This window comes from Lederbergia citrea, assembly GCF_018343525.1.
Lineage (GTDB): Bacteria > Bacillota > Bacilli > Bacillales > Bacillaceae_C > Lederbergia > Lederbergia citrea.
In genome coordinates this window covers 1486-116828 of the sequence record NZ_JAGYPH010000003.1, presented here as the reverse complement: position 1 = coordinate 116828, position 115343 = coordinate 1486, and the positions used below count along the sequence as shown (strand labels likewise).

Here is a 115343-nt window from a genome sequence, read left to right as displayed (position 1 = left end):
ACATGATTATCCACTATTAAATGGCAGTTTCCGTACAAACGATGGTCAGAAGACACTTATTAGTTTAAGTGAAGCAAAAGAATTTCCTTGGATTCTCGGGTATAGCATTCCCTTGAAAAATTTAACGGAACAAACTGATATTGTAAGGAATGTAACAATAGTAATTTTTATTATCGTAGCTTGTATTGCGACGCTCATTTCAATTTTTTTGGCATGGACAGTGACAAGACCTATTAAACAATTAAGTTATATCATGAAAGATGTAGAGGCTGGGAATTTTAAAGTAGATGTACCTATTTATTCAAGTGATGAAGTAGGCATGCTCGCACATAGTTTTCGTTCGATGCTCTCCAAAATACGAGCATTGATTCAAAAAAATTATCTCATAGAAATTCGTCAAAAAAATGCAGAGTTATACGCGTTGCAATCTCAAATTAATCCTCATTTTATGTACAATACATTAGAAACAATCGGAATGGCGGTCGAAGATGAGGAGCACGAGCAAGCGGTTCATATGATCACACTATTAGGGAGAATGATGAGGTTTTCGATTAGCAATAAAGATAACCTTGTTTCGATTTCTTCTGAGGTTCAGCATATTCGTGATTACTTGAATATTCAAAAGTTTAGGTTTGAGGATCGACTAAGTTTTTATATTCGTGAAGATGTTGATACATTAAAATGTTTTACTCCAAAATTTATTTTGCAGCCTATTATCGAAAATGCAATTAAATATGGTTTAGAAAAAAGAAAAGAAATCAAGATTGAAATAGAAGTTGTAGGTGAGATGACGCCAGAAGGAAAGCAAGCGATCCTTTTTATTATTCGAGATAACGGACCTGGTATAAATGAGGATACGATGACGAGGATAAAAGAATTATTATCATCTGATCCGATGAAAAGTAGAGATTCCGGATTTGGCATTATTAATGTTTTTGCCAGAATTGTGATGATGTTTGGCGATGAATATGGGTTGCAGCTTAAAAGTGAAAAGGAAAAAGGGACTGAAGTCGTTATCCGACTCCCAAAAACGACGGAACTAAAATAAATTGAAAGGGGGAGGTAAACATTGAAGAAAATAAAAACGGTTATTGTAGATGACGAGCCAAGAATTAGAAGAGGTATTGAAAGGTTAGTTCTTTCAAATGGTGAAGATTGGGAAGTTATCGGTGTATTTTCGGACGGACAAGAAGCTTATGATTCGATTGTGAATAAGTTTGAATCGATTGATTTATTAATCACGGATGTTCAAATGCCGGTTATGGATGGTTTAACTTTAATTAAAAAGTTAAACAGGCAATCGAAGGACTTTTTTACGATCATTATTAGCGGATTTGATGAATTCACCTACGTACAAGAAGCAATTCGAGAGGGGGCAATCGATTATATTTTAAAACCGATTGATCGAGAAAATTTTCAGATACAATTAAATGAAGTAAAAAAGAAAATTTATCATAAACAAATAAACGAAAATATGTGGAGGGAGTTCCAGGCAAAGGAACTCCAACTAAATTATGCCAAACAAATACAATTTTTAAGCGAATTGACATGGAACGATGAAACGGATATTTCTTTTATGGAGTGGGCATCACAGTTTCCAATAGGCCGATATAAACTCGTTCATATCGATATTGATCAAGTTTTCACTAAATCAAAACAGGTGTCGTCATCAGAATTGAGGGCTTGGCATTTTGCAGTGGAAAATATTATTAATGAGCTAATGACAGATGAGCTAAGCCAACAAGAAGTTGAATTTTGGCTCTGGAAAAATAGCAATATGAGCTTTTGGCTATTATTATTTGATGCTAAAAAAGAGAGAATAAATTCATCCTTTAACCTATTAATTGAAGAATATTTATTGAAGTTAAAAAAGACGATAAAACAATATATGAAATTTACTATGTCAATTGCATACGGTAATGAATTTGAGGACCTCTCCCTTTTACCAACGATGAGAGATCAATTACTATCATTAATGCAATTTCGAATCATTGAAGGTGGGAATAAAATCTTTCATTTAAGTACACTCAATGATCTTTCAATTAAAAAAACGTCAACCATGCCATCTTCCGTATATAAATATACCGAGCAAATTGTAAATGCGCTGGGAGAGAAAAATGAAGCGGAAGTGAACAATGCTTTGTCTCGTTTTTTTCATGAAATGGAGACATTGCAATCCCCTTTATTCATCCAAGAGTCCATACAATATTTATGTATACGTGTGATTAAACGCTGGATGGAAAACGACGGATTCGGTGAAGATATTAACATGCTTATGGAAGCTCTTCTAATCGCAAAGAAGGCTGCTAATTTAATACAATTAAAGGATGGCATCAAGGACTGGATGATCAGCTTAGTCAAGAAAATGAAAGCAATGGACTCTAGTCATTCCGACCCGATTTATCAAGTAAAGAACTGGGTGGATCAACATTTAAGTGAAAATATAACAATAAAAAAACTGGCGGAGCACGTGTATATAAATCCTACATATCTATGTGAATATTTTAAAGCACAGACAGGCGAAACTGTATTAAATTATGTGACAAAGACAAGACTAAAAAAGGCTAAAGAATTATTAGAAAAGACTGATTTGAAAATTTACGATGTTGCTGCAAGTGTTGGGTACCAGGACACAAAATATTTCGGACGATTATTTAAACAATGGACAAATCAGACACCATCACAATATAGAGAAAAGTATAGTAAACCCTCTATACTGATAGATTAGTATTTTTTATTGAGACCTTCATATACTGGGGGTCTTTTTTGTCGAACTTATCCGAGAAACCTCCCCCTAATCTGAATATTACCTCCTGGTTACAAAGGAGTAATCCCGATATAGTTAAAGTTGTTAACGGTAGTAACAGCATTCAATTATGAAAACGATAACAAATCGGAAGGTCGTGTATGTATGGCATTAATCGGTCCTTCACTCATGTGTGCCGATATGGCAAATCTTCAAGATTCTGTTTTAAGACTTGACCAAGCAGGGGTGGACTTTTTTCATATTGATGTAATGGACGGGAAGTTTGTCCCGAACTTTACATTAGGTCCCGATCTGATTAAGAGAATAAGAGAATTTACTAATAAACCATTTGATGTACACCTCATGGTGGAAAAGCCGGAAGATTACTTAAATCTATTTATTGAGTCCGGTGCAGATATGATATCTGTTCATGCAGAAGCTACGTATCACTTGCAAAGGACTTTACAAACCATCAAAGATCAAGGGCTTAAGGCGGGAGTAGCCATCAATCCAGCAACCCCGATTCATGATATTGAGTATGTGCTTGATGTTGTTGATTATATAACTGTGATGACTGTGAATCCTGGCTTTGCCGGACAGAAATTTGTTCCTCTTATGAACGGAAAACTCAGAGATTTAACTAGTTTAATTAATAAATGCGGATACAAAATTGATATTCAAGTAGATGGAAATATTGGCTACGAAACGATTCCTAATGTATTGAAAAATGGAGCTAATATGCTCGTCTGTGGGACATCCAGTTTGTTCAAACAAAATCTTCCATTAGAGGAGGCAGTAGCCAAGCTTAAAGGGTTTATCCAAGAGCTGGAGACAAATAAAGTTTAATGATACGAGGGTTAAACATGGCGGAAATAACAGTGGTAGGAAGCATTAATATGGATATCGTCGCTCTTACAAATAAATATCCTGAGCATGGAGAAACCCTTTTTGGGGATAGCGTGAAATTATTATGCGGCGGTAAAGGAGCAAACCAAGCAATCACTTGTGCTCGTCTAGGAAAGTCTGTGAATATGGTCGGTTCAATAGGTATGGATACTTATGGAAAAGTAATAGAGAAAAATTTTCAAGAGAATCAAATAGATACAAATTATTTAAAGCGCGTAGAAAATGAATCGACGGGATGCGCCATTATCACCGTAGATGCTGCCGCTGAAAATACAATGCTCGTTGTAAAAGGGGCAAATGATTCGTTAAATGTGCAAGATATACAAGCTGCTTTTTCGCGAATAGAAGAAAGCAAAATTCTCCTTATTCAAATGGAGATTCCGGAAGCTGCAGTACTTAGTGCAATGACTGAGGCTAAAAATAAAGGGATGTTCATCATATTGGATCCAGCTCCTGCGGAAGGTGTAACAAAACAAGCTTTGCGTTATGCAGATTTAATTACACCGAATCTTCAAGAAACAAAACAATTAACGGGTATCGATGTAATTTCAATTGAAACCGCTATCGAAGCAGGCGAATACTTCAATCAACATCTTGGTGTAAAAAACAGTGTGATAAAGATGGCTGAAAAAGGGGCCTTGCTCTACGAAAATGGAAAGTCAACATTTGTTGAAGCAATCCCGGTAAAAGCTGTTGATACGGTTGGGGCCGGAGATTCTTATGCCGGAGCGTTGGCATGTGCGATTGCAGATGGGGAAAATCTTGAATCAGCTGTTAAGTATGCAGCGATTGTGGCAGCTATTAAAGTATCAAATTTAGGTGCGCAAACAGTACCCACAATTGAACAAGTAAATAAGTATTGTGAGGAGAATAATCTTAGCTACTATGGTCTCCAGACAAAACAAATAAGATAAAGCTGCACGGAGATAGAATGGAGGGGGACGTAAATGTCCAATTATTTACTAGAAATGACCCATATTAGTAAAACATTTCCCGGTGTAAAGGCATTGGATGATGTCAATCTTCAAATAAAAAAAGGAGAGGTCCATGCATTAATCGGTGAAAATGGGGCAGGAAAATCAACACTAATTAAAATATTAGCTGGAATATACCAGGCTGATCCGGGAGCGAAATTCCTTTTTGAAGGAAAAAATGCGCAAATTAATAAACCAATCGATGCGACAATAAAGGGAATCTCTATTATTTATCAAGACTTGAGTTTATTTTCTAATTTATCAGTTGCAGAAAATATTTATATCGGTCGGGATAGTGATAAAAAACCATGGAAAAAAATCAATTGGAGAGAAATGGAATCGATTGCGAAAAAAGCACTTCAAGAACTAGATTTTGATATTGATGTACATACTCCGGTTGAAAAACTAAGTATTGCTCAACAACAATTAATTGAAATTGCCCGTGCTTTGGCATTCGACTCTAAATTAATCGTTATGGACGAGCCAACTTCTTCGCTTTCCGCAGGAGAGGTTGAAAAACTATATAAAGTGATTGATAAGTTAAAACAAAGAGGTATTTCTATCATATTCGTCAGCCATAAGCTTAAAGAATTATTTACTGTTTCCGATCGCTTTACAGTCTTGCGAGACGGAAAATATGTAGGTACATATGAGGCGGATGAGCTGGATGAAGATAAATTGATTACTTTAATGGTAGGCAGAAAGGTACTATATGAAAAAAACCTCACAAAAAAAACTGGTGGTCAAACTTTATTAATACTCAACGGGTTATCTAAAGATGGAAACTTCAAAGATATTTCTTTCGAATTAAAAGCAGGAGAGGTATTAGGGATTACTGGATTAGTTGGATCAGGACGTACAGAGCTTGCACAAGCTATTTTTGGAGTAAATAAACCTGATGCTGGAGAAATGAATTTAAACGGCGAGCTTGTTCGGATTAAATCATCAGAGGATGCTGTGAAGAAAGGTATTGCCTATATACCTGAAAGCAGAAAAACGCAAGGCCTCATTTTAAGACAATCAATTATTGATAATATTTCTCTCCCCGTTTTGCAGCAATTGCGTGATCGTTTTGGTCTGATTAAACGTAAAAAGGAAATTGATTTGGCCAATCACTATATAGAAACACTTGATGTTAGACCTGCACTGCCAAAAAGAGCAGCCGGCGACCTTTCCGGTGGAAACCAGCAAAAAGTGGTTATTGGAAAATGGCTTTCAACAAAGCCGCAAATATTGATCATTGATGAGCCGACAAATGGTATTGATATCGGCGCGAAAACAGAAATTCATAAATTGCTCAGACAACTTGCAGCTGATGGAATGGGTATTATCGTTATTTCATCAGAATTACCCGAAGTACTGGCTGTAAGCGATCGCATTTTAGTCATGAGACACGGAAGAATAGCAGGAGAATTGGATATTGAAGAAGCAACACAGGAAAATATTATGAACTACGCATTATTTGGTTCTCATGCTTCTGCCTCAGAAATCGCTGCAAGCAAGGAGGTTACAGTATGAAAGCAATTTTAAAGTCAAAGGAAATGAGTATTGCTGCGATTGTGTTGTTACTCTGCATTACATTAGCGTTTGTCAGCCCAGTTTTTCTTACTGCGGATAACCTTCTGGACGTATTGAAGGCGAACTCTGTAATCGGAATTTTAGCAGTAGGGATGACGTTAATTATTATTACCGGAGGAATTGATGTATCCGTAGCTGCTGTGACAAGTGCCGTCTGTGTCATCATTGGCAAGCTGATGCAGGTCATGCCCGATCATTTTCTCTCGATATTATTGTTATTCCTTATTGCCCCTTTATTGGGAGTATTCCTTGGGGCAATCAATGGATTACTTGTTTCGAAGATTCAGATTCCCGCAATTGTTGTAACACTAGGGATGATGAGTATCATTAATGGATTAGTTCTCTATGTAACGAATGGTGTGTATTTAAATAGCACTAACTTCCCGAAAGTATTTATTAACTTTGCCAATTTTAAACTGTTTGGTTTGCCGATTATTATCCTAATATTTGTAGCTATAGCTCTTGTCACATGGTACATCTTAAAATATACATTAATCGGCCGAGAAGTATTGGCCATTGGTGGAAATAAAGAATCAGCAATACGAGTTGGAATTAATTATGATAAAGTGCAAATTTTCGTCTTTTCATACATGGGACTATTAGCAGGAATTGCTGCAATTGCACAAACTGCTTATACAAAATCGATGGATCCCAATGGAATGCTTGGTCTGGAATTGATGGTGATTGCAGCAGTCGTACTGGGTGGAGCAAATATTATGGGTGGACGTGGAACGATCATGGGAACGATTTTAGGTGTGTTATTGTTAGGGATTGTTCAAAATGGTCTTATCTTAGCTAAAATTGATACGTTTTGGCAAAAAGTTTTCACTGGATTAATTATTCTTTTGGCTGTGTCTTATGATCATATTCAATACAGACGCTCACAAGAAAAACTGGCGAAAATCGAAGTAGAAGCTTAAAAAAAGAGGTGAGGAAATGAAGGCGATCTCATTATCGAAGGAGAGTATTTTGGGATTAATTGCTCTAGGTCTATTTGTTCTAATGAGTCTATTTATCCCTGGTTTTTTTGGACATAATAATTTGAATAATATGATGTTTCAGCTGCCTGAGTTTGGCCTATTGGCCCTTGCTATGATGATCGTTATTGTGACGGGTGGCATCGATTTGTCCATCACGTATATTGCGGCGCTATCGGGCGTAACCATCGCATTAATGCAAACACAGGGCTATCCGATGATTCCAGCTATTATTGTCGGTATTATTGTCGGTCTTATGTGTGGATTACTAAACGGAGTGATTGTTTCAAAGATTGGTGTTTCGCCTATCTTGGTCACTTTAGGAACAATGGTATTGTTTGAAGGAATTATTCTCAGCATTACAAAAGGCAGTTCCATATCAGGTTTTAGTGAATCTTACAGCTTAATAGGAAATGGTTATTATATGGGAGTTGTACCACTCTCTATCATTATATTTATTTTCTTTGCAATCTTAACGGGCGTACTTCTAACGAGAACAAAATGGGGCAGAAGTGTATATATGATCGGCAGTAATCCCGTAGCCTCTCTCTTTTCTGGTGTAAACAATAGTAGGGTTTTGTTGAAAGTTTATTTATTCGCCGCAATGCTTGCAGCTATTGCTTCCATCATTATGACTTCGCGTTATAATTCTGCGAAAGTTGATTTAGGTTCTTCCTATCTATTGCAAAGTGTTTCTGCAGCTGTATTGGGCGGAACAGAGATCCAAGGTGGTTATGGAAAAGTCGTAGGTACAATATATGCGGTAGTTATTTTCCAAATGCTTTCAAGCGGCTTGAATTTAATGGGCGTTCCGCGTTCTATCGTTAACGTGATGATGGGCTTGATTCTTATCTTTGTACTGGTACTAAATTTCGTCAAACATAAAATCGACGAAAAAAGTCAAAAAACAGCAATCGCATAGTTAAACTGGTATATTATCTGATTTCAGATAAATATAAAAAATTAGTGGGGGGAAAATCATGAAGAAAATCTTTGGATATCTTACGTCAGCACTACTTGTAGGAATTTTGTTAGTAGGATGTGTGTCACAGGGAGGTTCTACATCGGGAAGCGGAAAGGAACAACAAAAAAGCAATAATGATAAATTGAAAATTGCGGTTGTTCCAAAATTAATCGGTATTCCCTATTTCAATGCTTCTGAGGAAGGTGTAATGAATGCAGGGAAAGAATTGGATGTAGATGTCATTTATACAGGTCCAACAGAAGCTGACGCAGCACAGCAAGTAAAAGTAATTGAAGATTTAATTAGCCAGAATGTAGATGTAATCGCGGTGGCACCGAATGATGCCGCTTCATTGACGCCAGTGCTTAAGAAAGCAAAGGATCAAGGAATTATCGTAATGGACTGGGATACACCTGCTGATCAATCGCTTGTAGAATTATCTGTTCACCAAATTGATGATGAGGCATATGGTCGCCATATTGCCAAATCACTGATTGAAAACATGGGCACCGAAGAAGGAGAAATCGCGATTGTAACAGGTGGACTCTCTGCTTCAAATTTAAATACTTGGATTGATGCCGCTAAAAAGGAATTGGAAGAAAATTATCCAGGAATCAAATTAGTAACAGATAAAATTGCAACAGATGAGAAGCAACAAGTAGCTTATCAAAAAACGTTGGACTTAGTTAAATCATATCCCAATTTGAAAGGAGTTATGGCTTTTTCAACACCTGCACCTCTTGGAGTGGCTCAAGCAATCCAAGAAAAAGGTTTACAGGATAAAATTGCAGTTGTAGGTACTGCACTGCCAACTGATTCTGCTCCATATTTGGAAGACGGTTCATTAGATGTGGCCATTTTGTGGGAGCCGGATAAATTAGGATATTTGACTGTTGCCCTTGCGAAAAGCTTGGCTGAAGAAAAGAAACCAGAAAATGGACAAAACATTGAAAAAGTGGGAGAAATTGAAGTTTGGGAAGATGGAAAGACTGTTATAATGGGGCCTCCGACTGATTTTACAAAAGAAAATGCTGGAGACTATGATTTTTAAACTATAAATAATGAATCCCTCTTAATTGAATCACACTCAGTCAAGGGGGATTTTGATTTAATACTGCGACAAGAAATAAGAAAGGATGAATGTAATGCAGGAGCAAAATTATAAAATAAAAGATTTTAAAATTAGAGAAGCATTTTATAAATTAAAAAGAGAGCAGCCAGAACGATTCGAAAGAAAATTGAATTTGTCATGGAGTAATTGGGGATTTGGACTTGAGTCATTAGAGACGTCTGTTAAAAGATTAAAAAACAATGGGATAAACTTTATTGAACTTCACGGTAATCATTACGGTGACGACCTTGGGTACCAAGTGAAGGAAACATTGGAAATCCTCAAAAAGTATGAAATGAAAGTATCCGGAGTCTGTGGAATGTTTTCTAAAGAAAATGATCTCTCCAGCAATATCCCAAGTAAAAGACAAGCCGCGATTGACTATATTAAAAGAGAACTAGAGTTTACACATAAGGTTGGCGGGCGTTATTTATTGGTTGTCCCTGGTGCTGTAGGTAGACCAAATGCTTATGATAATACTGAATTTGAGAGAAGTGTGGAAACGCTAAAAATTGTTGCTCATCTGTTTGAGAAATATGATATCTGTGGAGCAATTGAGCCTATACGTGCAGCGGAAACGAGTTTGGTTCATACAATAGATGAAGCAAAAAAGTATATCGAGGCAGTAGACCATTCAGGCATTAACCACATTAATGCTGATGTATATCATATGCAATCAGAGGAATCCCATATAGGTGAAGCCATACTAGAAGCTGGTTATCAACTAGTAAACCTCCATATGGCTGATAGTAATCGCGGGGCATTAGGACAAGGATTTATGGATTTAGATACGATTATCATGGCATTATATTTAATTGGCTTTAATCAGGACGGAAAGTTTGTAACTCCTGAGCCACTTGGTCCTGGTGGAGATCCATATCCGGCAATGAATTCTTTACCTGATACAAAAAAACTAGATGAGCTCGTTTCACAAACAGCTACTTATTTTAAAGAACGCGAAAATCTATTGTTAGAAAGTAATGAGTAGAAAAAAACAATTGATGTTATGAAGGTGATTAAACATGGGAAAATACACAATTGGTGTAGATTATGGAAGTTTGTCCGGCCGCGCCGTGCTTGTAGAGGTTGAATCTGGGAAAGAGCTGGCAACAGCAGTTAAAGAGTATACGCATGGGGTTATGGATGTGTTTTTACCCGATGGTCAAACAAAGCTTGAAAATGACTGGGCGTTGCAGCATCCTAATGATTATTTGGAAGTTTTGCAAATTACGATTCCACAAGTTTTAAAGGAATCAGGTGTGTCGGCAGTTGATGTGATTGGTGTGGCAATCGACTTTACGGCTTGTACTGTGCTTCCAATTAAAGATGATGGTACTCCGCTTTGTATGATGGATCAATTCTCCAATCATCCACATAGCTATGTGAAACTTTGGAAGCACCATGCCGCGCAAGATGAAGCAAATAGATTAAATGAAATCGCTGAGGAACGTGGAGAAGACTTCCTCAAGCGGTACGGAGGAAAAATATCTTCGGAGTGGATGATTCCGAAAGTATGGCAAATTTTGAATGAAGCACCTGAGATTTATGAAGCAGCAGACCAAATTGTAGAGGCAACGGATTGGGTCACTTCACAGCTGACAGGTGAAATTAGAAGAAGCAGTTGTACAGCAGGATATAAAGCAATTTGGCATAAACAAGATGGGTATCCTTCGAAGGAGTTTTTTAAAGCACTTGACCCAAGGCTGGAAAATGTAGTCGAGGAGAAACTGACAAATGAAATTTTTTCAATCGGTTTGAAAGCTGGAGAAATTACAGAAAAGGCTGCTGAATTGACAGGACTAAATCCGGGTACAGCAGTTGGTATTGCTAATGTAGATGCGCATGTATCCGTACCGGCAGTCGGGATTACTGAGCCGGGGAAACTACTCATGATTATGGGAACATCAACATGTCATGTGCTGCTTGGGGAAGAAGAGAAGATTGTACCTGGGATGTGCGGAGTGGTGGAAGATGGGGTCATCCCGGGATATATGGGCTATGAAGCTGGTCAATCATGTGTTGGAGATCATTTCGAGTGGTTTATCGATAACTGTGTTCCTGCAAGTTATTATCAGGAAGCAGAAGAAAGTAATATGAATATTCATGAACTGCTTACGGAGAAAGCAAGCAGGCTCCAGGTGGGCGAGAGCGGCCTTTTGGCACTTGATTGGTGGAATGGAAACAGATCAACGCTTGTCGATGCTGATTTAACAGGTGTATTAATCGGGGCAACTCTATTGACGAAGCCGGAAGAAATTTACCGTGCTCTCATTGAAGCAACTGCATACGGAACCCGGATGATTATCGAGGCTTTCCGGAATAATGGTGTACCTGTCAACGAGTTGTATGCATGCGGTGGCATCGCTGAGAAAAATTCACTCATGATGCAAATTTACTCAGACGTTATAAATATGGAAATTAAGATTTCAGAGTCATCACAAACACCGGCATTAGGTTCAGCGATGTTCGGTGCCGTGGCAGCTGGAAAAGATCGTGGTGGTTATGACAGCATTACTGATGCAGCAAAAGTAATGGGCAGAGTGAAAGACGATACATACATGCCCATCAATGATAATGCAAAGGTGTATGAACAGCTTTATGCAGAGTATGAAAAGCTATACGACTATTTTGGCCGGGGCGAAAATAATGTGATGAAAACATTGAAAAATATTAAAAAGAACATGCTTTTAGTGAATGGGTGGAGGTAAAATGCTTAAATCTTTAAAGCAGAAAGTATTGGAAGCTAACTTGCAGCTGCCAGAGCATGGGTTAGTCACATTTACGTGGGGAAATGTGAGTGGCATCGACCGTGATCTAGGAATCGTAGTTATTAAGCCAAGTGGAGTTGCCTATGATTATTTGAAACTTGAAGACATGGTCGTTGTGGATTTGGAAGGGAATATTGTGGAAGGATCTCTGCGTCCTTCTTCTGATACAGCAACACATCTTGCTCTTTATAAAGCATTCAGTGAGATTGGAGGGGTTGTCCATACGCATTCACCATGGGCAACGAGTTGGGCTCAGGCTCAAAGACCAATTCCAGCTCTTGGGACGACGCATGCAGATTATTATTATGGAGAAATCCCAGTAACACGTCCACTTACAAAGCAAGAAATTCAAGATGCTTATGAACTAGAAACCGGCAATGTCATCATCGAAACTTTTAAAAACCTAGACCTTGATCCAGCTGCAATGCCAGGTGTACTTGTAGCGGGACATGCACCGTTTTGCTGGGGGAAAGATGCGGATGAAGCTGTTCATAATGCAGTTGTGCTTGATGAGGTAGCGAAAATGGCTTTTCATACTGTGCAACTGAATCAACATGTAAGTGCGATGGATCAGTTTCTTTTAGACAAGCACTATTTGCGCAAACATGGGTCGAAAGCGTATTACGGTCAGAGATAAACGGGAAAAGTGAGTTTCATATAAAATGAAAAATAATACCCTATCGCAATAGCAAAATACGTTAGGATACCCATAAAAAAAGCGTGAACCCCATCCATCGGTTCACGCTTCCTAATCATTCCTCCTCAACAGTATTAATTTCCACTGAAATCACCATCATAGTCGTAAAGACAATCATCATGGCAAAAACGGCTAAAAACATATTTATCAACTCCTCCTACCAAGTGATATGCCCCCTAGAACCAGGCGCATTGTGTAGTAAATCGCTTAACGGCAAAGCGTATGCCATCACAATAAGCACGACTGCAACCCCGATCCAAATCCACCAATTCTCCAAAAATTTCGGTGTATGTGATGTATCGCTTTCTGCAATTGGAAATTCCACGAATTCTTCTTTTCGCTTTGCTTTTGGTGCAACAAACATTAAATTTGCGACAATATAGAGTAACAGCATCGCCGATATGAATAAAATGGTTCCCCCGACAGCCATTGTGACGTGGTTTGATAAAATTCCGCTAAACCAATCCAGTATAGATGGATGGCCATTATAGCCAGAATAAGCAGTCCGTCTTGGTGCGCCGAGCAATCCTAAAATATGCTGGGAAGTGGACATAAGCAGCATCCCGATCGTCCATGAAATTACTTGAATGAACGCCAGCTTCTGCAATTGTTTCGTGAACTTTCGGCCTGTCAAATACGGGATAAGCCAGAATGTGATTCCCATGAATGTCATGGCAACCGGAGCCCCGACCGTAATATGGAAATGGCCGACAATCCAAAGAGTATTATGCACAAGCTCATTCATCTGGAAGCTTGCATTAATGATGCCGCCTGCTCCACCAGGGATAAAGAAAGCCATCGCAATGAAAATCGAAGTGAAGCGGACATCTTTCCACGGAAGCTTTGTGAACCAGCCGAATAATCCTGTTCCACCTTTTTTTCTACCAGAAATCTCAAATGTGGCAAACATGGAAAAGGCAGTCATAAGTGACGGGACAATGACCATGAATGTCAGAACTACCTGTAGGAATTTCCAGAAGCTTGAAATCCCAGGCTCTGTTAGCTGGTGGTGAAAGCCGACTGGAATTGAAAATAGAATGAATAGCACAAATGAAAAACGCGCTAATGAATCACTGAACACTTTTGTACCAACTAATTTTGGGATGACTACATACCAGGCAATATAAGCAGGTAATAGCCAGAAATAGACGAGTGGATGGCCGAAATACCAGAACAAAGACCGGCTCAGTTCAACGTTAATCGTATCAACCCACCCGAATGCCCATGGGATATACTGAAAAACAACCGTAGTAACGACTCCAAGACATGCGATGATCCATAAAATAATCGTTGATATCGTCATGAAGGCGAACAGTGGGCTTAATTGTCCTTTATTTCGTTTTTTCCAAGCGATATAATGACCGATAAGTGCAAAGCTGCTGAGCCAAGTTCCGATTACGACTAAGGCAAGTGCTACATAATACCAGCCGCTTGCTTTGAGAGGTGCGTAAAATGTATATAGTACAGAAGCTTTTCCTGAGATGATCATAATTGTTGCAAGGACCGTGCCGATTAATGTGACGATGAACCCAAGCCATGCGAACAGACTTACTTTCGGTCCGAAGTTTCCTAATGTTTTACTCATTCCTGCAATAAAGAAGGCGAAAATGAAAAATGTCGTATAAATAAGGGCAAGCAACACTCCATGTGCAGTTAAAATTTGATAATAATCAAGCCATGCAGGCAAATCTAAGGCATCATTACGGATGAAAACTTGGAGCAATCCACAAAATGTCCCAATTAAAAACGCTATATAAGCAACACCGATATTCCATAATACGAGCTTCCGATCCTGTATACCAATCATGGTTCATACACCTCTATTTCTGTTTGCATAAAGTGGTGTCCCGCTCCGCAATACTCGTTACAAAGAACTAAATACTTCCCGGGTTTCGTAAATGTATAGCTTTTATGTGTAATCCTTCCTGGAACAGCCATCATGTTTACTTTCGTATCATCAATTGTGAAACTGTGGACAACGTCCGTGCTTGTAAGCGTAAAAATAATCTCTTTTCCTACTGGAACCTTAATTTGATTCGGTTTGTATCCGAAAGCCATACTGACAATGACAACTTCATACGTATTATCATCGATTTGTATAACACCTGGATTGTCAAACGGTGCCGTTTCATTCACCTTTTCCGGGTCAATCGTGTCCATTCCGCCCGCTGGGGTATGGCCGTGAGAGAAGGCGGTTACTCCAACGATGCTTAAAAATACGACTAACGATAAAATACCGAAAACCAACCAGATTTTTTCGTACTTATGCCAATGCATATCCTCACCCACTTTTCCTTTTATCTCGCAACATATAGACCGTATACCGCAAACCACATCACAACAATAATGATTCCTACTGCAAACACACTGATCAGCGTACCTTTCAAGTTCGGCTCTGAATCATGGCTTTTTTTGCTCATCATAAGCACCCTCCAACAAGATTGATGATGCTTAAATCGTACTTCCTTCTCTCCATCCGCTCAGTGATAAAAGTCACATCTCCAGCTTTTTTTCATAGTGATTTCGAAATTTAGACATAAAAAAATGATCCGCATGATGCAGATCACTTTTTGGTAGGGAATATTGGATTTTGCTAGCTATTCACGTCCGTATTCGAGCCACTCGTGTTGAGGTTCAAGCCACTCGCGCTGGCATTCGAGCCACTCGTGCTGAAATACGAGCGACTCACGTCCTGATTCGAGCCACTCGTGCAAAATGCAAGCCACTCACGCCCGTATTCGAGCCACTCGCGCTGAAATACGAGCCACTCGTACTGAAATACCCGCGCCATTTCAGTCGATATTGCAAATTTCAATTGGACAATTTTCACAGTGGATTTCTTTCTTTAAAAATTGCAAATCGTGGATTAAAATTTTTCCGTCTGACACCGATATAATTCGGTCTTTTTTCAAAGCACCTAACATCCGGTTCACAACTTCTCGGCTCATGCCACAAAAGTTGGCGAGTTCCTGGTTCGTGAGCGATAGATCGATAAGAATACTATCTTCCTTGTTCACTCCGAAACTATTAGTCATTCGGATTAAAGTAGAATATAGGGCACCTTTTTTTCCATGTAAAAGGAGATCACGGAATTTTGACTGGCTTTTCTGATGATGAATACCCATCCTTTTCATAAATTCAATATTGAGACCTGGATTAAGAAGAAGGTTTTCCTCAAGATCTTCTTTCTTAATTTTTGCACATACACCGTCTTCAAGGACTTTTGCATGAACCGTATATGTCGAAGGCGCACAAAAAAGGGTAATCTCGCCGATGAAATCTTCTTCACTGCAAATCCGGAACGTTAGCTCACGACCATCGGGTGTTAATTTTCCGATACGAACCTTCCCTGAATGGATAAAATAGATATCATCTGCCTTGTCACCTTCTTGAAACAAGTATGTATCTTTTTTCAATTCTATTTCGTTATGAGCAATCGAAAGAAGACCCTTTAAATCGGCGCTATAATCATCTATTTTTTCATTCACGAGAATCCCACCTTTTTTCATATCTCCTTTCCTTTAGAAAGAGAAATTTTCCCTTCTTCATCCACAGAAATCAATCGTCCGTCCAACAATGTGATAGTAAGGGGATGTACCTCGCTCGTCTTTTTCGAAAAATACCATCTTCTCCCCGGCGGAACGAGGACAATATAAGTGTCGCCTTTCCCAAGGAAGTTTAATTCTTCCGGATTAACAGTTGTTCCCCAATGCAATGGAATCCCGATATCTTGCAGTTCATCCCCCACATTCGCAACAAATGGGGTTGTAATGCTGATTTCACTTAAACTGAGGAAAGATGACGCTGTCAAATTTCCGAAAAGGTCGCGCTTTCTGCGGCCAATCAATTCTACGACATTACCTGCAGGATCTTCGAAATACATGGAATCCGCGTCAAAACTTTGGAAATATACTTCATCCACTCCACTCTCACGGTTCAGAGTGAGCCGATCCTGCATCCAATACTTCATCATTGAGAATTGATTGCCCGGAATGTTGATTGCGAAGTGGTAAAAAGCAGGCCATGCCGATTGTTTAAATATGATAAAGGAGTCCCCGATTTTCACAGTAAATTGTTCTTCGCTAGCTTCCGTAATATGAAGCTCCATCACATTTCCATAAAATCGTCGTAACGATTTTAACTGATTCGTATAAAGTAAAACAGATTTAAACATGACATCACCTCAGCGCATGTTAGAGTGGAAAACTTGTATAAGACACTATTCTTAATATTGTTCCTTCTATTATAACACTACAAAGTATTCCTTTTGTTTACGGATATGCCATCCAAAGCAATTTTTTCAACCCGGTACTAACCGTCAGAGTTAAAATTCGACAAAAGTCGGGGAGTGACAGGCACTTTTGGTTCATAATTTTTTGGCAATGTGAATATGTATGATGATAGTGGCGGTTTAAAAAGGGGCGGGGGAAATGACTTATATTGGGAAAAGTGTAATTAGGAAGGAAGCTGCAGATAAAGTAACAGGTGTCGCTAAATATACGAATGACTTTCAAGAAACGGGAACATTACACGCTAAAATGCTCATAAGTCCATTTGCTCATGCGAATATAACGTCCATTGATTTTTCCGAAGCTTGGAAAATTTCCGGTGTGAAGGCGATATTGGGGGATGAACGTTTCCCATTAGTAGGCGAGGTAATAAAAGACAGGTCTCCGATTGCATATAAAAGAGTTAGATACCACGGTGAACCAATTGCAGTAGTTGTTGCAGAAACCCCGTTCATCGCAATCAAGGCGGTAGCTGCAATAAAAGTTTCATATGAACTCCTTCCAGTTGTAAACTCCCCTCGTGAAGCATTTAGTAAAGATTCACCTCTCGTTCATGAACATATTGAAAGCTATGAAAAGATGGATCGAGTATATCCTATACCCAATACAAACGTTGCAAACTTGACGAAAATAAGAAAGGGGAATATAGAAACAGGTTTTACAGAAAGTGATGTGATTGTGGAATCAAATTTATCGTTCAACATTTCAGATCATGCTGCGATGGAAACAAGATGTGCGATAGTGGAAATTCGCCCTGATGGATTTATTTATATTACTACATCCTCTCAGGCACCATTTGCCGTTAAGAAGCTAATGAATTGGTACTTTGGCATTGAACCAGGCAAAGTGATCGTAAAGACTCCATTGGTTGGGGGAGCCTTTGGAGGAAAAGCAGCTGTTCAATTAGAGGTCATTGCATTTTTAGCATCAAAAGCAGTTGGTGGAAAACGGGTAAAACTTTTAAATTCGAGAGAGGAAGATATGATCACATCTCCCGTTCATATCGGTCTGGACGCTAAGCTTAAAATTGGTTCAACAAAAGACGGGATTATTAAGGCGGCTGAACTTCTATATTTATTTGATGGAGGTGCTTACTCGGATAAATCAGTCAATATTAGTCGTGCTGGAGCAGTAGATTGTACAGGCCCTTATCGGATTGAAAATATATGGTGTGACTCATACTGCATGTATACAAATCATTCATATGCAAGTGCTTATAGGGGTTTTAGTCATTCAGAAGTCTTATTTGCCTTTGAGCGAACGATGGACATGCTCGCTGAAAAGTTACAAATGGATCCACTAGAACTTCGTTATAAAAATGCGATTCTTCCAGGGGATACGACACCTACTCAAGTTTTACTCACATCGAGTACAGTTGGGAATTTACCAAAATGTCTTGATAGATTAAAGGATTTAATGAATTGGGAAGAGGGACAAAGAATAGAAATTGCTGACGGGAAGGTAAGGGCAAAGGGTATTAGCTCTATTTGGAAAACGTCAACCTTTGACACAGATGCAACTTCCGGAGTTATTTTAACGTTTAACCCAGATGGAAGCATTAATTTGATGTCAGGAGTCGTTGAAATTGGGACAGGAACAAAAACGGTATTGGGTCAAATCTTGGCAGAACGGATGAAAATGGACATTAACAAAGTCCATGTGAAAATGCTCGTAGATACACAAACAACGCCTGAACATTGGAAAACGGTAGGAAGTCGAGGAACTTTTATGGCGGGAAAAGCAGTGCTGCAGGCAGCCGATGAAGCCATTCGAAAGTTAAAAGACTTAGCTTCATGTTTTTTAAGAATTCCGACTGAGGACTTAGAGGTTGGGCAGGAAAAAGTTTATTCAGTCGACAATCCGAAAATAAACATTGAAATCAAAGACTTAGCTTATGGCTTTAAGTTCCCGAATGGCAATACAATTGGTGGTCAGATCATTGCAAGCGGAAATCATACTTCAACTCGTCTACAATATTTTAATCCGGAAACAGGAGAAGGGAATCCAGGGCCTGAATGGACTGTCGGTGCTCAAGGAATTGAAGTTGAAATCGATACAAGAGATTATACGTATCGAATTACGAAAGCCTTTTCCGTCATTGATATCGGGCGAGTGTTAAATGAAAAAGCCGCAAGGGGTCAAGTAATGGGAGCCATGAGTATGGGAATTGCCTTTGGAGGAAGAGAGACCTTTGTATTTGACAGCTATGGAAGGGTGTTGAATCCTCAGCTCAGAACTTATCGCCCCCTTCGTTATGGAGAGCAGCCTGAGTATATTATCGAGTTTGTTGAAACTCCGCACTTGAGTGCTCCATATGGAGCAAGAGGTGTTGGAGAACATGGATTGATTGGCATGCCTGCAGCTCTAGGAAACTGCTTATCTACCGCATTGGGTGTTCAATTAAATCATCTGCCGCTTATTCCCGAGCTTTTATGGAGGACAAAGGAGGGGGATGTCAGATGAATTTTGAATATTTCAAACCAAAAACAATTCAGGAGGCAGTTAATCTATACTCCTCGCTTTCTATGCAAAATAAAAAGCCGCGATATTTTTCCGGTGGGACAGAAATTATCACTTTAGGCAGATTAAATCTTGTGTACACTGATGCAGTCATAGATATTAAGGAAATCGATGAATGTAAGGCCATTTATTATCATGATGATTATCTCGTCATGGGAGCCGCGGCTTCTTTAACGGAAGTGGAGGAAGTTCGAGAATTTCCTTTGTTAAGTAAAACGGTTCGTGAGATTGCAGATCGGACATCCCGGAATAAGATTACGCTCGGTGGAAATATTTGTGGGCAAATATTTTATCGTGAAGCGATATTGCCTTTGTTAGTTACAGATAGTTTAGTAGGGATTGCAGGTAGGGGCGGGGTTAAGTACCTTCCTATAAATGAAGTATTTAATAAGCAAATTTTGCTCGAAGAGGGAGAGTTTATTTTTCAAATTTTAACAGAAAAAAACTATCTCAATTTACCATTTGTAACAATTAAAAAGAGACAGCAGTGGGAAATTGGATATCCACTCATTACTGTGTCTGGAATTAAAAAAGATCAGGAAATTAGGTTCGCAATCAGCGGACTATGTCCATTTCCTTTTCGATCTGCCGAGATGGAACGGGAAATAAATAATAGGCAATTTTCAGCGGCTGCAAGGGTGAATAATGCCCTGAAATATGTACCTGAACCAATCCTTGATGATGTGGAAGGTTCAAGTGAATATCGCTTATTCGTATTAAAAAATACTTTGCTTGATACGTTAAAAGAACTGGAAGGAGACTGAGATGTCAAACACTTATAATATTGACATGTCACTTTCTATCAATGGTGAAAGTCACAATCTGACTGTTAGAAATGCAGCTACTCTTTTGTCTGTCTTAAGGTCCCGCCTCGGATTAACAGGTTCAAAGCCTGGATGTTTAAATGGCGACTGTGGAGCATGTACGGTGTTAATAGATGGATTACCGATGAAATCTTGTTTAATGCTTGCAGTAGAAGCTGGAGATAAAGAAATCACTACTATTGAAGGGCTAAAAAACACACCCATCCAAAGCGCCTTCATCGAATATTTTGCCTTCCAATGTGGCTATTGCACATCCGGCTTTCTAATGAATTGCCATGCCTTAGTCAATACCCATCCTCAAGCTGACTATGAGATCATAAAAGACTGGCTCCAATCAAACATTTGCAGATGTACCGGATACAAAGAAATCGAAGACGCAGTCAAATCCGTCTTAAACAAGAGTCAATAAAATTCGACAAAATTCGGGTGGTGCCTGTCACCCCCCGAATTTTCTTTATGACATTTGTCACTTCATTTTCGTTACATTTTCTACTGATGTTCTGTTTGATTACATCTTAGAATGAATGTATTGATCAGCGGGGGTGAACGATGGATGGAAGATGTAGTGAAGATTAATCAGTTGACGAAGGTGTTTAATGATAAGAAGGCTGTGGATAATGTTTCTTTTTCAATAAAAAGCGGCGAGGTTGTCGCTATTCTTGGTCCAAACGGGGCAGGAAAGACAACGACGATGTTAATGATGCTTGGGCTTTTGAATCCGACAAACGGTGAAGCGAAGGTGTTTAACGAGGATGCAAAACAAAAAAGTATCCGCGAAAGAATTGGTGTCATGCTGCAAGAAGTCAGCCTAATGGATAGGTTGAAAGTGAAAGAAATCATCGGTTTATTCAGGAGTTATTATCCAAATCCACTTTCAATGGATCAGCTTATTGGGCTGACTGGACTAAGCCAAGAAGATTTAAACAAGCGTACCGAAAAGCTTTCGGGAGGGCAGAAACGCAGGGTTGGGTTTGCTTTGGCATTGGCTGGGAATCCTGATTTACTGTTTTTTGATGAGCCGACTGTAGGAATGGATATTACTGCACGTAAAGTGTTTTGGGAAACAGTAAGAAAACTTGCTAATCAAGGGAAAACCATTATTTTCTCCACTCATTATTTGCAAGAAGCGGATGATATTGCCGACCGGATTATTTTATTTAATAAAGGTTCTGTCGTTGCAGATGGAAAACCAGAAGACATTAAAGGGAAGTTGACTAAACAATCCGTTTCATTTATTGCCCTCCATGATATACCAAGAGAAATGTTTATTCAGCTTTCGCATGTTTCAGATGTATTCAAGAAAGATGGCAGAATCTTCGTTATGACAGATGATACGGACTCTGTCCTTGCTAGACTTTTCGAACTGAAATTGAATGTAAAAGATATTCGCATTGAAAAAGGCAGGCTTGAAGAGGCATTTGAGCAGTTAACTGAAAAGACAAGGGAGGCGATGTAAATGAAAATCATGATGAACCAATGTAGGGCCGAGATTTTACGATTGCTTCGAAATCCCTATTATGTCTTTTGGTCGCTCTTCATGCCAATTTTATTTTATATCATTTTTACAAAAGTCATTAATCTCGATGTCCCTGATAAAAAGCTTTGGGAAGCACACTATTTAATGTCAATGGCTACCTTTAGTGTAATGGGGAGTGCGATTATGACGATGGGAATCCGGATTGTCCAGGAGCGTGCGGAAGGATGGACAACATTTATTAGAGTAACTCCCTTGTCAAGGGCTGTGTATTTCTTTGCGAAAATGACGGGGCAAACAATGATCCATTTATTTTCTATCGTAGTGATTTTTCTCGTTGGTGGTTTAATGAATGGGATATCGCTGCCACCTTATGAGTGGATCATGAGCGGATGCTGGATTTTGCTTGGTTCGCTCCCATTCCTTGGACTTGGTACATTAGTGGGAACAATGAAACGAGTGGATACTGCTTCAGGTGTGAGTAATGTCGTTTATATGCTGCTCGCGATTACTGGTGGGATGTGGATGCCAATGGACATTTTGCCGAAAACAGTCCAAACAATTGGGGCTTGGCTCCCTGCCTATAATTTTGGCAATGGTGCATGGGAAATCATTCGCGGGCAGTCGCCTGAAATTAAGAATATTTTGATTTTGGCAGGTTACCTTCTTCTTTTCATGGTATTATCAACTTATATAAGAAGGAAACAGGAAGCGGTGTAGTCTTGAAAAATTTCCAAGTATTCCCGAAAAAATACGGCATTTTTCCTTATGTCTTCTTGATATATTTAGCCATGCCGATTTATTACGTAATGAGTGAAAATGGACTGAAAGCAGTGATGGGCTATACTTTGTTACTGCTTTTCCTTGTTACTTATAGGCAGCTTTATTGTGATTGCAATCGTTTTTCAAGTTGGTTGATAGTGCAAATTGGCATCATTGTCATTCTCAGTGTCTGGTATAACCCAAATAATTTATTTATGGGTTTTTTTTCAGCGAACTTTATTGGCTGGCTCTCAAACAAGAGACAATTTAATCGGGCATTATTTTTGTTTGCAGCTGTTATATCAATCGTTTTTATTGTTACTGCTTTCAATGGCGCCAACGGTAATATGCTTTATTTTCTGCCATTTTTCGCAGTCATGATTGCCTCCCCATTCGGAATCCGCTCCTTGAATAAACATATCGAACTGGAAAAGCAGCTCGACCAAGCAAATGAACAAATCAAGTACTTGATCAAAAGAGAGGAAAGAGTTCGAATTGCCCGGGATTTGCACGATACACTAGGACATACGCTATCGCTCATCACTTTGCAAAGCCAGCTTGTGCAAAGATTGGCTGGAAAAAATTCTGAGCGGGCAATAGCAGAGGCAAAGCAAATAGAAATGTCATCGCGATCTGCTTTACGCCAGGTGCGTGAGCTCGTTTCTGACATGCGGACCATTACAGTGGCGGAGGAATTAGCACATATGGAGCAGATTTTAACAGCTGCAGGCATCATGTTTCATCCTGAAAGAGAGGCGGATTTGTCCCATTTGCCATTGCTACAGCAAAATATTCTCGGAATGTGCCTCAGGGAAACCGGAACAAATATCGTCAAACATAGTCACGCAAAGAATTGCTTTGTTATTTTTGAAAAAACACGAGGTCAATTTACCATTGCTGTGAAAGATGATGGAGTAGGATTTGTTTCGCAAGCTGGTAGCGGCAATGGATTAAGGGGAATGAAAGAGCGTCTCGCATTAATTGAAGGGGAGATTGTGATTAGTTCTGACAAGGGGACATCTATTACGATGACAGTGCCCTTGATAAGAAAGGAAGAGAAGGAAGGGGTTGCCTTATGATACGCATCGTGATTGCTGAGGATCAGCGGATTTTGAGAGGAGCCCTTGGTGCTTTACTCAATTTTGAAGAAGATATGGAAGTTGTTGGTCAAGCGGAAAACGGCGAAGAAGCTTTAAAGCTTGTTTCGACCTTAGAGCCAGACATATGCCTTATGGATATTGAAATGCCCCTGAAAACGGGTCTTGAAGTAGCGGCAGAACTTAAGCGCAGCGATTCTGCGTGTAAGGTCATTATGTTAACGACTTTTGCACGACCGGGTTATTTTGAACGCGCAGTAAAAGCAGGCGTTCACGGTTATTTGTTGAAAGATGGCTCAATCGACGAACTTGCAGAAGCAATACGTAGAGTGATGCAAGGGAAGCGGGAATTTGCACATGAGTTAATCATGAATTCATATAATGAAGACAATCCGCTTACAGAGCGAGAGAAAGAGGTATTGAAGTTAGCTGCAGAAGGAAAAACCTCGAAAGAAATATCGGCGAAATTATTTTTGTCATCTGGAACAGTACGAAACTATATGTCGGATATTATTCAAAAATTGGATTCGAAAAACAAGATCGAAGCTATTTCAGTGGCTGAAGAAAAAGGCTGGATATGAGGCTGTTCCAAAGTTTGGAGCAGCCTTTCAGTCTAAATCGGTCTTGCTTTAATGAAAAAGCGATGCTGCATGACTTCGAAATAACCTTTTTTCTCAATTAATCTGTGGATTTCGTATAATTGATCCTTATCTTTTTCAACATCAAAGTCTGGAGCTTGCCAAGGGATTGCTTTTAAATAGTAAACCAAGGCTCCAATATCATAAAACCTTTGGTATGGAAATTCCTCTTTGCATTCTAAAATCTCAAAACCGCTTTGTTTCAGTTCAGCCTGTGCATAGGCTAAATTCCAATGCTGAAACTCATTATTAATGGGAACCTTCAATTCTTGATTGATTTCGAGATAGTCTTGTCCACCTACTTGTTGAGTCAGAAAGATGCCATTCTCTGAAATAATCCGTCTAATTTCTTTGCATGAATAGGATTCGTGCTTGTTTAAAATTAAGTCGAAATAGCCGTTTTTAAAAGGAAGCTGATTATCGTTTTCTACTTGAACAACCTCGATTCCTAATGGCTCAAGCCGATCTTTTGCAACGGAAACGTTTGGCGGAAAGCCTTCCGTTGCGCATACTACTTTCGGAAAAGGTCTTAACATCGATAAAAACTCTCCACCACCTGTTCCCATATCCAGCATGGAGGTGGCATTTTGGATGAGCGGGACCGCCATGCTGCCATATGACCATGAAAGTGGCTCGCTGCTCATTCGTCCGGTATCAGTAATATAGGAAAAATTCCAGCCAGTAAAAGGCTGATTTGTCCTTTCAATCAGAATTTCAAACTTTTCGTCCGTTATCATATAAACCTCCCATAGAGTTTTGTTCCCGTAATATAGTCATTCTGTTGATCGTACATTTTCCATCGGAAAAATCACAAATTTACTCTTACCGATCATTCGTTCAGATTCTATGAATCCTAGTTGATTTCGGCTGTCGCTGCTGCGCAAACGATTGTCGCCCATGACAAAGTATTGTTTTTCAGGAACGGTGAGTGGGCCAAAATCTTCGGTTAATTTTCCGCCTTTATTTTCGGCGGTCTTTTTATTTGCATTCAGATAAGGTTCCATCACAAGTTCATGATTAATGAATAACTCATCATCCTTCATTTCAAGTATGTCTCCAGGCAGGCCAATCACTCGTTTTACATAATTCGTCTTTGAATCTTTACCTTTTATAATGACGATATCACCTCTTTGAACTTCCCCCATCCAAGAAATGGTTTTACTTACGATAATTTTTTCCCGATCATGAAGCGTTGGCTCCATCGAAGCCCCATCTACAATCACTGGAGTAAAAACAAAAGTGCGCACAACAAACACTAAGCAAAAAGCAAGTAAAATGGGCTTCAACCATCCCGAATCCTTTTCATCCGAACCACCTTTAAACATACAGTTCGTACTCCTTCCAAGAATATTCGACAAACTTCGGGGCGTGCCTGTCACCCCCCGATTAACCCCCCGATTTATTTATATTCTCTATATATGGTGGAATACCTGCAAAATTTGAATGGATAATTTTTCAGACATATAGGTTTTTTGTGGATAAATTAATGCTTGGCTGTGGATAGTGTGGAAAAGTAGTGGAAGTGTTATTAATACCGCTGTTGATTATGTGTATAAAGCTGTGGAAAAGTTGGATGGATCCCAACAAATCTCAATCAATAATTATCACGAGAATAAAAACCTAAAAATGATTCAAACTATGGCAAGAACAGGCGAACGTAGTCATCGGGATATTTCGACAAAATCCGGGGCGTGACAGGCACGGCCCGAATGGAAGGTGGAATTTTTATATTGTGGAAAGAGTTTAAGAAGCTTGCGATTAAAGGGAATGTATTGGATATTACCGTGGCAGTTGTGATCGGAACTTCTTTTCGAATTTTCGTTGATTCACTTGTGGACAATATTATAATGCCTCTCATAGGAATTTTGCTGGGAGGGAAAAATTTTCATAAGCTGATGTATCGTTTCGGTGACACTAAGATTGAGTACGGTAAATTCATTGAAAGTTCTATTCATTTATTGATTATCGCACTTTCTATATTTTGGCTCGTAAAAGTATATGGGAAGATTAAGCATAAGAAAGAAATGCAAATACTAAAAGAAGCGCCTGTTATTGCACCAGATGTAGAACTGTTAGCTGAAATTCGTGATTTATTGAAAAAGAAAAATATATAGAAGAGAAGAGGAATGAATATTCTCCTATCAAGACCAAGTTTGTTGATTTCTTCATTCAATCGACAAATTTCGGGGCGTTCCTGTCACCTCCCGATTTTCATCTCTGTCTAAAGTCTTGGAACAATATGGCTCTTGCAAGTTTTAAAATTTTTTGTAGAATAAAAGCTATGTTTTTTATCTAGGAGGAATTTTAGAATGTGGGAAGAGTTTAAGAGTTTTGCAGTGAAGGGCAATGTGCTGGATTTAGCCGTAGCGGTTGTGATCGGAGCTGCTTTTGGAAAAATTGTTTCATCACTTGTAGATAATATTATCATGCCGATAGTTGGGTTATTGTTAGGAGGAAGGAGCTTTGAAAATCTCTTCTTCCAATATAAGGATGCTGTGATCGAATATGGAATATTTATTCAAAGTATTGTAGATTTCTTTATCATTGCAGCTTCTATCTTTATTTTTATTAAACTATTAGGTAGTTTGAAGAGAAAGAAAGAAGAAGAGATTGTCGAGGAAGAAATAGAGGTTGCTCCAGAAATTGAACTATTAGCCGAAATTCGGGATTTATTGAAAAGACAAAGTAAAGAACAAAAAACCGGAGAATAATTCTCCGGTTTTTTTACTTCTTACGCTTCTTTCGCAGCTTGGATCTCCAAGGAAACTTTAACATCGTCTCCAACTAGTACTCCACCTGTTTCAAGCGCCGCATTCCAAGTCAAGCCGTATTCGCTGCGCTTAATTGTACCATCTACGCTAAATCCAGCTTTTTCCGCTCCGCTCATCGGGTCTTTTGCGACACCTTCAAATGTGACGATAAAAGTTTCAGGCTTCGTTACGCCGTGTAAAGAAACATCGCCAGTTACCGCGTATTTATCTCCGCCTTGCTTTTCAATGTTTGTAGATGTGAAAGTCAAATTCGGGAATTGTTCAACATCAAAAAAGTCTCCAGAACGAAGGTGTGCGTCGCGGTCTGCGTTACGTGTGTCAATGCTTGCAACGTCAATCGTAAATGTTAAGCTTGCAGTTGTAAGATCATTAGGATCTGCTTCGATTTCAGCTGTGAAGTCATTGAAAGAACCTTTTACTTTAGAAACCATCATATGTCTAAGTGAAAAATCTACGTTACTATGTGCATTATCAAGTGTCCATTTAGAAACTGTCATTATCATTACCTCCAAATTATAGTCTGTTACTAAAAGTAAGTTACTAACGTAATTATAGCTAATGCTTTTATAAATGTAAAGTATTTTCTTTTGAAAAATAAAAACCGCTATTTCCAAAAGGGAAATAGCGGTTTTTGCAATTATAGTCCAGGAAGTATACCACTAAAGATGCTCAAGATATACACCATCGTAAGAGCCGTTAATCCAGCGATAAATCCACCGATTGACCAAGCTTGGATCGTCTGGGGAATCGTCAGGCGGCCGAATCTGTTTACAACCCAGAATCCTGAGTCATTCGGAAGCGAAAGGCCAATTGCTCCCGAACAAATTGCAAGTCCGAGTAAAATAGGCGATACGCCTAGTTCAAGCGCCATCGGTCCCATAATTGTAGAAGTCGTAACAAGCGCGACTGTGGCAGAACCGAGTGATGCACGTAAAATTTGCGAGAAGATAAATGCTAGTAAAAATACCGGTATGCTCCAGCCTTGCATTGTTGAAATTAAATAATCGCCAATGCCGCTTTGATTAATAACTGCACCGAATGCTCCACCAGCACCGGTTACTAAAATGATCATCCCAGCCGAGTTAATTGCTTCATTATATAATTCACTATAAGGAACTTTAATATAAGGGCGAAGTACAATTAGCGCGACAATGACACTGATGAAAAGGGCAACGTTTTTATCTCCAATAAAGCCAAGAATATTTGATAATGGACCTTCAGTAATCCAAAGTTTTGTAACTGTATTTAATAAGATTAATATAATCGGCAAACCAAGCATGAAAAATGATAGACCAGTTGAAATTTCCTTGCGAGGAGTTGTATCCTCCGTAGGAGTTTCCTCTTCCACATCTTCTTCAACCGTAGGTTTAATGCGCTTACCGATGAAAGTTCCGTATAAATATCCACCGACGAGTGCAGCCGGAATAGCACAAATAATGCCGTATAAAATAAACAATCCAAGGTCTGAACCTGTATTTTCAGCGACAACTAACGGTCCCGGAGTCGGGGCAATCATACTATGTGATACGATCAATCCGATTCCAAGTGCAGTTACGAAAGTCACAATCGAAATGCCGGTTCTTCTTGATAAACTTCTTACGAGACCGCTTAAAATAACAAAGGCGGCGTCGAAAAATACTGGGATGGAAACTGCTACACCTGTTAAAGAAAGGCCTGCTGCAGAACGCTTTGCACCAAATACACGCAGAACCGCCTGAGCAATTTTTTCAATTGCACCAGAAACACCGAGAAATTGTCCGAAGATGACTCCGAGACCGATTAATATCCCGACACCAGTTAGCGTGTTTCCAAAGCCAGTCGTAACGATTTTTGGAATTTCCGCCAATGGGAAACCGATGGCGAGAGCGGTAACAAGCGCTACGCCAATCAATGATAAAAATGGTTCAACTTTTAGTTTTAAAATCATAAAAAATAATGCCGCTAATGATAAGATAAATATTACTATGAGTAAATTTCCTTCAACCATGTTCTTACCTCTTTTCCAATTCGATTACGACTTTTTTCAATGTATCATCTTCCCCAACGTTTCCTGGAAAAATGATATACGGAATATGTGGGAAAATACTATCTTCGCCCGTTTTCCAGACAGGAACGCCCGGAGCAATTTGGCCGATTACTTCAGCTTTTTTAACTTCCAAACCAATCGTCCCGACATCACTTGAAGTAATCCCGCCTTTTGCAATGACAAAACGTGGTTGCGGATTACATTCATGAACAAATTGCGTGACCGCATTAGAAATTTTCACCGATAATGCAAGTTCTTCTTCTTTACGGCCGTCTTCTAAATCTAAACGTTTGCGGGATGTGTAGACACAGACGGTTATGCCTTCTTCAATTTTGCTATTAACAAGTTGTTGGATCCGAGTGATTTCTTCCGCAAACTTGATCTCATCCATCACAAGGTGAATGTTAAATTCAATAAAGTGGACAGAAGATAGCTCTTTTAATCGATTTAACTGGTCAGTCGTTTTTTGCACATGAGATCCTACGACAATTAGACCGCCGTTTGGATTTGCTTCAGTTAATAAATCGTTTTTCGTTAAATACGGCTTGGAAGAAATATCACCGATCACTTTTGTGAAAGAAGCGGCTGTTCTATATAAATAATTTTTTTCGGCTTTAATCGCGCGCAATAGAGCAATCGAAAATGCTTTTACATCTTCTTCAGTGACTGCATTGACGATGAGCTTTTGGAAATCTTTTAGCTGCATAAGCTTGTCTGTCATTGCTGTAATATCAAGTGCTCGCAATTCATCGAGGGAGATGGATAATACCGAGTCTTTTTTATATTCACCCGCTGTTTTTTCCTCGACCCAATCCTTCATATTGCTGCTTTTAAAGCCAAACATGCGATCTTTTGCAAATTCAGTTTCACCCGCTGGCGTGTAGCGATCGCCTTGTTTCACATAATGAACATCGTCAATTGTTTCCCTTCCGCCTTCTTTAAAGAAAGGCAAAATAATTTCTCCATCATAATGAAGGGAGCTTTCTTTTTCCAAAGTCTCTTTCAAAACAGCAGTTTCTAACGGATAATGTCCACGCAATGTGGAATCTCCTCGGCTGATCAAGAGAAAAGGCTGATTCAATTTTTCAGAAACGCGTGCAATTCTTTCTGCGATATCCGTATGCACTTGACGTGTTTTTTCGGTAGAAAATGCCCGTGAATTTGTGAGAAGAAATGCCATTTGCCGCTCCTCTTCAAACATGTCCATAATCGTTTCCTCAGACCAATCCGTGAAAACGGGAATACCATGGACAGTTTGGACTCCTGTCGGGTCATCATCGAGAACAATAATTTTTTGTGTAAAAGAAGAACGTTCTTGTTTCCACGTATTTTCCAGTTCAGGTCCGTAAGCAGGGAGATTGCTTACTCGCTCAAACATGTTATTCACCTTATTTACCACCTTTCGGAACTTCGAAATTAGCTAGTTTTTCATAGTATTTAATTAATCCAGCGTGGTCATCTGCAGCATTTCCATCGACTTTCAGTGCGTGGAACATTTCAACTACATTTGAAGTAAGCGGCATTGGCACACCAATTTCTCTACCCGCTTCAAGTACGTTCGTTAAATCCTTTAAGTTAATGTCGATTCGTCCACCTGCCACAAAATTACGATCAAGAACGAGCGGCATTTTAGCATCAAGCACCGTGCTTCCTGCGAGGCCGCCACGAATCGCTTGATACATTTTTTCCACGTCGACTCCCGCCTTCGCTGCAAGAATGACCGCTTCAGACATCGCTGCTATTGTTACGTTTACTAAAATTTGATTCGCAAGCTTAGTCGTTGAACCGCTTCCACTGCCGCCAACATGTGTAATATCTTCGCCCATTGCTTTTAAGGCTGGTAATGCTTTATGTAAAGCGCCTTCATTGCCGCCAACCATAATTGACATTGTTCCGTCGATTGCTTTTGGTTCTCCGCCGCTCACTGGAGCATCTAAAAATGCGATATTTTGTTTCGCGAATTCATTTGCGAAAAAGATGGAGTCTACCGATGAAATGGAGCTCATATCAACGATTACTGAGCCTGCTTTAATTCCTTCGGCTACACCATTTTCCCCAAACAATACCGCCTTAACAATCGCTGCATTGGGAAGCATTGTGATCACGACATCGCTTTCAAAAGCAGCTTCACGAGGAGATAAAACTTCGATTGCTCCTGCATCAGCTACTTTTTTTCTAGCATCTTCACTAACATCAAAAGCCTTCACTTGAAAGCCTGCTTTTAATAAATTAAGTACCATGGGTCTTCCCATAATTCCGAGTCCAATAAATCCTATTTTCATGAAAAATCCTCCTTGTTGCTGAAAGTGCTTTCTTGCTACATTGGAAGTATACAATAAGTTTTCTGTTTTGTATACAATTTATTTAAAAATGAATACAAATGGTGTTTGCTCGTATGAAATTGTATAATTATTTTATAATCAGGAAGCTCGGAGGGAACTTCAATGTCACATCAAACATCGGGTTCTGCACAAATCATTGCGTATGAAACGATACGTGATCGAATATTAAATGGAGCATATCCCGGAGGTACAAAATTAGTTGAAGAAAGATTGGCCGAAGAAATTGGGGTCAGCAGAACGCCGATCCGAGAGGCCATTCGCCGTTTGGAACAAGAAGGCTTGATTAAAAGAAAAAAAGTATTTAAGCCAACGGAAAAGGATTTGCGGCATTTATTTCAAATGCGAATGTTAATTGAAAGTCACGCAGCGAAAATGGCCGCCTCTTTTATGATGGAAGAGGATATTAGTGAATTAAGGAAGAGCATTGAGATCGCTAAATCAAGTACACCCGATGAAATTGTCCAAGCCAATAAGCGATTCCATGATTTAATCGTCCGCGAATGCCGTAATCCGATCATGATTGATACTGTAGACCGAATGCAATCGATCATTTATTTGTTCAGCCGAGCGGTTGTCCTTCATAAAAGGCCATTCCTCATCGACGAGCATGAACAAATTTGCCAAGCAATCGCTGACCGGAAACCGGAGGAGGCGAGCGAGTTAATGCGTACTCATCTAGAGGCTGACCTAGAGTTTGCTTTAAATATTGTAAATTGAGAGGCAGGTTTCCTAGCAAATTAGCTGGATACATGATACGATAATGAAAACCATTCTCAATTAATGTAGGGAGGGCCTCAACTGAATGATTGCAACAAAATCGATAGCTGATGTAATTAAAGAAAGAACTTCTGTGAAAACAGGTTATTTAGATAAAGAAGTGAGCCAGGAATTAATTCTCTCATTGTTGAATGATGCTGTGTGGGCACCGACACATGGTGTTCGTGAACCGTGGCGGTTTATTTTTGTGTCGGGAGAGCGAAAAGAAGCTTTCATCGAAGCCATTCTACAATGTCATGAGATGAGCAAACATGAAACGGTTCGCAATAAATTTGTGGATGTGCCAGCTTTTCTTGTCGTCGTCATGAACGAGGATCCGCGTCAAAAAGTATGGGAGGAAGACTTTGCGGCGACAAGCTGCATGCTGCAAAACCTTCAGCTGCTTGCTTGGGACCAAGATCTTGGCATGGTCTGGAAAACGCCAGCCCATATATATGACCCTAAATTCCGCGCTGCACTCGGAGTTGAACGAGGCGAAAAAATTGTTGGCGTGTTGAATGTCGGATACTTTGACAAGGAAATTGCTGCGAAAAAAGTCCGTAAAAGAACGAACCCTGCTGAGAAGATGACTGCGTTTTAATTGAAGCTATTGGAAGATCCGCCGGAAGCGTTATGCTGCTGGCGGATTTTTTTACTATCAAAAGGCTATATATCTAAATAAAATTTTTCATAATATTTGTCGATTTTTGTCGAGTGGCTCGTATCTATGCTTGAGTGGCTTGAAAAGGTGTCTGAGTGGCTCGAAAATTGGTCTGAGTCGCTTGAAAATCTACCCGAGTGGCTTGAAAAGGTGTCTGAGTGGCTCGAATGGGGGTGAAATATGTGTAAATGGTCAATAAATGGTGCTCGATTGCGAAAAAAAGTGTTCGCACAGCTCATAAACGTGTGCGATGTCTTATAAAAGTATTCTCACGGCCCATAACCGAATCCAGGTACATGTTCCGGGCCTAGGAATGGGCTCATTTTTCCAAAAAGTAATAAATACTTCTCTCAATTTCTTTATTTCTATGTATTTAAACGTTTAAATTTGCTAGAATGGAGATATTTGAATAGCTAAAAAAATTTGCACGTACAAAAGGAGAAACTATGAAGAAGCTCGTTTGGATGGCTTGTCTCATGTATTTATTAACTGGTTTTGGTCATATTATCATCGGTTCTGTACTCGAACCAATGGTTCATGCTTATCAAGTGGATTATAGTGCTGGTGGCCAGCTCATCATGAATCAATTTTTAGGATTTCTAGTTGGTGTTTTAATTGCGCCTGCCATTGTAAATTTACTCGGCCGTAAAATGACCTTGGTCGTTGCGTTGTTTTGTTTCGGGCTTTCCCAGTACATTTTTAGTTTTTTACCAAGTTGGAACATCTTGCTCTTCACGACTCCAATAGGTGGTGCTGGATTAGGGATTACGGAAACTGTCGTTGCCGCTCTGATCATTGGTTATTTTAAAGAGAAAAAGGCTTCGACATTGGTCTTAGCTGAAGTGTTTTTTGGGGTAGGTGCTTTAGCTATTCCGACTATTGCTGCCGTTTTTATTATGAATGGAATATGGAATATTTCGTTTACATTTGTAGCGGTGATTATTACTGTCGCAATGTTCCTCTGGTTATTCCTTTCGTTTGGGGAAGCGGATTCTTTTTTAAAGAAGCAACCAAAAGTTGCCACAAAAGATGGAAAGTCCCCTGTGAAAAAACGTTATTCAAAGAAAGGAATTCCTGTCATTGTGGTAGGTACTTTCTTTTTCTTTATGTATGTTGGAACAGAGATGACGTTTCCCAATTATTTACCTACAATCCTAAGTAAGACGACGAATTTAGGTGAATCTGCCCTAGCACTGAGCATTACGGTGTTTTGGGGGGCGATGACGCTTGGCCGTATGAGTATGGCGCCAATTATTGATAAAATCGGGTATCGAAAGCTGTTGATTATTTGCTGTCTTGGACAATTAGGCAGCATCATGGCATTTGCCGTTTCGCCAACTGCGATTTTTAGTTTCATCTCCATCTTTTTAACAGGATTGTTTATGGGGGGAATATTTTCGATTGGATTATTACTCATTAATGAAGATATGCCAGGTTTGGAGGAGCGGACGACAAGTTTGCTCGTTGCCATGGGTGGATTAGGCGGTGCGTTTCTTCCTAAAGTTGCAGGGGGATTAATCGATCGTTTCTCTATTACTGTAACTTTATGGGGACTTGTGGTGTGTTCACTCTTACTTGTTATTTTAATGACGCTGATTTTCCAATTCAAAAAAAGAGCAAATAGCTGTCTATCGGTAGATCAAACTGCTAGTTAGGGGAGGAAGCCTTGAGAAAGGTTTCTTTTTTTTTTGAAAAGCAGGATTCTAACTGAGCGCTTCCGAATACTAATCTGAGGTGAAAGCATGGAGATCAACCATTTACTGTTTTCCGTTTCAGATTTAGATAAATCTATTCGTTTTTACCAGAACGTATTCGGAGCCAGGCTGCTCGTAAAAGGAAATACGACAGCCTATCTTGATTTAAATGGACTTTGGCTTGCGCTTAATCAAGAAAAAGATATACCAAGACAGGAAATCCATCAATCATATACCCATATCGCTTTTTCGATAAAGGAAAACGAATATGAAGACCTGTTAAAAAAACTAACGGCCCATCACATAAATATTTTACCAGGCAGGGCGCGAAATGAGCAGGATAAACGTTCCATTTACTTCACTGATCCTGATGGCCATAAGTTTGAGTTTCATACGGGTACTCTTCAAGATCGACTGCAATATTATAAAAAAGAAAAACCGCATATGACGTTCGGAGGTGACGACATGGCTCCAATTGAAAGACAAGAAATCCCTGCAGATTTTTTAAAAATAACGGGAGAAATCAAGTACATCACATTCCCGGAACAAGGATGTACATCCAATGTGGGGATTATAGAAAGTGAAAATGGTCGATTTGTTTTGAAAAGGGCATTCGAAAAACGCTATTGTAAATGGCTGGAAAAAGAAGCACAAATTCTTAAGGGTTTGCAAGATTCAAAGCTGCCAGTTCCAAACATTTATGCCTTTACAAAAGAGCCGGATCAAGCCTGGATCTTAATGGAATACCTTCCTGGAACAACGATGGGAAAAGCACTTCAAAAAGAACCAGACCCGGAAAAAAGAAAGAGTCTGATTTTCCAATTCGGAAAAGTGCTGGCAACAATCCACTCAACTCCGTGTCCAGCTGACCTACAAAAAGCGAACTGGCTTGATGAAATGCTAGAAAGAGCGGAGCATGATTTGCACGAGTTTGAAGTAGATGGAACCCCGGAACTACTGAAAAACTTAAAGAAGAATAAGCCGGAGGGAATAGAACAAACGCTCATCCATGGCGATTTTACCGAAGACAATGTCCTTGTGCACGAAGGTGAAATATCGGGAATCATCGATTGGAGTGGAGGTGCATTTGGAGATCCAAGATTCGATGTAGCCTTAGCGATTTGGCCAAAGGAAGGTGATTTTGAAAACAAACAGGTGATTGATCTTTTCTTTGAAGGGTATGGAAAAAAGATTCTTAACGACGCGGAATACGATTACTTTGCGAATGGTTTGTATGATTTTTTCTAGCATAAAATTCACAATTATAAAAAAGTTCTTGACTCTTTCAGATAAGTTCATTACAATTCAATACATAGTTGAGCAATATGAATAATTAATTGAATAGCAATTCCTTATCCAGAGAGGCGGAGGGACTGACCCGATGAAACCTCAGCAACCAGCAATATCAATTGTATGGTGCTAATTTCAGAAGAATACTTTGTATTCTAAAGATGAGACTGCTTTAACAGGCCAAAACCTGTATTTTCGAGCCCCCTCTCATCATTAGAGAGGGGGCTCTTTGTTTTTATAGAAATAGGAAAGGGAGACCTGAGATGACGACTCATGATGAATTGACCATTGATTACATTAGAGAAGAACTAAAAAATATTGATTACGGATCGATTGTGATTACCATCCATGACGGAAGAATTACGCAAATTGATAAAAATGAAAAAAAGCGATTTCCCATTGAAAAGAAACCAGTGAAGAAAAAGTAAGGGGGGAATGATTTTCATGGAAGTGGAGTTGCATTTGCCGGATCTTGACTTTGTTAGACAAACAAAAGAGAAATTTAGTGTAAATAGGGGAGTCTACAATACAATTGATTCCTGGTTTTATGAAAATGGTTTGGTGAACATTGTGGATCGAAGACATCATATTACAGCGTTTCTTGAGTATTCACACAAAACCGCACAAGATAAGCTTTTTCCAAACGGTTTAACAAAGAAGCTTGAGGAATATTTAGGAATTAGACAAACGAATAAGATCGGCCTACTAGACAACTAGCGGCTCTCAGTTTAAGGACCATCCTTAAGTGAGAGCTTTTTTATTTTTTTGAAGGAGGAAACCAAATGCCAACGTTAATAGAAGCAACACTAAAACAAGAGGAAGTGAAAAAGAAAAAATACAAAGTTTGGTAGAGGATGTCATCCGACCAAATGCGGATCGCCTCGATAGAGAAGGGGAATTCCCAAGTGAAAATCTAGCCGTGCTTGGAAAGGCAGGGTGGAACAGTATTTTTCTACCTAAAGAATTAGGCGGTCTTGAACTTGATTACCAATCATTCGGAGTCGTTGTTCAAGAAATTGCCAAGGCTTGTCCGTCAACTGCGCTTGTTTATTCGATGAATGTAGGAGCGACGATCATTATTTATAAATATGGCAATGAAGATCAGTGGCATAGATGGTTAAAGCCGTTGCGTAATGGAAAGTTCGGAACGATTGCAACGAGTGAGAGGGCATCTGGCGGGCAGTATTGGATTAGCCATAGTCAAGCCGAGTATAAAGATGATGGTTATGTACTAAATTTAGAAAAGGCCTTTGTGACAAGTAGCGGTCATGCCGATTTTTATGTACTGCAAACGAGATCTCCCCATGCTGAAAAATTATCGGATCTCACCTATTTCATAGTGGATGGCAAACAGGATGGGATTGAAACAGGTGTCTGGGATGCACTCGGTGTAAGAGGGAATCATAGTTCACCAATTCGCTTCAATGATATTTATGTCGATCGCAGGGATCGAATTGGGGAAGAGGGTACGGGTAAATCAATCATTGAAAATAGTAATGTTTACATTTTTGGACTAGCGGCAGCGTGGACGGGGACGGCTATTGGAATTTATAACGAAGTTTTGGCGTATGCGAGAAAATCACTGGCAAACTATCAAGTGATCAGAAATCAGCTCGCTTCGGCAAAAATTATCATTGATAGTTTATCTGCTTGGCAAAAGGATATCGCGTCTCAGCTGGAGGAATGGGCACAGACTGATACCCCACTTCCGCCCAATCTAAGAACGCTCATTATTGAATTTAAGGTTCATGCCTCAGAATCTGCCAATCAAGTTGCACAAATTGCGATGGATGTCGCAGGAGGATATGGATATAAAAAAGGTATATTGGAGCGCCTGTATCGTGATGCGCGTGCCGGAATTGTGATGGGACCATCCAATAATCTAGCAAGAGAATTAATTGGTAAGGAAATAGTTGGAATCGATACTGCGCTATGGCCAGAAAATAACTAAAGGGAGAAACTAAACATGTCAAAAAAACGAATTTTATTAAATGCATTTTTAATGAACTGCCCCGGAAATCAATCACCTGGATTATGGTCACATCCTGAGGACCGGTCCCATCGCTATAAGGAGATTGAGCATTGGACCGAGCTTGCGAAAACATTGGAAGCAGCAAACTTTGATGCGATCTTTTTAGCAGATGTGTTGGGTCCTTATGATGTATATGAAGGATCACGGGACGCAGGTCTACGCCAAGCGGTGCAGTCGCCGATTAATGATCCGCTATTAGTCATCCCTGCAATGGCTGCGGTGACCGAGCATCTTGGATTTGGCGTGACAGCTTCCGTCACACACGAACATCCTTACACATTTGCACGCCGGATGTCGACGCTGGATCATTTGACGAAAGGGCGAGTTGGCTGGAATATCGTCACTTCTTATTTGAAAAGCGCCTCTATTAATATCGGTTTGAAGGAACAAATTGGTCATGATGAGCGTTATACAATAGCCGAGGAATATTTGGAAGTTTGCTATAAGCTGTGGGAAGGCAGTTGGGAAGATGGGGCGGTGGTAAGAGATACAGAAAAGAAAATGTTTGTCGACCCGTCCCAAGTGCATGATATTAACCACGAAGGTACTTATTTCAGTGTCCCTGGCGCCCATTTAAGCGAGCCATCGCCGCAACGGACACCTGTGATATATCAAGCGGGCTTATCTTCAAGAGGGAGTGCATTTGCTGGAAAACATGCGGAAGGTGTATACATTTCATCCCCGACAATCTCTATCGCTAAAAAATATGTGGGTAAAATCCGAACACAAGCTGAGGAGTTTGGAAGAAAAGGTGAAGAGATTAAGATATTTAGTTTATTCACACCGATCGTAGGCCGAACGCAAGCGGAAGCAGAAGAAAAGTATAGTGACTATAAAAAGCATTTGAGCCATGAAGGGGCGTTAAGTTTATTCAGTGGCTGGACAGGAATTGACCTCTCGCAATATGATCCGGACGAAAATCTGCAATTTGTGGAGAATGACTCCATGCGTTCGAGATTAGAAATTTTCACAAAGGTTGATCCAGATAAGCAATGGACCATCAACGAAATTGCTGAATTTGTCGGGATTGGCGGAATTGGTCCTGTCGTCGTTGGAACGCCAGAAGTGATTGCAGACGAAATGGAAAAATGGGTGAATGAGGCAGGAGTGGATGGTTTTAATATCACCTATGCGATAATGCCGGGATCGTTTGAGGATTTCTCTGAACTCGTCATACCTGTTTTGCAAGAAAGAGGATTAGTGAGGAAAGAAGCGAAAAGACAAACGCTGCGTGCAAACTTATTTGGATTTGACCAATTAGCAGACCATCATCCAGGTAAGCAATATTCACGGAAGCAACTAACAGTATAAAAGTAAAAAAGCTGACTGGACGACCAGAAGCCTCTTGTATTTCGCTAATAATGCGGAATAAAGGGGCTTTTATTTTAAAAAGAAAAGGTGGAGCGAAAATGAGAAAAATAATGATTAGTATTTTAATATTGGCAGGAATATTGAGTCTCGCTGCTTGCAGCTCAGGAAAAGCAAGTGGGGAGAAAAAGCAAATCAAGATAGGTGCGACGGCAGGACCGTACAGCGATCAAATCAAAGAAAGTATTAAACCATTGCTTGAAAAAGAGGGCTACTCTGTAAAAATAGTAGAATTTAATGATTATATTCAACCGAATAAAGCGCTTGATGAAGGCGATATCGATGTGAATGTATATCAAAATCCACGATATTTGGAACAATTCAATAAGGATCACGAGATGGATTTAGTATATTTGTATGCTGTGCCAAGCGCCCCGATTGCAATATATTCCGAGAAACACACCAAATTATCGGACGTAAAAGCGGGGGTGAAAGTGACCTTGCCGAACGACCCGGTAAATATGGCCCGCTCCCTTCAGATGATGGAGCAATATGGATGGATTAAGCTCAATCCAAAGATTGATGCAACGACTGTTTCAGAAAAGGATATTATCGAAAATAATCTTAATTTGAATATTGTACCTCTTGAAGCAGGGCAGCTTCCTCGCTCATTAGGTGATTCTGATTTTGCTTTTATCAATGGCAACTTTGCACTTGCTTCGGGGTTAAAATTGGATGAATCTGTTGCCATCGAAAAAACTCCCGATCACTATTTGGTTGGCGTTGCAATCAAGAAAGAAGATAAAGATAAACCATTTGTGGCTGCATTACAGAGCGCTTATCACTCGAAAGAATTTTTAGAGTATACAAATGAAAAATTAGTTGGATTTGTCAAACCATCTTATCAAACAGAACTGGAGGCAAAAAAGTGATCGATATCGTCAATGTTACGAAAACATATAAAGATGTAAAAGCCGTCGATCAAGTAGATCTAAAGATTCAAAGCGGAGAAATCTTCGGGATTATCGGATATAGCGGTGCTGGAAAAAGTACATTGCTGCGCTGCTTGAATTTATTAGAACGACCGACTGCGGGCCAAATCGTTATTAATAAAAAAGACTTAACCGCCCTAACGAAACAGGAAGTTCGAAAAGAACGTCAGAAAATCGGGATGATTTTTCAGCATTTTCACTTAATCAGTTCGAAGAAAGTGTATGACAATATAGCTTTTTCGTTAAAAGCTGCAGGTAAGAGCAAGGAAGAGATTCAAAAGCGAGTACCAGAGTTATTAGAGATGGTTGGTTTAACGGACCGGGCGGATCATTATCCTGCCCAGTTATCTGGTGGCCAAAAGCAGCGGGTCGGCATTGCGCGTGCCCTTGCGAATGAACCAAAGGTGCTCCTTTGCGATGAGGCTACATCTGCTCTCGATCCAACGACGACCGCCTCGATTTTACAACTGTTGAAAAAAATAAATGAAACATTAGGCATCACCATCGTCCTTATTACACATGAGATGGAAGTCGTTCGGCAAATATGTCATCGTGTGGCAGTCATGGAAAAGGGAAGAGTGATTGAGGTCAATGATGTATATGAGCTGTTTGCCAATCCACAAACAGAGTTAACGAAGCAATTTATTCATACGGTCCATTCCTTAACATTGCCAGAACGTTTGCTTATAGGCAGAAAAGGACCGATTGTCCAAATTAATTTTCGTGGAGAATCGGCTGAAGAAAGCATCATCGCTGAAACTTTGAAAAAATATGCCGTGTTGGTAAACATTCTACATGGGCAAATCACTTATATTCAAGATCGTCCATTAGGAATGCTGATCGTTGAAATTACAGGGGAAACGCTCGAAATTCAAAAGGCGATTCAGTATATTACGAATCGAACGGACCAATTGGAGGTGCTCGCTGATGTCGCTTGAGATGGTGAATGAATTTTGGATAGCCTTTATCGAGACAGCCTTGATGATGGGGATTTCCGTTTTATTTGCAGCAACCCTTGGTGTGCCTCTAGGAATCGGACTTTTTGTCACAAGTGAAGGCATGTTTTGGCAAAAAAGAATTTTGCAAAGTATTGCCGGAACGATCATTAATATCATCCGTTCGATTCCGTATATTATTTTGCTCGTCATTCTTCTACCGCTCACAAAACTGATTTTAGGAACGACGACAGGGCCGATAGCAGCGAGTGTTTCACTATCAGTTGCGGCAATTCCCTTTTACGCCCGGCTCGTGGAAACTTCATTACGAGAAATTGACCGGGGTGTGATCGAAGCCGCCGAGTCATGCGGAGCATCGCCTTGGCTCGTAATTAGACAAGTGCTTTTCCCTGAAGCACTGTCGGGAATGGTTTCTGGATTAACGGTTACAGTTATTAGTTTATTAAGCTATTCAGCGATGGCGGGAATTGTTGGCGGCGGCGGAATTGGCGACGTGGCAATCCGCTTTGGATATTATCGCTACCAAAATGAAGTAATGATTGCGACTGTCATCATATTAATTTTATTAGTTCAACTCATACAGTTTGTCGGCGACCGTGCGGCACATGCGGTGGATAAAAGGTAACTTGAGTAAAGGGTGTTCCATACATTATGGCACACCCTTTCTATGCTGCTTTCCGATAATCAGCGAAAACGATGTAAACCATAAACACAATTTTAACTATGTTCATTTCATTATGCACTGTTATAAAATGATAGGTGTAGTTTGAATGATGAAATAATGGGGTGAAACATATGATAGATTTGAAAAATAAACCGACTATTGTGGGAGAGAAAGTTATTTTGAGGCCTTTTAAGGATGAAGACCTTCCCAGTTTAGAAGAATGTTTAAAGGATCCTGAAGTTATAAAATTGACAGGAAGCTCAACTGAATTCGATAGAGAAGTGGTCGTTAATTGGTATAAAACAAGAAATGTACAAACCGACCGTTTGGATCTTGCCATTGTTGATAAATCCCAAAATATCTTGGTGGGAGAAGCAGTGGTCAATTTATATGATGAAAAAAATCAAAGTATGAATTTTAGAATACTTATTGGACCTCTGGGAAGAAATCGTGGGTTAGGAACGGAGGCAACCCAACTTATGGTGGATCATGTTTTCAAAAATACTAAATTGAACCAACTAACTTTAAGTGTTTTTGACTTCAATCCAAGAGCAAAGAAAGTATATGAAAAAGTGGGTTTTGTAAAAGAGAGTGTCGATAAAAACGAGTTAGAATTTGAAGGAGAACTAATAGATTCTATTAATATGAAATTATCAAGAGATCATTGGATGAAAAAGGCGTTGGATAGAAGGTAAACAAGAGGAAAGGGGATTCTATAAATTCGGTTGGATAAATGTTTTATAGTTTGTAATATAAATCACAGGATCGTCAATCCCTCCATCTTATGATTATCATTTTAAGAAAATCTTTTTAAGAAAAAGGTTGACTATTTCCAAAATGCTGATTATACTCATAACAAGTCGAAAAAACATTTCCATTATTTACAAATGAATAGCTATATCTTATCAAGAGAGGCGGAGGGACTGACCCGATGATACCTCAGCAACCAGCAATTTTTATTGCACGGTGCTAATTTCAGAAGAATACTTTTGTATTCTAAAGATGAGACTGCTGTAAGGACGTATGTATATACTGCCCTTCTCTCATCTTTATTGAGAGAAGGGCTTTTTGTTTTATATCGATATAAGGAAAACGCATATTAGCTGATTTAACATTTTAGGGAGGTAATGAAAGATGGGAAAAAAGCGAATTTACTTAAATGCATTTGAGATGAATTGTGTCGGGCACCAATCACCTGGTCTTTGGACACACCCAGAAGACCGATCACATCAATATAAAGATAGTGAGTATTGGATTGAACTAGCCAAAATTCTGGAGAAAGGCCGTTTTGATGCGATGTTTCTTGCAGATGTATTAGGGACATACGATGTTTATAACGGGTCAAGGGATGCGGCTGTTCGCAACGGAACACAATCACCAGTCAATGATCCTTTGCTTGTTGTTCCACTCATGTCCGCTGTAACAAAACATCTTGGCTTTGGAGTGACAGCTTCCGTCAGCCATGAACATCCATACACATTTGCTAGAAGAATATCAACGCTTGATCATTTAACAAAAGGCCGAGTAGGCTGGAATATTGTGACGTCTTATTTGAAAAGTGCCGCAGTGAATATGGGACTTGATGATCAAGTCAATCATGATGAACGATATGATATTGCGAATGAATACTTAGAAGTTTGCTATAAGCTTTGGGAAGGCAGCTGGGAAGATGACGCGGTCAAAGTGGATAAGGAAAACGGAATTTTTGCTGACCCAGAAAAAGTCCATGATATTAACCATGAAGGGAAATATTTCAAAGTTCCCGGTGCACATTTAACGGAGCCTTCGCCACAGCGGACACCGGTTCTTTTTCAAGCGGGTGCATCAACAAAAGGGCGAGCATTTGCGGCGAAAAATGCCGAACTTGTTTTTATCGGCTCACCGACACTAAATGCGGCAAAAACGACGGTTGAGAAGATACGTAATGATGCAATCAAAGTTGGAAGGGATCCGAAAGAATTAAAAATCTTAACGCTGGTTACACCAGTGGTTGGCAGAACAGAAGAAGAAGCATGGGAAAAATATGAAGATTATAAAAGGCATATCAGCTATGAAGGAGCGCTTGCTCTATTTGGGGGATGGACCGGTGTCGATTTATCAGGCTTAGATCCGGACTCTACATTGGAATACATTGAAAACGATGCGATTCGTTCAACCTTAGAAAATTATACGAAGATTGATCCCGATCGCCAATGGACGATCCGCGAAATCGCTCACTCAATTGGGATTGGCGGTATGGGTACAGCGATGGTTGGATCACCTGAACAAGTTGCTGATTTACTGGAATTATGGGTGGATGAAGCGGGAGTAGATGGGTTTAACCTTGCCTATGCCGTGGCACCAGGAACATTTAAAGATTTTGTTGAAATGGTCGTTCCTGTTTTACAAGAAAGGGGCCGAGTTCCCATCGACTACGAAGGTACATCATTGCGCGACAATCTATTTGGTAAGGGAGATCAACTCCCATCTCATCATCCAGGAAAAAAACACCACCGATCTCTAGTGACGGTCTAATTATAGTTCATGGTAAAAGGAAAGCATTTCGATTGCCCATGAAGATGAAAAAAACTCGTTCGTGGTAAAAGGAAAGCCTGTCGATTGCCCGTGAAGATGTAAAAAACTTGTTCATGGTAAAAGGAAAGCCTTTCAATTACCCGTGAAGATGAAAAAAACTTATTCATGGTAAAAGGAGATCCTTTCGATTACCCGTGAAGAAGAAAAAAGTTCGTTCGGGGGAAAAGGACTGCACTCGATTACCCGTGAAGATGAAAAAAACTCGTTCATGGTAAAAGGAAAGCCTTTCGATTGCCCGTGAAGATGAAAAAAACACGTTCATGGTAAAAGGAGATCCTTTCGATTACCCTTGAAGAAGAAAAAAGTTCGTTCAGGGTAAAAGGACTGCACTCGATTACCCAATACCTGAAGTAAAATAGACATTGTCAAACCAAGTGAAAAAGCTGCCTCAAACGAGACAGCTTTTTCTTGTTACCCACGTACGATTTTCCGTTTCCGAAGAGGCGACCACCAGTTCAAATCTCCGAGCAGCTTCATTAATGAAGGAACGAGAACCATTCGAACAATGGTTGCATCGATAAAAATCGCCAATGCGACAGTCACGCCCATTTGCTGAACGGGAACGATCCCAGTAAATGCGAATGCTCCAGTAATTACAATCATAATTGCCGCAGCGGATGTGATGATTTTACTAGTAGAAATTAAGCCTTGCAAAGTTGCCTTATCATTATCGCCGGTTTCTTGATAAATTTCATAAATCCGCGATATCAAGAATACTTCATAGTCCATACTTAATCCAAAGACGATGCTGAACGCAAAAATAGGAATCATTAATGCGATATCTGATGGCACACTCCCGAGATGCCCGCCTTGGAATAGCCAAACGACAATCCCAAATGTACAACTTAAGCTGATCACATTCATTAATATGGCTTTCAATGGAATTAAGACGGACCTGAAGGCAAAAAATAGCACGATATATGTTGAAATTAAAATAAACGCCAAGCTATACCAAATTTTATTATAAATTTCATCGAAAATTTCTTGCTGGAATTTCGGTTGGCCTCCGACTTTTACGTTCAAGGCAGATTGTTTATTTTCCCAATCTCTTACCCAATCCTTCGCTTTATCAGAAGAACCGTCCGCACGTAAACTTACTTGAAGTATTGCCTGCTGCCCGTTTGTCAGCTGTTCGAAAGCGGGTTCAAGCTGGGCTTTCATTTCGGGTACGTGGAGTGCACCGGTTAATTGCTCCGCTGTCATTTCTGTTGCAGAAAAAATAGATTCCACATCAGAGACGAGTGGATCATTCTTTAATGTTAGTATGAGATCTTCCAACTTTTCAAGGGCTCTAGCTTCCGTCATATCCTCAGTTGCTTTAGCGATTAGAGGAACAGTAGTGATATCCTTTTCTGCAAATGTTGCTTCATATTTTTCAAAAGTAGTTCGTGATTCATATGAAGTTGGAAGAGCATTGGCTTCCGGAATGGCAAGTTTCATATGAGCAACAGGAAGTGCACCAGTAATCAGTAAGACGATGGCAAGAATAGCCATAATCACTGGTCGTTTCATGACAAATGCCGCAAATTTATGCCAGCCGCTCATTTGTTTTTCATTCGTCTTCAAAATTGTCCATTTATTAATATGTGGGCCTAAGACGGATAATAATGCGGGCAAAAAGGTGATTGCAGCGAGAACGGATGTGAACACAACAGCAACACCGCCAAGGGCAACCGCCTGGAAAATGCCTACTTGAATAAATAACATGCCTACTAAACCAAGCAGCACGCAAAATCCGGAGAAAATAATCGCTCTTCCCGATGTGAGAACGGTTTTGACTGTGGCATCTTTAATCTCCGCCGGGCTCAATTCTTCGCGGAACCGGTTGACGAATAAAAGGGCAAAATCAATTCCAAGTGCCAGGCCGATCATCGGAGCTGTATTCAAGACGAAAATCGATAAATCTATTTTTTGTCCGGTAAAATAAAGCAGACCCATCGCGATAATGACGCTGACAAATCCAGTAACGAGCGGGATGAGGGCAGCAATAACCCCACGAAATGCAAGTAAAAGCACGATAATCGCAATCGGGATTCCGATTAACTCAGCTCGAACCAAATCGTCTTGAGAAGCTTGGTTCATATCTTCAGCAATGACGGATCCGCCTGTCAGACCGACAGAAAATAACTTAGTATCACTTAGTTTAGAACGGATTTCTTTAATGTTTTCAGCTCTCTTATCATCGGTTCCATCAAAGGAAAGAACGGCATACGATCGATTATCTTTTATACTCGAAGGCGGACGATACACATGGGTGTCTTTCACTTTTTCAACATTGCTAAGCGTGTCATTCATATAAGCGGTGAAATCATTATCAGCAGCCTCTTTGTCTTTTTCAAACAGTAAAATCATCGAAGTTGCAGGTATATCGAAATCGGATTGCATAATGTTTTGCACTTCTTGATAAGAACCTTCATATTCAAACCCGCTTCCATTGAGTACAGAAGGGAGTTTCAATGCAAAAAAGCCAAAAAAAAGGACAAGCACTGTCCAAAAAGCAAGGACGAATTTTCGGTATTTATATGTAAATAAAGCAAGGTTTTTCATAATATTCCTCGTTTCCCCAGACGTTAATTTCATCATAATGGATATAAAGACTGGATGCCAATAAAAAAACAGGGGTTAATCCCCTGCTGTTTGGTCTAGACGTGTAACTGATCCAATCGCACTTTCTTCGTCTGGGAAAAAGGAGGACGGACCAAGCGTTTCGTAAAGTCCGCTTTTTTTAAATAAATCTACTCCCCAATCTGGCAAACCAGCGATCATTACTTTTCCGCCATTTTTTTTCACCCCGTCGATAAAGGAGGCAAGTTTTTCTTCGCCAGTTGCATCGATCATTGATACTTCGCTCATATTTAAGATGATCACATTCGGAGCACGTTGTAATGTTGAATGAAGTGAATGCTCGAATGCTTGCGCTGTTCCAAAGAATAACGGACCTTTCACAGCAAATGTTCGATAGCCCAAATGGGCGGTTAAATCTAATTTCCTATGATCGAATTGAAGCGATTCGCTTTTCTTTTTAATAAAAGAAAGAACGGCTAGAAGCAACCCTGCTTGTACAGCAACCGTCAAATCCACGAAAACGGTGAGTGCGAAAGTTGTGAGAAGGACGAGAGAGTCACTTGTTTTTAATTTTAAAATATGACCGAAAGCCTTGTACTCACTCATATTCCAAGCGACGAACATAAGAAGCGGAGCCATAGCAGCTAGAGGAATATGGGAAGCATATGGAGCTAAAAGAAGTAATGTCACTAACACAAAAACACTATGAATAACACCTGATAACGGACTGACTGCACCTGATCTGATGTTTGTCGCTGTTCTGGCAATTGCTCCTGTAGCGGGAATTCCACCGAAAAGCGGCGTGATAATGTTCGCTAGCCCCTGGCCGAATAATTCTTTATTGGAATGATGCCTTTTACCTGTCATTCCGTCTGCGACGACAGCTGATAAGAGCGATTCGATTGCGCCTAATGCAGCAATGACGAGAGCAGCCGACCAAAGCTCTCCGATTTTAGCGAACGTAATATCGGGAAATCGAAATTCAGGCAAGGATTGTGGAATTTCACCAAAAACGGTGCCAATCGTATCAATCTTATTTGGAAAGAACAAAACTGCAATCACGGTAGGAATAATGAGCGCCACGAGCAAAACAGGCACGCGCGGAACAAAGCGCGTCACTAAAATAATCACAACCAGCCCAATTACGGCAGTAAGGATGCTGTATCCATTGATTTGCGTTATATGCCTGAAGATTTCCAGCATATTTTGGTGGAAATATTCCTTTTTATCAAGTTCAGATAGACCGAGGAAATTTCCGAGCTGACCTGTAAAAATGATCACGGCAATCCCAGTTGTAAATCCGATCGTTACCGATCTAGGAATATAATGGATCAGGCTTCCAAGCTTAAAAATCCCCATGATTACAAGCAGAATCCCCGCCATAAACCCGGCAATTAGTAAATTTTCATATCCGTATTGAAGTACAACGGCGAGTAAAATAGGAATAAATGCCCCCGTTGGTCCGGCAATCTGAAAGCGGGAGCCCCCAAGCAAAGCAACAATCAATCCAGCGATAATCGTCGTATATATTCCATATTCAGGCTTCACACCTGACGCGATGGCAAAAGCCATCCCAAGAGGAATGGCTACAATACCGACGGTGATCCCAGAAATGAAGTCTTTGCGCAGACTCGCGGGTTGGTAACCGCGAAACCGATCATCAGCAAACAAAATAGCTTCACCTCTAATTAATTTATGTGAAAAAGTGAACAAGATAAGAAAGTGGAAACGTAATACTATATACCCATTATAAAGGAAAAAAGTTGAATTTTCAATGTGGTGTCTGTCCCCCATCGCTTTAAAGCGATGGGGGACAGACACTTATTAATAAAATAAAAGAAGGTAATACTGATTATTTGTCGAAATATACTGACATGGTAGAGAACTGTCATAATAGAAAAGATATTTTGCTATTTTGTAAGGAGGAATAGAGGAAATGGAAACGTATTCAAATTATGTTGCTGGAGAATGGAAGGCGGCTGCATCAGGAAAAACGAGAGATATTATTAATCCCGCTACTCAAGAAATAGTCGGGAAATCCCCAGTTTCTTCATTGGAGGACCTTGACGAAGCAGTGCAAGCAGCTTCAGAAGCAAGAATTGAATGGAGCAGGCTTTCGGGTGCGGCAAGAGGGGATTATTTATATAAAGCCGCCAATATCATAGAAGAACGATTGAATGATATTGCCACAACGATGACGAAGGAAATGGGTAAAACCTTACCAGAGGCAAAGGGTGAAACTGCCAGAGGTGTAGCCATTTTACGTTATTATGCTGGCGAAGGAATGCGAAAGGTTGGAGACGTGATCCCCTCTACTGATAGTGAAGCATTTATGTTTACGAAGCGAGTGCCCTTGGGAGTGGTAGGCATCATTACACCATGGAATTTTCCAGTTGCCATTCCAATTTGGAAAATGGCTCCTGCATTAATTTACGGGAACACAGTTGTGATTAAACCTGCGTCAGAGACCGCAATCACCGCAGCAAAAGTGATTGAGTGCTTCCATGACGCTGGTCTGCCAAAAGGTGTTGTGAACATGATGACGGGCTCCGGTAGCGTGATTGGGGAAGGAATCGTGAACCATCAAGGGATTAACGGCATATCTTTTACTGGATCTGATGTTGTGGGTAAAGGAATTGCGAAGGGCGCAGTCGAAAGAGGAGCGAAATTTCAGCTTGAAATGGGCGGGAAAAATCCGGTTATTATCGCCTCAGATGCGGATTTGGACAAAGCTGTTGAAGGCACAATCAGCGGTGCGTTTCGTTCAACTGGACAAAAATGTACGGCAACGAGCAGGGTCCTTGTACATAGCAGCATTAAACAAGCGTTTACTGATAAACTCATTTCAGCCTTACAAGATATAAAGATTGGAAACGGCTTAGAAGAAGGAATTTGGATGGGGCCATGTTCTTCTAAGGCGCAAATGGATACCGTGCTTTCCTATATCGAAAAAGGAAAATCAGAAGGTGCAAAGCTTATTTACGGTGGTAATAGATTGGAAGGTTCAGCATATAATCAAGGATTTTATGTAGAGCCTACTATTTTTGACGAAGTAGATAGTGGGATGCAGATTGCTCAAGAGGAAATTTTTGGCCCAGTTATTGCGCTCATTTCGTTTAATGATATTGAAGAAGCTTTCAATCTCGCAAATGATACACCATTTGGGTTGAGTGCATCTATTTATACGGAAAATATTGGGGCAATGCTGAAGTTTATTGATCAGGTGGATGCGGGCCTTGTCAGGATTAACGCTGAAACAGCCGGTGTGGAACTCCAAGCTCCATTTGGCGGGATGAAACAATCCAGTTCTCATTCTCGGGAACAAGGAGAAGCAGCTATTGAGTTTTATACGTCTATAAAAACAGTATTTGTTAAAGGATAATTTTAAATATGAGCATTCGGCGCGGTTTCGTTACGAATGCTTTTTCTCAAATAATATATTGATAGGAGATTATTCGATGAGAATCATTCGTTTTATTTCAAATACGGGGACTGCTCAATTGGCGGCGGTTACAAATGATGCGAAGATTTTCCTTTTGCCTTTTCGCAATTTTCTAGAACTTTTACAGAAAAGTGAAGATGACGGGAAAAGCTGCCTTGCCATCGTCAATGAAGCAATTGAAGGTACCTCGCCTTTGGATCAATCATTAGAGGAATTGTCGCTACAGCTGCCAGTTAACGCCTATGAAGTTTGGGCGAGTGGCGTGACCTATTTAAAAAGTAAAAAAGCGAGAAATTATGAATCGCAAGGCAGTGAAGATGCCGAATCCTATTACGATAAGGTGTATGAAGCGGAACGCCCGGAAATTTTTCTGAAATCAACCGATCGCAGAACGATTGGTCCCAATGATCCGTTATTTTTGCGTTCAGACTCCAATTGGCAAATACCTGAACCAGAGTTAGGGTTGGTCATTGATAAACAAGGAAAAATCGTTGGATATACAATCGGAAATGATATGAGCAGCAGGGATATTGAAGGAGAAAATCCACTATATTTACCACAGGCAAAAATATGGAAGCACTCTTGTTCTATTGGTCCCGCGATTCTCTTAGCGGAAACGGTCGAAGATCCATATAATTTTGAAATTATTTGCAGAATATTCAGAGGAGAGAAAAAGGTATTTGAAGAAAGTGCAAATACTTCCCAATTAAAAAGAAAATATGAAGAATTAGTAGACTTTTTAATCAGGGATAATGAAGTTTTTCCTGGAACGATATTGCTGACAGGGACATGTATTGTTCCACCAAATGACTTTACCTTAAATGAAGGGGACTTGGTAGAAATTGAAATTCCCGGCATTGGCCTGTTAAGTAATCCTGTCAAAAACCAAGCGGCAGTTTAAGGGAGACTATGCGATGGCTTACTACACTTTAGATGATTTATTAAATTCAGAGGCAAATAATATAGAAAATATCCAAACAAAGGCGAAAGGTCCAGAAGGAAAGCTTCCATTGACAGACCAGATGCTGCGGCATTCCCCAAGTGGTGATTTATTTGGCCTTTCTCAAAATGTCGGGATGGGCTGGTCGCCATCTAAACTTCGGGGCAAGGAAGTATTACTGCTCAGTACACAAGGTGGCATGAAAGATAGTGACGGATTTCCGATTGCCTTAGGTTATCATACAGGTCACTGGGAAGTAGATCAATTAATGAAGGAAGCGGCCATGGAAATTAATCGTTCAGGAGGCATACCTTTTGCGGCTTATGTAAGCGATCCATGCGACGGAAGATCACAAGGGACAACTGGAATGTACGATTCCTTTCCTTATCGGAATGATGCAGCAATCGTATATCGCCGTTTAATTCGTTCTTTGCCAACAAGAAAGGCAGTCATTGGCATCGCTACATGTGATAAAGGGTTGCCAGCCATGATGCTAGCCCTAGCGTCTATGCATGATCTGCCAACCGTGATTATTCCGGGAGGGGTCACTTTACCCCCTGAATACGGGGAAGATGCGGGGAAAATTCAGACGATCGGTGCTCGCTATTCTAATAATGAAATTACCCTTGAAGAAGCTGCGGAAATGGGCTGCAGAGCATGTGCCACACCAGGTGGAGGCTGTCAGTTTTTAGGGACTGCGGCGACGGCTCAAGTGGTAAGTGAAGCGCTCGGTTTATCTTTGCCGCATTCGGCTTTAGCCCCATCGGGACAAGAAATATGGCGAGAAATGGCTAAGAATTCAGCCAAAGCGGTGATCGAATTGGAAAGGGAACGCATGACAACTAAAGATATTGTTACAAATGCTTCCATTCATAATGCAATGGTTGTTCATGCTGCTTTCGGCGGATCAACGAATTTACTGCTCCATATCCCGGCTATTGCCCATGCGGCTGGCTGCAAAATTCCAACCGTTCAAGATTGGATAAAAGTAAATCGCCAAACACCAAGGCTTGTAAGTGTTCTTCCGAATGGTCCCGATTATCATCCGACCATTCGTGCTTATCTTGCTGGCGGTGTTCCAGAAGTGATGCTTCAGCTTAGAAACCTCGGTTTATTAAATGAAGAAGTGATGACGGTTACTGGGAAAACATTGCGTGACAATTTGGATTGGTGGGAGCAATCGGATCGTCGAAGGAAGATGAAGCAGCGCTTAAAATTGGCTGATCATATTGCTGCAGATGAAGTCATTATGTCAAAGGAACAGGCTGAACAAAAGGGATTAACATCGACCATCACGTTCCCAACCGGAAATATTGCCCCGGAAGGTTCAATTATCAAATCAACTTCGATTGATAAAGAAAAAATCGATGATCAAGGAATTTTTTATCATAAAGGTGTGGCGAAGGTTTTTACGAGTGAAAGAGATGGAATCGAAGCGATTAGACAAGGGAAAATCTCGCAAGGGGATATTATGGTTGTTTCCGGATGTGGACCTCTAGGAACGGGCATGGAAGAAACATATCAGCTTACATCTGCTCTTAAGCATTTATCCTTTGGTAAACATGTTACATTAATTACGGATGCACGGTTTTCGGGCGTTTCGACGGGCGCCTGTATTGGCCATGTTGGGCCAGAAGGATTGGCGGATGGACCGATCGGAAAGCTACGTGATGGTGACGTGATAGAAGTGAATATTGATACGATTAGACTGGAAGGGAAAGTGAATTTCCTTGGCACTTCAGAACATCCAGTTTCCCCTGAAGAAGGAGCCATGATTTTGAGCCAAAGGGCACAAAATCATTTAAAGCCTGCTGAAGCGTTGCCGGATGATACTAGATTATGGGCTGCTTTGCAAAAGGTGAGCGGCGGAACTTGGCGTGGGAGTATATACGATGTTGATAGAATTCTAAAAGTATTAGAAGCGGGAGAAGAAGCTTTAAAGAACAAGAGTGTAACAAATCGGTAAATGGCCAATTAATTTCGTTTGATTAAGGGTAGCCCCTCACCGTTTAAGTCGATGGGGGACAACCCTTTTATTCTCTTTTTTTAGAGATAAGCTATTTTAAATCAAATTCGATTATAATGAAGAAAGAAATTAATGTAAGCGCTTGTGGACAAGGAGGGAGTAAATATTAAAGTTATCATAGCACCAGATTCATATAAAGGTAGTATAACAGCGATGGAAGCAGCTGTGTCCATTGAAAAAGGGGTTCTTCAAGCCTTTCCTGACGCGGAAACAGTATTGATTCCCGTAGCAGATGGCGGCGAAGGGACGATGGAAAATTTAGTGGCAGCAACGAACGGGCATACAAAAGCTGTCACTGTCACAGGACCACTCGGTAAGCAGATACAAGCTGATTACGGCGTCCTTGGCGATCAGCAAACTTGTGTGATTGAAATGGCGACTGCATCAGGGTTAAACCTCGTAGGATGCAATGAATTAGATCCGCTTAAAGCGACTACTTACGGAACAGGTGAACTAATAAAAGCGGCGCTTGATGCTGGATATAGAAAGTTTGTGCTTGCACTCGGAGGTTCAGCCACAAATGACGGCGGAGCTGGGATGCTGCAGGCGCTTGGTGTAGAACTAAGCGATAAATCCGGGAACGAACTTAGCTTTGGGGGAGGAGAGCTGACTTACCTTCATCAAATATCCACAGCGAATTTTGATCCCCGAATTAAAGAATGTCAATTTCTTATTGCGTCGGATGTTGAAAATCCATTCGTTGGTCCGAACGGCGCCTCACATGTCTTTGGGCCGCAAAAAGGTGCTTCAGAGGTAATGGTGGAAGAGTTGGATAAAAATCTTTACCATTTTGCTAATTTGATTGAAAAGGAAACGGGAATAAGGCTTCATGATCTGACGGGAGCTGGTGCTGCTGGCGGAATAGGCGGTGCGTTTCAAGCTTTTTTTCCATCAACGATGAAAAGAGGCGTTGATGTCGTCATTGAGCATGCAAGATTGGAAGAACATCTCGAAGGGGCAGACCTTGTCATTACCGGGGAAGGACAAGTAGACTTTCAAACAGCTTTCGGCAAAACTCCTATGGGTGTCGCGCAAACCGCGAAAGGACGAAACGTTCCTACCATCATTCTTGCAGGGTCTGTTGGAGAAAAAATTCAGGCTTTATACGAGTATGGTGTAATAGGCGCGTACAGTATTATTAACCGGCCGATGACGTTGGAAGAAGCGATGAAGGATGCTGCCTTATTATTAGAGAAAACGACAGAACAAGTCTGCCGAACATATTTTTTGACAAAATAAAAGAGTTATTAGTCCTTTGCCGTCCTTCCCCTCGGTTTAGGTTCCTATAGTTGGTAAATTCAAATTATTAAATATATATTAATTACATATACCCACATGCTAGATTCAGTGTAATTGAGAGGTGGACGAATATGAGACAGGAATTGCAAGAAAAAAAGCTGCGTTTAATGGAGATTTTAAGAGAGATGGACGATGTGCTCGTTGCCTTTTCAGGAGGAGTGGACAGCACATTTTTACTGGCTGTAGCAAAAGAAGCGCTCGGAGATAAGGTGCTTTCTGTCACTGCGGCATCTGATACATTTCCAGATCGGGAATTTCAGCTTGCGAGAAGTCTCGCTTCCGAATTAAATGTTCAGCATCTTGAAACGAGAGTGAGTGAACTTGCCAATCCGGAATTTGTTATTAATGATGCAAACCGTTGTTTTCATTGTAAAAATGGCCTATATAATCATTTATTAGAATTAGTGACGAAGTACGGAGATAGTTATACCGTTGTTGACGGCTCAATCATGGACGACCTTGGCGAGCATCGTCCAGGTATGGAAGCGGCGAGAGCTCTCGGGGTTCGCAGCCCGCTTCAAGAAGCGCAATTTTATAAAGAAGAGATTAGGGAGCTTTCCAAAGAAATGGGTCTCCGCACATGGGATAAGCCATCCTTTGCTTGCTTGTCATCGAGAATTCCGTATGGAACGAAGATCACGAAGGAAAAAATCAATCAGCTTGATTTGGCGGAGGATTTCTTGCTCGGTCTTGGGCTATATCAAGTGCGGGTCCGTCATCATGATCAAGTGGCCCGGATTGAAGTCGAACAGCAGGACATGCTGAAGGTCGTTGCCCAGCATGAAGCCATTTCACGTGCTTTGAAATCATTCGGATTTTCTTATGTAGCCCTCGATTTGCAAGGATATCGTTCGGGCAGTATGAACGAAGTGTTGAAAGAGGATGTAACTGTATGAAAAGTAAATTGAAAGACATCTTGAGTCAAGTAGCACAAGGTAAACTAACGGCAGAAGAAGCAGAAAAAATCCTTCAACCACAGGAGGAGCTTGGCTATGCGACGCTTGATTTGCAGCGGGAAGAACGCACTGGCTTCCCTGAAGTCATTTACGGTGAGGGGAAAACACGCGAGCAAATATTGGGGATTTTTTCAAAGCTAATGGAGCATCATCAGAAAGTCCTTGCCACCCGAATCAATAAAATGAAAGCGGATTATGTCATGGAACACTTGCAAAAGCAGCATCCGAAAGAGACATTTATTTACCATGAAGCCGCCAGGACATTCCATTGGATGGCTTCCGACTATCGCGAAACATGGAAAGAGGGCTATATTGCTGTGGTTTGTGCAGGTACTTCCGACCTTCCAGTTGCAGAAGAAGCAGCCATTACCGCGGAACTGATGGGCAATCGAATTGAAAGAATCTATGACATAGGTGTAGCAGGTTTGCACCGACTTTTACATAAAGCAGAACAGATCGAAGGCGCCAATGCTGTCATCGTTGTTGCTGGAATGGAAGGTGCACTTGCGAGTGTGGTTGGAGGCCTCGTTTCCAAGCCGGTCATCGCAGTTCCAACAAGTGTTGGCTACGGTGCAAGCATGAATGGCATCGCTGCTTTGCTAGCAATGCTATCAAGCTGTGCTAGCGGCGTGTCTGTCGTAAACATTGATAACGGATTTGGCGCGGGCTATTTTGCAGCTACTTTGACAAATACAATGGAAGCAGCAGTGGCAGAAGCTTTAAACAGAAGGGATTGGAATGAGTGAGAGTTTTATATATTGATTGTTTTTCAGGAATTAGCGGCGATATGATGGTCGGTGCTTTGATTGATGCAGGCGCAACTCCTGAGCGAATCGAACAGGAATTGAAGAAGCTGAATGTTTCCGGCTATACGATAGAATGGAAAAAAGTAATGAAGGAAGGCATTAGCTCGACGAAATTTGATGTGATTTTGACTCGCGATAAATCCGGAGATTCACACGGGCATCATGAACATGCTCACGGCCATCATGAACATGCTCACGGCCATGATCATGATCACGGTCACACACATCACGATCACCATCATCACAACCGTTATGCCGATATCGTCCAACTAATTGATGAATCGGACCTTGCTCTAGGTGTAAAGGAGCGCAGCAAACAAATCTTTGCTCCGATTGCTGAATCTGAAGCGAAAATCCATCAGATGGCGATTGAGGATGTTCATTTTCACGAAGTAGGTGCCATCGATTCGATTGTCGATATTGTCGCTACAGCGATTGCTCTTGAAGAATTGGAAATTGAAAAAGTGGTCACTTCCCACGTTCCGCTTGGTTCAGGGCGGATTCGTTGTGCTCACGGCATTTATCCCGTGCCGGCACCTGCCACCCTCGATATGCTAAAACATGTGCCGATCGCTTCAAGTGATTTAATGTATGAACTGACAACGCCGACCGGAGCAGGCATCGTCGTCAGTCAAACGGATTCTTTTGGCACAATGCCAGCGATGAAAGTGACGTCCATTGGGTATGGAGCAGGCACACGTAATATCCCGAGCCGGCCCAATGTCCTTCGGGTCATGGTCGGTGAGGCGATGGAAAGTACCGCATCCGAAACGATTACGGTTCTCGAATGCCAGCTTGATGATATGCCGGGGGAAGCATTCGGTTTTGTGATGGACAAGCTCCTTGATCAAGGTGCGTTGGATGTTTATTTTACACCGATATTTATGAAGAAAAATCGGCCAGGCACATTGATTACAGTTCTTGCAGAGAGCGGCGAAGAAATGAAGCTAGAGGATATTTTATTACAGGAAACAACAACACTTGGTGTACGGAAAAGCACTTGGCTGCGCAATATTTTGCAGCGAGAAATTGTGCCGATCGATACTAAGTTCGGGCCGATTAACATAAAGCAGGCTTTGAAAAACGGCACGGTCATAAGAGAAGTTCCGGAGTACGAAGATGTGAAAAAAGCGGCGCTCGAATATGGTGTCACTTTTCAAGAAGTGTATCAGACCGCACTAATAGGGAATGATTGAATAGTGCCAACAAATAAACCAATTATTGGTATTACAATGGGAGATGCAGCTGGTGTTGGACCGGAAATTATATTGAAAAGCTTAGCGCATCCAGAAATACATGAAATATGTCGGCCTGTTGTTATCGGGGATACCAAAATACTGGAGCGTGCGAAGTCTTATGTTGGTTCTGAATTGCAAATCCTATCCATTCAACAAATGGAGGAAGCCGATTTTCAAAACCATCTCCTCAATTGCCTGGATCTTGACCTAGTGCCGAAAGATTTGCCTATCGGAAAAGTTTCTGCAGAAGCAGGTCATGCGGCTTTTCTATATTTGAAAAAAGCGGTGGAGCTGGCGATGTCAAAGGACATAGATGCGATTTGTACCGCCCCTTTGAATAAGGAAGCGTTGCAAAAGGGAGGGCATCTATACCCAGGCCATACGGAAATCTTGGCTGATTTAACTGAAACAAAGGATTTTTCAATGATGCTGTCTGCACCTAATTTGAAAGTCATTCACGTAACGACACATGTTGGAATCATTGATGCTATTAACATGATCAATCCTGATCGAGTTTATGACGTTATCAAACTGGCTGATGAGACGTTAAAAAGATCGGGAATTGCCAAACCGAAAATCGCTGTATGCGGCATTAATCCGCATGCAGGCGAAAATGGGTTATTCGGCTATGGTGAAGAGGAAGAAAAAGTAATTCCAGGAGTTCAAAGAGCACGAAATGCAGAGATAGATGCTTCTGGTCCATTGCCCGCTGATACACTATTCTTTCGTGCAGTACGTGGTGACTTTGATATCGTTGTTGCGATGTACCATGATCAAGGCCATGGCCCGGTTAAAGTTCTTGGCTTGGATGCAGGGGTGAATATAACTGTCGGTCTTCCAATCATTCGGACGAGTGTCGATCATGGCACAGCATTTGATATCGCCGGAAAAGGCATTGCTGATGAGAAAAGCTTGACTGAAGCGATTCGCCAGGCCGTTGATTTTGCTCCCAAAAATGTTTAATCCTTTATCCTTTGGGGTATATAGATTAATAGAGAAAAATCTTTTACATACCGAGGGGGTAAAATTGTGAGTACAGTATTTTCACAGATTGAGGGAGCCTCAAAATTACAAATAAAAGCATTCGTCAAAGGTGACAGTTCACCATTTCATAGCTTGGATTTTTCAACATCAAAAGTATATGAACTGACTGATTATACATTGAGAACGCCACTTGAAAAAATGGATGTGTTCAATGAACTACTGCAGCTAGAACATAATTGCGAGTTATGGATTCTCCCAGTTAGGGAAGAAACAACGTCACTTTTACGGGAGATTCCTAAAGATGAAATATATGATAAAACCGCTTCTCTTTTCGCGATGCTCTCAACGATTAAAGAAACGGTTGAGCGCGATCGCACCTTTATGATCGCTAAAGGAGAAATTTGCAGTGAACTGGTAGAGACGTTACAAGAGTTAGGATTTACTCTGCGAGAAAAAGACGCGGAAGAACTGCTGGAAATTGAATTATTATAGAACATATTGCCGATTAACTATTTAGAGGTTAATCGGCTTTTTTACGTATATAATGAAAGTAAAATAGTGGAAATGGGCTGATCGCATGCGTGTTGTCATTGCGGGAGGAAGTGGATTTGTCGGGAAGGCCTTGCAGGAAAGATTGCTCCATGCTGGTCATGAAGTGAAAATTTTAACAAGGGCGAAGAAACGACCTAATGAAGTTGAATGGCTGACACCGGGAAGCAAACCAGAGCATTATCTTGGAAAAGTGGATGCCATCGTCAATTTAGCTGGGGAATCAATTAACGGCCTTAGATGGACAAGCTCGAAAAAGAAAAGAATTTTGGAAAGCCGCATCATAGCCACTAGGGAAATTATTCGGATTATCCAAAGCTTGGACAAGAAGCCAGAAGTACTTGTAAATGCATCGGCTGTCGGCTATTACGGAATGTCAGAGTCCAAAACCTTTACAGAATCGTCGCTGACGGAAGCGGATGACTTTCTTGCGAGTGTCGTCAGGACATGGGAAGAGGAGGCAAGTGTTGCCGAACAACTTGGAGTGCGAACCGTTTTTGCTCGATTGGGAATCGTGCTTGGCAAAGACGGAGCTCTTCCGCTTATGGCGCTTCCATATAAGTTAGGAGCAGGCGGTACAGTTGGATCAGGGCGGCAATGGCTTTCCTGGGTCCATGTTTCCGACGTTGCAGGAATCATTCAATTTGCGATTGAACATCGTGAGATTTCCGGGCCGATAAATGTTACGGCGCCCAGTCCGGTAAAAATGCAGGAATTTGGTAAGACGGTCGGGCATGTGCTCCATCGTCCACACTGGCTGCCTGTCCCAAGTTTTGCAATGAAAATGTTATTGGGAGAAATGAGTGATATGCTCCTTTGCGGGCAGCGTGCTATTCCGAATAAAGTATCGGAGTATGGATATTCGTATCAATATCCTGACTTGGAGGAAGCTTTGAAAAATAGCCTTCCGTAGGGCTAAAAGATTAGCATCCTTCTCTTAATCTGTTATACTAATGTAGGAAAATAATATGGAATGTGGGGGAACCGGTCGGGCCGGTTGAGATAGCATCCTTTAGATGCTGACCCTTTGAACCTGCTCTGGCTCATACCAGCGAAGGGAACGTTAATTCATTCAGCAAAGAGATAAGAATGTATAACATTTCTAACTTGTCTAGCTCCAGCGCGTAGCCCCTCGAGGTCAAATAACCTGAGGCATAAAAGTCAAGACCGGACTTTCTTGCCTCAGAACATTTGCTTGTCGGAGGCCTGCAGGATGCAGGTCAGGACGGCGTTGCCACAGGACGTGGCGACCTTAGCCGTTCTTCCATTGCAAGGCGCTTGCGCTTTTCTGAATGAGTGTTCTTTCAGACGTCCGGGTTCTTTATATCCCGGGCGTTTTTTCGATTTTGAAGGTTCATTCCCAACTAGGAGGATACAAGATGAGAAAGTTGCTTTTTAGTTTCATGATTTTGCTGCTTCTTGCAGGTTGTGCAAGCAATGATGGCAGTAAGAATGAAGGCTTGAAGAAAGTTTCGGTTGTATTAGACTGGACACCAAATACAAATCATACAGGTTTGTACGTTGCACAGGAAAAAGGTTATTTTAAAGATGAAGGTTTAGACGTGGAAATCATAATGCCAGGTGAAGCCGGTGCTGACGCGCTCGTCGCATCGGGGAAATCCGAGTTTGGCATCGGTTATCAAGAAAGTATTACCGAAGCAAGAGTACAAGGGGTTCCGATCGTTTCAATTGGTGCGGTCATCCAGCATAATACATCGGGTTTTGCTTCAATGGCAGACAAGAATATTAAAACACCAAAAGATTTTGAAGGGAAAACTTATGGTGGCTGGGGTGCGCCTGTTGAAAAAGAGGTTCTGTCTTCGCTTATGTCCATGGAAGGTGCAGATATTAATAAGTTAGACATCGTCAACATGGGAGATACGGACTTTTTTACAGCAGCAAAAAGGGATATTGATTTCGCTTGGATATACTATGCTTGGACAGGAGTCGAAGCGGAACTCCGCGGTGAGGACATCAACATGATTTACCTAACCGATTACTCGGACAAGCTTGACTATTATACGCCCGTTATTACAACAAACGAGAAAATGATTAAAGAAAATCCTGATACAGTAACAGCATTTATTTCTGCCGTCTCAAAAGGATATAATTATGCGATTGAAAATCATGAAGACGCAGCTGAAATTTTAATAAAAGCAGTACCTGATCTGGATCCAGCTCTTGTGAAAAAAAGCCAGGAATGGTTAGCAACTCGCTATCAAGATGATGCACCAAGATGGGGAGAACAGAAACTAGATGTATGGAAAAACTATATGGAATGGATGTATGAAAAAGGCCTGCTCGAAAAAGAGATTAATGTTGAAAAAGCATTCACCAATGAATTTTTACCTAAATAGGAGGGGCACGAATGGCTAATGCACTAATTAGTATCCAAATCATTCCGAAAACGAAAAATGGCGAGAATGTCATTCCCTACGTGGATGAGGCGATTAAAATTATTCAAGAATCCGACGTAAAGTATGAGGTTCATCCATTAGAAACAACGATGGAAGGTGAGCTTCACGAATTAATGAAGATAATCGAAAAAATGAACGAGCGGATGATTGAAATCGGCAGCAGTAATGTAATCTCACAAGTGAAAATTTTATATCAGCCTACAGGCATTACAATGGATCAGCTTACGGAGAAATATAGCTAATGTCAACGTTTATTAAAAAAGGATGGAGGCCGACAGCGGTCCTCCTCCTTTTGTTGTCTATTTGGGAAGTAGCGGTAAGATTGGCAGATATTCCAAGTTGGCTGCTCCCTGCACCTTCCGCCATTGGGGCAGAAGCAATCAACGGATTCAGCCAATTTCAGGCCCATATCCAGTCAACCATTGCACTTTCACTTGGTGGATTCATCATCGGCTGTACAGTGGGACTCTTGACAGCTACAGTGTTGCATTTACTTCCAAAATTACAAGAAGCCATATATCCGCTGCTCATCTTGTCGCAAAATGTTCCTATTATTGTTTTAGCGCCATTGCTCGTTATTTGGTTCGGATTTGGACTCCTGCCAAAAGTCATTGTCATTACACTCGTCTGTTTTTTTCCAGTTACAGTTGCTGCCCTAGGCGGTTTTCGCAATTCCCCACCTGAAATAAAGCACTATATGCTCATGGCTGGAGCAACAAAAACTCAAGTTTTTTCAAAACTGGAATGGCCGAATGCTCTTCCCGCTCTTTTTTCTGGATTGAAAATCTCTGCGACATACAGTGTGATGGGCGCGGTCATTTCAGAATGGTTAGGTGCAAAAAAAGGAATCGGCGTCTATATGACCTTAGCCTCCTCATCATTTCGGACGGATCGTGTATTTGTAGCAATCTTAGTCATTATGATTTTAAGCCTACTATTTTTCGGTGCGATTTCTGCAGGGGAAAAATGGCTAATCAAATGGAGAAAGGAGGCTCGGTAAGATGGGGCATTTGGAAATCAAAAGACTTTCTAAAAGTTTTGACGGTAAAGAGGTGCTGAAACATCTGAGCCTTCAAGTGGAGGAAGGAGAGTTTCTTACAATTCTCGGACCATCAGGAAGTGGAAAAAGCACCTTGTTTCACCTGATTGGCGGATTGATCGAACCAGATCAAGGAGAGATTATTTTAGATAGCAATAATATTACTGGTCAAAGAGGTCTAATCAGCTATATGCCACAACAGCCAGCATTACTGCCATGGCGGACAGTTATTGACAACGCGATGCTTGGGCAAGAGCTGCATGGTAAAGCGGATAAAGAGAAAGCAGTTGAAATGATTCAAAAAGCTGGCCTTGCAGGCTATGAAGATTCACTGCCTGACGCTTTATCAGGCGGAATGAAGCAGCGTGTTGCTTTTATCAGGGCATTGTTAAGTCCGCAATCACTCATCTGCCTGGATGAGCCGTTTTCCGCTTTGGATGATTTCACAAGGCTTGAAATGCATCAATGGCTATTGGCTATTTGGGCTGAGTATAAGCGGACCATTTTATTTGTAACTCATAATATTGATGAGGCTCTTTTTCTTTCAGATCGAATTATTGTTTTATCAGCAAACCCGGCCGAAATGGTAAATGAATTTAAGATTCCGTTTAAAAGACCGCGGAATAAAGAATTGCTTTTAACAGAAGAATTTCTCGAGTGGAAGCGAAAGCTGAATAAAAGTATTTTTCAAAGGCAGGATGGTAATGAGACAGATCATTGATGCACATATTCATTTGGACCATTATCAAGACAACGAAATCGAGCTCATGATGAAGGGCTTGAACCGTATTCAATGCACAAATATTATCTCAGTCTCGTTTGATTTGGCATCATGCAAAAGGAATATTGAGCTTGCCAATCAATATCTGCAAGTGAAGCCCGCTTTCGGGTTTCACCCTGAGCAAGAATTGCCATCGGACTCTGATGTTGGTGAATTAATTTCCTGGATAGAGAAAAATAAAGATAAGATGATCGCGATTGGGGAAGTGGGGCTGCCGTATTATTTACGTACAGAAAGCAGATCTTTTAGATTGGAAGGTTACATCGAGCTACTCGAATCTTTTTTGAAACTAGCAAAAAGGTGGGAGAAGCCAATTGTTCTTCATGCGGTTTATGATGATGCGCCGGTTGTTTGCGATCTATTAGAGAAGTATAACATCAAAAACGCGCATTTTCATTGGTTCAAAGGGAATGTTGCAACAATTGAGCGGATGATAAAGAATGGCTACTATATTTCAGTCACCCCTGATGTATTATATGAACAGGAAATCCAGGAGCTAGTAAAAATATATCCAATTGAGAAAATGATGGTAGAGACAGATGGACCTTGGCCATTCGAAGGAATTTTTAGCGGAAAAATGACGCATCCATGGATGATCCATCAATCAATAAACGCCATTTCCGAGCTAAAAAAAGAAGAGGTAACGTCCATATACGAAACGCTGTATAATAATACAAAATATTTTTATGGGATATAAAAAAACCGGTTCATGATGAACCGGTTTATTCTCTATTACTCTACAAAATGAATGTTTTTAAGCTGGTAAATACCTGATGTATCAATATCGAAACCATCAATTTTGTTGCTAACGCCGGTTAAGTATTCTTGGTGGTGAATGAATACCATTGGGGCATCTTCAACTAGATGTTCTTGGACTTTTTTATAAATTTCTTCACGCTTGGCAGGATCTGCTTCACGTCGTCCTTCATCAAGCAACTTGTCTACTTCAGGGTTTTCATAGAAAGAACGGTTACCTGGGTTGCCTTTTTGTGATGAATGGAATAGAGCGTACATACCGTAGTCAGCGTCACCTGTTGGGTTAGACCAGCCAAGAATGTACATATCATGTTCACCTGCAGCTGATTTTTCCAAATAAGCCCCAAACTCCATGACTTCAATCGCTACATCGATGTTAGCTTCTTTCAGTCTTTGTTGAACTAATATAGCTGTATCCATACGTTGTTGGTTATCATTTGTCCAGATTGATGTTTTAAATCCTTTTTCGTAACCTGCTTCTTTTAAAAGCTCTTTTGCTTTTTCTACGTCATGCTTTACAACTGGAACATCTTTATTGAATCCGAAGATGCCAGGTGCTAGTGGACCTACAGCTGGAATACCAAAACCTTCATATACGCCTTCGATGATTTCCTCTTTATTAATGAGCATAGCAATCGCTTGACGTACTTTTACATTATTGAAAGGCTCTTTTTCAGTATTAAATCCAATATAAGATAAGCTTGAAGATGCTTTTTGGTTTACTGTTGCATTTCCTGAATTATTTACGCCTTTTACTTCGTTTGGGTTAACAGGGTCGGCAATATGTGCATTACCAGTTTCTAAGTCAGCAATTCTTGTAGCACTTTCAGGAACTACTTTGAAAGTAACAGAATCAACTAGAGCTGGAGTATCCCAATACTCTTCATTTTTCACAAGCTTGATTTGACTACCTGAATTCCAGCTATCAAACTTGAAATAGCCAGTTCCCACTGGGTTTGCTGAAATAACAGCACCTGGGTCTTTCCCTTCTTTCATGCCCTCATAATCAGCTTCGATAGTTTTGGGACTCATCATGCCACCGCCGTTGTGAGACAAGTGAGCCAATAATGGAGAGAAAGGATATTCAGTTGTAATGCGAACTGTTGTATCGTCGACAGCTTCTACTTTATTGATCATTTCAAATAAGAAGAAGCGTGGGGAAGCAACTTTTGAATCTCGAATACGATCTAAATTCGCTTTTACTGCTTCAGCATTGAATTTCTCGCCATCATGGAATGTAACGTCATCACGAAGTGTAAATTCCCAAGTCAGTTCGTCAACTTGTTTCCAAGACTTTGCAAGGCCGGGTTCGATTTCGTTCTTGTCATTACGTTTTACGAGTGTTTCAAAAATATTCGCTTGAATATTAGAAGAAACTACATCATTAGAGCCGTGTGCATCCAATGATGATGCATCCGACAATACATCAAGGATGAGATCTCCGCCAGCTTTCGCTTCTTCGGAGCCGCTACCAGTTCCTTTGTTATTATCCTCTGCCTTATCTGTGCCCTTGTCGCTTCCTCCTGCACATGCTGCAAGGAACATGGACATGACAAGTGTTAAGGTGAGAAGCCAAAACTTTCTGTTTTTTCTCATGGTGTTATCCCCCAATAATATATTTTGATTAATAAAGTAATCAGAAAAAATATAACATACTATATATTTCAAGAACAACCATTCGTAATTATATTATTTTTTAATAATATTTAGTATAGTTGTAAAATTGATTCGTTAGGCGGTAAATATAGTAAATAAAAGGAATTTTTTAACTGCCGGATAAATAAATATTATTTAAAATTCATTTTTTATTATTTTAAGATAGTAATTTCGGTGTTTACTTTCAAAGAGTAAGTGAGTTAATATAGTAATTATGAGAAAATTTGAGTTGGAAGGAGTGTTTGTAATTGACTCAACAAACAATGCAACCTACTGTTCGCCAAAAGCAGTCAAATCCACGAATTGAATACTATAAAACTATCTGGAAAAGACTGAGAAAGAATAAAGCGGCTGTTGTTGGTGGCATATTAATTCTACTTTTTGTTCTTACTGCAATAATAGGACCGTTATTCACTACGAAAGATCCAAGTGGTATAGATATTTTGAATAAACTGAAGAGTCCATCTGCGGAGCATTGGTTAGGAACAGATAATTTTGGAAGAGATATTTTTACTAGAATAATCCATGGGATGGGCCTTACATTATTTGTTGGCTTTTTCTCCGTAGCCATTGGCGGCGTGATTGGTGTTATCTTTGGCATCATATCGGGTTATTATGGTGGTGCTACTGATACAATCATCATGAGAATTATGGATGTGTTACTTGCATTCCCTGGAATCATTTTGGCTCTGGCCATTGTGAGTGTTCTTGGAGGAAGCTTAACGAATGTCATTATTGCAGTCGGGGTATTTTCTATTCCTGCTTTTGCAAGAATTGTGCGGGGCTCTACTCTAACTGTCAGAAAATTAGAATACATAGATGCTGTTAGAGCGCTCGGGGCTTCGGATATGCGGATTATATTTAAACACATCTTGCCAAATGTTATGTCTCCAATTATTGTACAAGCTACGCTTCGTATTGCTACAGCAGTTCTGACTGCGAGCGGTTTGTCGTTCCTTGGTCTTGGTGCACAACCGCCTACTCCAGAATGGGGTGCCATGCTAAGTGATGGCAGGTCGTATATGGCTGAGGCGCCGCATATGGTATTGGTTCCAGGAATTATGATTGTACTAGTTGTACTTGCTTTTAATATTTTCGGTGATGGGTTGAGAGATGCACTCGATCCAAAAATGAAGAAGTAGTGGAGGGTGCAGAAACTTGACTAAATTTATTATTAGACGTTTATTACAAACCATTCCCGTCTTAATTGGTGTTTCTATTTTAGTATTTTCATTGATGCATCTTATTCCGGGTGACCCTGCACAAATCATTGCAGGGGAAGGAGCATCAGAAAAAACAGTTGAGCAAATCCGTGAAAAGCTCGGGTTAAATGAACCTGTCCATGTTCAATATTTCTCTTATATTTCGAATGCTTTACAAGGAGATTTAGGAAGCTCGATCAGAAGCGGCCGCCCTGTAATGGAGGAAATTCAAACGAGATTTTTGGTGACAGTGGAGCTGGCATTCTATTCTACTTTGCTCGCCGTTTTTATCGGATTAATCGCTGGAATCATTTCGGCAGTTCGTCATTACACATTATCTGATGTCACAATCATGATTATTGCTTTATTCGGACTTTCCATGCCAAACTTCTGGATGGGACTTGTCCTTATTCAATGGTTTGCAGTCGATGCGAGTTGGCTGCCTGAATTCCTTAAAATGAGGCCTTCGGGCTGGGGCGACGATTGGCGCCAAGTGATTTTACCCGTCATTACATTAGGTACGGGGGGAGCCGCAATCATTGCTAGAATGACCCGTTCTTCGATGTTAGAAGTAATCGGACAAGATTACATTCGTACAGCTCGTGCCAAGGGTGTTTCAGAGCGCACCGTGATTTACAGGCATGCTCTAAAAAATGCATTAATTCCTGTCATTACCGTCGTTGGCCTTGAATTCGGGGCATTCCTCGGAGGGGCCGTCCTGACAGAAACGATTTTTGCCATCAATGGGATGGGCCGCCTGACAGTTGATGCAATCCGTCAGCGTGATTTTCCAATTGTTCAGGGAACAGTGCTTGTCATTTCTACCCTATTCGTTCTCGTTAACTTAATCGTAGATATATCATACAGATTGCTTAATAAACGAATTGATATGAACTAATTGAGACATAAAAGAAATGAGGTGAGTTTTTAATGAAACATTCTGATTCAGCCTTTTTGGAAGTTCGTAATTTGAAGACATCATTTTATACAGATGGCGGCGAAGTACGTGCGGTGGACGGAGTAAGCTTTACCGTTCCGAAAGGTAAAACACTTGGAATTGTCGGTGAATCCGGGTCAGGGAAAAGTATTACATCGCTATCACTTATGCGCTTGCTGCCAAGTAGCGGGAAAACGAAAGAAGGGGAAGTGCTGTTTAAAGGACAGAACCTGCTTGATTTATCTGAGAAACAGATGCGCGGAATTCGTGGTAATGTCATTTCAATGATTTTCCAAGAGCCAATGACATCCTTGAATCCCGTTTTTACTGTCGGTGAACAGATTAGTGAGTCAGTAATCATTCACGAAAAGCTATCTAAAAAAGAAGCGATGAAAAGAGCTGTGGAGCTACTTAAGCTTGTTGGCATTCCTTCTCCAGAACAACGTGTGAAGCAGTATCCATTTGAGCTGTCGGGAGGGATGCGTCAGCGCGTAATGATTGCTATGGCGCTTGCTTGCAGTCCGGAAATTTTAATTGCTGATGAGCCGACTACTGCGCTTGATGTAACGATTCAGGCACAAATTTTACGTCTGATCAAAGATTTACAAAAGCGTATGGACATGGCGGTAATTTTTATTACCCACGATCTTGGTGTAGTTGCCGAAACATGTAATTTTGTATCCGTTATGTACGCTGGACAAGTAGTAGAATATGCTGATGTAAAATCTCTATTTAAAAAACCGAAACATCCATATACCGTCGGGTTGTTGAATTCCCTGCCCCGTCATGACATTGAGCAGGAAAAACTCATTCCAATTAAAGGTAATGTGCCAAATGCGCATGAAATGCCTGCAGGCTGCAGGTTTGCACCGCGTTGTCCGTTTGCTACCGACCTTTGCAGAACGAAGATGCCTGTATTGGTCAATGATGAAGAAGGTAATCAAATCCGTTGCTGGATTTACTCAGATGAATGGGATGGCGATCCGGAGGTGAATATTCATGGCGAAAAAAGAGCTGTTAAAAGTTGATGGTTTAAAACAATACTTTCCTATTAAAGGTGGATTTTTAGGCCGAACAGTCAATCATGTAAAAGCAGTTGATGATATAAGTTTTACAGTATATGAAGGTGAAACGGTCAGTATTGTGGGGGAGTCCGGATGCGGAAAGTCAACAACTGGGCGGGCGATTCTTCGTTTGGAAGAGCCGACAGAAGGTAAAGTTACTTTCAAAGATGTTGATCTAGCGTCACTTTCGAAAAGGGAAATGCGTAAATATCGTAAGGATTTACAAATTATTTTCCAAGACCCGTATGCTTCTATTAACCCTCGCCAGACTGTGGCGGATATATTAACAGAGGCAATGGAAATTCAAAATGCAGTTCCGAAAGAAAAACGTCGTGAACGTGTACTTGAATTACTGGAAACTGTCGGTTTGAACGAATATCAGGCTGACCGTTACCCACATGAGTTTTCAGGTGGACAACGCCAGCGGATCGGGATTGCGAGAGCCTTATCCGTCGATCCAAAACTGATTATTTGCGACGAAGCTGTATCCGCTCTGGACGTTTCGATTCAGGCGCAGGTTTTAAATTTGCTGCAAGAATTGCAAGATGAGTATCATTTAACTTATTTATTTATCTCGCATGACCTCGGTGTTGTACGACATATTTCTGATCGTGTCATCGTGATGTATTTAGGAAAAATCGTTGAAATTGCAGATAAAAATTCATTGTTTGACAGTCCTAAGCATCCGTATACAAAAGCATTGCTTTCAGCTATTCCTGTTCCCGATCCTGAGCATGCGAGTTCGCAAATCGTACTAAAAGGTGACGTTCCATCACCAATCAATCCGCCAAGCGGGTGCCGTTTCCATACGCGCTGCCCGTTTGCACAAGAACGCTGTAAAACCGAAGTGCCGCAATTACAAACTCATGCAAACATGAGCGAAGGCCACGAAGCAGCATGTCACTTTGTAGAAGAAATTCAAAGTGGGAAAATCAAGCCAAGTTATTCGTAATCATCATGTTAAGATCAACCCTCAATGGGTTGATCTTTTTTTATGGAGTTCATAGATTTATATGAAATGTTTTATACACGCCATTTTCGGAAAAAGGAAAGTAAACGAAGTGGAGGGATTTTCATGAGTCATGAACCAACCCAAAACAAAATCAACCGTGACAAGGTGTTGAGAGAAAGAAACGAAAAAGACGAGGCCTTTATGAAAGATCAAGAAAAACAATCACAGCGCGACCAACTAGTCATGCCAATTGACGATATATCGGACGAACTTGTCGAAGAACGAGAAGAAAATGAACAGGATAAAAGAGGATCAGCAGGAGAGAAGGAACTGTAAGATTTTAAAAAAGCCGGTACCCTTTAAAATGGGTTTACCGGCTTTTCTCATGAAGCAGATCGTAATGTCTTGCCTGTTTCCGGAACGATTTCTCTTTCCGCTTTTCGACGCTGAGAAATGTTATTGAGCATAAGCGCTGTAATCACTAATAGCATCCCAATTAACTCGTAAATGGTTAAAGCATGTCCTTGAATAAAAGTCACCACAACAGTGGTAACAGGCACAAAGTTGATAAAAAGAAGCCCGTTTACCGGCTTCAAAATACTGACGCCGACATTCCATCCGAGCAGTGCAATTAACCCAGGGAAAATAATCATAAACGCAAGATCAAGCTGGACAGAGCGAATGGCTGAAATGGTTGGAACTTCCACCCAGCCTGCTGCTGTTGCTAAAAGTACAATCACGGTCGCTGTAGCTGTACCATATAGACAGCTTAGTGCAGAATATCGAAGAGCAGACCAATTGGCGAAACGTGCGCCACCCATTGTATAGACTACCCAGCCAATCACAGATACAAGGAGAGCAAGCATCGGAATGAGCTCGTTATTCATAGAAAGTAAGCTTGTAAGATTTCCTTTTGTGATTACAAACAAAACGCCGATAAAAGCGATTGCGATACTGAAAAGCGTATTCTTGTTTGGACGTTGGCTGCTGATGATCCATAGAATAAGCACAGAAATCATTGGCATAAGCGATTCCATAATGGAAGCGAGTAAAACACCGGAATTCCCCAGGGCATCTTGTCCCCAGAAGATCAATAAATTATAAACAGTAAAGGCCATCGTTCCATAAAACCATAAAGCTAGTCCTCTACCTTCTGTTTTGAAGGCTTGTTTCCCTTCCTTCATCCATAACATGATTACTAGTATTATTGCGACTGGAATATATCGAAGAATAGTAAAGTAGAAAGGTTCGATATATTGGAAAGAGTGATGGGCGACAGGAAACATCGCTCCCCACGAAATACTGGCGATCAAACATAAAAAAGCGCCATATAAAAAGCTTTTCTTCAACGTATTCCCTCCAGATGGTTATTCCACATGGGTGCATATTCCATTTAACAATAGATTCAGTATCATGTAAAATGATTAATAATGATGATAGATATCATTATTAATGATGTTAGAGAGGAGTTTCATAGAATTCCAGACGATATTATCATTGATATTGTGAACATGGCTTATAAATCTGTGACCACGGCCGATGAATAGCGCCAATTTATCTAAACCTACATAATATTACGACCTAATTTTAGAAATGAGTGAACAAAATGGAATTAAAAAACTTATATATTTTTCTAAAGGTAGTTGAACAGGGAAATATCAGTAAGGCTGCTAAAGAGTTGAACTATGTACAGTCAAATGTGACAGCACGCATAAAGAAATTGGAGGAAGAGCTTCATACACCACTTTTCCACCGCCATAACCGGGGAATTGTCCTTACGCCGGAAGGAAAAAAATTGCTCGTCTATGCCGAAAAGATTGTGTCTATGGTGACTGATATGAAAAGGGCTTTCCGTAGTCCGGATATACCAGTTGGCAAGCTTGATATCGGCTCAGTAGAAACGGTCATTAAATTGCCGCTTATTTTGTCAAAGTACAATAAAAAATATGGACATATCGATCTATCATTAACGACAGGAGTAACAGAGCAGCTCATTGACGATGTGCTTAATTATCGGTTAGACGGGGCGTTTGTCACTGCTGGCAGTCTAAGCAACCACCCTGATTTGGTTCAATACGATGTCTTTGAAGAAGAATTAGTTCTCGTTTCAGATGCAGATGCGGGGACAATTGATGAACTTAAAAAGAAGCCTTTTCTAGTATTTCATTCCGGCTGCGGTTACAGGGCAAAATTAATGGAATGGCTAAGAGATGAACAAGTGGCTCCATCTAAATTAATGGAATTAGGAACGCTTGAAACAATACTAGGAAGTGTTTATTCTGGCTTGGGTGTTACATTTGTTCCAAGATCGACCGTTGAACACCACGAGTCAAGAGGACTGATCCAATGCCATAAAGTTCCTCAACAATATAGCCGAATCAAAACCGTCTTCATCCGCAAAAAAGACGCATTCCTAACAACCTCCCTAGAAAAATTCATCGACACAATCAACGAAATTAGACAAAAAGAAGACTACGCTTTCCCGCTCTTCTAATTCGACAATTTATGACAGGTGACAGGCACGGCCCGAAATTTGTCGAATTTAAAAATGAACTTTTTTTCAAGGTTAATACTCTTATAGGGGAGTGAGGTGAGGGCATGAATGTGGTTCGGTTAGTGAAAAAGGCGAAAAAGGGGAATAAAGAGGCTTTGCTTCAATTAGTGATGGCTGAAAAGGATGTTTATTATCGGCTTGCATTCACGTATATGGGGAATACGCATGATGCGATGGATGCAATGGAGGAAATGATTGTACTGTTATTTGAAAAAATTGAGCAGCTCAAGAAGGAAGAAGCTTTTTACAGTTGGAGTAAAACCATTTTGGTGAACAGTTGTAAAACCTTGCTTCGTAAGCGAAAAAAGCTCGTGTTAGTAGATGAATGGAGTGATAGGGAATTAGATCAAGCTTTGACTAATGACCCTTATATTGCTAGTGAACAACAAATGGATATAGAGCAGATGCTATTACACGTAAATGAACATCAAAAAGAAGCGATCCAATTAAAGTATTTTCATGATCTCGATTATCAAACAATAGCTGATATGACAAATGTTTCAATTGGAACTGTTAAATCAAGAATCTTTCAAGGACTCAAAAAGCTAAGAGATCATTTTAGGGGTGATGTTGATGAATAACATCGAGAAACGATTAGCTGATGAGAAAAAGCGAATGGACTCGATAACGGCACCAGATGAATTAGAAATGAGATTAAGAAATGCACTAAATACGACACCTCCAAGAAGAGCAAAGAGAATTGGAGCTATTTGGAAGGTCGCGGTTGTCGCGTTACTTTTTATGACCATTTTTGGATATCAATACAATGCGGTTGCTTATTATAGCAAGAAATTATTTGGTTTTGATGAAGTGACTAACGGTACTTTAAAGGAATTAAATGATAAAGGTATGGGGCAAATTATAGAAAAAAAGACGAAGCTAAAAGATGGAACAGAATTCATTATTAATGGATTGATGGCAGATGCTAATCAGCTAATCATGTATTATACGTTACACAATCCAAAGGGGATTGATGACCAGACTGTTGACCCTTTTTTATCTTCAAAAATAACTGGTTTTTTAACGAAATCAAATATGGAAAGCGGTACGTACATTTTCAATGACGATAAAACTGAGATTAAAGGAACTACAGCTTTTGAGCCGGTTAGTCCATTTTCGAAGAAATTAACGTTACACTATAATGACATCGATACAAGGGAAGAAATTAATTTTCCGTATGATCCAAACAAAGCAATGCATACGCAGATTAAACAATCAATTAATAAGACACTTAAAGTCGATAAAGGCGAAGTTACTTTTCACTCAATCACTGCTACACCGACCTTAACCGTCATTAATGGATTGCTCCAAGTCGATAATTTTGATCGCGTCCATTTTGCGCAAGAGGGAATTGAATTAATCGCGAATGGAACGCCAATCCCATTAATAGGTGGAGGCAGTCAATCTTCACTTAGAGGAATAAAATTTGATATTAGATATGATACTTTGCCGGAAAAACTAGATTCGCTAGAACTGGTAATGAAGAAGTTTGTCGGATATGAAACGCTAAAAGAAAAGATTTCCCTTGCTGCAATGGATAAGCCGATTTCACTTCACGGAAAAGACCTATGGGTGAAAAATGTCGCAAAAACCTCAGAAGGAATCGAAATAACGATTGCTACAGATGATGATGTCATGCTTGATGGTGTCTCAATAGAAACGCAAGGCGAGATAATCCCATTAAAAACAACTGTCAGACAACACGAAACTGAGCAAGAAAATGGCCGTATGTTGAAAGAACGGACGTTGCTATTTGATACAAAAAAAGAGCCGCAATACCTATTAATCGAGGGAATGCACTATATGAAAACGTACAATCATGTCATTGAAATACCAGTGAAATAGAAATAAACTGGTCACCGGTCATTTTCTGACCGGTGATCTTTTATTTAAGCTTTTTTGATTGTTTTTCTTCAAATGGTTAAATCTAAAAGAAAGTTACCATTAATGTTAAGATATAGACGGCTGTTGTATTAGAGAGGTTAGGTGTAAGTATGGTTAAACAAACATCGAAACAGACAATTGTGGAATACATTCAAGTTATTGTTGGGGCTTCGCTCGTTGGTTTCGGGTATAACATGTTTCTGCTGCCAGCTAAACTCGCGGCAGGTGGGGTCTCGGGAATCAGCACGCTTTTATATGAATTATTTCAATGGAATCCTGCATTTGTGCAATTTAGTATTAATTTGCCCTTATTTCTCGTGGGGCTGCTTATTCTCGGAAAAGATTTCAGTACAAAGACATTATTAGGCACTTTTTTTGTACCATTCGTTATTTGGCTCACTCAAGATGTAGATCTTCACATTCACGATGCGATGCTAGGTGCTATATATGGGGGAATTGCCCTTGGCATCGGTCTCGGAATTGTGTACCGAGGGGGCGGCTCAACCGGAGGCACAGCAATGATTGCCCAGCTGTTGAAAAAATTCACGGGCTTATCAAGTGGATTTGCTCAATTGCTAGTCGATGGATTCGTTGTGGCGGCTTCTGCCATTGTTTTCAACCTAGAACTCGCTCTCTTTGCGTTAATATCGATATACGTCACAAGCAAAGTCATCGACTTCGTTCAATTGCAAACGTCTCCGACGAAGCTTGTGATGATTATTACGGAAAAAGAAGCGGAAATTCAGCGGATCATCCGAGATGAAATTGATCGCGGTCTGACGAAAGTGAAGTCCCTTGGAGGATACTCAAATATGGAGCGAACCATTATTCTTTGTGTCGTCGAGCAATCGGAAGCTGTTTATTTGAAAAAAGTTCTTCAGGAACAGGAACCGACTTCCTTCGTTATTTTTCTAAATGCATCTGAAATATTAGGCAGAGGATTTACTCAAGCAAAAGTAGACGGAGGGAAAGTTTAAAAATTTTATTAAAAAACATATTGACATTCTGATTTTAAAAAGATAAGATGATAAATAATTCAAACTTAATGAATATTTCTGGCATTGACGAAGAGTAGTAGCTGTTTTGTCGCACTAAAGAGAGCCGGTGGTTGGTGCAAACCGGTGTGCAGAAATAGTGAATGGGCTTCTGAGCCTCCAAACCGAACTTTGTGAAAAAAAACAGTAGGCTTTGGCGCTTATGTCTTGGCGTTAGAAAGACGGGCAATAAGCGAATAACGCTTGTTGCTGACAAAGTGAGCTGATATTCAGCTAATAAAGGTGGTACCACGGGTTCCTCGTCCTTTGGATGGGGGCCCTTTTTGTGTTTTTTTGGAGATTTCAACAGCAGAAAAATGAATCTGAAAAATCGTTGATTAAGAGTAGTACGCCTGGCAAGTCGTTTTAGAGAGCTGGTGATGGTGGGAATCCAGCACGAACTGCCTGGCGGAATGGACTTATGAGAGGTTGCCTGAACGTAAGTAGGGGAACCCGGCTTCCACCGTTAACAGGATAGGGTATACATTTGTATCCGAAGAGATGAAGGTAATTCTTCAATAGAGGTGGCACCGCGGACTGATCGCCCTCTGTAAACGCACATATTGTGTGTGTTTACGGAGGGCTTTTTTATATTTAATTTTGGAATCTAGCGCAAGGCTGCCTAGCCCCTCGAGGGCTGAACAAGGCGCTTAGGCATTATAAAATAAGGAGGAATTGAAATGAAACCGTATTTGCAAAAACTGATGGCCGGAGAAAATTTAAGCATGGACGAAATGACGGAAGCTGCACGATTACTGTTTACTGGTGAAGCTTCAGAAAGTGAATGTGGCGCGTTGCTTGGCTTGCTTGCTTTAAAAGGAGAAACGGCGGATGAGGTGGCCGGCTTAGTGAACGCAATTCGGGAAAGATCCCCTGCTACGCTATCAGTCCCCGGCAGTGTGATGGACAATTGCGGGACGGGCGGGGATGGCTCACACAGCTTTAATATAAGTACGACTTCCGCCTTTGTTATTGCTGGTGCGGGCATTACGGTTGCAAAACACGGGAATCGGAGTGTCTCCAGCAAAACGGGAAGTGCGGATGTACTTGAATATCTTGGCGTGTCACTGGATAACAGTCCCGAGGAAACAGCTGAGCTTCTCGCTGAAAATGGCATTGCCTTTTTATATGCACCACATGTTCATCCCGGCATGAAGGCTGTCATGAAAGTAAGAAAAGATTTGCGTGTACCGACGATTTTCAACTTAATTGGACCACTGACAAATCCGGTTGAACTGGATAGTCAATTATTGGGGATTTACCGACGTGATAAGCTGAAGCTCATGGGAAGTGTGCTTCAGCAGCTCGGCAGAAAACGGGCGGTGGTTATTAATGGAGCGGGCCATATTGATGAAGCATCACTTTCAGGGGATAACCATCTTGTCGTTTTAGAAGACGGGGACCTAAAGGAAATTACACTGCACCCGAAAGAAGTCGGATTTCCAACTTATGCAAATGATGAAATTCTCGGCGGAGATTCGGAACGTAACGCCCTCATTATGATGAGCGTACTTAATGGAGATGAGGGGCCGTTTCGTGACACAGTATTGTTGAATGCGGGAATTGGGATTTTTGCCAATGGTAAAGCATCGACCATTCAAGAAGGCATTCAACTAGCAGAAAATAGTCTTGATTCAGGTGCAGCCTTAGGTAAATTGGAATTTTTAATTAAAAAAAGCGGGCAATCAACAAAGCAAGGAGTGATGTAAGGTGACTATTTTAGATAAAATCATCGCACAAAAAGAAATTGAAGTAGGGGAACTAAAGGCGATATACAGTTCACATCAATCAGAACCTTGTAAGCAGAGACCTTCACTTTACGAAAGTTTCCAAGGGGCAGATGAGATGAATGTGATAGCAGAAGTGAAACGAGCTTCACCGTCAAAAGGAGTCATTAATCAAGATATAGACCCTGTTGCCCAAGCCCTCGCTTATGAACGAGCGGGAGCTGGAGCGATTTCCGTTTTAACGGACCGGACTTTTTTTAAAGGTTCAATGGCAGATCTTTCTGCAGTCGGAGAAGCCGTTCAAGTCCCGCTGCTTTGTAAAGATTTCATGATCGACGAGGTACAAATTGACGTTGCAAAAGATCACGGGGCAAGCGTTATTTTATTGATCGCCGCAGCCCTCCCGGAAAATCGCCTTCGTGAGTTATATCATTACGCTAGGTCGCTGAACTTGGACGTATTATTCGAAGTTCATAATGAGGAAGAAGCAGAGGTTGCCCTACGTATTGGTGCGAGAATTGTTGGGATTAATAATCGGAATTTAAAAACTTTTGAGGTGGACTTGGCTGTAACAGAACGTGTGGCTGCAATGCTAAGAAATGAAAATATTCTACTAGTGAGTGAAAGCGGTATTCGAACGAAGGCTGATGTGGAAGAAGTGGAAGCCGCAGGAGCAAAGGCAATCCTTGTTGGAGAAACGTTGATGAGGTCAGAAAATATCGCCGAAACGATGGATGATATACGCATTCCATTCCAGAAGGCGGTGAAATAGGTGAAGGTGAAAATATGTGGCATCTTGACAACGGAAGCGGCAGCTGCTGCAAGCGAAGCAGGCGCAAATATGCTTGGATTCGTGTTTGCGGATAGCAAACGGAGAATCGCTCCGGAAAAAGCTGGAGAAGTCATTGCACAGCTTCCGGATCATGTAAAATCAGTAGGCGTTTTTGTGAATGAGACTTATGAAAATATTATTCGAATCGCAAAAACGGCAAAGCATGATTATATTCAATTACACGGAGACGAGTCACCGGAATTTTGCAGAAAACTGCCACTGCCAGTTATCAAAGCTTTTTCCATTAAAGAAAAAACTGACCTTGATAAAATTTCAGATTATGACTGTGCCTATTATTTACTTGATAGTCCCGGAGTAAAATATCGCGGTGGGAGCGGAATCCCATTTGACTGGAGCTTACTTGCGGATTTAGATATTCCAAAAGAAAAAATTATTTTAGCAGGCGGTTTGGATGTTGAAAATGTGGTCGCCGCGATAAAGACTGTTCGACCTGCAGTCGTCGATGTTTCAAGCGGAGTGGAAACAGACGGGGAGAAAGATTTGGAGAAAATAAAAGCCTTTATTAGAGAAGCAAAACTAGAGGAGCGTGAAGAAATTGGCAGTTTACACATCACCTGATTTAAAAGGGCGCTACGGTCAATTTGGAGGACGATTTGTACCGGAGACATTGATGACCGCAGTATTGGAATTGGAAGAAGAGTATGAAAAAGCTGTGGCTGATCCGGAATTCGAACGGGAAATGGATCACTATCTTAAACAATATATCGGAAGAGAAACCCCGCTTTATTTTGCCGAAAATCTTTCGAAGATTGCGGGTGGGCCGAAAATATATTTAAAACGTGAGGACTTAAACCATACTGGTGCACACAAAATCAATAATACGATTGGTCAAGCGCTTTTGACACTCCGAATGGGGAAAAAGAAAGTTGTGGCTGAAACGGGTGCGGGCCAGCACGGGGTGGCAACAGCAACGGTATGTGCTCTCCTTGGTCTAGAATGTATTGTGTTTATGGGGGAAGAAGATATCCGCCGCCAACAATTGAATGTTTTTCGAATGGAGCTGCTTGGAGCGGAAGTGAGAAGTGTGTCCCAAGGAAGCGGCACGCTCAAAGATGCAGTAAATGAAGCTTTACGTTACTGGGTCGCAAATGTTGAAGATACCCATTATATATTAGGTTCTGTCGTTGGACCACATCCTTTCCCAAAAATCGTTCGCGACTTCCAAAGTGTGATCGGCAAGGAGACGAAGAAGCAAATTCTCGAACAGGAAGGCAAACTCCCAGATGCAGTTGTTGCTTGTATTGGCGGCGGTAGTAATGCCATGGGGATGTTTTTTCCGTTTGTGGAAAATCAGGATGTCAAAATTTACGGTGTGGAAGCTGCAGGGTCCGGGATTGATACCGGGAAGCATGCTGCTGTTTTAACAGATGGGAAAGCAGGCGTTTTACACGGGACGCTCACATATCTCTTACAGGATGATCAAGGCCAAATCAAAGGTGCACATTCAATTTCAGCTGGTCTTGACTATCCAGGCGTCGGTCCGGAGCATGCTTATTTGAAAGATTCAGGACGTGTTACATACACTTCCGCAACAGATGAAGAAGCGCTGGAAGCTTTTCAGCTGCTGGCAAAAACGGAAGGGATCATTCCCGCACTTGAAAGCTCCCATGCCGTTGCTTATGCGATGAAACTGGCAAAAGAAATGAAAGAATCCGAGACGCTTGTTATTTGTTTGTCAGGCAGAGGGGATAAAGATGTAGCGCAAGTAAGGGAAGCGATTGGAGGGGTGAACAATGGGTAAAGCAAAGATTGATGCGGCGATTGCCGGTGTTCTTGAAAATGGTGACAAGGCCTTCGTCCCTTATATTATGGCGGGTGATGGAGGAATTGAAAACTTAAAAGAACAAATTTTATTTCTAGAAGAGAGCGGCGCGACAGTCGTGGAATTAGGTATTCCTTTTTCTGATCCGGTTGCTGATGGTCCCGTTATTCAAGAAGCTGGATTAAGGGCGCTGGCAAATGGAACGACATTAGCAGGTGTACTTGATAGCTTGGAAGAATGGAAAGAATCCAGGACGATCCCGATCGTACTTATGACGTATTTCAATTTAATTTTTGCCTACGGAATTGAAAAATTCGCTGAACGTTGCAAGGAAGTTGGCGTGGATGGGTTAATTATTCCGGATGTGCCACTTGAAGAAGAAGAAATGGCGGCTCCCGTTTTTGCTCAACATGAAATTGCCCTGATTCGACTTGCTGCGCCAACTAGTCCGCAAAGTAGGCTTGAGCAAATAGCGAAGCGGACGGAAGGATTTTTATATGCGGTGACAGTAAAGGGGACGACAGGTGCTAGGACTCGCTATGAAGATGGGTTGCCCGAGTATTTACAAGAGCTGCAAACTCTTTCTGCTGCACCTGTACTTGCTGGGTTCGGGGTTTCTACTCCTGAACAGGTGAAGGAACTAGGACAGTATTGTGATGGGGTGATTGTGGGCAGTAAAATTGTTGAGCTTCTTGCTGCTGGAAAACGGGATGAAATCAAGGAAATTATACAGGCGGCGAAGGCTAATGAAACGGTAAGTAATCTTTAATATTATTTTTTAATACAATTGTCATCTTTTTCCGGCTTGATTTGCAAAAAAATGGGGTAAATAAAAAACAAAGCAAAAGGAGGAAGATAAGATGGGGAAAGCAAAAAGCATCAGTCCATATATGCTGTTGGGAATTGGGGTTGCAGGTGCCTCTTATTTGTCTTCCAAGGATAACAGAAATAAAGTCAAGGAAGTTTTTTACTCAGTAAAGGATAAAGTAATGGACTTTTGGTGTGAACAGAACCCAAGTGCCTGTGATGATCTTATCGAAAAAGCGGGTAATCCCGACCCACATGATTTAGAAGATACAAGAATGGTTGGCGAAGGCGCCATGTATAGTGTTGAGTTTTATAATAAGGAAGAGCAGCAAGAATAAACAGGACCGGTCCTCATTCGATAGAGGACCGGGTTATTTTTTCCTCTCGAATATTATTTGGAATGGTATGATATATTTTAGTAGTTATATATTTAACTTATTCGAGAGGGATTTTATTATAATGAAACGCAAAATACTTAAACTTATACTATTCATTGCAGTGATTTATATTTTTCTATTTTTAAATAATAATTGGCTGCAGACGACTACATACGAAATCAAATCAGATCGTATCCCTAAAGCATTTGACGGATTAACAATCGTACAGCTTTCGGATTTACATGACGCTACATTTGGTGAAAAACAGTCTCGTCTTGTGGAAAAGGTGAAAAAACTTAAACCTGATCTTGTGTTTGTTACCGGTGATTTAATCGATAGCAACCGTTACGATCTTGATAATAGTCTCGATCTGGTTGAACAGCTTGTCACATTCACGAGTGTTTATTACGTAACGGGGAACCATGAAGTTGCCGTCAATCAAGTAAGCGAAATTACGGAGGCTTTGAAATCTTTAGGTGTCCATGTTTTGGCCAATGAAACTGAGCTGTTAAAGCAAGACGGAGAAACGATAGCAATTGCTGGAATTGAAGATCCGCTTATGCGCGCGATAGAAGATCCAATAGTGGTTGTGGGCGAATCATTGGACGCAGCGATGTCTAAAATTCCAGAGCAAACATACACTTTATTGCTATCGCATCGACCTGAAGTGTTTAATGTTTATGTCGAAAACGAAGTAGATGTTGTATTTACTGGACATGCGCATGGCGGCCAAGTTCGCATCCCTGGAATCGGCGGTCTAATCGCACCTGGTCAAGGATGGTTTCCGTCTTATACAGCTGGCGATCATAAAAGAGGTATCACAAATATGATCGTCAATCGTGGACTTGGGAACAGCCTTGTCCCTTATAGAATTTTCAATCGGCCGGAAATCGTTGTCGTTACGTTAAAAAGTTCACGATGAATTATCACACGGAATAATTTTCATCCAAAATTGGCATCCTTTGCATATATGGCTTTCAAATGCCAAATTGTGAAGGAGGCTTTTTTGACTTGTTAAATTTTATAATGAAAATCATTGTTACCCCCATTGTTTTAATCATAGCTGCAAATTTCTTAACAAATGTTAATTATCCGCATGTGTATCAACCGATTGTTATCGGGGTTACATTATCATTAGCGGGTTATTTAATGGAAGTAGCCATTTTGAAAAAAGGTACGTTTTGGATCAGCACTGCAACAGATTTTGTTATCTCGGCTTTCTTCATCTATATACTTAGCTATTTTTTTCCCGGAGCCTACGTGACCGTTGGAGGAGCCATACTTACGGCAGCACTATTAACCGTAATCGAATTCTTCGTCCACCTATGGCTCATCAAATCAGGCCGAGCCCGCAAATAAATCGGGTGGTGACAGGCACCACCCGATTTATGTCGAATTTTATTTGTAATTGTCAATCCAGTATCTTTGGACGATGTTCCCGCTTTCTTCTTTATATTCCGATTCTAGGTTCCCGCCATTGTTGATAATGGTTTTGGCTGAGGCGATATTATCTTTATTACATGTGACTAGTACTTTTTTCAGTTCCATTTCTTTTGCTTTTTCAAGTGCTAGTCTTAGCATTGCTGAAGCATAGCCCTTCCTGCGTGCGCTCGGTCTAACTCCGTAACCGATATGACCGCCGATTTTTAGCAATCTGTCATTTAAATTGTGACGAATATTAATGCATCCAACGATCCTGTCATTTTCATCCGCAAGCCAATATGTAGTGTGTGGTACAAAGGTTTCGGGGATACCGATGCCTTTTTTAAATCCGGCAAGTTCTGTCAACATACCATCAAAATCAGCCGTATCCATTCGTAATACAAATGGAACCATTTTTTCCCCAGCTTCTATCCACTCAGCAATCATCTCTACGTATGCTTCCTTAAATTCAATCGAAGGTTCAACTAATCTCACGTTTTCGGCCATCCGCATCCACCCCAATACTTCATTTCTCAATATGATAGATGAGTACTTTCTTTTAAGTCAATGATTAATATGGTTTAATATTCGAAAAAGGGGAAAAATTGAGATGAACCTCCTTCAATTTAAAAGAAAATATTCGAAAGTGAAACAAGACCGTGAACAACTATATATATTATTTCAAGAAGTGTTCCAAATTGATCCGGGCTTACTTCGTGATTTTTACGATTGTGGATTTTGGAATGAGACATATGAGCCCTATACATACTTTGCTGGTGAAAAAGCCATTGCGAACGTATCTATGTTTTCGATGCCTCTTCTTGTTGAAGGGAAAATAATTAAAGCAGCTGGTATTCAGTCTGTGATGACCCACCCAGATTACCGAAGGAAAGGATTGATGAAGCAACTTTTTACTAAGATGCTTGAAACGATTGATGAAGAGTATGATTGCATGCTGCTTATGACAGATAACCCGAAACTATACATACCTTTTGGCTTTCGGGAATTACAGCAAAGCTATTTTTCAGCTCGGATTTTTCATGAAAAAAAGACATCAACGCTAAAGAAGTTGGATTTTTTCTCCCGTGATGACTTAAAGCTTATCCAAACATTGATGGGAGAACGTCAACCGCTATCGCGGCGCTTTTGGCCACTCGCATATGATTCATCGTTTTATTTAAATATGTATCATTCATATTTCAACAAAAACTTGTATTATTCTAAGGAACTCGGAGCAATAATGATATTTGAGGTAAATGAAGAAACATGTAGGCTGTATGATGTGATTGCAAAGGAAATTCCTGCTTTAGAAGAACTAGTGAGCCATATTCCAGAACAGTTCATAAACATACAGTGCTATTTCTGTCCTGACCAATTTAAAAGCGTCAACTGGAAACCCGAAGCACCAACATCAAAAGCAAAACTAATGCTGCGGGGAGATCTATCAATCATTAACCAACCCATAAAACTACCAATTACTGCAGAATTTTAAATGTTATTCGACAAAATTCGGGTGGTGCCTGTCACCACCCGAAAAAAGGGGCTGATGTGGATGTGTGGACGATATAGTTTGTTTGCGAATGGGGAGAGTTTGGCGGAGCGGTTTGGCTTTGATCATTTTGCTGATTTGGAATGGATTGAGCGGTATAATGTTGCTCCAAGTCAAAGCGTTCTTGCGATTGTTAATGCTTCAACAGGAAATAGAGCTGGCATGCTGAAATGGGGGCTTGTCCCGTCATGGGCAAAGGATCCGAAAATTGGTTATAAGATGATCAATGCTAGAGCTGAGACCATCGATCAGAAGCCTAGCTTTAAAAAGCTATTAAAACGTCGCAGATGCATAGTCGTAGCAGATGGATTTTATGAATGGAAAAAGCTTGGGGCAGACAAACAGCCATATCGCTTCCAACTAAAATCCAAGGAACCTTTCGCTTTCGCAGGATTATGGGATCGCTGGGAGCAAAATGAGGAAGTCATCCATTCCTGTACGATTATTACTACAGAAGCAAATGCAGTGGTGAGTGGGATTCATGATAGAATGCCGGTCATATTGTCGAAGGAAGCGGAAGTAGCCTGGCTTAACCGTTCAATTGATGACGAGGCTTATTTAAAGAGTTTACTCATGCCTTTTTCAGCCGGAAAAATGGAATCCTATCAAATTTCATCGCTCGTTAATAGCCCGAAAAACGACACAAAGGAAATTTTAAATTCATTATAAGCACATAATTAAACCAGTTGGTAATATTCTAAAAGGTATTGATATTTTAAATAAAGTATTACAAGAGTCCCGGAGGATATTGCCAAATACTCCTCCAGAGTGAAGGGGAAAAAAGGTTGAATATAGCTCTACATTATAAGCAATTTCGAAATCAAGTTTTTTACAAAAGCATGTTAGATTAGCAAAAAAGCCGATTAATCCACTAAGGGAGAAATCGGCTTTTTTACGTTTTACTAACATCCCCTTCCACTTTTACTTAGGCACACTATTTTTACCAGTGCATAGCCTAAGTTTGAAAACATCGTCTAGGAGATGGTCATATTGAATAATTTTCATCAAGACAAGGCACTGGTAAACAAGATAGCAAAAGCTATTAATGGAGAGTATAGTGCGATTAATTGCTATGGGAAGTTGATTACCATGTCTTCGACAGAAACAGAAAAAGACCGCATCAATGAAATTCGGAATGACGAGATTCGCCATTTTAATGAATTTTGCGCAATATATACATTAATAACGAATCAGCAGCCACATCCCCAAATATCTGAGCAATGCCCTGATCAATATAAAGCTGGTCTTGAATTTGCGTTCGAGGATGAACAGCATACTGTTGATTTTTATCATGAAATCGCTGATCAAGCAATCCACCCTTATATTCGTCGAAGATTTAACAGAGCAGCAGCTGATGAACAAAACCATGCTGTTTGGTTTTTGTCGATGTTGCACAAATGAAGTGAATCCTGTGAAATTTCACTCGAAAATTTGATAAGCTAATTGACAAAAAGTCCCCCTCAATCTACAAGTTTAATGAAAGGACATGCATAGCCTCCTGTTGAAATGTATTACTAACATAAAACAGGAAGGAATTCGGTGGGACAACAAATATTTTCTTCCGAAGCATCAAAGTCATTGGGAATTGGAGTTAGCATCATTGGGAAATATGCAGTGATTTTAGAAGCGAGGGGCTATGGAATTGAACGGGGGACGAATAACAGTCGAATATTTCGGCAGAATGATCTCACTTTGCTCTCTCAGATGATAGAAAAAATTACAAAAGATGGGATAACTATTGAGCAAGCTCCAGAAGAGGCGGCAGAGACCACTTTAATAGAAATGAATGAGGAGTTGGTGAAACAAGCTAATATGTAGTGTTTGGTACAAAGGTTTCGGGGAGGGGATACCGATACCTTTTTTAATTCAGGTAAGTTGACCCAACATACCTTCAAAATTTGACGTGTCCATTCGAAAATTATGCTGATTTGGAATGGATTGAGATGCCTTTTTCAGCCGAAAAAATGGAATCCTATCAAATTTCATCACTCGTTAATAGCCCGAAAAACGACACAAAGGAAATCTTAAATTCACTATAAGTAAAAGCACTTTGAAAAATCCCAACTGTAAATAGGCAAATACCTATTCCTCTTTGAACATGGACACATACACTAGGTTTGAAACAATTTGAGGAGGAGATATAAAAATGGAAAGACAATTCTTTGGAGGTCCTAGTTACGGTATGGGTGTCGGCGGTTATCCTAGTTACGGCATGGGTCACGGCGGTTATCCTGGTTACGGCATGGGTCACGGCGGTTATCCCGGCTACGGCATGGGTCACGGCGGTTATCCTGGCTACGGTATGGGTCATGGCGGATATCCTGGTTACGGCATGGGTCACGGTGGTTATCCTGGCTACGGTATGGGTCATGGCGGTTATCCTGGTTACGGCATGGGTCACGGCGGATATCCTGGCTACGAAATGGGACATGGTGGTTATCCCCGGGCGGATTCTTGCTAACCATTAAAAAAATAAATGAATTTGCTCATGGCAGTATTTGTTGAAAGTTGTGAATGACGAGATTTGCCACTTTAATGAATTTTATGCTCTTTATATAATGAATCAATTGCCCCATTTAGTAGGATAGCAGTTGATGAACAAAATCATCCCGTTTGGTTTTTGTCGATGTTACACAAATGAAGTGAATCCTCTGAAAAACCACTCGAAAAATTTATAAGCTGAATGACAAAAGCTCCTGCCAATCTACAAGTTTAGTGAAAGGATATGTAGGAGCCCCTGTTGAAATGTATTACTAACATTAAACAGGGGGGGATTCGGTGGAACAACAAATATTTTCTTCCGAAGCGGCAAAGTCATTGGGAATTGGAGTTAGCACCCTCAGGAAATATGCAGCGATTTTAGAAGCGAGGGGCTATGGGTTTGAACGAGGGACGAATAACGGTCGAATATTTCGGCAGGATGATCTTACATTGCTCTCTCAAATGATAGAGAAGATTACTAAAGATGGGATAACGGTTGAGCAAGCTGCCGAAGAGGCGAGTGAGGCCACACCTCATAAAAGCAAAGTTGTTGCCACACAAAGCCAGGATCTTAGTCAGTTTATTGAGCAAATAAAAGGCTTGGAATTACAACAGGCTTCCTTAACGGAAATGAATGAAGCATTGGTGAAACAAGTTGAACGTTTAGCAGAAAAAATTGAAGAGAGAGAACGCGACCAGCAATTATTTCAGCGTTTGGAAGATTCAAGAAATAAAAAGAAAAGAAAAGGCATTGCCTTTTTACGACCATTAACCCTTATGGCAGGGAAAAAATAATCCATTTCCTGAGTGAACAAGAAATAATGTTCACTCATTTTTATTGCAAAGAAAAAACAACTGTTATATTATATGTATAACAAACAACTAAATGGAAGGTCGTTGATAAAATGATCCTTACTCTTGATCTGCAATCAGAAGTCCCGATTTATTTGCAGCTGCGAAATAACATCATAGAAGGTATCGCATCAAAAGAGCTAAAGCCCGGTGAAGCATTGCCATCCGTGCGTGCAATGGCTGCCGATCTTGGTGTCAATATGCATACAATTAACAAAGCCTACCAAATTTTGAAGCAAGATGGTTTTATTTTGATACACAGGCAGAAGGGTGTAGTCATTCATCCGGATGGCATGCCGGAAATTGATGAAGCTTATACATCCGCTATTAAAGAGCAGCTAAGACCCATAATCAGCGAAGCAATTTGTAGAGGAATGGATGAAAAGGATTTTTATAAGCTGTGTGAGGATATCTTCGCCGATATAAAACAGTAGAGGAGGATTTTTCGATGGTTTACATCATCATTTTATTGCTATTTGTCCCGACCGTTATTTTTACAGCAGTAACTCCGTATATTACGCGAAAAACTGAAAGCTTTGGAGTATCTATTCCAGAAGAGATATTCGGGAGTCCAGAGCTTGCAGGGTTTCGGAAAAAATATGCTCTAAGAACAAGTATATTCGGAGCCTTCTTACTATTAGCTTCCATGTACGCGGGCCAATTTCCGGAAGAACAAACGTGGATGATCCTGTTTCTCAGTTCATTTTTTCTATTTATTGTTGGTTCCTTTTTGATCTATTTACAATTTCATAAAAAGATGAAAGATTTAAAAGCTGCCAGCAATTGGCACCTATCGAAAACAGAGACTTCCATTATCGACACTAATTTTCGGAATCAAAAATTAACGTATTCATACGGTTGGTTCGCCATTCCGTTAGCAATTATAGCTATTACATTTGTGATGACTATTATGTATTACCAGTACATTCCAAGTAAAATGCCGATGCAGTTTGATTTTAACGGAGAAGTTACAAGATGGGCGACAAAGTCATACCGTAGTGCCCTGGCCATGCCGCTTATGCAATTGTTTATGTTGGGATTATTTATGTTTATAAATTATACGATTGCTCGAAGCCGCCAGCAAGTTGACGCCTCTAACCCCGAAAAGTCTATCATGCAAAATATCATATTTAGACGTAGGTGGTCCGGTTTCATAATAATGACAGGAACCTTACTAATAATTCTTTTCGGACTTATCCAATTATCGCTATTTTATCCAATCAACGTTCAAGTATTAACGATGTTGTCCTTCATTCTTACAGGTGTTATTGTTTTGGCGGCAGTGATATTATCGATTATTACTGGTCAAGGAGGTAGCAGGATAAAAACAATCACCGGAAAACATGGAGAAATGATTAATCGAGATGAAGATCGTTATTGGAAGCTCGGCATTTTTTACTTTAACGGTGCAGATCCTGCCATATGGGTTGAAAAGAGATTCGGAAGCGGTTGGACGGTCAATATGGCTAAACCGCAAGCTTGGATTTTCTTTGTCATTATTTTAGTCATTCCTATTTTGATAGGTCTCCTTAGTTAAAGCTAGGCATACGCCTGGCTTTTATTTATCATACCTATTGTCTGAATGTTTTGAAATGGTATAATAGAAAGAAATTTGTAGTTTTTGGAGGGAAGCTATGGACATTTCCTTGGAAGATAAAAATTTAGCTGAAATTTGGCAGCAAATTGAAAAGGTAATGAATGAACAACCTAAACCTCTTCATCATATGAGCATTGTTTATCAATTTGAATTATCGGGTGTGGAACGTGGAACTTATCAGCTTATAATCGATAAGGGAACGGCCCGTGTCGAAGAAGGAGCACCACTTGAATCAGAGTGTACGCTAATCATGACTTTAGAAGATTTCAAAAAGCTGATCCAAGGGACATTGAATAGTACGACTGCTTATATGATGAGGAGATTAAAAGTAGAGGGCAGCCTTGGCCTTGCGCTTCGATTGGAAACGATGCTAAGGCAATACCGGCTAAGTTAATCAAAAAAAATATCATTTTCAATCCTTCCTGTAGAATTAAAAGTTTCATAAGTGCTTAAAAGGGTATATTTAAATAGAACATCCTTTTTAACTTTGATTTCAAGGGAGGAAAAAAACATGAGTAACAATCACGGAAATAAAGAAAAGCTGGAAGGTACATGGGATAAGGTAAAAGGCGAAGCAAAAGATAGTTTCGGTGATATGACAGACAATGAGAGAATGCAAGCAGAAGGAAAATGGGATAAAGCAAAAGGTGAAGCGAAACAAAAATATGGTGAAGCGAAAAAAGAAGTTTCCGATTTTTTTGATAAAGATTAATAAAAAAACAGCCGACCTACAATAGGCCGGCTGTTTTTTTGTATATAAATTTACAACAAAAGGTTATTACTTGATTTCTTGGGTATATTAAGTAACATAATCAAAATAGTTGACAAATTGATTACTCTTTTACAAAAACGATATACAGCGGGTTTTAATTAAGGTAAGATATGTAGGAGATGTCAAATCTTAAAGAGGTGATCTTCTTGCAAAGAGATCATGATCAGTTAAAAAAGGTAATAAGTAGTCTGACGGAGATTGGAGTTAAGATTTCCAAAACGAAATCACGGTTAGAGCTTAGTAAAGTGCTGGAGGACGTTAAACCTGTCCAAAAGTATTCCGAACTTCACTCTTAAAGGCGAACAAGCCAGGTTGCATGGGAATGCATGCCTGGCTTGTTTTTTGTCAAGTTTTGAAAAACTCCTGGGAAACGATGACGAAAAGAGACACATTCGGTAAATTTCTCCGAATGTGCTCTTTTCATTCCTCATTTTTTTTAACTTCTATAACACTTATATGTGAGCCTTCCATTTTTTGCACGTGAAAATTAAAATCTTCAGCGGTAAGTTTGTCTCCTTCTATCAAATCATATTTCTGCGTAAGGAGCCAGCCACCGATCGTATCTACATCTACATCGGATAAATGTATTCCTAGTAGGTCATTCACTTCTTCTATCAGCATTTTTGCATCAAGCAAATAATGGTGGTCTGATAGTTTTCGAACATAAGGAACTTCATCAGCATCAAATTCATCTCTTATTTCTCCGACAATTTCTTCGAGAATATCTTCTACTGTGATAATGCCAGCCGTGCCGCCGTATTCATCGAACAAAACAGCCATATGAGTTCTTTCCTTTTGCATTTTGACTAACAAGCTTTGTATAGGTATCGTTTCAATGACACGAATGACTGGTTTAACATAAGGCATAATCGGCTCATGCCCATTGCAGTTTCCGTTGATACAGTCTGATAGAAACTCTTTAACATTTACGATGCCGATAATTGAATCCTTATCTCCGTCTGTCACAGGGTAGCGGGTGAAGCGTTCTGTCTTTATCGTTTCTATTATATCTTCGATACATGCGGATTTATCAATGCTGAATATTTCTATTCTAGGAACCATAATTTCTTTCGCAACCCGATTGTCAAATTCAAAAATTTTATTTACATATCGGTATTCTGACTGGTTAATTTCTCCACTTTTTAAACTTTCCGAGAGAATAATTCTAAGCTCTTCTTCAGAATGCGCAATTTCACCTTCTGATGCAGGTTTGATACCGAATAAACCAACGATGAGTCGTGCCGCTCCATTTAACAGCCAAATGAATGGATACATAATTTTATAAAATAGTATGAGTGGTGTGGCGACAGCGAGTGTAATTTCCTCTGCCTTATGAATGGCAAAAGTTTTAGGAGCCAATTCCCCAATGACAACATGAATAAATGTAATGGTACCAAAAGCAATAATAAATGACAGGATGCTTGCCAGCGATTCGGATACATTTAGCCTTTCGAATAAGGGCGTCAAAATGACCTGGACTGTTGGTTCTCCAAGCCACCCAAGTCCAAGTGCTGTCACTGTAATGCCAAGTTGGGTAGCGGATAAATATCCGTCTAAATTTGAAAGCAGCCGTTTTGCAACAGTCGCTTTTTTATTTCCCTCGGCAATGAGTTGGTCTATCCGTGATCCTCTGACCTTTACAATGGCAAATTCTGATGCAACAAAAAAAGCAGTAAGTGCGATTAATAATATAACAAGTAAGATGTTAATTAATAACAATGGAGCATCCCGCTTCAACAACCTTATAAGGCTGACGGCAGGACTTCACCTCCTAAATGAAATTCTCTCTATAGATATTTATACTTTACCCACAAATAGGCAAGAATTATCGTATTCTGTCCAAATACATATAAAAATAATCATACAGCGGGCAATCAAAGGCTGATTCTGTCGGTAACAATGCTTTGATATCAGGAATTTGTTATTATATAATCATCAGCAAGGCGCTAAATGTTCCTTATTTCTACACTGGAGGGCTAGTTCTTGAAAAACCATGCAGTTGGACGAGAGTTAATATATGTACATATGAATAATTCAGACCATTTTGTGCTTTCTTATGGTATTGAATTTTCCGAATTCATTAAAGGCATTCCAGTCCAAATCCCCAATGTTTTATTGCTTCGGCATAAATTTGAGGAAGGGCATTTTAATATGCATACAAAGCTTGATTATGCCGACTCTGACATGATCCGTAAATTATTAGTAGAGAATGTATATGGGTATGGTGATTTTTGTTGGATTGATTTTGAAGATGAGGAACATCTAGATCAATTAAGCGGACAGGAAATTGCCGAGATCCTTTACTTAGGGCATCTAAAAGACCATTTGCGCTTACCCTTTTACGGTAAATTAAGCAATCGGTTTGCTTATCTAGCAGGGGATGACGGCTGGTGTAATAAAATTTATTACAGATCATGGAATCATTTTTATATGATGCTCGGCCAGGTCATTTCAACAAAAATAAATGGTCAGAAGGAAAAATTTGTTTTTGGCCTATGGAAAAAGAAAGCAGTTCCCGCAGTTCCTCCTGAAATTCTCCATCCTTTTAGTAACTATATGAAAGAAGGACTAGCTTTTTCGATTGAAAAAGCAGTGAAAAGCAGGCAGCAAATTGAAATTCCAGTTTGGGTGATAGGGGACTTTTATGACATGGATGCCATGTATGAGGAGTATGAACTGATTAATAATAAGACTCCAGATGGGAAAATTGTTTTTGATCGAAAGACAGGAGAATGGCAAGCATATTCTTCGGCTTAAAATGATAGAAAAAGCGCGGAACCATTTTACTTAGTGGTTCCGCGCTTTTCTGTCTAGCTCCAGCGCCCAGCGACTAGCAAACTTCAGGATTCTTCCTACGATAAGTCAACATCGGTTCGCCTTACAGGCTCACCGTGTTTCCTTTATCTCGTCAGAATCCCTAGAAGTTTGTACGTCGCTAAACGGGCGCTTCCGCTTTTCTGTCTATACTGCTTCTACAGCTTTTACTTCTTCAGAAGAATCCTTTTTATTGATTCGATCAACGATAGCAGTAATGGCACCATCGCCCGTTACGTTACAAGCTGTTCCGAAGCTATCTTGTGCAAGGTAAAGAGCAATCATCAAGGCTGTCATCGATGGACCGAAACCGAGCATCGATTCTAATAGACCGATCGCTGCCATTACTGCCCCTCCAGGTACACCAGGTGCGGCGACCATTGTAATGCCGAGCATTAGGATGAATGGGAAAAATGTAACGAACGAATAGCTTTGACCTTGCATAAACATAACGGCCATCGCACAGCTTACAAGCGTAATCGTACTTCCGGATAAATGGATTGTTGCTAAGAGCGGAGTGGCAAAATCAGCAACTCTTTCTTTCTTAACAATTTTTTTAGCATTTTTTAATGTGACCGGAATAGTAGCGGCTGAAGACTGAGTGCCGAGGGCTGTAAAATAAGCCGGGCTCATTGTTTTTAACATTTTTAACGGATTTTTTTGTTGAACCGATCCCGCAACCATATACTGAACTAATAAATAAAGTAAATGAAGGGCAATAATCATTACAAACACTTTTGCAAAAACACTTAGAATGGGTCCAACTTGTCCAGCTTTAGTCATATTCGCAAAGATTCCAAAAATATGAACGGGCAATAAAGGGATGATAACTTTTTCAATCAATAGCTGTACGATATCGCGGAAATCATTAACTATTTTCAAAAGTGTATCGCCTTTAATCGCTGCAACGCCGATTCCAATAATAAATGAAATGAGTAAGGCTGACATTACACCCATAATTGGAGTCATTTCAATGGAGAAAAAAGCTTTCGCAAGAGCTTTTTCCGGGTCAGCAAATTCGGTTAAAGACAAATTGGAAAGTAAAGATGGGTAAAGAGTCTTAGCTGTGAAGAATGCTAGTAATCCCGCGCCGATCGTTGAAATGTAGGCAATCGCCGCAGTCCAGCCGAGCAATTTTCCGGCACCCCTGCCCAAAGAACCAATTCCAGGAGCGATAAATCCAATAATAATTAATGGGATGACAAATCCTAAGAAGTTTCCAAACAGGCTATTAAATGTAGCAAATAATCTCACAAGCTTGTCTGGAGCGATCATTCCGATCAAGATACCTAGTCCAATTGCAATGATGATTCTCGGTAATAATCCAATTTTTTTCAATTGTTGTGACCTCCTTTGATGTACAACTGTTTCTCCTGAGTGGAATTATACATCTTTTCAGCGAAAAAAGTAAGAGGAACTAGCAAAATACATAATTTACATATCAGTGTAAGCGCATTCACGCTAGTTTCAAAAGTATTCTACCATAATTTTTTGCTAGTTTACAAGAACAATTTAGAATGGCCAGCAAAGGATGTGCTGGCCAAAAAAAGCATCCTCACGGCCAATCCGCATCTTTCTCACATTCCGACTAAAAGCCCATATAATATGAATAAAAAAATCGTGATAATAAAGTTTAGATTAATGCCATCTCTTCGTGGTAAAATATAAGACATCTGTATTCTTGGAGGATTAAAATGAAAATTAATATTTGTTTATTGTACGGTGGTAAATCAGCAGAACATGAAGTTTCATTACAAACAGCCAAAGCAGTGATCCAAGCTTTGGATACAAATAAATTTGCCATTCATCCAATTTTTATATCTAAAGAAGGTAATTGGATTAAAGGACCAGAACTTTCGGGGCCGGTTGAAAATGTTAAAGAGCTTGAGTTTGGAAGAAATGGAAAAGAAATCGTGCCGAATGCATTAAGTTCAAAGCTGACCGCAGATGAAGAAAGTTATGATGTAGTATTTCCACTATTGCACGGTCCGAACGGTGAAGACGGTACTGTTCAAGGAATGCTAGAATTGCTAAACATTCCGTATGTAGGAAATGGCGTTCTCGCTTCCTCTGCTGGAATGGATAAAGTAATTATGAAAAATTTATTTGCACATGAAGGGCTGGACCAAGTAAATTATGTTTGGTTTATTCGCAGTACATGGGAAGGTTCACCGGAAAGAGCGTACGATCAAGTGGAAAAAGAACTTGGCTACCCTTGTTTTGTGAAACCGGCAAATCTCGGATCTAGTGTAGGGATAAGCAAGTGTGAAAACCGTGCGGAACTTACAGAAGCATTTGTTGAAGCTTTTAAATATGACCGGAAAATTATTGTAGAAGAAGGTGTGACAGCAAGGGAAATTGAGGTAGGTGTGCTTGGAAACGACTTTCCTGAAGTCTCTATTGCTGGTGAAATTGTTCCGAAAAGCGACTTTTATGATTATAAATCGAAATATATTGATGGCGATACAGCGCTTATCATTCCAGCGGATATTCCTACTGAACAATATGTAACGATCAAGAAAATGGCGGCTAGGGCGTTCAAAGCACTTGATTGTTCAGGTCTCGCAAGAATGGACTTTTTTGTTACAAAAGAAGGCAGGACGATCATTAACGAAGTGAATACAATGCCAGGGTTCACCCCATTTAGTATGTTCCCATTAGTGTGGAAGCATACCGGCTTGGAATATCCACAATTAATTGAACGAATGGTACAACTTGCATTGGAACGTCATGAGGAAAAACAAAGTATAATCCATACATTCTAATTTATAAAAGAATCACGGATTTCCGTGATTCTTGCATGTTAGGGGGATAATAATGATTAAAAGAACGATTGCCCAGTTAGCTGAAATGATCAAAGTCGAAAATGATGTATCAAAGTTCCAGAATGAACTTATAAATGGTGTTTGCATAGACACGAGAAAAATTTCTTCGGGGAATCTTTTTGTACCTTTTAAAGGGGAAAATACAGACGGTCATCAACATGTAGAAGCTGCACTTAACAACGGAGCAGGGGCGGTTCTTTGGCAAAAAGATGTACCTAATCCACCAGAGAACGCACCTGTTTTAATTGTTGAAAATACACTGCTTGCTTTACAGCAGCTTGCCCGGTCATATCGTAACGAACTTTCAGCAAAAGTGATCGGCATTACGGGAAGTAATGGAAAAACAACCACGAAAGATATTGCGGCGGCAGTCTTTTCTGAAACGTTCAAAGTTCATAAAACCGAAGGCAATTTTAATAACCATATTGGGCTTCCGCTTACCATACTTGGAATGGAAGAAACAACGGAAATCGCCATTCTGGAAATGGGGATGAGTGGCAAGGGTGAAATTTCCTTATTAACGAGAATTGCCCGCCCCGATGTTGCGATCATTACGAATATTGGTGAAGCACATTTGCTGGACCTTGGTTCACGTGAAGCAATTGCTGAAGCGAAATTGGAAATTGCCGAAGGACTGCCGAAAAAGGGCGTCCTCATTTATCCCGGAAATGAACCACTGTTAATTAAGAAAATTAGCGGTTTAAAGCAATTCCGAACATGTACTTTTGGGGAATCAGCAGAGAACGATTTGTATCCCGAACACATTTCAATGAGTGAAAACGGAAGTACATTTACCGTTTCCAATCTTACAAAAGAACCGTTTAATCTTCCAATTTCAGGAAAACACAATGTTTTGAACGCACTATCAGTATTGCTTGCAGCTAAAGAATTTTCGCTAACTGCTGCTTCCATGCAAGCGGGCTTAAAAGCGGTCAAATTATCGAATATGAGGATGGAATGGCACCATGGAAAAAAAGGTACCAGTATTTTAAATGATGCCTATAATGCAAGCCCAACTGCCATGCGTGCAGTCATCTCCATGGTGGAAAATATGGATGGAAATCGTGATAAAATTGTCGTCTTAGGAGATATGCTTGAACTTGGAGATCAAGAAAAGTTTTTTCATGAACAAATCGGAACGGAGCTTGATCCAGGTAAAATAAAATTTGTTTTTACTTACGGACACTTAGGGAAGTATATTGCTGAAGGGGCAAAAAAACACTTTCCGGAACAACGGGTTTTTAATTTTACCGATAAAGCTGAGCTCGTTTCCACCTTGATTGAAAAAATCGAAGGAAACGAAATTGTTTTGTTTAAAGCTTCCCGGGGAATAAAACTTGAAGAGGCGGTAGAAGCGCTGATATCAAAGGGCTAAAGCCCAAAATTTGCAGTGGGAAAATAGTAAAGCAAATGGGGTAAATGATAGTTGAATCGGGAAATATATAAATGCTGTTAAGAGTTGTAACGCGCTTTAAGTAAAACGATTCTGACTAGTGCCTTCAATTGTATTCAAAAACAATTAATGGTAGAATTATCAACATCGTTTACAATTTTTCGCAGCAGCTCTTCGTTCAAGAGTGCATTTTCGCACATAGCCTGGGTAAATAACCAGGAGAGACAATAGTCTCAAATCGAGGTATTAAAAGGAGATTGAGAAGCATTGACGAAGTTTGCAGATTTAAATTTAAGCCCTGCTATTATTAAAGCAGTTAACAGATTGGGCTTTGAGGAAGCTACACCGATACAAGCAAAGGCCATTCCTTTAGGCTTGGAAGGAAAGGATTTAATTGGTCAGGCCCAAACAGGTACGGGGAAAACAGCAGCATTTGGTATTCCGTTAATTGAAAAAATTGATGTGAAATCCCCCCATGTTCAAGGGATTATTATTGCACCTACAAGAGAACTTGCCATTCAAGTTTCTGAAGAATTGTATAAAATTGGTACTGAAGCGCGGGTTAAAGTGCTAGCTGTTTATGGAGGTTCAGACATTCAACGTCAAATTCGTGCGTTGAAAAAAGGCCCTCATATTATTGTCGGAACGCCAGGCCGGATTCTGGACCATATTAACCGACGTACACTTAAATTAGGTAATGTCGAGACGCTTGTCCTTGACGAAGCAGACGAAATGCTTAATATGGGCTTCATCGATGATATTGAATCGATTTTAGAAACGGTACCAGAAGAAAGACAAACATTGCTTTTTTCTGCGACAATGCCAACTCCGATTCGTCGGATCGCGGAACGCTTCATGAAGTCACCGGAAGTAGTCCGTGTCGAGGCAAAAGAAATGACCGTTCCATTGATCGAACAATTTTTCGTCAAAGTACCTGAAAGAGAAAAATTTGATGTGCTTGCCAGGTTAATCGATGTTCATTCACCTGAGCTTGCAATCGTGTTTGGACGTACAAAGCGTCGTGTCGATGAGCTAGCGAACGCTTTAACAATGAGAGGTTATATTGCTGAAGGGATTCATGGCGATCTTACACAAGCGAAGCGTATGTCTGTCTTGAAGAAATTCAAGGAAGGCAAAGTGGATGTGCTTGTGGCAACAGACGTTGCAGCACGCGGATTGGATATTTCAGGTGTTACCCATGTGTATAACTACGATATTCCACAAGATCCGGAAAGCTACGTACACAGAATCGGTAGAACAGGACGTGCCGGAAAAGAAGGTATGGCGGTTACATTTGTTAGCCCGCGTGAAATGGGATATCTTCGCATTGTTGAACAAACGACAAAGAAACGTATGCAGCCAATGCGTCCGCCAACTTGGGATGAAGCGCTTGAAGGGCAGCAGCGCATCACGATGGAAAAGCTGGAAGAAGCTATTAAAGAAGGCAGCGTGGATGAATACAGACAAGTGGCCAATGAATTACTTGCTGAACACGTTGATGCAGTGACTGTCATTGCAGCCGCGTTAAAAGTATTGACAAAAGAGCCTGATAAAACACCAGTCCACATCACGGAAGAACGTCCACTTCCACAAAAACGTGATCATTATCAAGGCGGTGGCGGAGACCGCAATCGCAATAGACGTGGAAAACCGGGCCAACAGTCATACAAAGGAAACCGGAAGCCACAACGCCGCACAAGCGGTAGAAGACCATAAACCCAAGGAACCTCCGCTCACGCGAAAAGAGCGGTGCCCCTTATATAATGGCTAGCTGAAGCAGATAGCTGCTCTTCTATTCATTAGAGCTCGCTCAAAAAGCGTAAGCGATCATATTGACCCATGAAGCATGTTCATGGATTAGTTAAAAAGCAATCGGTCGTTACCGGTTGCTTTTTTTACATACACGAAACTTTCATAAATGAATTACGTATAACCTGCAAAGGAACGGAGGGAAACAAGTGAACATTCAACCACCTGCAAAACAAATATCCATCCGTGGATTAAAAGTTTGGCGAATCACAGGAAGTCTAAATTCTTTATTTTTTTGGCTGATTGCTATTGGAGGCGGGGTTTTAGTCTATATATTTGATTGGCCAAAATGGATTATTTTCGCTGCAGCAGGTGTAGTACTTCTTATAACAATTTTGAACATTTTTATTATCCCATCAATCCGGTGGCGGCGCTGGAGGTATGAGGTACGGGAACAGGAGATAGAGCTGCAACACGGAGTCTTCATTATTACGCGTACGCTCGTTCCGATGGTGAGAGTGCAACATGTCGATACAGTTCAAGGTCCGATTTTAAGTAAATATAAATTGGCGACCATCCAAATCTCAACCGCCGCGACAAGACATGAAATCCCTGCTGTTGATATTCAAGAAGCTGAAGAATTACGTAAGAAGATTTCAAGATTGGCAAGGGTGGCTGAAGATGATGTCTGAACCGAAACGACTCCACCCAATTACAATGGTTTTTGCAATTATTAAAAGTATTAAAGATATTATTATTCCTGTTGTCATTTGGTTCTTCCTATTTGTGCTAAAAGAGGGCACCGATAATATAATCGAGGTTGAAGGTGGATGGAAGTGGCTAAAGATAAGTCCCTTCATCTTTATTGGTATAGCGCTCATCATCATGATTACATCAAGCGTTATAAAGTGGCTGCGTTTTACATACAGAGTGGAAGATATGGAGCTTCGTATTGAGCACGGACTATTTATAAAAAAGAAACGATATATCCCGTTTGAAAGGATACAAAGTCTTGATTTTTCTGAGAGTCTTTTACATCGTCCGTTTGGATTAGTGAAAGTAAAGGTTGAAACGGCTGGTGGGGACTTAAATAAATCTGAGGCTGAAATGAGCGCAATAAAAAAGGAACAGGCAGAAGCTCTCAGCCGTATGATTACAGAGGCAAAGGCAAGCGGAACTGTAGCTGGTGTAGATACGGTGGGTGAAGTTGATGCTAGTGAGTCGATCTTATATAAAATCTCTGGAAGGCAGTTATTGTTTTTTGCTTCGACTTCCGGACGTACAGGAGCAGTCGTATTGGCGATCCTCGGATTTGGTGGACAATTTGATCAATTTATTCCGTTTGAGAGATTTCAGGAAATGCAAGGGATTGTAAAGGCTGGGTATTTGCTTCTTGGTATGATCGCGGTTATTGGGTTATTACTAGCATGGATGGTCTCGGTAGTTATGGCTTATTTAAAATATAATGATTTTACTTTGAAAAAAGTAGAAGATGACTTAATGATTACTCGTGGACTTTTAGAAAAGCGGACGACAACGATTCCAATTAGAAGGGTCCAGGCAGTGAGAATTACGGAAAGTCTACTTCGGCAACCGTTTGGATATGCGAGTGTAGCAGTGGAATATGCTGGTGGATCTATTTTAGATGAAAATACGGAAGGCTTATTAATGCCTGTCGTGAAGAAAAAGGATATCCCAGCGCTTCTTCGAAAAACACTTGCAGAGTATTCCTTTGAAGTTGACTTTACTCCTGCTCCAAAAATTGCAAAACGCCGGTTTTACTTCATTAAAATGCTGCTGGCTGTAGTAGTAACAGTGATTTTATCTGCTTGGCTCTGGCCGTATGGATTGCTAGCGACCCTGTTCATGGGCGGAGCCTTGATTCTTGGTATCTTGCAATTTAAATCTGCCGGATGGAATATTACGGATAATCAACTTACTTTAAGATATCGAGGTATCGATCAACAAACCGTTTACATGAGCAAAAAGCGCATGCAATCATTCGATATATCAGTCAACTGGTTTCAAAAACGTGCAGGACTGTCGTCAATCGAAACAGCAGTCATGAGTGGGGGAGGTGCTGTTGCGGGTGTAAAGCACATTCTTGGGGAAGATGCTAAAAAAATATATGAATGGTACAGTCCTGAAAGAGGACGGGCGGAACACAATGCAGGACCCGAGGAAAACTAACCTATTCCGTGGGTCCTGCATTTCTTTTTGGTGTCTAGCTTCAGCGCCTAGCCCCTCGAGGTCACAAGCCAATTCCCTGTGGTGGCTGAAAAGCTGCCTCCTCGGGAATTGTCTTGTGCTTGTCGGGGCTGCCCAAGGCGCTTCCGCATTTCTCAATGAAAATCAATCCTACGATACCGAAGAAGCACTATTCCAATGATAAAACCACTAATAAGTCCAAATATATGCCCGGTTATATTGACGCCTGATTGGAAGAAAGTCATGACTACGCTAATCGCGGCAATTGGCAAAATGACTTGCTTCCCTTGAAGGGGCATGGAGTCTTTTTTTATTAAAATCGCTGCCAAATATACACCGAACAATCCAAAAATAGCTCCGCTCGCCCCAATATGTGTATAGTATGGAGGATGAATGATTAACGTCGCAAGATTGGCACCCAAACCGCATGCTATATAGACAAGAATAAACATAAATTTTCCAAGCGCTCGCTCAAGCGCAGGGCCAAATAATACAAGTGAAAACGAATTGAAGAGCAAATGCGAAAAACCCACATGGACAATGATCGGAGTAAAGAGTCGCCAAATTTCACCTTCCATAATAAGGATGTTAACACCCGCCATTGATTCCAGAACCCAGTTATGCGGGAAAAATGGCATGTGCATAATGAGAAATAGTACTAATTGAATTGCAATAATAAAAGAAATAACCGGATATAGCCTAAGGAATTGTCCGAAACTTTCGGTCCTGAGAAACATGGAAATAGCTCCTTTCAGTATCACATATAACTTTACTTAGCTTAAATCATGAAAGTGTATGGGACAACTTAATCGTCCTTTATTATATGATTATATAAATGATTATAGACGGGAAGGAAAATATCATTATGATTATTGGAATTGGATTGGATTTAGTAGAGATAGAAAGAATTAGGAACTTAATGCAAAAGCAAGCAAGGTTCCCGGAGCGGATATTAACTAGCTCGGAGTTACTCATATATGATTCTTTAAAAGATATACGGAAATCAGAATTTCTCGCGGGCCGCTTTGCAGCCAAGGAAGCCTATTCGAAAGCACGCGGAACCGGAATCGGCAGCAGTCTTTCCTTCCGTGATATTGAAGTGATGTCAGATGAGAAAGGTAAACCTTTCATCGTAAAACCTGAATTTGGCAGAGTCCACCTATCTATTACCCATTCAAAGAACTATGCAGCTGCTCAAGTTATTATTGAAGATTGATCCCGTCTAGCTCCAGCGCCTAGCCCCTCGAGGTCAAATGCCTTTCGCCCATAAAAGTCAAGACCGGACTTTTCTTGTCTCAGAACATTTGCTTGTCGGAGGCCCGCAGGATGCGGGTCAGAACGGCGTTGCCACAGGAAGTGGCGATTTTAGCCGTTCTTCCTTTCCAAGGCGCTTCCGCTTTTTTTTGTCATAATGGCAATGGTTGTCTCATATATTTTTAGTGCGTCAGGAGAGACAAGGTGGGTTCCGGGGAATTGCCACATTGTGCGGAGCGGTTCGCGGGTTAACAATAGCATTGGCCAATATCTCGTCAACTTACTTTCTCTCTTCTTTACATGTTCAAATGAGACAATAAAGGGGTTGAAGGAATGAGAAAGGAGTTATGGCTATTTTGGGCGCTGCTAGTTGTCATTGCTGTGCTCTCGGCTTGTGGCACGAAATCGCAGGAAGATGTAACGAACGGGCTCCATAAAAAGATGGAAGATTTAAAAGGATACAAGGCCACGGCTCAAATGACGCTGAAAGTAGGAAATGAACCGCAGTCATACGATATTGACGTCTGGCATAATAAACCTGGTAATTATCGCGTTCATTTAAAAAATGCGAAAAAGGAACAAAGCCAGATGATATTGCGCAACAAGAGTGGTGTATATGTATTAACTCCAGCATTGAACAAAAGTTATCGTTTCCAAAGCGATTGGCCCCAAAACAGTAGCCAGGCCTATTTATATGAATCGCTCGTAAAAGATGTGCTTAAAGATAAAGAAGCCAAATTCAAGTCAACGAAAAATCATTATGTTTTTAAAACAAAAACGCGTTACCAAAACAATAAAATGCTCCCGATGCAAGAAATTACATTTAATAAAAATACGCTCGAACCAGTTACCGTTAAGATCATGGATGCAGATCAAAATCCAGTGGTAACTGTGAAATTCTCCAAAATGGAATTCAACGCTAAATTCGATAAAGACGCATTTGAAACAAAGAAAAACATGACGAGTGCTCAGGTTGAGCTACCAGTTATCGCTAACAGTGAAGGAGATTCCGAATTCACCGTGAAATATTCTCTGGCCGATATTCCCGGCGTTACATTGAAGGAAGAAAAAGCGGTCGAAACAGGAAACGGAAAGCGTGTATTTTTAACTTATGATGGGGAAAAATCATTTACTATCGTCCAGGAAAAAGCAGAGTTCGTACCAGCCGCATCGATGGAAACGGTGGAAGTGCAAGGAGAAATGGTAGACCTTGGCTTTGCAATCGGGGCTATGACAGATCATTCCATTTCCTGGAGTGAAAACGGTGTCGATTACATGCTCGCCTCCAATGACTTAACTCCTGACGAAATGATAATGGTTGCTAAGTCTGTACAGCAGGATGGAACAAGTAAATAGCACCTACTTCATACAGACCTTTTCTAAGATGGGTCTGTTTTCTTTTTGATGACCGTAGGTTGCTCGAAAATAATTGACATATCCATTTATGAGTTCGATAATCATTATATTAATGCGAACTGATCAATAGGGAAGTGAAAATTTTGATAGAGCAAAGGGAGTTTTATCGGGATACATGGGCAGAAATAGATTTAAATGCTCTATTTGAAAATATGTGTGGAATAAAAGACTCCCTTCCTAAGGAAACAAGAATTTTTGCCGCAGTTAAGGCAAATGCTTATGGACATGGAGATATTCAAGTAGCTAAGACGGCGCTTGAAGCGGGTGCACATGGCTTCGTCGTAGCTTTTTTAGATGAAGCTTTAAATCTTAGAAAAAATGGCATCACGGCTCCTATCCTTGTATTAGGAGCAACAAGATCTGAAGACGCAGCACTTGCTGCAAACAATGATATTTCGGTGGCTGTTTTTCAAATTGATTGGCTTAGTGAAGCGGTAAAAAGAATACCTGCAGGTAAAAAGCTGCGTGTTCATATAAAATGCGATACAGGAATGGGCAGAATTGGCATCAAAGAAGAAGAAGAGCTCCGCCGAATGGAAATTATGTTAAATGAAGCCGACCAATTTGATTTTGAAGGCATCTTTACCCATTTTGCGACTGCAGACCAGTTAGAAGATAGCTATTATAAAAAGCAACTTTCCCGGTTTAAATATTTTCTGGGCTGTCTGGAAACAATACCTAAGTATATTCACGCCGCCAATAGTGCGGCAGCATTATGCCACAACGACTCCATCTTCAACACCGCAAGAATTGGGATTGCCATATATGGTTTATCACCTTCTGAAGAAATCGAACAGCTTCTTCCATTCTCGAGAAAAGAAGTATTCTCACTGCATACTAAGATTATTCATGTAAAAAAACTTACAGCGGGCGAAAAAATTGGTTATGGCGCGGACTATACCGCAAGTGAGGATGAATGGATTGCTACACTCCCAATTGGCTACGCGGATGGATGGATTCGAAAATTACGGGGATTAAAAGTCATTGCAGCGGATGAAATGGTACCGATCGTTGGCCGAATTTGTATGGATCAAACGATGATTAAGCTGCCGAGGAATATGCCATTGGGAACAGAAGTCACCTTAATAGGAGGGCAAGGAAGCCACTTTATCTCCATCGACGATATTGCAAAAAAACTTGAGACAATTAATTATGAGGTAATATGTACAATCACAAACCGTGTTCCGCGTGTTTATAAACCTATTAGGAAGGCATCAGAAATATTTGCCGAAAAGCTTAAAAAAATTAGCAAATAAAGCAGGAGTTTTCCGGAAAATGAAGAACTAATGTATTAGTTAGATTTTTCTAGGTTGATAATAAAGGTATAAGGAGAAAAATTGCCTTTTCATAGCTCGTGTTTGATGTTATGATTAAGTGTGATTATCATGATAGGCTTCTAGTGATGGTGGAGGTGTAGTTGGTGGCTGAATCCAACGCAACAACGGAAATTATTATTCGATTGCCGCAGCAGTTGATCGCGGAACTGGATGGTTTTGCTGAAATGGAAAATGTAAATCGCAATGAATTTATTTATCGTGCTACAAAAATGTATCTTCGTGAGCGAAGAAAGCGCCAAATAGTTGAATCGATGAGGCGTGGCTACATGGAAATGGCTAAAATTAATTTGGCGATTGCGTCAGAAGCAATACAGGCGGAATATGAGGCAGAAAACACAGTCGAACGGCTTGTAAGCGGGGGCTGAGCCTTTGGTCGTAAAGCGTGGTGACGTGTATTTCGCCGACTTATCTCCAGTGGTCGGCTCGGAACAAGGCGGAGTTCGGCCAGTACTGGTTATACAAAATGACATTGGGAATCGGTTCAGTCCCACTGTAATCGTTGCTGCCATTACAGCACAGATTCAAAAAGCAAAACTGCCAACCCATGTGGAAATTGATTCTAAAAAGTACGGCTTTGAAAGAGACTCAGTCCTTCTGCTTGAACAAATTAGAACGATTGATAAACAGCGTTTAACAGATAAAATCACGCATCTTGACGAAGAAATGATGGAAAAGGTAGATGAAGCCATACAAATTAGTTTAGGACTCATCGATTTTTGAGGCGCTCTGCTTTTTGCAGTAGCGCTTTTTTTATAATGAAATGCTCAGTATTTGTATTTCCTCTCAAGTTATTGCTAGAATTAATTCAGAACATAAGTGATCCACTGCTCTTCAGAAGGCAGTGCTTTTATAAAAAAATTTCCGGATAGAATGGAGAGAAAAGATGAATAAAAAAATTGCCCATTATATAAAAACGCATGAAGAAGAACTACTCGAAGACTGGATCAAGCATATGAAAGAAAATAGTGACGAACGAATGATCAGCACTGTATCAAGTCAAATGTATTACAATACAAGCAAAGAATTTTTAGATATCATCGTTTCAAGTTTACTAGATACAAACGATAAATATCATGAAAAAGTTGCTAACTTTTCAGAAAATATTGTTAGGCTTGGCTGGCAAATCACTTTTTTAACGAAAGGAATCCGAGCTGTTAGTCTCATCATTTACAACCGAATGATAGACGAAGGCAACTATACACCTGAAGAAGTAAATCAACTGCTTTTTGATTTTGATAAATGGTTGACGCCTATTTATAATCAACTGATAGAGGCTTATTCAGCTACCTGGGAAAGAACAGTATCTCTGCAGAAAATTGCTCTGCAAGAATTATCGGCTCCGTTAATACCTGTATTTGATAAAATTACGATCATGCCCCTCGTTGGAACCATTGATACCGAAAGGGCTAGACTTATCATGGAAAACTTGCTCACTGGAGTGGTGAAACACCGAGCAGAGGTTGTTCTCATTGATATTACAGGTGTTCCAGTCGTAGATACGATGGTGGCCCATCACATTATCCAGGCTGCGGATGCAGTCCGCCTTGTAGGAGCAAAATGTATGCTAGTAGGAATTAGACCAGAAATCGCTCAAACAATCGTAAGCCTCGGAATTAATCTGAATCAAATTACCACAACGAGCACCTTACGGAAAGGCATAGAAGCAGCCCTAGCTTTTACTAATAGGAAAATTGTTTCACTGGAGGTGTAGAGTTGAGAATACCAATCTTAAAACTGCGTGATTGTCTTCTCGTTTCTATCCAATGGGAGCTTGATGATCAAACTGCACTACAATTTCAAGAAGACTTGTTACATAAAATCCACTTAACCAGCGCCCGAGGCATTGTCATTGATATTACTTCTATCGACTTCATTGATTCCTTCATTGCAAAAGTACTTGGGGATGTGATTGACATGTCTAAACTAATGGGGGCGAAGGTGGTTATTACCGGGATTCAACCCGCTGTTGCCATTACTCTTATCGAACTTGGAATTCGGTTAGAGTCTGTATTAACAGCGATAGATTTAGAAAGTGGATTGGATAAATTATACCAGGAACTGGGGGAATAGCCTATGGAGCTTCAGTCCTGCGTAAAAATAATAAATGAATGGGACATCGTTGCAGTTCGCCAACTAGGAAGAAATGTGGCTAAAGAGCTTGGATTCGGCACAGTGGACCAAGCTAGAATCACGACTGCGATCAGCGAATTGGCCCGTAATATCTTTTTATATGCCGGCAAAGGCGAAGTATGCATTGAAAAGGAATTCGAAAACGGCAAGCCAGGGCTGAAAATTGTCGCGAAAGACGATGGCCCTGGGATAGCTGATATCCGAAGAGTAATGGAAGATGGCTACACAACATCTGGAGGACTGGGGGCGGGATTGCCTGGTGTGAAACGCCTGATGGATGAGTTTGATATTCACTCAAAGTTAGATGAAGGAACGAAGATCATTGCCGTCAAGTGGCTCCGATAGGAGGAATACTAGTTGGAATTCAAGGGAATGATTGAACCGAAATACAGAGAGATTATTAACAGCTATTTAAATGATCAAAATGAACAACTTTTATACCAAGGGCAAAAATTAAGCAGGAAATTAATCGAACACCAGATTTCCCCAGAAGAGATTATTAGCCTTCACAAATCAATCATGCTTGAAAACGAGGCGACTCAGGAAAATATCATTGATTCATTCGATATTTTACTAGAAGTAATGATGGGCTATGGTTTAGCTTATCGGGAGCATCAAAGTCTACGTACTCAGCAGCTGGCTTTAAAAAGCGAAATTGAAGTGGCGGCGAACATGCAGCAAACATTGCTCGGTACATCTATACCAGAGATCGATGGGCTGGATATTGGTGCAATCAGCGTCCCTGCAAGGCAAATGAATGGTGATTATTTTCATTTCGTTAAAGATGATAATCAATGTGTTGGCATCGCAATCGCCGATGTAATCGGAAAAGGAATTCCTGCCGCTTTGTCCATGTCGATGATCAAATATGCGATGGATAGTTTTCCGGAAACGAGACATAACCCTGGCACGATTCTTGGAAATCTCAATAGAGTTGTAGAACAAAATGTGGACCCAAGCATGTTTATCACGATGTGCTACGGTGTTTATAATCCTTGGGAACATAAATTCCATTATGCTACCGCTGGACATGAGCCGGGTTTTTTCTATCATGCTACAAAAAAAGAATTTGAAGATTTAGACGGAAAGGGCTTGCTGCTTGGTATCGATAAAAAAACTAAATACCAAGAATATGAAAAGTCTGTTGGCCCGGGAGATATGATTGTCCTTTTATCAGATGGAGTAACAGAGTGCCGAACGGAAGAGGGTTTCATTGAGAGAGAAGATCTTGTGGCTTTTATTGATAAATACATACACCTGCCTGCACAGGAAATTGTAACAAATGTTTATAAAGACCTGGAAAGACTGCAGGAATTTGAACTGCGAGATGATTTTACCCTAATTATTTTAAAAAGAAAGCAATAAAATGTTTAAACGTATTTATAAGGGGTAAAAGAAAAAAGCATAATAAAAGTTGTTTAGAGGGGTGGATAAAATGAATATATCAATAGAAATAGCAGAAAAAGAACAAGAACTGAACGTTAAATTGTCTGGAGAAATCGATGCATATACCGCTCCAAAAGTTCGTGAGGAGCTTTTCTCGGGAATTGAAACCCCCGGGACTAAAATGATTGTCGATTTATCCGACGTTTCATATATGGATAGTACTGGCCTTGGAGTTTTTGTTGGTTTATTTAAAGAACTTAAAGCTAATGATGGACAATTAGTTTTAACAGGAATGACTGATCGTCTGCACCGTTTATTTGATATTACCGGATTAGCGGATGTGATGGATATCAATACCGAGGTAGAGGGTGGAGTATGATGAAGGAAGCATTTGATTACATCGAAATGAAGATACCCGCAAAACCTGAGTATGTGGGCGTAATTCGCTTAACGCTTTCAGGGATAGCGAGTCGTATGGGGTTTACATACGATTTAATAGAAGATTTGAAAATTGCGACGAGCGAAGCAATTACAAACGCTGTCCAGCATGCATATAGCCAAGAAGAGCGTGGAGAAATCGTGGTTGGTTTTGGTCTTTATCAAGACCGATTGGAAGTCATGGTAGCTGACTTAGGGCAAAGCTTCGACTTGAATAAAATGCGCGAAGAAACCGGACCTTATAACGAAAACACCCAAGTGGAATTTCTTCGTGAAGGAGGCTTGGGGCTTTATTTAATTGAAAGTTTGATGGATGAAGTAAAAGTTCATCAAAACGAAGGGGTTACGGTTTTTATGACCAAATACCTTGAAGGAGAGCAGGTGGAGAGGAATGCCCAAACAATCTCAACCTGATCATACAAAAAGTCAAGTCAATCAATGGATAAAAGCCTACCAACTTCACGAAGATGAGGAAGCGCAAAATCAACTCGTCCTTCATTATAAAAATTTGGTTGAATCAATCGCTCGTAAATATTCTAAAGGAAAATCATATCACGAAGACATTTTCCAAGTGGGAATTATTGGACTTCTTGGCGCCATTCGGCGCTATGATGAGTCTTTTGGCAAAACATTTGAGGCGTTTGCCATTCCCACTATTATAGGTGAAATTAAACGTTTCCTTAGGGATAAAACGTGGAGTGTCCATGTTCCTCGAAGAATCAAAGAGCTAGGTCCAAAAATTAAAACTTCTGTTGAAGAATTGACAAGAGAATTGCAGCGTTCCCCGCAAATACATGAAATTGCATCGTATTTAGATTTCTCAGAGGAAGAGATTTTGGAAGCGATGGAAATGGGGAAAAGCTATCAAGCTTTGTCTGTTGATCATTCAATTGAAGCGGATTCTGATGGCAGTACGGTTACATTACTTGATATTGTGGGAAATGTAGATGATGGATATGAAAAAGTGAACCAGCGACTAGTTTTGGAAAAAGTACTGCATGTACTTTCAGATAGAGAAAGAAAGATTATCCATTACACCTATTTAGAAAACATGAGCCAGAAAGAGGCGGGAGAAATGCTGGATATATCGCAAATGCACGTATCACGCCTTCAACGGCGAGCCATTAAAAAATTGAGGGAAGCAATCCACGCTGAGTCACTAAATATGGAGAATTCTCCTTTATGATGCATCTTCAAAATGACTCCTTAGAAGCACACGCTTTTCAGACTGCAAAAGGTGGTAATATTTTTTGTGGCGACAGCTTTTATATGACGGTAAATGAAGATTATTTCCTTTGTATTCTAGCTGATGGGCTGGGAAGCGGTAAGTTTGCTTATGAGGCCTCTCAGGCAGCTGTTTCCATAGTAAAGGCAAATCCTGAAGAAGACGTAGATACATTAATGGATTATTGCAATAAAGTATTATTGCGTAAGCGCGGCGCCGCAGTGGCAATTCTTAAAGTGGATTTCAAACGGCAGGAGTTTGATTATAGCTGCGTGGGCAATATTCGATTTTATGTTTATACTCCATCAGGAAAAATGATTTATCCAATGCCGGTTACAGGTTATTTATCCGGCAGACCACAGAAGTTCCGTACTCAAAAGTTTTCCTACGAACCCCGGTCAAAATTCCTGATTCACTCTGATGGTTTTGTTAATATCAATACAAAAATGATGCTTAGCAGCTGCCAGTCTATTACCGCCCTGTCGGATCAATTGAAGATAAAACAAATAAATAATATGGACGATATGTCGTTTATTGTAGGAAGCTTACCTTAAATAGGTAGCTTTCTTTTTTTTTTGCTAAGTTCATTATGTTAAAATAAAAGAAAGATAAAGAGAAATGAGGGAAACTCATGATTCAAACTGACCAAAAAGAAGATGTGCTACTTCGGCAGTTGTCTGAAGAACTTAAGCTTTCTAAAAAACAAATACAAACAGTAATTGAGTTGCTTGATGAAGGAAACACTGTTCCATTTATTGCCCGTTATCGTAAAGAAATGACAGGGGCACTTGATGAAGTTCAAATTAAAGACATTATGGACAGCTGGACTTACTTGCAAAGTCTCGAACAGCGGAAAAATGATGTTATTAGGCTGATTGATGAACAAGGAAAGCTGACAGATGAGTTAAAAAAACAAATTTTAAAAGCGGACAAACTGCAAATTGTCGAAGATTTATATCGCCCGTATAAGCAAAAACGCCGTACGAGAGCTACAGTTGCCAAGGAAAAAGGTCTAGAGCCGTTGGCTGATTGGATCCTTGGTTTTCCGGAAACAGGAAACGTAGTAGAAGAGGCGGAAAAGTTTATCTCGGCTGAAAAGGAAGTGCCAACCGGATTAGATGCCATTAAAGGTGCACAAGATATTATTGCCGAACGGGTTTCCGATGACGCATCTATTCGCCAATGGATTCGGAATAATACATATCAAACAGGAAAAGTCATATCCGTTGTAAAAAACGAGGAAAAAGATGAAAAACGGATTTTTGAAATATATTACGATTATGAGGAACCTATTAAGAAAATTGTCCCACATCGTACACTTGCTTTAAACCGAGGAGAAAAAGAAGACATTCTCCGTGTTTCAATCAAACCCGATTTAGATCGAATTTTACAGTATTTAAAAAACCAAATAATTAAAAATGACCGTTCCGTTGTCATAGCGGAAGTAATCGAAGCAATCGAAGATGGATACAAGCGTTTGATTGAACCTGCGATCGAGCGGGAAATTCGCAATGAGCTGACTGAAAAAGCCGAAGGACAAGCCATTCATATTTTCTCCGAGAACTTAAGGAAATTATTGCTTCAGCCTCCTTTGAAAGGAAAAGTTGTGCTAGGAGTTGACCCTGCTTATCGAACGGGCTGCAAACTGGCGGTTGTGGATGAGACAGGAAAAGTGTTGGATATCGGCGTTATTTATCCGCATCCTCCGCGGGCAAAGCAAGCAGAAGCGAAAGGAAAAATGGTGGCTGCCATTAAGAAATACGGTGTGGAAATCATTGCAATCGGGAATGGAACAGCATCACAGGAGACGGAACAATTTACCGTTGATGTTTTAAAAGAGCTGTCCTCTGATCTCGCTTACATCATTGTCAATGAAGCGGGGGCCAGCGTATATTCAGCATCAGATCTGGCGCGAGAGGAATTTCCCGACATGCAGGTAGAAGAGCGAAGTGCGGTATCCATTGCACGCCGCCTGCAAGATCCGCTTGCTGAACTCGTCAAAATTGATCCGAAGTCAGTCGGTGTTGGTCAATACCAACATGATGTTTCCCAAAAAAGATTAAATGAATCATTAACATTTGTTGTAGAAACAGCCGTAAACCAAGTGGGAGTGAATGTGAATACCGCCTCTTCTTCTCTTCTTCAATATGTATCTGGATTAAGCAAAACAGTCGCTAACAATATCGTGAAATACCGCGAGGAAAATGGTAGATTTGCTAGCCGGAAACAATTAAAGGGAATTCCGCGTCTTGGTGCAAAAACATATGAACAGGCAATCGGATTCATGCGCATCCCTGATGGAGAAGAACCGCTAGATTTAACTCCAATCCATCCGGAAAGCTATGGAGAAGTTAAGAGCTTACTGAAAAAACTTGGATTTTCAACAGCTGACATAGGCACAGCAGAACTAGCGGATGCTTTAAAATCGATGGATGTTAAAAACATATCAGAAGAACTTGGCCTAGGTGAATTGACGCTTATCGATATTATGGATGCCTTAATGAAGCCCGGCCGAGATATGCGTGACGAACTTCCAAAGCCTCTTCTGAAAAAGGATTTATTAAAACTCGACGATTTAAAGCGAGGAATGGAAATGCAAGGCACCGTTCGAAATGTTGTAGATTTTGGAGCATTCGTGGATGTAGGTGTGAAGGAAGACGGACTCGTCCATATATCAAAGCTAAGCAATCGCTTTGTCAAACACCCACTAGATGTCGTCTCACTCGGAGATATTGTTACCGTCTGGGTTGAAAATGTAGACGTTCAAAAAGGCCGACTTTCACTTACGATGGTTAAATCTTCTGATTAATGATACATGCGGAAGCGACTTGGTCAGCCCTGACAAGCACAAGACATTCCCGAGGAGGCAGCTCTTCGGCCACTACAGGGAAGCAACTGACTTCTATCACATCAAGAGATGCTTCTCGATTAAGCTTCCTGCAGCTTTGCGACGAGGTGAACCTAAGCCTCCTCGAATAATCTCTGCCGCAGGAGCATAATCTTCTCGATTAATCTTCTTGTGACCTCGAGGGACTAGGCGCTGAAGCTGGATCGTGATAGGAAACACTGCTAATGAGAGCAGTGTTTTTTTCTGTAAAAAAACCAGCATTGATTAAGCAATTTGATTTGATGCCGATTTTTTTCTAAAAAGGCTTTTTGAATCTGGCTTTGAAACCAGGCTGGCATAAAAAGGACCTCCCAGCTAATATTCGTTTCATTCAATATATGGTAAAATAGGTTGTCATGTTCGAGAGAATGTTCGGGGGTTGTGAAAAATGACAAATGATGAGTTGCAAGCCTTAACGGAGAAAATATCTAACGGTCTTTTTAAAAAGCCGTTTAAACATAAAGCGATGTTTAATCCTAGACTTCGGACGACGGGCGGACGCTATTTGTTGTCAAGCCACAATATTGAAATCAATCGCAAATATTACGAAGAACATGGTTCAGATGAGTTGGAGGGCATCATCAAACACGAACTTTGCCATTACCATCTTCATATAGAAGGAAAAGGTTATAAACATAGAGATGAAGACTTTCGGCGTTTAATGAAAAAGGTAGGCGCCCCTAGACATTGTACCCCGCTTGCATCTAGTCAAAGTAAAAGACTTGCCAATCTGTACATTTATAAATGCAAAAATTGCAGTCACCAATACGAACGACAACGAAGAGTCAATACAAAACGATACGTCTGCGGAAAGTGCAGTGGAAGATTAGTAGACATAACGAAAATGATACAATGAATTTTTTATAAAAAATATATACATTTTCTATTGACAGGTTACTAATAGGTCATTATAATCGGAAGAGTCATTAATCCGCAGTAGCTCAGTGGTAGAGCTATCGGCTGTTAACCGATCGGTCGTAGGTTCGAATCCTACCTGCGGAGTTAAGAAAAGTGGAAAAGTCCATTTACCTCGAAGATTCAAAGTGAATTGCGAGGAGGCAGCTCTTCAGCGACCACGACAATTTTTTTTGTGAGATCTCGAGGAATTGGGCTTTGAAGCTGGACAATGGGGAAGTACTCAAGAGGCTGAAGAGGTGCCCCTGCTAAGGGCATAGGTCGCGTAAGCGGCGCGAGGGTTCAAATCCCTCCTTCTCCGCCATACTATTTATTACATTAGGCCCCTTGGTCAAGCGGTTAAGACACCGCCCTTTCACGGCGGTAACACGGGTTCGAATCCCGTAGGGGTCACCATTTTACTTTTTATCTTTTATTATCGCGGGGTGGAGCAACGAGCGTTACTTCACTGAATAAACTGCGAGTTGTACCAATCGAGCTGCTACTTGAATCAGCTTCCTGAGATCGGGACAGGCATATGTATGGTGCATTACAATAACAGTTTTATTTTATCGTCGCGGGGTGGAGCAGTCCGGTAGCTCGTCGGGCTCATAACCCGAAGGTCGCAGGTTCAAATCCTGTCCCCGCAATTAAACAAGATTAGGATTACAAGTTAGCTGCCTAATCCTAATGATATGGTCCCGTGGTGTAGCGGTTAACATGCCTGCCTGTCACGCAGGAGATCGCGGGTTCGATTCCCGTCGGGACCGCCATTACTTTTTCTTTGGGCTATAGCCAAGCGGTAAGGCAACGGACTTTGACTCCGTCATTCGTTGGTTCGAATCCAGCTAGCCCAGTCATGAGCCATTAGCTCAGTCGGTAGAGCATCTGACTTTTAATCAGAGGGTCGCAGGTTCGAATCCTGCATGGCTCACCATTTTTGCAAGCTTAAAAAGTTGACATAATACCTCTATGGTGATACAATGTATTTTGTTCCTAAAAATGCGGTCGTGGCGGAATGGCAGACGCGCTAGGTTGAGGGCCTAGTGGGGGTTAACCCCGTGGAAGTTCGAGTCTTCTCGACCGCACCAACAGATTTGCGCCCGTAGCTCAATTGGATAGAGCGTTTGACTACGGATCAAAAGGTTAGGGGTTCGACTCCTCTCGGGCGCGCCATTTTATTATCGGGAAGTAGCTCAGCTTGGTAGAGCACTTGGTTTGGGACCAAGGGGTCGCAGGTTCGAATCCTGTCTTCCCGACCAAGGTAACTTAATAATGCGGGTGTAGTTTAGTGGTAAAACCTCAGCCTTCCAAGCTGATGATGAGGGTTCGATTCCCTTCACCCGCTCCAAAAAAAGATATTGACATTCAAATTCTATCGTGTTATGATAGAGAAGTCGCCTCGGAAAGCAGGCGAGTTTGATCTTTGAAAACTGAACGAAACGAAACGTCAACAAGTAATTTTGTAAGACCAGCAAATGAGCTAACAAACTACTTTTATGAGAGTTTGATCCTGGCTCAGGACGAACGCTGGCGGCGTGCCTAATACATGCAAGTCGAGCGGACCTGTGGGAGCTTGCTCCCATAGGTTAGCGGCGGACGGGTGAGTAACACGTGGGCAACCTGCCTGTAAGACTGGGATAACTTCGGGAAACCGGAGCTAATACCGGATAACTTCTTTTCTCGCATGAGGAGAGGTTGAAAGATGGCTTCGGC

Annotated in this window: 119 protein-coding genes, 11 tRNA genes, 1 rRNA gene, 1 pseudogene, 3 riboswitches and 2 other annotated features (2 of these 137 only partly in view); of the genes and pseudogenes, 112 read left to right on the top strand and 20 right to left on the bottom strand. The window is 40.6% G+C overall.

The features are described from left to right. The 11 genes from KHA88_RS15175 to araD all read left to right on the top strand — a co-directional run. Nucleotides 1–1048: the 3' portion of a sensor histidine kinase gene (locus KHA88_RS15175; RefSeq protein WP_213122383.1), read on the top strand. The gene continues 830 nt to the left of window position 1, outside the view; only the last 1048 of its 1878 coding nucleotides appear in the window; its start codon lies beyond the left edge, outside the window; it ends in the stop codon at nt 1046–1048. 21 nt (nt 1049–1069) lie between these two features. Continuing rightward, complete coding sequence (locus KHA88_RS15170; protein WP_213122382.1) at nt 1070–2728, top strand: response regulator transcription factor; 1659 nt, start codon at nt 1070–1072, stop codon at nt 2726–2728. Nucleotides 2729–2848: 120 nt separating this feature from the next. Further along, nucleotides 2849–3592 (top strand): ribulose-phosphate 3-epimerase, encoded by a 744-nt coding sequence (rpe, locus tag KHA88_RS15165; protein ID WP_346729197.1) that lies wholly within the window; start codon nt 2849–2851, stop codon nt 3590–3592. 17 nt (nt 3593–3609) lie between these two features. After that, on the top strand, nt 3610–4566 hold the full coding sequence (gene rbsK, locus KHA88_RS15160; protein WP_249313237.1) for a ribokinase: 957 nt from the start codon (nt 3610–3612) through the stop codon (nt 4564–4566). Between the two features lie 33 nt (nt 4567–4599). Continuing rightward, entirely contained in the window at nt 4600–6144 is a 1545-nt protein-coding gene (locus KHA88_RS15155) for a sugar ABC transporter ATP-binding protein (RefSeq protein WP_213122380.1), read from the top strand. Then, entirely contained in the window at nt 6141–7124 is a 984-nt protein-coding gene (locus KHA88_RS15150) for an ABC transporter permease (RefSeq protein ID WP_213122379.1), read from the top strand. Before KHA88_RS15155 ends, KHA88_RS15150 begins: the two co-directional genes overlap by 4 nt. 16 nt (nt 7125–7140) lie before the next feature. Then, the gene (locus tag KHA88_RS15145) at nt 7141–8103 is read left to right on the top strand and encodes an ABC transporter permease (protein WP_213099313.1); all 963 of its coding nucleotides are present in this window, start codon (nt 7141–7143) and stop codon (nt 8101–8103) included. A 58-nt stretch (nt 8104–8161) separates the two neighbouring features. Beyond that, a complete protein-coding gene (locus KHA88_RS15140) occupies nt 8162–9196 on the top strand; it encodes an autoinducer 2 ABC transporter substrate-binding protein (protein ID WP_213122378.1) in 1035 nt (344 codons plus the stop codon). Between the two features lie 94 nt (nt 9197–9290). Beyond that, nucleotides 9291–10244, top strand: coding sequence for a sugar phosphate isomerase/epimerase family protein (locus KHA88_RS15135; protein WP_213099315.1), 954 nt, complete (start codon nt 9291–9293; stop codon nt 10242–10244). Between the two features lie 34 nt (nt 10245–10278). Continuing rightward, nucleotides 10279–11964, top strand: a complete 1686-nt coding sequence (gene araB / locus KHA88_RS15130) for a ribulokinase (RefSeq protein ID WP_213122377.1) — start codon at nt 10279–10281, stop codon at nt 11962–11964. A gap of 1 nt (nt 11965) precedes the next feature. Beyond that, entirely contained in the window at nt 11966–12661 is a 696-nt protein-coding gene (gene araD / locus KHA88_RS15125; RefSeq protein ID WP_213099317.1) for an L-ribulose-5-phosphate 4-epimerase, read from the top strand. 217 nt (nt 12662–12878) lie between these two features. Here the strand turns inward: araD and KHA88_RS15120 are convergent, their stop codons facing one another. The 5 genes from KHA88_RS15120 to KHA88_RS15100 all read right to left on the bottom strand — a co-directional run bounded on the left by KHA88_RS15120 (nt 12879) and on the right by KHA88_RS15100 (nt 16895). Continuing rightward, nucleotides 12879–14528 (bottom strand): b(o/a)3-type cytochrome-c oxidase subunit 1, encoded by a 1650-nt coding sequence (locus tag KHA88_RS15120; RefSeq protein ID WP_213122376.1) that lies wholly within the window; start codon nt 14526–14528, stop codon nt 12879–12881. Then, nucleotides 14525–14998: a cytochrome c oxidase subunit II gene (locus tag KHA88_RS15115; protein WP_213108206.1), complete on the bottom strand. Its 474-nt coding sequence runs from the start codon at nt 14996–14998 to the stop codon at nt 14525–14527. The genes KHA88_RS15120 and KHA88_RS15115 overlap by 4 nt, the downstream gene beginning before the upstream one ends. A gap of 20 nt (nt 14999–15018) precedes the next feature. Next, nucleotides 15019–15141, bottom strand: coding sequence for a cytochrome C oxidase subunit II (locus tag KHA88_RS15110; RefSeq protein ID WP_213099320.1), 123 nt, complete (start codon nt 15139–15141; stop codon nt 15019–15021). 372 nt (nt 15142–15513) lie between these two features. Further along, nucleotides 15514–16230 carry a Crp/Fnr family transcriptional regulator gene (locus KHA88_RS15105; RefSeq protein ID WP_213122375.1) on the bottom strand — a complete coding sequence of 239 codons (717 nt, stop codon included), beginning with the start codon at nt 16228–16230 and terminating at the stop codon, nt 15514–15516. Then, entirely contained in the window at nt 16227–16895 is a 669-nt protein-coding gene (locus KHA88_RS15100; RefSeq protein ID WP_213122374.1) for a glyoxalase, read from the bottom strand. Before KHA88_RS15100 ends, KHA88_RS15105 begins: the two co-directional genes overlap by 4 nt. A 256-nt stretch (nt 16896–17151) precedes the next feature. Here KHA88_RS15100 and KHA88_RS15095 point away from each other — a divergent pair, with 256 nt between their 5' ends. The 7 genes from KHA88_RS15095 to KHA88_RS15065 all read left to right on the top strand — a co-directional run bounded on the left by KHA88_RS15095 (nt 17152) and on the right by KHA88_RS15065 (nt 24268). Further along, the gene (locus KHA88_RS15095) at nt 17152–19473 is read left to right on the top strand and encodes a xanthine dehydrogenase family protein molybdopterin-binding subunit (protein ID WP_213122373.1); all 2322 of its coding nucleotides are present in this window, start codon (nt 17152–17154) and stop codon (nt 19471–19473) included. Further along, the gene (locus tag KHA88_RS15090; protein ID WP_213122372.1) at nt 19470–20294 is read left to right on the top strand and encodes an FAD binding domain-containing protein; all 825 of its coding nucleotides are present in this window, start codon (nt 19470–19472) and stop codon (nt 20292–20294) included. The genes KHA88_RS15095 and KHA88_RS15090 overlap by 4 nt, the downstream gene beginning before the upstream one ends. Nucleotide 20295: 1 nt before the next feature. Beyond that, the gene (locus KHA88_RS15085; RefSeq protein WP_213122371.1) at nt 20296–20763 is read left to right on the top strand and encodes a (2Fe-2S)-binding protein; all 468 of its coding nucleotides are present in this window, start codon (nt 20296–20298) and stop codon (nt 20761–20763) included. Between the two features lie 144 nt (nt 20764–20907). After that, complete coding sequence (locus tag KHA88_RS15080; RefSeq protein WP_213099459.1) at nt 20908–21810, top strand: ABC transporter ATP-binding protein; 903 nt, start codon at nt 20908–20910, stop codon at nt 21808–21810. After that, nucleotides 21811–22548 carry an ABC transporter permease gene (locus tag KHA88_RS15075; RefSeq protein ID WP_213099327.1) on the top strand — a complete coding sequence of 246 codons (738 nt, stop codon included), beginning with the start codon at nt 21811–21813 and terminating at the stop codon, nt 22546–22548. It abuts the gene before it with no gap. 2 nt (nt 22549–22550) lie between these two features. After that, nucleotides 22551–23669, top strand: a complete 1119-nt coding sequence (locus KHA88_RS15070) for a sensor histidine kinase (protein ID WP_249308681.1) — start codon at nt 22551–22553, stop codon at nt 23667–23669. Further along, a complete protein-coding gene (locus KHA88_RS15065; protein ID WP_213122370.1) occupies nt 23666–24268 on the top strand; it encodes a response regulator transcription factor in 603 nt (200 codons plus the stop codon). The genes KHA88_RS15070 and KHA88_RS15065 overlap by 4 nt, the downstream gene beginning before the upstream one ends. A 32-nt stretch (nt 24269–24300) precedes the next feature. Here KHA88_RS15065 and KHA88_RS15060 read toward each other — a convergent pair whose 3' ends face one another. Then, nucleotides 24301–25062: a methyltransferase domain-containing protein gene (locus KHA88_RS15060; protein ID WP_213122369.1), complete on the bottom strand. Its 762-nt coding sequence runs from the start codon at nt 25060–25062 to the stop codon at nt 24301–24303. A gap of 36 nt (nt 25063–25098) precedes the next feature. After that, nucleotides 25099–25650 (bottom strand): signal peptidase I, encoded by a 552-nt coding sequence (gene lepB, locus KHA88_RS15055; RefSeq protein WP_213122368.1) that lies wholly within the window; start codon nt 25648–25650, stop codon nt 25099–25101. A gap of 178 nt (nt 25651–25828) precedes the next feature. Between lepB and KHA88_RS15050 the strand changes: the two genes are divergently transcribed. The 3 genes from KHA88_RS15050 to mscL (KHA88_RS15040) all read left to right on the top strand — a co-directional run bounded on the left by KHA88_RS15050 (nt 25829) and on the right by mscL (KHA88_RS15040) (nt 27036). Further along, the gene (locus KHA88_RS15050) at nt 25829–26020 is read left to right on the top strand and encodes a hypothetical protein (protein WP_213099331.1); all 192 of its coding nucleotides are present in this window, start codon (nt 25829–25831) and stop codon (nt 26018–26020) included. 35 nt (nt 26021–26055) lie between these two features. After that, complete coding sequence (gene mscL, locus KHA88_RS15045; RefSeq protein WP_213099332.1) at nt 26056–26439, top strand: large conductance mechanosensitive channel protein MscL; 384 nt, start codon at nt 26056–26058, stop codon at nt 26437–26439. Nucleotides 26440–26634: 195 nt separating this feature from the next. Continuing rightward, on the top strand, nt 26635–27036 hold the full coding sequence (gene mscL / locus KHA88_RS15040; RefSeq protein WP_213099333.1) for a large conductance mechanosensitive channel protein MscL: 402 nt from the start codon (nt 26635–26637) through the stop codon (nt 27034–27036). A gap of 20 nt (nt 27037–27056) precedes the next feature. Here the strand turns inward: mscL (KHA88_RS15040) and KHA88_RS15035 are convergent, their stop codons facing one another. The 4 genes from KHA88_RS15035 to garR form a co-directional block, all read right to left on the bottom strand. After that, nucleotides 27057–27593: a YceI family protein gene (locus tag KHA88_RS15035; RefSeq protein ID WP_213099334.1), complete on the bottom strand. Its 537-nt coding sequence runs from the start codon at nt 27591–27593 to the stop codon at nt 27057–27059. 140 nt (nt 27594–27733) lie between these two features. Beyond that, on the bottom strand, nt 27734–29083 hold the full coding sequence (locus KHA88_RS15030; protein ID WP_213099335.1) for a GntP family permease: 1350 nt from the start codon (nt 29081–29083) through the stop codon (nt 27734–27736). 4 nt (nt 29084–29087) lie between these two features. Beyond that, nucleotides 29088–30500, bottom strand: a complete 1413-nt coding sequence (locus tag KHA88_RS15025; RefSeq protein ID WP_213122589.1) for a four-carbon acid sugar kinase family protein — start codon at nt 30498–30500, stop codon at nt 29088–29090. A 10-nt stretch (nt 30501–30510) separates the two neighbouring features. Continuing rightward, nucleotides 30511–31404: a 2-hydroxy-3-oxopropionate reductase gene (gene garR, locus KHA88_RS15020; RefSeq protein ID WP_213122367.1), complete on the bottom strand. Its 894-nt coding sequence runs from the start codon at nt 31402–31404 to the stop codon at nt 30511–30513. A 162-nt stretch (nt 31405–31566) separates the two neighbouring features. Between garR and KHA88_RS15015 the strand changes: the two genes are divergently transcribed. The 15 genes and pseudogenes from KHA88_RS15015 (at nt 31567) to KHA88_RS14945 (ending at nt 44331) form a co-directional block, all read left to right on the top strand. Continuing rightward, entirely contained in the window at nt 31567–32181 is a 615-nt protein-coding gene (locus KHA88_RS15015) for a GntR family transcriptional regulator (RefSeq protein ID WP_213122366.1), read from the top strand. Between the two features lie 85 nt (nt 32182–32266). After that, complete coding sequence (locus KHA88_RS15010; RefSeq protein ID WP_213122365.1) at nt 32267–32821, top strand: nitroreductase family protein; 555 nt, start codon at nt 32267–32269, stop codon at nt 32819–32821. A gap of 96 nt (nt 32822–32917) precedes the next feature. Continuing rightward, nucleotides 32918–33058 (top strand): hypothetical protein, encoded by a 141-nt coding sequence (locus KHA88_RS15005; RefSeq protein WP_213122364.1) that lies wholly within the window; start codon nt 32918–32920, stop codon nt 33056–33058. 269 nt (nt 33059–33327) lie between these two features. Beyond that, the gene (locus tag KHA88_RS15000) at nt 33328–34536 is read left to right on the top strand and encodes an MFS transporter (protein ID WP_213122363.1); all 1209 of its coding nucleotides are present in this window, start codon (nt 33328–33330) and stop codon (nt 34534–34536) included. An 87-nt stretch (nt 34537–34623) separates the two neighbouring features. Next, nucleotides 34624–35028, top strand: a pseudogene (gene fosB, locus KHA88_RS14995) (metallothiol transferase FosB); the annotation flags it as partial. Further along, complete coding sequence (locus KHA88_RS14990) at nt 35020–35823, top strand: phosphotransferase family protein (protein WP_346729201.1); 804 nt, start codon at nt 35020–35022, stop codon at nt 35821–35823. The pseudogene fosB and the gene KHA88_RS14990, both read left to right, overlap by 9 nt. Before the next feature lie 101 nt (nt 35824–35924). Next, nucleotides 35925–36033, top strand: a riboswitch (SAM riboswitch). Between the two features lie 95 nt (nt 36034–36128). Continuing rightward, nucleotides 36129–36293 carry a YezD family protein gene (locus KHA88_RS14985; RefSeq protein WP_213099341.1) on the top strand — a complete coding sequence of 55 codons (165 nt, stop codon included), beginning with the start codon at nt 36129–36131 and terminating at the stop codon, nt 36291–36293. Between the two features lie 16 nt (nt 36294–36309). Then, nucleotides 36310–36582, top strand: a complete 273-nt coding sequence (locus tag KHA88_RS14980; RefSeq protein ID WP_249306109.1) for a hypothetical protein — start codon at nt 36310–36312, stop codon at nt 36580–36582. Between the two features lie 118 nt (nt 36583–36700). After that, nucleotides 36701–37816 carry an acyl-CoA dehydrogenase family protein gene (locus KHA88_RS14975; RefSeq protein ID WP_213122588.1) on the top strand — a complete coding sequence of 372 codons (1116 nt, stop codon included), beginning with the start codon at nt 36701–36703 and terminating at the stop codon, nt 37814–37816. 15 nt (nt 37817–37831) lie between these two features. After that, the gene (locus KHA88_RS14970) at nt 37832–39208 is read left to right on the top strand and encodes an LLM class flavin-dependent oxidoreductase (RefSeq protein WP_213122362.1); all 1377 of its coding nucleotides are present in this window, start codon (nt 37832–37834) and stop codon (nt 39206–39208) included. 98 nt (nt 39209–39306) lie between these two features. Next, nucleotides 39307–40137, top strand: a complete 831-nt coding sequence (locus KHA88_RS14965) for a MetQ/NlpA family ABC transporter substrate-binding protein (protein ID WP_213099345.1) — start codon at nt 39307–39309, stop codon at nt 40135–40137. Then, nucleotides 40134–41135, top strand: a complete 1002-nt coding sequence (locus tag KHA88_RS14960) for a methionine ABC transporter ATP-binding protein (protein WP_213122361.1) — start codon at nt 40134–40136, stop codon at nt 41133–41135. Before KHA88_RS14965 ends, KHA88_RS14960 begins: the two co-directional genes overlap by 4 nt. Then, the gene (locus tag KHA88_RS14955; protein WP_213122360.1) at nt 41125–41778 is read left to right on the top strand and encodes a methionine ABC transporter permease; all 654 of its coding nucleotides are present in this window, start codon (nt 41125–41127) and stop codon (nt 41776–41778) included. The genes KHA88_RS14960 and KHA88_RS14955 overlap by 11 nt, the downstream gene beginning before the upstream one ends. Nucleotides 41779–41948: 170 nt before the next feature. After that, nucleotides 41949–42512: a GNAT family N-acetyltransferase gene (locus KHA88_RS14950; RefSeq protein ID WP_213099348.1), complete on the top strand. Its 564-nt coding sequence runs from the start codon at nt 41949–41951 to the stop codon at nt 42510–42512. 204 nt (nt 42513–42716) lie between these two features. Further along, nucleotides 42717–42826: riboswitch (SAM riboswitch) on the top strand. 125 nt (nt 42827–42951) lie between these two features. Beyond that, the gene (locus KHA88_RS14945) at nt 42952–44331 is read left to right on the top strand and encodes an LLM class flavin-dependent oxidoreductase (RefSeq protein ID WP_213122359.1); all 1380 of its coding nucleotides are present in this window, start codon (nt 42952–42954) and stop codon (nt 44329–44331) included. A 471-nt stretch (nt 44332–44802) separates the two neighbouring features. Here KHA88_RS14945 and KHA88_RS14940 read toward each other — a convergent pair whose 3' ends face one another. Both KHA88_RS14940 and KHA88_RS14935 read right to left on the bottom strand, forming a co-directional pair. Further along, nucleotides 44803–46974 (bottom strand): MMPL family transporter, encoded by a 2172-nt coding sequence (locus KHA88_RS14940; protein ID WP_346729195.1) that lies wholly within the window; start codon nt 46972–46974, stop codon nt 44803–44805. 39 nt (nt 46975–47013) lie between these two features. Beyond that, a complete protein-coding gene (locus KHA88_RS14935) occupies nt 47014–48627 on the bottom strand; it encodes a SulP family inorganic anion transporter (protein WP_249308684.1) in 1614 nt (537 codons plus the stop codon). Nucleotides 48628–48892: 265 nt separating this feature from the next. Between KHA88_RS14935 and gucD the strand changes: the two genes are divergently transcribed. From gucD to KHA88_RS14860, 15 genes are all read left to right on the top strand, one after another. Then, a complete protein-coding gene (gene gucD, locus KHA88_RS14930) occupies nt 48893–50338 on the top strand; it encodes an alpha-ketoglutaric semialdehyde dehydrogenase GucD (protein WP_213122358.1) in 1446 nt (481 codons plus the stop codon). 76 nt (nt 50339–50414) lie between these two features. Beyond that, nucleotides 50415–51299 carry a fumarylacetoacetate hydrolase family protein gene (locus KHA88_RS14925; RefSeq protein ID WP_213122357.1) on the top strand — a complete coding sequence of 295 codons (885 nt, stop codon included), beginning with the start codon at nt 50415–50417 and terminating at the stop codon, nt 51297–51299. A gap of 13 nt (nt 51300–51312) precedes the next feature. Continuing rightward, nucleotides 51313–53304, top strand: coding sequence for a YjhG/YagF family D-xylonate dehydratase (locus tag KHA88_RS14920; protein ID WP_213122356.1), 1992 nt, complete (start codon nt 51313–51315; stop codon nt 53302–53304). A 165-nt stretch (nt 53305–53469) separates the two neighbouring features. Continuing rightward, complete coding sequence (locus KHA88_RS14915) at nt 53470–54603, top strand: glycerate kinase (protein ID WP_213122586.1); 1134 nt, start codon at nt 53470–53472, stop codon at nt 54601–54603. A gap of 131 nt (nt 54604–54734) precedes the next feature. Continuing rightward, nucleotides 54735–55559 carry an ATP-dependent sacrificial sulfur transferase LarE gene (larE, locus tag KHA88_RS14910; RefSeq protein ID WP_213122355.1) on the top strand — a complete coding sequence of 275 codons (825 nt, stop codon included), beginning with the start codon at nt 54735–54737 and terminating at the stop codon, nt 55557–55559. Continuing rightward, the gene (larB, locus tag KHA88_RS14905) at nt 55556–56365 is read left to right on the top strand and encodes a nickel pincer cofactor biosynthesis protein LarB (RefSeq protein WP_213122354.1); all 810 of its coding nucleotides are present in this window, start codon (nt 55556–55558) and stop codon (nt 56363–56365) included. The genes larE and larB overlap by 4 nt, the downstream gene beginning before the upstream one ends. Next, nucleotides 56362–57621 carry a nickel pincer cofactor biosynthesis protein LarC gene (gene larC, locus KHA88_RS14900; protein ID WP_213122353.1) on the top strand — a complete coding sequence of 420 codons (1260 nt, stop codon included), beginning with the start codon at nt 56362–56364 and terminating at the stop codon, nt 57619–57621. Before larB ends, larC begins: the two co-directional genes overlap by 4 nt. A 36-nt stretch (nt 57622–57657) precedes the next feature. Beyond that, nucleotides 57658–58626 (top strand): 4-hydroxythreonine-4-phosphate dehydrogenase PdxA, encoded by a 969-nt coding sequence (gene pdxA, locus KHA88_RS14895; RefSeq protein ID WP_213122585.1) that lies wholly within the window; start codon nt 57658–57660, stop codon nt 58624–58626. A 66-nt stretch (nt 58627–58692) separates the two neighbouring features. After that, nucleotides 58693–59139, top strand: a complete 447-nt coding sequence (locus tag KHA88_RS14890; protein WP_213122352.1) for a hypothetical protein — start codon at nt 58693–58695, stop codon at nt 59137–59139. A gap of 85 nt (nt 59140–59224) precedes the next feature. After that, nucleotides 59225–60109 carry a TIGR01777 family oxidoreductase gene (locus tag KHA88_RS14885; protein ID WP_213122351.1) on the top strand — a complete coding sequence of 295 codons (885 nt, stop codon included), beginning with the start codon at nt 59225–59227 and terminating at the stop codon, nt 60107–60109. Between the two features lie 54 nt (nt 60110–60163). Then, nucleotides 60164–60273, top strand: a riboswitch (TPP riboswitch). Nucleotides 60274–60575: 302 nt separating this feature from the next. Next, on the top strand, nt 60576–61553 hold the full coding sequence (locus tag KHA88_RS14880; RefSeq protein ID WP_213122350.1) for an ABC transporter substrate-binding protein: 978 nt from the start codon (nt 60576–60578) through the stop codon (nt 61551–61553). 11 nt (nt 61554–61564) lie between these two features. Next, nucleotides 61565–61855 carry an MTH1187 family thiamine-binding protein gene (locus KHA88_RS14875; RefSeq protein WP_213099360.1) on the top strand — a complete coding sequence of 97 codons (291 nt, stop codon included), beginning with the start codon at nt 61565–61567 and terminating at the stop codon, nt 61853–61855. Then, nucleotides 61855–62613 carry an ABC transporter permease gene (locus KHA88_RS14870; RefSeq protein ID WP_213122349.1) on the top strand — a complete coding sequence of 253 codons (759 nt, stop codon included), beginning with the start codon at nt 61855–61857 and terminating at the stop codon, nt 62611–62613. The genes KHA88_RS14875 and KHA88_RS14870 overlap by 1 nt, the downstream gene beginning before the upstream one ends. A 1-nt stretch (nt 62614) precedes the next feature. Continuing rightward, nucleotides 62615–63373 carry an ABC transporter ATP-binding protein gene (locus KHA88_RS14865; RefSeq protein WP_213122348.1) on the top strand — a complete coding sequence of 253 codons (759 nt, stop codon included), beginning with the start codon at nt 62615–62617 and terminating at the stop codon, nt 63371–63373. After that, on the top strand, nt 63357–64130 hold the full coding sequence (locus KHA88_RS14860) for a TatD family hydrolase (RefSeq protein WP_213122347.1): 774 nt from the start codon (nt 63357–63359) through the stop codon (nt 64128–64130). The genes KHA88_RS14865 and KHA88_RS14860 overlap by 17 nt, the downstream gene beginning before the upstream one ends. A gap of 35 nt (nt 64131–64165) precedes the next feature. On the opposite strand, the gene KHA88_RS14855 is transcribed toward KHA88_RS14860, so the two are convergent. Further along, nucleotides 64166–65785, bottom strand: coding sequence for a glutathione ABC transporter substrate-binding protein (locus KHA88_RS14855; RefSeq protein ID WP_213122346.1), 1620 nt, complete (start codon nt 65783–65785; stop codon nt 64166–64168). 323 nt (nt 65786–66108) lie between these two features. Between KHA88_RS14855 and nikC the strand changes: the two genes are divergently transcribed. The 5 genes from nikC (at nt 66109) to KHA88_RS14830 (ending at nt 70336) form a co-directional block, all read left to right on the top strand. Next, nucleotides 66109–66987 carry a nickel transporter permease gene (nikC, locus tag KHA88_RS14850; protein ID WP_213099466.1) on the top strand — a complete coding sequence of 293 codons (879 nt, stop codon included), beginning with the start codon at nt 66109–66111 and terminating at the stop codon, nt 66985–66987. Between the two features lie 16 nt (nt 66988–67003). Next, on the top strand, nt 67004–67945 hold the full coding sequence (locus KHA88_RS14845; protein ID WP_213122345.1) for an ABC transporter permease: 942 nt from the start codon (nt 67004–67006) through the stop codon (nt 67943–67945). 32 nt (nt 67946–67977) lie between these two features. Then, a complete protein-coding gene (locus KHA88_RS14840) occupies nt 67978–69012 on the top strand; it encodes an ABC transporter ATP-binding protein (protein ID WP_213122344.1) in 1035 nt (344 codons plus the stop codon). Then, a complete protein-coding gene (locus tag KHA88_RS14835; protein WP_213099367.1) occupies nt 68984–70000 on the top strand; it encodes an ABC transporter ATP-binding protein in 1017 nt (338 codons plus the stop codon). The genes KHA88_RS14840 and KHA88_RS14835 overlap by 29 nt, the downstream gene beginning before the upstream one ends. A 123-nt stretch (nt 70001–70123) precedes the next feature. Then, entirely contained in the window at nt 70124–70336 is a 213-nt protein-coding gene (locus tag KHA88_RS14830; RefSeq protein WP_213099368.1) for a hypothetical protein, read from the top strand. 47 nt (nt 70337–70383) lie between these two features. Here KHA88_RS14830 and KHA88_RS14825 read toward each other — a convergent pair whose 3' ends face one another. Further along, a complete protein-coding gene (locus tag KHA88_RS14825; protein ID WP_213099369.1) occupies nt 70384–71349 on the bottom strand; it encodes a DMT family transporter in 966 nt (321 codons plus the stop codon). A gap of 257 nt (nt 71350–71606) precedes the next feature. Between KHA88_RS14825 and KHA88_RS14820 the strand changes: the two genes are divergently transcribed. The 12 genes from KHA88_RS14820 (at nt 71607) to KHA88_RS14770 (ending at nt 82357) form a co-directional block, all read left to right on the top strand. Beyond that, the gene (locus KHA88_RS14820) at nt 71607–72494 is read left to right on the top strand and encodes a LysR family transcriptional regulator (RefSeq protein ID WP_213122343.1); all 888 of its coding nucleotides are present in this window, start codon (nt 71607–71609) and stop codon (nt 72492–72494) included. Between the two features lie 104 nt (nt 72495–72598). Continuing rightward, the gene (locus KHA88_RS14815; protein ID WP_213122342.1) at nt 72599–73135 is read left to right on the top strand and encodes a sigma-70 family RNA polymerase sigma factor; all 537 of its coding nucleotides are present in this window, start codon (nt 72599–72601) and stop codon (nt 73133–73135) included. Continuing rightward, complete coding sequence (locus KHA88_RS14810) at nt 73128–74399, top strand: DUF4179 domain-containing protein (protein WP_213122341.1); 1272 nt, start codon at nt 73128–73130, stop codon at nt 74397–74399. The genes KHA88_RS14815 and KHA88_RS14810 overlap by 8 nt, the downstream gene beginning before the upstream one ends. Nucleotides 74400–74548: 149 nt before the next feature. Continuing rightward, nucleotides 74549–75415: a YitT family protein gene (locus KHA88_RS14805; RefSeq protein WP_213099374.1), complete on the top strand. Its 867-nt coding sequence runs from the start codon at nt 74549–74551 to the stop codon at nt 75413–75415. Between the two features lie 75 nt (nt 75416–75490). After that, nucleotides 75491–75743 (top strand) — a binding site (T-box leader). Between the two features lie 54 nt (nt 75744–75797). Continuing rightward, nucleotides 75798–76024: a binding site (T-box leader), on the top strand. Between the two features lie 128 nt (nt 76025–76152). Beyond that, on the top strand, nt 76153–77181 hold the full coding sequence (trpD, locus tag KHA88_RS14800; protein ID WP_213122340.1) for an anthranilate phosphoribosyltransferase: 1029 nt from the start codon (nt 76153–76155) through the stop codon (nt 77179–77181). A gap of 1 nt (nt 77182) precedes the next feature. Next, nucleotides 77183–77971, top strand: a complete 789-nt coding sequence (gene trpC / locus KHA88_RS21035) for an indole-3-glycerol phosphate synthase TrpC (protein ID WP_346729193.1) — start codon at nt 77183–77185, stop codon at nt 77969–77971. Further along, on the top strand, nt 77972–78610 hold the full coding sequence (locus tag KHA88_RS21030) for a phosphoribosylanthranilate isomerase (protein ID WP_346729192.1): 639 nt from the start codon (nt 77972–77974) through the stop codon (nt 78608–78610). Then, nucleotides 78588–79793: a tryptophan synthase subunit beta gene (gene trpB, locus KHA88_RS14790; protein WP_213122339.1), complete on the top strand. Its 1206-nt coding sequence runs from the start codon at nt 78588–78590 to the stop codon at nt 79791–79793. The genes KHA88_RS21030 and trpB overlap by 23 nt, the downstream gene beginning before the upstream one ends. Beyond that, on the top strand, nt 79786–80583 hold the full coding sequence (gene trpA, locus KHA88_RS14785) for a tryptophan synthase subunit alpha (protein ID WP_213122338.1): 798 nt from the start codon (nt 79786–79788) through the stop codon (nt 80581–80583). Before trpB ends, trpA begins: the two co-directional genes overlap by 8 nt. A 91-nt stretch (nt 80584–80674) precedes the next feature. Beyond that, nucleotides 80675–80959 carry a hypothetical protein gene (locus tag KHA88_RS14780; RefSeq protein WP_213122337.1) on the top strand — a complete coding sequence of 95 codons (285 nt, stop codon included), beginning with the start codon at nt 80675–80677 and terminating at the stop codon, nt 80957–80959. Nucleotides 80960–81080: 121 nt separating this feature from the next. Continuing rightward, nucleotides 81081–81920: a metallophosphoesterase gene (locus tag KHA88_RS14775; protein ID WP_213122336.1), complete on the top strand. Its 840-nt coding sequence runs from the start codon at nt 81081–81083 to the stop codon at nt 81918–81920. Between the two features lie 89 nt (nt 81921–82009). Continuing rightward, the gene (locus KHA88_RS14770) at nt 82010–82357 is read left to right on the top strand and encodes a DUF2512 family protein (RefSeq protein ID WP_213122335.1); all 348 of its coding nucleotides are present in this window, start codon (nt 82010–82012) and stop codon (nt 82355–82357) included. Between the two features lie 39 nt (nt 82358–82396). Here KHA88_RS14770 and KHA88_RS14765 read toward each other — a convergent pair whose 3' ends face one another. After that, a complete protein-coding gene (locus tag KHA88_RS14765; protein ID WP_213099383.1) occupies nt 82397–82927 on the bottom strand; it encodes a GNAT family N-acetyltransferase in 531 nt (176 codons plus the stop codon). A 103-nt stretch (nt 82928–83030) separates the two neighbouring features. Here KHA88_RS14765 and KHA88_RS14760 point away from each other — a divergent pair, with 103 nt between their 5' ends. From KHA88_RS14760 to KHA88_RS21025, 11 genes are all read left to right on the top strand, one after another. Then, on the top strand, nt 83031–83912 hold the full coding sequence (locus KHA88_RS14760; RefSeq protein WP_213122334.1) for a GNAT family N-acetyltransferase: 882 nt from the start codon (nt 83031–83033) through the stop codon (nt 83910–83912). A gap of 60 nt (nt 83913–83972) precedes the next feature. Continuing rightward, nucleotides 83973–84638: an SOS response-associated peptidase gene (locus KHA88_RS14755; protein WP_213122333.1), complete on the top strand. Its 666-nt coding sequence runs from the start codon at nt 83973–83975 to the stop codon at nt 84636–84638. A 312-nt stretch (nt 84639–84950) separates the two neighbouring features. Further along, a complete protein-coding gene (locus KHA88_RS14750) occupies nt 84951–85370 on the top strand; it encodes a ferritin-like domain-containing protein (RefSeq protein WP_213099386.1) in 420 nt (139 codons plus the stop codon). 138 nt (nt 85371–85508) lie between these two features. Next, entirely contained in the window at nt 85509–85787 is a 279-nt protein-coding gene (locus KHA88_RS14745; protein WP_213122332.1) for a hypothetical protein, read from the top strand. Between the two features lie 328 nt (nt 85788–86115). Beyond that, complete coding sequence (locus KHA88_RS14740; protein ID WP_213122331.1) at nt 86116–86430, top strand: hypothetical protein; 315 nt, start codon at nt 86116–86118, stop codon at nt 86428–86430. Between the two features lie 317 nt (nt 86431–86747). Further along, nucleotides 86748–87245 carry a hypothetical protein gene (locus KHA88_RS14735; RefSeq protein WP_213099388.1) on the top strand — a complete coding sequence of 166 codons (498 nt, stop codon included), beginning with the start codon at nt 86748–86750 and terminating at the stop codon, nt 87243–87245. A gap of 110 nt (nt 87246–87355) precedes the next feature. Beyond that, nucleotides 87356–87736 (top strand): GntR family transcriptional regulator, encoded by a 381-nt coding sequence (locus KHA88_RS14730; RefSeq protein ID WP_213099389.1) that lies wholly within the window; start codon nt 87356–87358, stop codon nt 87734–87736. Between the two features lie 14 nt (nt 87737–87750). Further along, nucleotides 87751–88839 (top strand): DUF1648 domain-containing protein, encoded by a 1089-nt coding sequence (locus KHA88_RS14725; protein ID WP_213122330.1) that lies wholly within the window; start codon nt 87751–87753, stop codon nt 88837–88839. A gap of 97 nt (nt 88840–88936) precedes the next feature. Then, nucleotides 88937–89293, top strand: coding sequence for an SCP2 sterol-binding domain-containing protein (locus tag KHA88_RS14720; RefSeq protein ID WP_213122329.1), 357 nt, complete (start codon nt 88937–88939; stop codon nt 89291–89293). Between the two features lie 117 nt (nt 89294–89410). Continuing rightward, nucleotides 89411–89611: a CsbD family protein gene (locus tag KHA88_RS14715; RefSeq protein WP_213099392.1), complete on the top strand. Its 201-nt coding sequence runs from the start codon at nt 89411–89413 to the stop codon at nt 89609–89611. Between the two features lie 179 nt (nt 89612–89790). Further along, nucleotides 89791–89967, top strand: coding sequence for an Lmo0850 family protein (locus KHA88_RS21025; RefSeq protein ID WP_213099467.1), 177 nt, complete (start codon nt 89791–89793; stop codon nt 89965–89967). A gap of 124 nt (nt 89968–90091) precedes the next feature. Here the strand turns inward: KHA88_RS21025 and KHA88_RS14710 are convergent, their stop codons facing one another. Then, complete coding sequence (locus tag KHA88_RS14710) at nt 90092–91390, bottom strand: hemolysin family protein (RefSeq protein ID WP_213099393.1); 1299 nt, start codon at nt 91388–91390, stop codon at nt 90092–90094. Between the two features lie 264 nt (nt 91391–91654). On the opposite strand from KHA88_RS14710, the gene KHA88_RS14705 reads away from it, so the two are divergent. Next, nucleotides 91655–92428, top strand: coding sequence for a hypothetical protein (locus KHA88_RS14705; RefSeq protein WP_213122328.1), 774 nt, complete (start codon nt 91655–91657; stop codon nt 92426–92428). Between the two features lie 204 nt (nt 92429–92632). On the opposite strand, the gene KHA88_RS14700 is transcribed toward KHA88_RS14705, so the two are convergent. Further along, the gene (locus tag KHA88_RS14700) at nt 92633–93823 is read right to left on the bottom strand and encodes a dicarboxylate/amino acid:cation symporter (RefSeq protein ID WP_213099395.1); all 1191 of its coding nucleotides are present in this window, start codon (nt 93821–93823) and stop codon (nt 92633–92635) included. A gap of 356 nt (nt 93824–94179) precedes the next feature. On the opposite strand from KHA88_RS14700, the gene KHA88_RS14695 reads away from it, so the two are divergent. The 5 genes from KHA88_RS14695 (at nt 94180) to KHA88_RS14675 (ending at nt 100642) form a co-directional block, all read left to right on the top strand. Continuing rightward, nucleotides 94180–95250, top strand: coding sequence for a D-alanine--D-alanine ligase (locus KHA88_RS14695; RefSeq protein ID WP_213099396.1), 1071 nt, complete (start codon nt 94180–94182; stop codon nt 95248–95250). Between the two features lie 52 nt (nt 95251–95302). Beyond that, nucleotides 95303–96685, top strand: a complete 1383-nt coding sequence (locus tag KHA88_RS14690; RefSeq protein ID WP_213099397.1) for a UDP-N-acetylmuramoyl-tripeptide--D-alanyl-D-alanine ligase — start codon at nt 95303–95305, stop codon at nt 96683–96685. Nucleotides 96686–96970: 285 nt separating this feature from the next. Further along, nucleotides 96971–98419: a degradosome RNA helicase CshA gene (gene cshA, locus KHA88_RS14685; RefSeq protein WP_213099398.1), complete on the top strand. Its 1449-nt coding sequence runs from the start codon at nt 96971–96973 to the stop codon at nt 98417–98419. A gap of 242 nt (nt 98420–98661) precedes the next feature. Further along, the gene (locus KHA88_RS14680; protein ID WP_213099399.1) at nt 98662–99144 is read left to right on the top strand and encodes a PH domain-containing protein; all 483 of its coding nucleotides are present in this window, start codon (nt 98662–98664) and stop codon (nt 99142–99144) included. Then, on the top strand, nt 99137–100642 hold the full coding sequence (locus KHA88_RS14675; RefSeq protein ID WP_213122327.1) for a PH domain-containing protein: 1506 nt from the start codon (nt 99137–99139) through the stop codon (nt 100640–100642). Before KHA88_RS14680 ends, KHA88_RS14675 begins: the two co-directional genes overlap by 8 nt. 152 nt (nt 100643–100794) lie before the next feature. Here KHA88_RS14675 and KHA88_RS14670 read toward each other — a convergent pair whose 3' ends face one another. Beyond that, nucleotides 100795–101397, bottom strand: a complete 603-nt coding sequence (locus KHA88_RS14670) for a rhomboid family intramembrane serine protease (RefSeq protein ID WP_213122326.1) — start codon at nt 101395–101397, stop codon at nt 100795–100797. A gap of 128 nt (nt 101398–101525) precedes the next feature. On the opposite strand from KHA88_RS14670, the gene acpS reads away from it, so the two are divergent. The 14 genes from acpS to KHA88_RS14600 all read left to right on the top strand — a co-directional run bounded on the left by acpS (nt 101526) and on the right by KHA88_RS14600 (nt 112655). After that, nucleotides 101526–101876, top strand: coding sequence for a holo-ACP synthase (gene acpS, locus KHA88_RS14665; RefSeq protein WP_213122584.1), 351 nt, complete (start codon nt 101526–101528; stop codon nt 101874–101876). Between the two features lie 371 nt (nt 101877–102247). Then, nucleotides 102248–103270, top strand: a complete 1023-nt coding sequence (locus KHA88_RS14660) for a LolA family protein (RefSeq protein ID WP_213122325.1) — start codon at nt 102248–102250, stop codon at nt 103268–103270. 143 nt (nt 103271–103413) lie between these two features. Continuing rightward, nucleotides 103414–104586, top strand: a complete 1173-nt coding sequence (gene alr / locus KHA88_RS14655) for an alanine racemase (RefSeq protein ID WP_213099404.1) — start codon at nt 103414–103416, stop codon at nt 104584–104586. A 164-nt stretch (nt 104587–104750) separates the two neighbouring features. After that, a complete protein-coding gene (locus KHA88_RS14650; protein WP_213099405.1) occupies nt 104751–105032 on the top strand; it encodes a CopG family ribbon-helix-helix protein in 282 nt (93 codons plus the stop codon). A 4-nt stretch (nt 105033–105036) separates the two neighbouring features. Further along, a complete protein-coding gene (locus KHA88_RS14645) occupies nt 105037–105387 on the top strand; it encodes a type II toxin-antitoxin system PemK/MazF family toxin (protein WP_213099406.1) in 351 nt (116 codons plus the stop codon). 163 nt (nt 105388–105550) lie between these two features. Then, nucleotides 105551–106378, top strand: coding sequence for an RsbT co-antagonist protein RsbRA (locus tag KHA88_RS14640; protein ID WP_213108143.1), 828 nt, complete (start codon nt 105551–105553; stop codon nt 106376–106378). A gap of 2 nt (nt 106379–106380) precedes the next feature. Continuing rightward, nucleotides 106381–106737 (top strand): STAS domain-containing protein, encoded by a 357-nt coding sequence (locus KHA88_RS14635; RefSeq protein ID WP_213099408.1) that lies wholly within the window; start codon nt 106381–106383, stop codon nt 106735–106737. 3 nt (nt 106738–106740) lie between these two features. Beyond that, the gene (locus KHA88_RS14630; protein ID WP_213099409.1) at nt 106741–107142 is read left to right on the top strand and encodes an anti-sigma regulatory factor; all 402 of its coding nucleotides are present in this window, start codon (nt 106741–106743) and stop codon (nt 107140–107142) included. 12 nt (nt 107143–107154) lie between these two features. Beyond that, nucleotides 107155–108162 (top strand): PP2C family protein-serine/threonine phosphatase, encoded by a 1008-nt coding sequence (locus KHA88_RS14625; protein ID WP_213099410.1) that lies wholly within the window; start codon nt 107155–107157, stop codon nt 108160–108162. Nucleotides 108163–108232: 70 nt separating this feature from the next. Beyond that, complete coding sequence (locus KHA88_RS14620; RefSeq protein ID WP_213099411.1) at nt 108233–108562, top strand: anti-sigma factor antagonist; 330 nt, start codon at nt 108233–108235, stop codon at nt 108560–108562. Next, a complete protein-coding gene (rsbW, locus tag KHA88_RS14615) occupies nt 108562–109035 on the top strand; it encodes an anti-sigma B factor RsbW (protein ID WP_213099412.1) in 474 nt (157 codons plus the stop codon). The genes KHA88_RS14620 and rsbW overlap by 1 nt, the downstream gene beginning before the upstream one ends. Beyond that, entirely contained in the window at nt 109013–109807 is a 795-nt protein-coding gene (sigB, locus tag KHA88_RS14610) for an RNA polymerase sigma factor SigB (protein WP_213108142.1), read from the top strand. The genes rsbW and sigB overlap by 23 nt, the downstream gene beginning before the upstream one ends. Further along, on the top strand, nt 109804–110400 hold the full coding sequence (locus KHA88_RS14605) for a PP2C family serine/threonine-protein phosphatase (protein WP_213108141.1): 597 nt from the start codon (nt 109804–109806) through the stop codon (nt 110398–110400). Before sigB ends, KHA88_RS14605 begins: the two co-directional genes overlap by 4 nt. Nucleotides 110401–110477: 77 nt before the next feature. Beyond that, nucleotides 110478–112655, top strand: coding sequence for a Tex family protein (locus tag KHA88_RS14600; protein ID WP_213108140.1), 2178 nt, complete (start codon nt 110478–110480; stop codon nt 112653–112655). Nucleotides 112656–112915: 260 nt separating this feature from the next. Here KHA88_RS14600 and cmpA read toward each other — a convergent pair whose 3' ends face one another. Beyond that, the gene (cmpA, locus tag KHA88_RS14595; protein ID WP_213099416.1) at nt 112916–113032 is read right to left on the bottom strand and encodes a cortex morphogenetic protein CmpA; all 117 of its coding nucleotides are present in this window, start codon (nt 113030–113032) and stop codon (nt 112916–112918) included. 89 nt (nt 113033–113121) lie between these two features. Here cmpA and KHA88_RS14590 point away from each other — a divergent pair, with 89 nt between their 5' ends. The 13 genes from KHA88_RS14590 to KHA88_RS14530 all read left to right on the top strand — a co-directional run. Further along, the gene (locus KHA88_RS14590; protein WP_213099417.1) at nt 113122–113589 is read left to right on the top strand and encodes a SprT family protein; all 468 of its coding nucleotides are present in this window, start codon (nt 113122–113124) and stop codon (nt 113587–113589) included. Between the two features lie 74 nt (nt 113590–113663). After that, nucleotides 113664–113735 (top strand) — tRNA-Asn (locus KHA88_RS14585). Nucleotides 113736–113861: 126 nt separating this feature from the next. After that, a tRNA-Ser gene (locus KHA88_RS14580) sits at nt 113862–113952 on the top strand. Between the two features lie 17 nt (nt 113953–113969). Next, a tRNA-Glu gene (locus KHA88_RS14575) sits at nt 113970–114044 on the top strand. A 159-nt stretch (nt 114045–114203) separates the two neighbouring features. Beyond that, nucleotides 114204–114277 (top strand) — tRNA-Met (locus tag KHA88_RS14570). A 47-nt stretch (nt 114278–114324) separates the two neighbouring features. Further along, nucleotides 114325–114400, top strand: a tRNA-Asp gene (locus KHA88_RS14565). Nucleotides 114401–114412: 12 nt separating this feature from the next. Then, nucleotides 114413–114484: transfer RNA gene (locus tag KHA88_RS14560), tRNA-Gln, on the top strand. Nucleotides 114485–114488: 4 nt separating this feature from the next. Then, nucleotides 114489–114564: transfer RNA gene (locus tag KHA88_RS14555), tRNA-Lys, on the top strand. Nucleotides 114565–114631: 67 nt separating this feature from the next. Continuing rightward, a tRNA-Leu gene (locus KHA88_RS14550) sits at nt 114632–114718 on the top strand. Between the two features lie 8 nt (nt 114719–114726). Next, a tRNA-Arg gene (locus tag KHA88_RS14545) sits at nt 114727–114803 on the top strand. A gap of 9 nt (nt 114804–114812) precedes the next feature. Beyond that, nucleotides 114813–114889 (top strand) — tRNA-Pro (locus tag KHA88_RS14540). Between the two features lie 15 nt (nt 114890–114904). Further along, nucleotides 114905–114978: transfer RNA gene (locus KHA88_RS14535), tRNA-Gly, on the top strand. 144 nt (nt 114979–115122) lie between these two features. Further along, nucleotides 115123–115343, top strand: a 16S ribosomal RNA gene (locus tag KHA88_RS14530); it runs 1478 nt beyond the window's last position.

What these genes read in the sequence shown, in the direction of transcription:
- KHA88_RS14885 (WP_213122351.1), top strand. Translation starts at nt 59,225, where the DNA reads ATGCGTGTTGTCATTGCGGGAGGAAGTGGATTTGTCGGGAAGGCCTTG.
- KHA88_RS14920 (WP_213122356.1), top strand. Translation starts at nt 51,313, where the DNA reads ATGGCTTACTACACTTTAGATGATTTATTAAATTCAGAGGCAAATAAT.
- mscL (WP_213099333.1), top strand. Translation starts at nt 26,635, where the DNA reads ATGTGGGAAGAGTTTAAGAGTTTTGCAGTGAAGGGCAATGTGCTGGAT.
- KHA88_RS14870 (WP_213122349.1), top strand. Translation starts at nt 61,855, where the DNA reads ATGTCAACGTTTATTAAAAAAGGATGGAGGCCGACAGCGGTCCTCCTC.
- KHA88_RS14660 (WP_213122325.1), top strand. Translation starts at nt 102,248, where the DNA reads ATGAGAAAGGAGTTATGGCTATTTTGGGCGCTGCTAGTTGTCATTGCT.
- KHA88_RS14670 (WP_213122326.1), bottom strand. Translation starts at nt 101,397, where the DNA reads ATGTTTCTCAGGACCGAAAGTTTCGGACAATTCCTTAGGCTATATCCG.
- rsbW (WP_213099412.1), top strand. Translation starts at nt 108,562, where the DNA reads ATGAAGGAAGCATTTGATTACATCGAAATGAAGATACCCGCAAAACCT.
- larB (WP_213122354.1), top strand. Translation starts at nt 55,556, where the DNA reads ATGAAAAGTAAATTGAAAGACATCTTGAGTCAAGTAGCACAAGGTAAA.
- KHA88_RS14820 (WP_213122343.1), top strand. Translation starts at nt 71,607, where the DNA reads ATGGAATTAAAAAACTTATATATTTTTCTAAAGGTAGTTGAACAGGGA.
- KHA88_RS15015 (WP_213122366.1), top strand. Translation starts at nt 31,567, where the DNA reads ATGTCACATCAAACATCGGGTTCTGCACAAATCATTGCGTATGAAACG.
- KHA88_RS14600 (WP_213108140.1), top strand. Translation starts at nt 110,478, where the DNA reads ATGATTCAAACTGACCAAAAAGAAGATGTGCTACTTCGGCAGTTGTCT.
- KHA88_RS14765 (WP_213099383.1), bottom strand. Translation starts at nt 82,927, where the DNA reads ATGGCCGAAAACGTGAGATTAGTTGAACCTTCGATTGAATTTAAGGAA.
- KHA88_RS15100 (WP_213122374.1), bottom strand. Translation starts at nt 16,895, where the DNA reads ATGTTTAAATCTGTTTTACTTTATACGAATCAGTTAAAATCGTTACGA.
- KHA88_RS15080 (WP_213099459.1), top strand. Translation starts at nt 20,908, where the DNA reads ATGGAAGATGTAGTGAAGATTAATCAGTTGACGAAGGTGTTTAATGAT.
- KHA88_RS14725 (WP_213122330.1), top strand. Translation starts at nt 87,751, where the DNA reads ATGGTTTACATCATCATTTTATTGCTATTTGTCCCGACCGTTATTTTT.
- KHA88_RS14755 (WP_213122333.1), top strand. Translation starts at nt 83,973, where the DNA reads ATGTGTGGACGATATAGTTTGTTTGCGAATGGGGAGAGTTTGGCGGAG.
- KHA88_RS15140 (WP_213122378.1), top strand. Translation starts at nt 8,162, where the DNA reads ATGAAGAAAATCTTTGGATATCTTACGTCAGCACTACTTGTAGGAATT.
- KHA88_RS14715 (WP_213099392.1), top strand. Translation starts at nt 89,411, where the DNA reads ATGAGTAACAATCACGGAAATAAAGAAAAGCTGGAAGGTACATGGGAT.
- KHA88_RS14695 (WP_213099396.1), top strand. Translation starts at nt 94,180, where the DNA reads ATGAAAATTAATATTTGTTTATTGTACGGTGGTAAATCAGCAGAACAT.
- KHA88_RS14730 (WP_213099389.1), top strand. Translation starts at nt 87,356, where the DNA reads ATGATCCTTACTCTTGATCTGCAATCAGAAGTCCCGATTTATTTGCAG.
- KHA88_RS14620 (WP_213099411.1), top strand. Translation starts at nt 108,233, where the DNA reads ATGAATATATCAATAGAAATAGCAGAAAAAGAACAAGAACTGAACGTT.
- KHA88_RS15025 (WP_213122589.1), bottom strand. Translation starts at nt 30,500, where the DNA reads ATGTTTGAGCGAGTAAGCAATCTCCCTGCTTACGGACCTGAACTGGAA.
- KHA88_RS14810 (WP_213122341.1), top strand. Translation starts at nt 73,128, where the DNA reads ATGAATAACATCGAGAAACGATTAGCTGATGAGAAAAAGCGAATGGAC.
- KHA88_RS14835 (WP_213099367.1), top strand. Translation starts at nt 68,984, where the DNA reads ATGGCGAAAAAAGAGCTGTTAAAAGTTGATGGTTTAAAACAATACTTT.
- lepB (WP_213122368.1), bottom strand. Translation starts at nt 25,650, where the DNA reads ATGTTTAAAGGTGGTTCGGATGAAAAGGATTCGGGATGGTTGAAGCCC.
- KHA88_RS15030 (WP_213099335.1), bottom strand. Translation starts at nt 29,083, where the DNA reads ATGGTTGAAGGAAATTTACTCATAGTAATATTTATCTTATCATTAGCG.
- KHA88_RS15095 (WP_213122373.1), top strand. Translation starts at nt 17,152, where the DNA reads ATGACTTATATTGGGAAAAGTGTAATTAGGAAGGAAGCTGCAGATAAA.
- KHA88_RS14830 (WP_213099368.1), top strand. Translation starts at nt 70,124, where the DNA reads ATGAGTCATGAACCAACCCAAAACAAAATCAACCGTGACAAGGTGTTG.
- larE (WP_213122355.1), top strand. Translation starts at nt 54,735, where the DNA reads ATGAGACAGGAATTGCAAGAAAAAAAGCTGCGTTTAATGGAGATTTTA.
- KHA88_RS15090 (WP_213122372.1), top strand. Translation starts at nt 19,470, where the DNA reads ATGAATTTTGAATATTTCAAACCAAAAACAATTCAGGAGGCAGTTAAT.
- KHA88_RS14860 (WP_213122347.1), top strand. Translation starts at nt 63,357, where the DNA reads ATGAGACAGATCATTGATGCACATATTCATTTGGACCATTATCAAGAC.
- KHA88_RS15085 (WP_213122371.1), top strand. Translation starts at nt 20,296, where the DNA reads ATGTCAAACACTTATAATATTGACATGTCACTTTCTATCAATGGTGAA.
- KHA88_RS14855 (WP_213122346.1), bottom strand. Translation starts at nt 65,785, where the DNA reads ATGAGAAAAAACAGAAAGTTTTGGCTTCTCACCTTAACACTTGTCATG.
- KHA88_RS15135 (WP_213099315.1), top strand. Translation starts at nt 9,291, where the DNA reads ATGCAGGAGCAAAATTATAAAATAAAAGATTTTAAAATTAGAGAAGCA.
- KHA88_RS14760 (WP_213122334.1), top strand. Translation starts at nt 83,031, where the DNA reads ATGAACCTCCTTCAATTTAAAAGAAAATATTCGAAAGTGAAACAAGAC.
- KHA88_RS14780 (WP_213122337.1), top strand. Translation starts at nt 80,675, where the DNA reads ATGGGGAAAGCAAAAAGCATCAGTCCATATATGCTGTTGGGAATTGGG.
- KHA88_RS14940 (WP_346729195.1), bottom strand. Translation starts at nt 46,974, where the DNA reads ATGATGAAATTAACGTCTGGGGAAACGAGGAATATTATGAAAAACCTT.
- KHA88_RS14955 (WP_213122360.1), top strand. Translation starts at nt 41,125, where the DNA reads ATGTCGCTTGAGATGGTGAATGAATTTTGGATAGCCTTTATCGAGACA.
- KHA88_RS14970 (WP_213122362.1), top strand. Translation starts at nt 37,832, where the DNA reads ATGTCAAAAAAACGAATTTTATTAAATGCATTTTTAATGAACTGCCCC.
- KHA88_RS14590 (WP_213099417.1), top strand. Translation starts at nt 113,122, where the DNA reads ATGACAAATGATGAGTTGCAAGCCTTAACGGAGAAAATATCTAACGGT.
- KHA88_RS14980 (WP_249306109.1), top strand. Translation starts at nt 36,310, where the DNA reads ATGGAAGTGGAGTTGCATTTGCCGGATCTTGACTTTGTTAGACAAACA.
- KHA88_RS15010 (WP_213122365.1), top strand. Translation starts at nt 32,267, where the DNA reads ATGATTGCAACAAAATCGATAGCTGATGTAATTAAAGAAAGAACTTCT.
- KHA88_RS14945 (WP_213122359.1), top strand. Translation starts at nt 42,952, where the DNA reads ATGGGAAAAAAGCGAATTTACTTAAATGCATTTGAGATGAATTGTGTC.
- KHA88_RS14750 (WP_213099386.1), top strand. Translation starts at nt 84,951, where the DNA reads ATGGTCATATTGAATAATTTTCATCAAGACAAGGCACTGGTAAACAAG.
- KHA88_RS14740 (WP_213122331.1), top strand. Translation starts at nt 86,116, where the DNA reads ATGGAAAGACAATTCTTTGGAGGTCCTAGTTACGGTATGGGTGTCGGC.
- KHA88_RS15115 (WP_213108206.1), bottom strand. Translation starts at nt 14,998, where the DNA reads ATGCATTGGCATAAGTACGAAAAAATCTGGTTGGTTTTCGGTATTTTA.
- cmpA (WP_213099416.1), bottom strand. Translation starts at nt 113,032, where the DNA reads ATGCCAGCCTGGTTTCAAAGCCAGATTCAAAAAGCCTTTTTAGAAAAA.
- nikC (WP_213099466.1), top strand. Translation starts at nt 66,109, where the DNA reads ATGCAACCTACTGTTCGCCAAAAGCAGTCAAATCCACGAATTGAATAC.
- gucD (WP_213122358.1), top strand. Translation starts at nt 48,893, where the DNA reads ATGGAAACGTATTCAAATTATGTTGCTGGAGAATGGAAGGCGGCTGCA.
- trpD (WP_213122340.1), top strand. Translation starts at nt 76,153, where the DNA reads ATGAAACCGTATTTGCAAAAACTGATGGCCGGAGAAAATTTAAGCATG.
- KHA88_RS14720 (WP_213122329.1), top strand. Translation starts at nt 88,937, where the DNA reads ATGGACATTTCCTTGGAAGATAAAAATTTAGCTGAAATTTGGCAGCAA.
- KHA88_RS15060 (WP_213122369.1), bottom strand. Translation starts at nt 25,062, where the DNA reads ATGATAACGGACGAAAAGTTTGAAATTCTGATTGAAAGGACAAATCAG.
- KHA88_RS15065 (WP_213122370.1), top strand. Translation starts at nt 23,666, where the DNA reads ATGATACGCATCGTGATTGCTGAGGATCAGCGGATTTTGAGAGGAGCC.
- KHA88_RS21025 (WP_213099467.1), top strand. Translation starts at nt 89,791, where the DNA reads ATGTCAAATCTTAAAGAGGTGATCTTCTTGCAAAGAGATCATGATCAG.
- KHA88_RS14640 (WP_213108143.1), top strand. Translation starts at nt 105,551, where the DNA reads ATGAATAAAAAAATTGCCCATTATATAAAAACGCATGAAGAAGAACTA.
- KHA88_RS14605 (WP_213108141.1), top strand. Translation starts at nt 109,804, where the DNA reads ATGATGCATCTTCAAAATGACTCCTTAGAAGCACACGCTTTTCAGACT.
- KHA88_RS14925 (WP_213122357.1), top strand. Translation starts at nt 50,415, where the DNA reads ATGAGAATCATTCGTTTTATTTCAAATACGGGGACTGCTCAATTGGCG.
- pdxA (WP_213122585.1), top strand. Translation starts at nt 57,658, where the DNA reads ATGGGAGATGCAGCTGGTGTTGGACCGGAAATTATATTGAAAAGCTTA.
- KHA88_RS14880 (WP_213122350.1), top strand. Translation starts at nt 60,576, where the DNA reads ATGAGAAAGTTGCTTTTTAGTTTCATGATTTTGCTGCTTCTTGCAGGT.
- KHA88_RS15150 (WP_213122379.1), top strand. Translation starts at nt 6,141, where the DNA reads ATGAAAGCAATTTTAAAGTCAAAGGAAATGAGTATTGCTGCGATTGTG.
- KHA88_RS14950 (WP_213099348.1), top strand. Translation starts at nt 41,949, where the DNA reads ATGATAGATTTGAAAAATAAACCGACTATTGTGGGAGAGAAAGTTATT.
- KHA88_RS14965 (WP_213099345.1), top strand. Translation starts at nt 39,307, where the DNA reads ATGAGAAAAATAATGATTAGTATTTTAATATTGGCAGGAATATTGAGT.
- KHA88_RS15075 (WP_213099327.1), top strand. Translation starts at nt 21,811, where the DNA reads ATGAAAATCATGATGAACCAATGTAGGGCCGAGATTTTACGATTGCTT.
- KHA88_RS14875 (WP_213099360.1), top strand. Translation starts at nt 61,565, where the DNA reads ATGGCTAATGCACTAATTAGTATCCAAATCATTCCGAAAACGAAAAAT.
- rbsK (WP_249313237.1), top strand. Translation starts at nt 3,610, where the DNA reads ATGGCGGAAATAACAGTGGTAGGAAGCATTAATATGGATATCGTCGCT.
- KHA88_RS15035 (WP_213099334.1), bottom strand. Translation starts at nt 27,593, where the DNA reads ATGACAGTTTCTAAATGGACACTTGATAATGCACATAGTAACGTAGAT.
- KHA88_RS15145 (WP_213099313.1), top strand. Translation starts at nt 7,141, where the DNA reads ATGAAGGCGATCTCATTATCGAAGGAGAGTATTTTGGGATTAATTGCT.
- araB (WP_213122377.1), top strand. Translation starts at nt 10,279, where the DNA reads ATGGGAAAATACACAATTGGTGTAGATTATGGAAGTTTGTCCGGCCGC.
- KHA88_RS15000 (WP_213122363.1), top strand. Translation starts at nt 33,328, where the DNA reads ATGAAGAAGCTCGTTTGGATGGCTTGTCTCATGTATTTATTAACTGGT.
- KHA88_RS15120 (WP_213122376.1), bottom strand. Translation starts at nt 14,528, where the DNA reads ATGATTGGTATACAGGATCGGAAGCTCGTATTATGGAATATCGGTGTT.
- araD (WP_213099317.1), top strand. Translation starts at nt 11,966, where the DNA reads ATGCTTAAATCTTTAAAGCAGAAAGTATTGGAAGCTAACTTGCAGCTG.
- KHA88_RS14675 (WP_213122327.1), top strand. Translation starts at nt 99,137, where the DNA reads ATGTCTGAACCGAAACGACTCCACCCAATTACAATGGTTTTTGCAATT.
- KHA88_RS14840 (WP_213122344.1), top strand. Translation starts at nt 67,978, where the DNA reads ATGAAACATTCTGATTCAGCCTTTTTGGAAGTTCGTAATTTGAAGACA.
- acpS (WP_213122584.1), top strand. Translation starts at nt 101,526, where the DNA reads ATGATTATTGGAATTGGATTGGATTTAGTAGAGATAGAAAGAATTAGG.
- sigB (WP_213108142.1), top strand. Translation starts at nt 109,013, where the DNA reads ATGCCCAAACAATCTCAACCTGATCATACAAAAAGTCAAGTCAATCAA.
- KHA88_RS14775 (WP_213122336.1), top strand. Translation starts at nt 81,081, where the DNA reads ATGAAACGCAAAATACTTAAACTTATACTATTCATTGCAGTGATTTAT.
- garR (WP_213122367.1), bottom strand. Translation starts at nt 31,404, where the DNA reads ATGAAAATAGGATTTATTGGACTCGGAATTATGGGAAGACCCATGGTA.
- trpA (WP_213122338.1), top strand. Translation starts at nt 79,786, where the DNA reads ATGGGTAAAGCAAAGATTGATGCGGCGATTGCCGGTGTTCTTGAAAAT.
- KHA88_RS15110 (WP_213099320.1), bottom strand. Translation starts at nt 15,141, where the DNA reads ATGAGCAAAAAAAGCCATGATTCAGAGCCGAACTTGAAAGGTACGCTG.
- KHA88_RS15105 (WP_213122375.1), bottom strand. Translation starts at nt 16,230, where the DNA reads ATGAAAAAAGGTGGGATTCTCGTGAATGAAAAAATAGATGATTATAGC.
- KHA88_RS14690 (WP_213099397.1), top strand. Translation starts at nt 95,303, where the DNA reads ATGATTAAAAGAACGATTGCCCAGTTAGCTGAAATGATCAAAGTCGAA.
- KHA88_RS14865 (WP_213122348.1), top strand. Translation starts at nt 62,615, where the DNA reads ATGGGGCATTTGGAAATCAAAAGACTTTCTAAAAGTTTTGACGGTAAA.
- KHA88_RS14815 (WP_213122342.1), top strand. Translation starts at nt 72,599, where the DNA reads ATGAATGTGGTTCGGTTAGTGAAAAAGGCGAAAAAGGGGAATAAAGAG.
- KHA88_RS14630 (WP_213099409.1), top strand. Translation starts at nt 106,741, where the DNA reads ATGGAGCTTCAGTCCTGCGTAAAAATAATAAATGAATGGGACATCGTT.
- KHA88_RS14985 (WP_213099341.1), top strand. Translation starts at nt 36,129, where the DNA reads ATGACGACTCATGATGAATTGACCATTGATTACATTAGAGAAGAACTA.
- KHA88_RS15155 (WP_213122380.1), top strand. Translation starts at nt 4,600, where the DNA reads ATGTCCAATTATTTACTAGAAATGACCCATATTAGTAAAACATTTCCC.
- KHA88_RS14990 (WP_346729201.1), top strand. Translation starts at nt 35,020, where the DNA reads ATGACGTTCGGAGGTGACGACATGGCTCCAATTGAAAGACAAGAAATC.
- KHA88_RS14805 (WP_213099374.1), top strand. Translation starts at nt 74,549, where the DNA reads ATGGTTAAACAAACATCGAAACAGACAATTGTGGAATACATTCAAGTT.